This window comes from Flavobacterium sp. LC2016-12 (assembly GCF_015351595.1).
GTDB lineage: Bacteria > Bacteroidota > Bacteroidia > Flavobacteriales > Flavobacteriaceae > Flavobacterium.
Genome location: NZ_JADKPT010000010.1, coordinates 1 through 115343, shown reverse-complemented (window position 1 = coordinate 115343; position 115343 = coordinate 1). Strand labels below are relative to the sequence as shown.

General features: G+C 33.0%; 98 protein-coding genes, 1 pseudogene and 2 riboswitches (1 of these 101 running past the window's edge). Of the genes and pseudogenes, 55 read left to right on the top strand and 44 right to left on the bottom strand.

The annotated features are described in order from the left end of the window. From IRZ99_RS15830 to IRZ99_RS15800, 7 genes are all read left to right on the top strand, one after another. Nucleotides 1–446 carry the 3' portion of a type III pantothenate kinase gene (locus IRZ99_RS15830; RefSeq protein ID WP_194658188.1) on the top strand. The gene continues 289 nt to the left of window position 1, outside the view, so the window shows 446 of its 735 coding nt (coding positions 290–735); its start codon lies off the left edge, out of view; its stop codon occupies nt 444–446. After that, nucleotides 439–1668, top strand: a complete 1230-nt coding sequence (locus IRZ99_RS15825) for a hypothetical protein (RefSeq protein WP_194658187.1) — start codon at nt 439–441, stop codon at nt 1666–1668. Before IRZ99_RS15830 ends, IRZ99_RS15825 begins: the two co-directional genes overlap by 8 nt. A 52-nt stretch (nt 1669–1720) precedes the next feature. After that, on the top strand, nt 1721–2272 hold the full coding sequence (gene lptC / locus IRZ99_RS15820; RefSeq protein ID WP_194658186.1) for an LPS export ABC transporter periplasmic protein LptC: 552 nt from the start codon (nt 1721–1723) through the stop codon (nt 2270–2272). 7 nt (nt 2273–2279) lie between these two features. Beyond that, on the top strand, nt 2280–2474 hold the full coding sequence (locus IRZ99_RS15815) for a hypothetical protein (protein ID WP_194658185.1): 195 nt from the start codon (nt 2280–2282) through the stop codon (nt 2472–2474). A 2-nt stretch (nt 2475–2476) separates the two neighbouring features. Continuing rightward, the gene (locus IRZ99_RS15810; protein ID WP_194658184.1) at nt 2477–3736 is read left to right on the top strand and encodes a hemolysin family protein; all 1260 of its coding nucleotides are present in this window, start codon (nt 2477–2479) and stop codon (nt 3734–3736) included. A 108-nt stretch (nt 3737–3844) separates the two neighbouring features. Then, nucleotides 3845–5944, top strand: coding sequence for a peptidylprolyl isomerase (locus IRZ99_RS15805; RefSeq protein WP_194658183.1), 2100 nt, complete (start codon nt 3845–3847; stop codon nt 5942–5944). Nucleotides 5945–6303: 359 nt separating this feature from the next. Next, entirely contained in the window at nt 6304–6654 is a 351-nt protein-coding gene (locus IRZ99_RS15800) for a hypothetical protein (protein WP_370527667.1), read from the top strand. A 33-nt stretch (nt 6655–6687) separates the two neighbouring features. Here IRZ99_RS15800 and IRZ99_RS15795 read toward each other — a convergent pair whose 3' ends face one another. After that, the gene (locus tag IRZ99_RS15795) at nt 6688–7608 is read right to left on the bottom strand and encodes a GYDIA family GHMP kinase (RefSeq protein WP_194658181.1); all 921 of its coding nucleotides are present in this window, start codon (nt 7606–7608) and stop codon (nt 6688–6690) included. An 18-nt stretch (nt 7609–7626) separates the two neighbouring features. Further along, nucleotides 7627–8940 (bottom strand): hydroxymethylglutaryl-CoA reductase, degradative, encoded by a 1314-nt coding sequence (locus IRZ99_RS15790; protein ID WP_194658180.1) that lies wholly within the window; start codon nt 8938–8940, stop codon nt 7627–7629. Between the two features lie 181 nt (nt 8941–9121). On the opposite strand from IRZ99_RS15790, the gene IRZ99_RS15785 reads away from it, so the two are divergent. From IRZ99_RS15785 to IRZ99_RS15765, 5 genes are all read left to right on the top strand, one after another. Further along, a complete protein-coding gene (locus tag IRZ99_RS15785) occupies nt 9122–11293 on the top strand; it encodes a S9 family peptidase (RefSeq protein WP_194658179.1) in 2172 nt (723 codons plus the stop codon). 36 nt (nt 11294–11329) lie between these two features. Next, a complete protein-coding gene (locus IRZ99_RS15780) occupies nt 11330–13006 on the top strand; it encodes a peptide MFS transporter (protein ID WP_194658178.1) in 1677 nt (558 codons plus the stop codon). Between the two features lies 1 nt (nt 13007). Further along, the gene (locus tag IRZ99_RS15775; protein WP_194658177.1) at nt 13008–14495 is read left to right on the top strand and encodes a peptide MFS transporter; all 1488 of its coding nucleotides are present in this window, start codon (nt 13008–13010) and stop codon (nt 14493–14495) included. A gap of 52 nt (nt 14496–14547) precedes the next feature. Then, the gene (locus tag IRZ99_RS15770) at nt 14548–15015 is read left to right on the top strand and encodes a thioredoxin fold domain-containing protein (protein WP_194658176.1); all 468 of its coding nucleotides are present in this window, start codon (nt 14548–14550) and stop codon (nt 15013–15015) included. A 223-nt stretch (nt 15016–15238) separates the two neighbouring features. After that, on the top strand, nt 15239–15691 hold the full coding sequence (locus IRZ99_RS15765) for a thioredoxin family protein (RefSeq protein WP_194658175.1): 453 nt from the start codon (nt 15239–15241) through the stop codon (nt 15689–15691). A gap of 16 nt (nt 15692–15707) precedes the next feature. Here IRZ99_RS15765 and IRZ99_RS15760 read toward each other — a convergent pair whose 3' ends face one another. The 6 genes and pseudogenes from IRZ99_RS15760 to surE all read right to left on the bottom strand — a co-directional run bounded on the left by IRZ99_RS15760 (nt 15708) and on the right by surE (nt 20519). Continuing rightward, nucleotides 15708–17063, bottom strand: a complete 1356-nt coding sequence (locus IRZ99_RS15760; RefSeq protein ID WP_228519107.1) for a ComEC/Rec2 family competence protein — start codon at nt 17061–17063, stop codon at nt 15708–15710. A gap of 123 nt (nt 17064–17186) precedes the next feature. Then, nucleotides 17187–17744: pseudogene (locus IRZ99_RS21215) on the bottom strand (ComEC/Rec2 family competence protein); the annotation flags it as partial. 46 nt (nt 17745–17790) lie between these two features. Beyond that, nucleotides 17791–18276, bottom strand: coding sequence for a C40 family peptidase (locus IRZ99_RS15755; protein WP_194658173.1), 486 nt, complete (start codon nt 18274–18276; stop codon nt 17791–17793). A 12-nt stretch (nt 18277–18288) separates the two neighbouring features. Then, complete coding sequence (lpxB, locus tag IRZ99_RS15750) at nt 18289–19407, bottom strand: lipid-A-disaccharide synthase (RefSeq protein WP_194658172.1); 1119 nt, start codon at nt 19405–19407, stop codon at nt 18289–18291. A 67-nt stretch (nt 19408–19474) separates the two neighbouring features. Beyond that, nucleotides 19475–19747, bottom strand: a complete 273-nt coding sequence (locus IRZ99_RS15745) for a hypothetical protein (protein WP_194658171.1) — start codon at nt 19745–19747, stop codon at nt 19475–19477. After that, nucleotides 19740–20519, bottom strand: coding sequence for a 5'/3'-nucleotidase SurE (surE, locus tag IRZ99_RS15740; RefSeq protein WP_194658170.1), 780 nt, complete (start codon nt 20517–20519; stop codon nt 19740–19742). Before surE ends, IRZ99_RS15745 begins: the two co-directional genes overlap by 8 nt. A gap of 211 nt (nt 20520–20730) precedes the next feature. Between surE and IRZ99_RS15735 the strand changes: the two genes are divergently transcribed. Beyond that, on the top strand, nt 20731–22914 hold the full coding sequence (locus tag IRZ99_RS15735; RefSeq protein WP_194658169.1) for a carboxy terminal-processing peptidase: 2184 nt from the start codon (nt 20731–20733) through the stop codon (nt 22912–22914). 92 nt (nt 22915–23006) lie between these two features. Beyond that, a complete protein-coding gene (locus tag IRZ99_RS15730; RefSeq protein ID WP_194658168.1) occupies nt 23007–23795 on the top strand; it encodes a DNA/RNA non-specific endonuclease in 789 nt (262 codons plus the stop codon). Here the strand turns inward: IRZ99_RS15730 and rpe are convergent. The 14 genes from rpe to IRZ99_RS15660 form a co-directional block, all read right to left on the bottom strand. After that, nucleotides 23772–24434 (bottom strand): ribulose-phosphate 3-epimerase, encoded by a 663-nt coding sequence (rpe, locus tag IRZ99_RS15725; RefSeq protein WP_194658167.1) that lies wholly within the window; start codon nt 24432–24434, stop codon nt 23772–23774. The two genes, IRZ99_RS15730 and rpe, sit on opposite strands and share 24 nt — an antisense overlap. A 404-nt stretch (nt 24435–24838) precedes the next feature. Then, the gene (locus IRZ99_RS15720; RefSeq protein WP_007804760.1) at nt 24839–25702 is read right to left on the bottom strand and encodes an RNA polymerase sigma factor RpoD/SigA; all 864 of its coding nucleotides are present in this window, start codon (nt 25700–25702) and stop codon (nt 24839–24841) included. An 84-nt stretch (nt 25703–25786) separates the two neighbouring features. After that, entirely contained in the window at nt 25787–27265 is a 1479-nt protein-coding gene (locus IRZ99_RS15715; RefSeq protein WP_194658166.1) for a hypothetical protein, read from the bottom strand. After that, nucleotides 27255–27806 (bottom strand): RNA polymerase sigma factor, encoded by a 552-nt coding sequence (locus IRZ99_RS15710; protein ID WP_194658165.1) that lies wholly within the window; start codon nt 27804–27806, stop codon nt 27255–27257. Before IRZ99_RS15710 ends, IRZ99_RS15715 begins: the two co-directional genes overlap by 11 nt. Before the next feature lie 58 nt (nt 27807–27864). Further along, complete coding sequence (locus IRZ99_RS15705) at nt 27865–29190, bottom strand: hypothetical protein (RefSeq protein WP_194658164.1); 1326 nt, start codon at nt 29188–29190, stop codon at nt 27865–27867. Between the two features lie 149 nt (nt 29191–29339). Further along, nucleotides 29340–31139, bottom strand: coding sequence for a hypothetical protein (locus IRZ99_RS15700; protein WP_194658163.1), 1800 nt, complete (start codon nt 31137–31139; stop codon nt 29340–29342). 17 nt (nt 31140–31156) lie between these two features. After that, nucleotides 31157–32350 (bottom strand): DUF4249 domain-containing protein, encoded by a 1194-nt coding sequence (locus IRZ99_RS15695; protein WP_194658162.1) that lies wholly within the window; start codon nt 32348–32350, stop codon nt 31157–31159. A gap of 24 nt (nt 32351–32374) precedes the next feature. Continuing rightward, nucleotides 32375–33601, bottom strand: coding sequence for a DUF4249 domain-containing protein (locus IRZ99_RS15690; protein WP_194658161.1), 1227 nt, complete (start codon nt 33599–33601; stop codon nt 32375–32377). Nucleotides 33602–33603: 2 nt separating this feature from the next. After that, nucleotides 33604–36384: a TonB-dependent receptor domain-containing protein gene (locus tag IRZ99_RS15685; protein ID WP_194658160.1), complete on the bottom strand. Its 2781-nt coding sequence runs from the start codon at nt 36382–36384 to the stop codon at nt 33604–33606. Further along, on the bottom strand, nt 36384–37031 hold the full coding sequence (locus IRZ99_RS15680; protein WP_194658159.1) for a hypothetical protein: 648 nt from the start codon (nt 37029–37031) through the stop codon (nt 36384–36386). Before IRZ99_RS15680 ends, IRZ99_RS15685 begins: the two co-directional genes overlap by 1 nt. A 277-nt stretch (nt 37032–37308) precedes the next feature. Beyond that, nucleotides 37309–39444 carry a polyribonucleotide nucleotidyltransferase gene (locus IRZ99_RS15675; RefSeq protein ID WP_194658158.1) on the bottom strand — a complete coding sequence of 712 codons (2136 nt, stop codon included), beginning with the start codon at nt 39442–39444 and terminating at the stop codon, nt 37309–37311. A gap of 161 nt (nt 39445–39605) precedes the next feature. Next, nucleotides 39606–39872 (bottom strand): 30S ribosomal protein S15, encoded by a 267-nt coding sequence (gene rpsO / locus IRZ99_RS15670; RefSeq protein WP_026983900.1) that lies wholly within the window; start codon nt 39870–39872, stop codon nt 39606–39608. A 208-nt stretch (nt 39873–40080) separates the two neighbouring features. Continuing rightward, entirely contained in the window at nt 40081–40776 is a 696-nt protein-coding gene (locus tag IRZ99_RS15665; protein WP_194658157.1) for a hypothetical protein, read from the bottom strand. A gap of 31 nt (nt 40777–40807) precedes the next feature. After that, nucleotides 40808–41263: a GAF domain-containing protein gene (locus IRZ99_RS15660; RefSeq protein WP_194658156.1), complete on the bottom strand. Its 456-nt coding sequence runs from the start codon at nt 41261–41263 to the stop codon at nt 40808–40810. A gap of 70 nt (nt 41264–41333) precedes the next feature. Here IRZ99_RS15660 and xrtF point away from each other — a divergent pair, with 70 nt between their 5' ends. From xrtF to IRZ99_RS15630, 6 genes are all read left to right on the top strand, one after another. Beyond that, entirely contained in the window at nt 41334–41870 is a 537-nt protein-coding gene (xrtF, locus tag IRZ99_RS15655) for an exosortase family protein XrtF (protein ID WP_194658155.1), read from the top strand. Continuing rightward, nucleotides 41860–42306: an exosortase F system-associated protein gene (locus IRZ99_RS15650; protein WP_194658154.1), complete on the top strand. Its 447-nt coding sequence runs from the start codon at nt 41860–41862 to the stop codon at nt 42304–42306. The genes xrtF and IRZ99_RS15650 overlap by 11 nt, the downstream gene beginning before the upstream one ends. Before the next feature lie 45 nt (nt 42307–42351). Continuing rightward, nucleotides 42352–42750: a hypothetical protein gene (locus IRZ99_RS15645; RefSeq protein ID WP_194658153.1), complete on the top strand. Its 399-nt coding sequence runs from the start codon at nt 42352–42354 to the stop codon at nt 42748–42750. Nucleotides 42751–42863: 113 nt separating this feature from the next. Further along, the gene (locus IRZ99_RS15640; protein ID WP_194658152.1) at nt 42864–44870 is read left to right on the top strand and encodes a TonB-dependent siderophore receptor; all 2007 of its coding nucleotides are present in this window, start codon (nt 42864–42866) and stop codon (nt 44868–44870) included. A 37-nt stretch (nt 44871–44907) separates the two neighbouring features. Further along, nucleotides 44908–45249, top strand: coding sequence for a heavy-metal-associated domain-containing protein (locus IRZ99_RS15635; RefSeq protein WP_194658151.1), 342 nt, complete (start codon nt 44908–44910; stop codon nt 45247–45249). 132 nt (nt 45250–45381) lie between these two features. Further along, entirely contained in the window at nt 45382–46068 is a 687-nt protein-coding gene (locus IRZ99_RS15630; protein ID WP_194658150.1) for a DedA family protein, read from the top strand. A 146-nt stretch (nt 46069–46214) separates the two neighbouring features. Here the strand turns inward: IRZ99_RS15630 and rodA are convergent, their stop codons facing one another. The 6 genes from rodA to purH form a co-directional block, all read right to left on the bottom strand. Then, the gene (gene rodA, locus IRZ99_RS15625) at nt 46215–47450 is read right to left on the bottom strand and encodes a rod shape-determining protein RodA (protein WP_194658149.1); all 1236 of its coding nucleotides are present in this window, start codon (nt 47448–47450) and stop codon (nt 46215–46217) included. Nucleotides 47451–47465: 15 nt separating this feature from the next. Further along, the gene (mrdA, locus tag IRZ99_RS15620; protein ID WP_194658148.1) at nt 47466–49430 is read right to left on the bottom strand and encodes a penicillin-binding protein 2; all 1965 of its coding nucleotides are present in this window, start codon (nt 49428–49430) and stop codon (nt 47466–47468) included. After that, entirely contained in the window at nt 49427–49933 is a 507-nt protein-coding gene (locus IRZ99_RS21210) for a hypothetical protein (protein ID WP_026983889.1), read from the bottom strand. The genes mrdA and IRZ99_RS21210 overlap by 4 nt, the downstream gene beginning before the upstream one ends. Further along, nucleotides 49926–50750: a rod shape-determining protein MreC gene (mreC, locus tag IRZ99_RS15615; protein ID WP_194658147.1), complete on the bottom strand. Its 825-nt coding sequence runs from the start codon at nt 50748–50750 to the stop codon at nt 49926–49928. The genes IRZ99_RS21210 and mreC overlap by 8 nt, the downstream gene beginning before the upstream one ends. A 111-nt stretch (nt 50751–50861) precedes the next feature. Beyond that, nucleotides 50862–51890 (bottom strand): rod shape-determining protein, encoded by a 1029-nt coding sequence (locus IRZ99_RS15610; protein WP_026983887.1) that lies wholly within the window; start codon nt 51888–51890, stop codon nt 50862–50864. Between the two features lie 55 nt (nt 51891–51945). Continuing rightward, nucleotides 51946–53472: a bifunctional phosphoribosylaminoimidazolecarboxamide formyltransferase/IMP cyclohydrolase gene (gene purH / locus IRZ99_RS15605; protein ID WP_194658146.1), complete on the bottom strand. Its 1527-nt coding sequence runs from the start codon at nt 53470–53472 to the stop codon at nt 51946–51948. A gap of 165 nt (nt 53473–53637) precedes the next feature. Between purH and IRZ99_RS15600 the strand changes: the two genes are divergently transcribed. Beyond that, entirely contained in the window at nt 53638–54885 is a 1248-nt protein-coding gene (locus tag IRZ99_RS15600; RefSeq protein ID WP_194658145.1) for an ABC transporter permease, read from the top strand. Between the two features lie 92 nt (nt 54886–54977). Further along, nucleotides 54978–55871: a cupin-like domain-containing protein gene (locus IRZ99_RS15595; RefSeq protein WP_194658144.1), complete on the top strand. Its 894-nt coding sequence runs from the start codon at nt 54978–54980 to the stop codon at nt 55869–55871. Here IRZ99_RS15595 and IRZ99_RS15590 read toward each other — a convergent pair. From IRZ99_RS15590 to IRZ99_RS15575, 4 genes are all read right to left on the bottom strand, one after another. Then, on the bottom strand, nt 55868–56479 hold the full coding sequence (locus tag IRZ99_RS15590; RefSeq protein WP_194658143.1) for a hypothetical protein: 612 nt from the start codon (nt 56477–56479) through the stop codon (nt 55868–55870). The two genes, IRZ99_RS15595 and IRZ99_RS15590, sit on opposite strands and share 4 nt — an antisense overlap. Before the next feature lie 82 nt (nt 56480–56561). Then, nucleotides 56562–57416, bottom strand: coding sequence for an acetyl-CoA carboxylase, carboxyltransferase subunit beta (gene accD / locus IRZ99_RS15585; protein ID WP_029271807.1), 855 nt, complete (start codon nt 57414–57416; stop codon nt 56562–56564). A gap of 109 nt (nt 57417–57525) precedes the next feature. Next, nucleotides 57526–58593: a class II fructose-bisphosphate aldolase gene (gene fbaA, locus IRZ99_RS15580; protein ID WP_072970385.1), complete on the bottom strand. Its 1068-nt coding sequence runs from the start codon at nt 58591–58593 to the stop codon at nt 57526–57528. A gap of 60 nt (nt 58594–58653) precedes the next feature. After that, nucleotides 58654–61209: a BamA/TamA family outer membrane protein gene (locus IRZ99_RS15575; protein ID WP_194658142.1), complete on the bottom strand. Its 2556-nt coding sequence runs from the start codon at nt 61207–61209 to the stop codon at nt 58654–58656. 37 nt (nt 61210–61246) lie between these two features. Between IRZ99_RS15575 and IRZ99_RS15570 the strand changes: the two genes are divergently transcribed. Continuing rightward, entirely contained in the window at nt 61247–61975 is a 729-nt protein-coding gene (locus tag IRZ99_RS15570; protein WP_194658141.1) for an RNA methyltransferase, read from the top strand. Between the two features lie 9 nt (nt 61976–61984). Here IRZ99_RS15570 and IRZ99_RS15565 read toward each other — a convergent pair whose 3' ends face one another. From IRZ99_RS15565 to IRZ99_RS15550, 4 genes are all read right to left on the bottom strand, one after another. Then, nucleotides 61985–62695 (bottom strand): porin family protein, encoded by a 711-nt coding sequence (locus IRZ99_RS15565; protein ID WP_194658140.1) that lies wholly within the window; start codon nt 62693–62695, stop codon nt 61985–61987. Nucleotide 62696: 1 nt separating this feature from the next. Continuing rightward, nucleotides 62697–63428, bottom strand: coding sequence for a bifunctional demethylmenaquinone methyltransferase/2-methoxy-6-polyprenyl-1,4-benzoquinol methylase UbiE (ubiE, locus tag IRZ99_RS15560; RefSeq protein WP_194658139.1), 732 nt, complete (start codon nt 63426–63428; stop codon nt 62697–62699). Nucleotides 63429–64011: 583 nt separating this feature from the next. Further along, complete coding sequence (locus tag IRZ99_RS15555; protein WP_194658138.1) at nt 64012–64494, bottom strand: dihydrofolate reductase; 483 nt, start codon at nt 64492–64494, stop codon at nt 64012–64014. Between the two features lie 12 nt (nt 64495–64506). Then, nucleotides 64507–64851, bottom strand: a complete 345-nt coding sequence (locus IRZ99_RS15550) for a 2TM domain-containing protein (RefSeq protein WP_194658137.1) — start codon at nt 64849–64851, stop codon at nt 64507–64509. A 245-nt stretch (nt 64852–65096) separates the two neighbouring features. Here IRZ99_RS15550 and IRZ99_RS15545 point away from each other — a divergent pair, with 245 nt between their 5' ends. Beyond that, nucleotides 65097–65393, top strand: a complete 297-nt coding sequence (locus tag IRZ99_RS15545) for an isoamylase early set domain-containing protein (RefSeq protein WP_056190188.1) — start codon at nt 65097–65099, stop codon at nt 65391–65393. A 35-nt stretch (nt 65394–65428) separates the two neighbouring features. On the opposite strand, the gene IRZ99_RS15540 is transcribed toward IRZ99_RS15545, so the two are convergent. The 4 genes from IRZ99_RS15540 to IRZ99_RS15525 all read right to left on the bottom strand — a co-directional run bounded on the left by IRZ99_RS15540 (nt 65429) and on the right by IRZ99_RS15525 (nt 69041). Next, the gene (locus IRZ99_RS15540; RefSeq protein WP_194658136.1) at nt 65429–66280 is read right to left on the bottom strand and encodes a thymidylate synthase; all 852 of its coding nucleotides are present in this window, start codon (nt 66278–66280) and stop codon (nt 65429–65431) included. Nucleotides 66281–66394: 114 nt separating this feature from the next. Further along, the gene (locus IRZ99_RS15535; RefSeq protein WP_194658135.1) at nt 66395–67018 is read right to left on the bottom strand and encodes a bifunctional nuclease family protein; all 624 of its coding nucleotides are present in this window, start codon (nt 67016–67018) and stop codon (nt 66395–66397) included. Nucleotides 67019–67182: 164 nt separating this feature from the next. Beyond that, on the bottom strand, nt 67183–68151 hold the full coding sequence (locus tag IRZ99_RS15530; RefSeq protein ID WP_194658134.1) for an electron transfer flavoprotein subunit alpha/FixB family protein: 969 nt from the start codon (nt 68149–68151) through the stop codon (nt 67183–67185). A gap of 143 nt (nt 68152–68294) precedes the next feature. Continuing rightward, the gene (locus IRZ99_RS15525) at nt 68295–69041 is read right to left on the bottom strand and encodes an electron transfer flavoprotein subunit beta/FixA family protein (protein WP_026983871.1); all 747 of its coding nucleotides are present in this window, start codon (nt 69039–69041) and stop codon (nt 68295–68297) included. Between the two features lie 492 nt (nt 69042–69533). Between IRZ99_RS15525 and IRZ99_RS15520 the strand changes: the two genes are divergently transcribed. From IRZ99_RS15520 to IRZ99_RS15500, 5 genes are all read left to right on the top strand, one after another. Next, the gene (locus IRZ99_RS15520; protein WP_194658133.1) at nt 69534–70511 is read left to right on the top strand and encodes a pyruvate dehydrogenase complex E1 component subunit beta; all 978 of its coding nucleotides are present in this window, start codon (nt 69534–69536) and stop codon (nt 70509–70511) included. Nucleotides 70512–70578: 67 nt separating this feature from the next. Next, nucleotides 70579–73080 (top strand): DUF5686 family protein, encoded by a 2502-nt coding sequence (locus IRZ99_RS15515; RefSeq protein ID WP_194658235.1) that lies wholly within the window; start codon nt 70579–70581, stop codon nt 73078–73080. 145 nt (nt 73081–73225) lie between these two features. Then, nucleotides 73226–73825, top strand: coding sequence for a DNA-3-methyladenine glycosylase (locus IRZ99_RS15510; protein ID WP_194658132.1), 600 nt, complete (start codon nt 73226–73228; stop codon nt 73823–73825). Between the two features lie 132 nt (nt 73826–73957). Beyond that, a complete protein-coding gene (locus IRZ99_RS15505) occupies nt 73958–74488 on the top strand; it encodes an inorganic diphosphatase (RefSeq protein ID WP_026983866.1) in 531 nt (176 codons plus the stop codon). Nucleotides 74489–74600: 112 nt separating this feature from the next. Then, nucleotides 74601–77150 (top strand): sodium-translocating pyrophosphatase, encoded by a 2550-nt coding sequence (locus IRZ99_RS15500; protein WP_194658131.1) that lies wholly within the window; start codon nt 74601–74603, stop codon nt 77148–77150. Between the two features lie 97 nt (nt 77151–77247). Here the strand turns inward: IRZ99_RS15500 and IRZ99_RS15495 are convergent, their stop codons facing one another. Both IRZ99_RS15495 and IRZ99_RS15490 read right to left on the bottom strand, forming a co-directional pair. Next, nucleotides 77248–77862 carry a deoxynucleoside kinase gene (locus tag IRZ99_RS15495; protein ID WP_072970398.1) on the bottom strand — a complete coding sequence of 205 codons (615 nt, stop codon included), beginning with the start codon at nt 77860–77862 and terminating at the stop codon, nt 77248–77250. Continuing rightward, on the bottom strand, nt 77862–78677 hold the full coding sequence (locus tag IRZ99_RS15490) for a hypothetical protein (protein WP_194658130.1): 816 nt from the start codon (nt 78675–78677) through the stop codon (nt 77862–77864). The genes IRZ99_RS15495 and IRZ99_RS15490 overlap by 1 nt, the downstream gene beginning before the upstream one ends. A gap of 233 nt (nt 78678–78910) precedes the next feature. On the opposite strand from IRZ99_RS15490, the gene IRZ99_RS15485 reads away from it, so the two are divergent. The 3 genes from IRZ99_RS15485 to IRZ99_RS15475 all read left to right on the top strand — a co-directional run bounded on the left by IRZ99_RS15485 (nt 78911) and on the right by IRZ99_RS15475 (nt 84861). Next, nucleotides 78911–79825, top strand: a complete 915-nt coding sequence (locus IRZ99_RS15485; protein WP_194658129.1) for a GLPGLI family protein — start codon at nt 78911–78913, stop codon at nt 79823–79825. A 28-nt stretch (nt 79826–79853) separates the two neighbouring features. Then, the gene (locus IRZ99_RS15480; protein ID WP_194658128.1) at nt 79854–82541 is read left to right on the top strand and encodes a carboxypeptidase-like regulatory domain-containing protein; all 2688 of its coding nucleotides are present in this window, start codon (nt 79854–79856) and stop codon (nt 82539–82541) included. A gap of 91 nt (nt 82542–82632) precedes the next feature. After that, on the top strand, nt 82633–84861 hold the full coding sequence (locus tag IRZ99_RS15475) for a hypothetical protein (protein WP_194658127.1): 2229 nt from the start codon (nt 82633–82635) through the stop codon (nt 84859–84861). A 79-nt stretch (nt 84862–84940) separates the two neighbouring features. On the opposite strand, the gene metK is transcribed toward IRZ99_RS15475, so the two are convergent. Then, complete coding sequence (metK, locus tag IRZ99_RS15470; protein WP_194658126.1) at nt 84941–86191, bottom strand: methionine adenosyltransferase; 1251 nt, start codon at nt 86189–86191, stop codon at nt 84941–84943. Nucleotides 86192–87005: 814 nt separating this feature from the next. Between metK and IRZ99_RS15465 the strand changes: the two genes are divergently transcribed. The 11 genes from IRZ99_RS15465 to IRZ99_RS15415 all read left to right on the top strand — a co-directional run bounded on the left by IRZ99_RS15465 (nt 87006) and on the right by IRZ99_RS15415 (nt 98502). Next, entirely contained in the window at nt 87006–87191 is a 186-nt protein-coding gene (locus IRZ99_RS15465) for a hypothetical protein (RefSeq protein ID WP_194658125.1), read from the top strand. A gap of 95 nt (nt 87192–87286) precedes the next feature. Next, complete coding sequence (locus IRZ99_RS15460) at nt 87287–88591, top strand: O-acetylhomoserine aminocarboxypropyltransferase/cysteine synthase family protein (protein ID WP_194658124.1); 1305 nt, start codon at nt 87287–87289, stop codon at nt 88589–88591. A 223-nt stretch (nt 88592–88814) separates the two neighbouring features. Next, nucleotides 88815–89903, top strand: coding sequence for an aspartate kinase (locus IRZ99_RS15455; RefSeq protein WP_194658123.1), 1089 nt, complete (start codon nt 88815–88817; stop codon nt 89901–89903). 626 nt (nt 89904–90529) lie between these two features. Beyond that, nucleotides 90530–90730, top strand: a complete 201-nt coding sequence (locus IRZ99_RS15450) for a hypothetical protein (protein ID WP_194658122.1) — start codon at nt 90530–90532, stop codon at nt 90728–90730. 187 nt (nt 90731–90917) lie between these two features. Continuing rightward, nucleotides 90918–91026, top strand: a riboswitch (SAM riboswitch). Nucleotides 91027–91106: 80 nt separating this feature from the next. Beyond that, nucleotides 91107–92090, top strand: coding sequence for an alpha/beta fold hydrolase (locus IRZ99_RS15445; RefSeq protein WP_194658121.1), 984 nt, complete (start codon nt 91107–91109; stop codon nt 92088–92090). 1 nt (nt 92091) lies between these two features. After that, nucleotides 92092–94506, top strand: coding sequence for a bifunctional aspartate kinase/homoserine dehydrogenase I (gene thrA, locus IRZ99_RS15440; protein ID WP_194658120.1), 2415 nt, complete (start codon nt 92092–92094; stop codon nt 94504–94506). A 432-nt stretch (nt 94507–94938) separates the two neighbouring features. Continuing rightward, a complete protein-coding gene (locus IRZ99_RS15435; protein ID WP_194658119.1) occupies nt 94939–95364 on the top strand; it encodes an OsmC family protein in 426 nt (141 codons plus the stop codon). 173 nt (nt 95365–95537) lie between these two features. Beyond that, a complete protein-coding gene (locus tag IRZ99_RS15430) occupies nt 95538–96710 on the top strand; it encodes a PLP-dependent aspartate aminotransferase family protein (RefSeq protein ID WP_026983849.1) in 1173 nt (390 codons plus the stop codon). 67 nt (nt 96711–96777) lie between these two features. Then, complete coding sequence (locus IRZ99_RS15425; RefSeq protein ID WP_194658118.1) at nt 96778–97293, top strand: dienelactone hydrolase family protein; 516 nt, start codon at nt 96778–96780, stop codon at nt 97291–97293. A 144-nt stretch (nt 97294–97437) separates the two neighbouring features. Next, nucleotides 97438–97947 (top strand): RDD family protein, encoded by a 510-nt coding sequence (locus IRZ99_RS15420; RefSeq protein WP_194658117.1) that lies wholly within the window; start codon nt 97438–97440, stop codon nt 97945–97947. Nucleotides 97948–98091: 144 nt separating this feature from the next. Further along, nucleotides 98092–98502, top strand: a complete 411-nt coding sequence (locus tag IRZ99_RS15415) for an Rrf2 family transcriptional regulator (RefSeq protein WP_012023576.1) — start codon at nt 98092–98094, stop codon at nt 98500–98502. Between the two features lie 86 nt (nt 98503–98588). Here IRZ99_RS15415 and IRZ99_RS15410 read toward each other — a convergent pair whose 3' ends face one another. Continuing rightward, nucleotides 98589–99371 (bottom strand): sulfite exporter TauE/SafE family protein, encoded by a 783-nt coding sequence (locus tag IRZ99_RS15410; protein ID WP_194658116.1) that lies wholly within the window; start codon nt 99369–99371, stop codon nt 98589–98591. A gap of 310 nt (nt 99372–99681) precedes the next feature. Here IRZ99_RS15410 and IRZ99_RS15405 point away from each other — a divergent pair, with 310 nt between their 5' ends. The 12 genes from IRZ99_RS15405 to metF all read left to right on the top strand — a co-directional run bounded on the left by IRZ99_RS15405 (nt 99682) and on the right by metF (nt 115188). Continuing rightward, the gene (locus tag IRZ99_RS15405; protein ID WP_194658115.1) at nt 99682–100584 is read left to right on the top strand and encodes a sulfite exporter TauE/SafE family protein; all 903 of its coding nucleotides are present in this window, start codon (nt 99682–99684) and stop codon (nt 100582–100584) included. 26 nt (nt 100585–100610) lie between these two features. Beyond that, nucleotides 100611–101321, top strand: a complete 711-nt coding sequence (locus IRZ99_RS15400) for a phosphoadenylyl-sulfate reductase (protein ID WP_194658114.1) — start codon at nt 100611–100613, stop codon at nt 101319–101321. Between the two features lie 211 nt (nt 101322–101532). After that, nucleotides 101533–102432, top strand: coding sequence for a sulfate adenylyltransferase subunit CysD (cysD, locus tag IRZ99_RS15395; RefSeq protein WP_072970415.1), 900 nt, complete (start codon nt 101533–101535; stop codon nt 102430–102432). Between the two features lie 155 nt (nt 102433–102587). Further along, a complete protein-coding gene (locus tag IRZ99_RS15390) occupies nt 102588–103832 on the top strand; it encodes a sulfate adenylyltransferase subunit 1 (RefSeq protein ID WP_194658113.1) in 1245 nt (414 codons plus the stop codon). 82 nt (nt 103833–103914) lie between these two features. Next, nucleotides 103915–106005 carry a HEPN domain-containing protein gene (locus IRZ99_RS15385; RefSeq protein ID WP_194658112.1) on the top strand — a complete coding sequence of 697 codons (2091 nt, stop codon included), beginning with the start codon at nt 103915–103917 and terminating at the stop codon, nt 106003–106005. Continuing rightward, nucleotides 105998–106774: a uroporphyrinogen-III C-methyltransferase gene (gene cobA / locus IRZ99_RS15380; RefSeq protein WP_194658111.1), complete on the top strand. Its 777-nt coding sequence runs from the start codon at nt 105998–106000 to the stop codon at nt 106772–106774. The genes IRZ99_RS15385 and cobA overlap by 8 nt, the downstream gene beginning before the upstream one ends. 238 nt (nt 106775–107012) lie before the next feature. Beyond that, complete coding sequence (locus IRZ99_RS15375) at nt 107013–107594, top strand: bifunctional precorrin-2 dehydrogenase/sirohydrochlorin ferrochelatase (protein WP_194658110.1); 582 nt, start codon at nt 107013–107015, stop codon at nt 107592–107594. Nucleotides 107595–107690: 96 nt separating this feature from the next. Next, nucleotides 107691–108743 (top strand): NAD(P)/FAD-dependent oxidoreductase, encoded by a 1053-nt coding sequence (locus tag IRZ99_RS15370; protein WP_194658109.1) that lies wholly within the window; start codon nt 107691–107693, stop codon nt 108741–108743. Between the two features lie 401 nt (nt 108744–109144). Further along, nucleotides 109145–109259: riboswitch (SAM riboswitch) on the top strand. Nucleotides 109260–109576: 317 nt separating this feature from the next. Then, nucleotides 109577–110581 (top strand): homocysteine S-methyltransferase family protein, encoded by a 1005-nt coding sequence (locus IRZ99_RS15365; RefSeq protein ID WP_121322505.1) that lies wholly within the window; start codon nt 109577–109579, stop codon nt 110579–110581. A 78-nt stretch (nt 110582–110659) separates the two neighbouring features. Then, entirely contained in the window at nt 110660–110923 is a 264-nt protein-coding gene (locus IRZ99_RS15360) for a hypothetical protein (protein WP_194658108.1), read from the top strand. 467 nt (nt 110924–111390) lie between these two features. After that, nucleotides 111391–114066: a methionine synthase gene (metH, locus tag IRZ99_RS15355; RefSeq protein ID WP_194658107.1), complete on the top strand. Its 2676-nt coding sequence runs from the start codon at nt 111391–111393 to the stop codon at nt 114064–114066. A gap of 165 nt (nt 114067–114231) precedes the next feature. Then, nucleotides 114232–115188, top strand: a complete 957-nt coding sequence (gene metF, locus IRZ99_RS15350; protein ID WP_194658106.1) for a methylenetetrahydrofolate reductase [NAD(P)H] — start codon at nt 114232–114234, stop codon at nt 115186–115188. The last annotated feature ends 155 nt before the right edge of the window (nt 115189–115343 follow it).

Below are 115343 nucleotides of genomic sequence, written 5' to 3'. Positions count from 1 at the left end.
GAATGGTTTTGGCAGCCGGAGCTACTTTGCGATTCCCAAAACAAAATAGATTGGTTATTGATGCAGGAACTTGTATAACCTATGATTTTATCGACGAAAATGATAATTATCTGGGTGGAGCGATTTCGCCAGGCTTGAGATTGCGTTATGAAGCATTGCATAATTTCACAGCCAAGTTGCCTTTGCTGACTTTAGAGAGTCCTGAATCCTATATAGGAAACTCTACTAAAGAAGCGATTCATTCTGGAGTTGTCAACGGGTTCGTCTATGAGATTGATGGTTTTATCGATGAATATCGGGAGAACTTTTCAAATTTTATAATAATTTTAACGGGTGGCGATGCAGAATTTTTGGCTAAACGATTAAAAAATACCATATTTGCCAATTCAAATTTCCTACTGGAAAGTTTGAACCAAACATTTCAATATAAAATCGACAATGATTAAAAAAATTATAATAAGTGCTTGTTTACTTATCTCGTTCGTTTCATTTGCTCAGCAAGGTACAGCTTCTCCTTATTCTTTTTACGGAATTGGTGATGCAAGATTCAAAGGAACACTCGAAAACAGATCTATGGGTGGGGTATCGGTAGAACAGGATAGTATTCACTTGAATATTGATAATCCTTCAAGTTATGCTAGTTTAGGACAAACTACATTTACAGTTGGAGGAAGTTTTGGAACATCTACATTGAAAAATAGTAATGAATCTGCAAAAGCACAAAGAGCTACTTTTGATTATTTAGCAGTGGGAATTCCTATGGGTAAATTTGGAGCTGCTTTTGGTTTGGTACCATTGTCTTCTGTTGGATATAAAATTTTTAATAACAATACAGATGTTTCCGGTGCAACAAACAATCAGTTCGAAGGAAAAGGTGGTGTAAATAAAGTGTTTTTTGGTTTAGGGTATAAATTAATGCCAAATTGGAATATTGGAGCAGATGCACAATATAATTTTGGGCAAATAACAACTACAAGTGTTGAGGGTATTACAGATGTTGCAAGTGCAACACGTGAGACAAATCAATCTGAATTGTCTGGTGTAAATTTTAATCTAGGTACAATGTATCAAAGAAAGATTTATAAGAAAATGAGTTTGTTTACGAGTTTAAACTATACTTTCGCAAGTAATTTAAAGTCCAATAATGAAAGAATTATTTCGGTTTCCGGAGATCCGGATCCTTATGAGTATCCAAAAACGGAAACTGATTTGAAATTACCGAACAAATTAACAATTGGTATTGGTGTTGGAGAAGCAAGAAAATGGTTAGTTGGTACTACGTTAGCTTTTCAGGGCGATGGTAGATATGCTAACTACTACAACTCTAGTGACGATGTGCGCTATGAAAAATATTCAAAATATGCAGTTGGTGGATATTATATTCCGAATTACACCTCGTTTTCAAGTTATTTCAGCAGAATTACTTATAGAGCGGGTTTAAAATATGAAAAGATTGGTTTAGTGATTAACAATGAGTCTATTAATGATGTTGGAATGACTTTAGGAGCTGGATTCCCTATTACAGGATCTTTTTCAAATGTGAACTTAGGTCTTGAATTTGGTAAAAGAGGAACTACAGCTGCAGGTTTAATTCAGGAAAATTACTTCAACTTTAGTTTAAGTTTCTCTTTTAACGATAAATGGTTCGTAAAAAGTAAATTCAACTAAACATAAGATTTTATGTTTTTTTAAGCTCATTACAATTTACTACATTTGGCAAATGAATTTACCAAAGAAATATATTATAAACGCTGTCACAGTTCTTGCTGTGACACTGTTTTTTGGATGCGAAAGTAATTTTAAGGAAGTTCAAAAAATTAACTTTTCAGAATTTGTTCCAGGAAGTGATGTTGATACAGTTAACATAAAATATACAGATTCCGGACGTATTACAGGCGTGCTTAAAAGCAGGAAAATGTTGGATTATTCTAATCTTGAATTTCCATTTACTGAATTCCCAAAAGGAATCGATGTTACACTGTATGATAAAAAACAAAAGCGTACTTTTATAAAAGCAAATTATGCCGTTTCTTATAAGGAAACTGGTATTATAGATTTGCAGGGAAAAGTAAAAATCACATCAGAAACTGGTCAGATGCTTGAAACGGAACAGCTTTATTTTGATCAGAAAAACGAATGGTTTTACACCGAAAGAAAGTTCAAGCTTACAGATGCCAAAGGAGTTTCAAACGGTCAGGGAATCGATTTTAGTAAAGATTTTAAAGTGATAAATTCACAACGAATAACAGGCGAATTAGAAGCCAACGAATAAAACAATTATGGGTTACTTAAAATATACACAATACGTTTATATCGCATTTGCGGTTTACTTTATCTACGACGGGGTTATCAAGTTGAATGAAGGTAGTGAAAACTATGCTTTGAGCTTTATAATTGCCGGAATGGCAGTTTTTATGTTTTTCTTCAGAAGAAAATTTGTCAAGAAATTTGATGATCGTAATAAAAAACAGTAAAAATGGAAATTAGTATTATAATACTTTGTTTAATACTATCCGCCTTTTTTTCAGGAATGGAAATAGCCTTTATTTCCTCGAATAAAATTTATCTTGGAATCGAAAAGAAACAAGATAATTTTGCCTCCCAAATCTTAACTAAACTTACCGAAAATCCTTCAAAATTTATTGCTGCAATGTTAATTGGTAACAATGTTGCCTTGGTAATTTATGGGTTTTTCATGGGAGATTTGGTTTTAAGATGTATCACCAAGTTAGGATTTCATTTTTCAGATATCACTAGTTTATTGATTCAGACTGTCATTTCAACTTTTATAGTTTTAATTACGGCTGAATTTCTCCCAAAAGTTTTTTTTCAGATCTATGCCAATTCATTGATTAAGATTTTGGCTGTTCCTGCTTATTTGTTTTATCGATTATTCTATTATATATCTACTTTTTTTATCTGGATTTCAGATTTTGTTTTAAGGAAATTTCTCAAAACAGAAGGAGATCAGGTACAATTGTATTTTAGTAAAGTAGAGCTTGGGAATTACATAACCGAGCAAATGAATTCGGTTGAAGATGATGAAGAAGTAGATTCTGAAATTCAAATATTTCAAAATGCATTGGAATTTTCAGGTGTAAAAGCGCGTGATATTATGACGCCCCGTACTGAAATTGTTGATATTGATTTATTTGATAGTATTTCAGATCTTAAAGAACTTTTTATTGAGACAGGCTATTCTAAAATTGTAGTGAGCCAAAATTCACTTGACGATATCGTGGGTTATGTGCATTCATTTGATTTGTTTAAAAAGCCAAAAACAATAAAATCAGTTTTGATGACGGTAGAGTTTGTTCCGGAAACTATTTTGATAAAAGATGCTTTAAATCTTTTGATTAAAAAGAGAAAAAATGTCGCTGTTGTCTTAGATGAATACGGAGGTACTTCAGGGATTATTACAATAGAAGATATTGTTGAGGAGTTGTTTGGAGAAATTGAAGATGAACACGATTTAGATGAAGAACTAATTGAGCAGGAATTGGGAGAGGGTAAGTATTTGTTTTCTACAAGATTAGATGTGGAGTATTTGAATGAAACCTATAAGCTAATGATCCCTGAAGAAGATTCATACGGTACTCTGGGCGGGTTTATTGTCAACTTTACGAAGGAAATCCCTCAAAAAGGAGAAGAAATTGTAATAGATCACTATCATTTTGTGATAGAAGAAGCTACAAATAAGAAAATTGAATTGGTAAAAATGACAGTAAAAGAGTGATTTCTTTTATTAATTAAAAAAATTGTGCAAAATAAATTGCTAGTTGTATTGTTATTAACTAGATAATTGTATTTTCGCAAACTGAATATAAAATTAACGATAATAAAAATGGCAGTTTTAGCAAAAATTAGACAGCGTTCCGCTTTATTGATAGGAGTTATTGCACTTGCATTATTTGCATTTATAATACAAGATCTAATCGGTAAAGGGACATTTAGTCAAAGTTCAAAGGATGTGGGAAGCATCGACGGAAAAGATATTTCATTTGAAGACTTTAGAGTTAAAGTTAGTAATGTTGAAAAAAGTGGGCAAGGGATTACTTCCACTGAAGCTGCAAACAGAGTTTGGGACCAAGAGGTTTCAATCGCATTATTATCAGCTCAGTTTGATAAATTAGGATTGAGAGTTGGTGAAAAACACTTACTTGAAGTTTTGAAAGCAGATCCAAACATTGGAAAAAACCCAATGTTCCTAAATGCAGCAGGTATGTTTGACGTTGTGAAATTCAAAGAGTATTTCAAAACAAATCCTGAAGCAGCTCAATATATTTCTGCAAAAGAAAAAGATGCTGAATTGAATGCAAAATTTCAAATCTACAATACGTTAATCAAATCTGGACTTTACACAACTGCTAGTGAAGGAAAGTTGAAATACGAAATGGAAGCTAACAAAGTAAACTTTGCTTATGCAGGTGCATTATATTCTTCTATTAAAGACAGTGATGTAAAAGTTTCTGATGATGAAATTGTTGATTATATGAAGAAAAACGAGAAGAAATTCAAAGCGGATGAAACTCGTGAAATTCAATATGTTTTAGTAGAAGATAAAGCTTCAAAAGAAGATGAAGCTGAAATTAAAGCTAAAATCACAGGATTATTAAACGGAAGTGTTGTTTATAATGCTAAAACTGGTAAAAACGATACTTTGGCTGGTTTTAGAAATGCAACTAACATAGCTGAATTTGTAAATGCAAATTCTGATGTTCCTTATGATTCTACTTATGTAGCTAAAAATAGTTTACCTGCAGTAGATGCTGATAAATTATTCAGCTTACCTGCCGGAGCAATTTATGGGCCTTACGTATACGGAAGATATTACGCTATCTCTAAATCTTTAGGGTTTAAAGCTGGAGTGAATGCAAAAGCTAGTCATATCTTAATTGGTTACGAAGGATCTCAAACTCCAAACCAAAAAGAAAAAAGAACTAAGGAAGAAGCTAAAGCTAAAGCTGAAGAAATTTTAGCTCAGGTTCAGGCTAATCCGGATAGTTTCATGATGTTGGCTTTTACAAGTTCTGATGATTCATCTGCACAACAAGGTGGTGATTTAGGATATTTTGGTCCAAACCAAATGGTAAAACCATTCAATGATTTTGTATTCAGTAACGGAATAGGAAAAGTTGGTTTAGTAGAAACTCCTTTTGGTTTCCACATTATCAAAATTACTGATAAACAAGACGGAATTCGTTTAGCTACAATTGCTCAAAAAATTGAGCCATCTGAAGCTACTTCTGATAAAGTATTTACATTGGCAACTAAATTCGAAATGGATGCTGCTGATAAAGATTTTGCTGCTACAGCAAAAGGATTAGGCTTAAAAGTTGCTGCTCCGGTAACTGCAAAAGCTATGGACGAAGCATTTGGTCCATTAGGGAATCAACGTAACATTGTAAGATGGGCATTTGATAAAGAAACAAGTATTGGAGATGTTAAACGTTTTGAATTAGCAAATATTGGTCACGTAATTGCTCAATACAAAAGCGAAAACAAATCTGGTTTAGTATCTGTTACTATGGCTAGACCATATGTTGAGCCAATCTTGAAAAACAAGAAAAAAGCTGAAATGTTAAAAGCTAAAATGACAGGATCAAGCCTTGAAGCTATTGCTAAAAGTGCTGGTGTAGCTGTTCAACAAGCAACTAACGTAACTCTTGATAATCCGGTTTTACCTGGAGGAGTTGGACAAGAGCCAAAAGTTGTTGGAAATGCATTTGCATTAACTGCAAACAAAGTTTCTGCTCCAATCGAAGGAAATACTGGTGTATATGTTGTAAAAAACATCAGTACTGTAAAAGCTCCGGCAATTGCTAACCATGCAGAATATGTTGCTAAAGTAAAAGCTCAAAGCGCATCTGATGCAAGCAGAATTTTACCAGCGTTGAAAAACAATGCTAAAATAGAAGATAACAGATTGCAATTTAATTACTAATATTTAGTACTTAATTATCATATAAAACCCGAAACATTTTAAATGTTTCGGGTTTTTTGTTTTTAATGTCTTCTGTAGCAATTACCTGCGCTTTTTATTTAATTATATAGGAATAATCGAAATATAATTTAAAATATTTGTGGTTTTCAAAATTTAACAGTTAATTTGCTCGAATTTTCGTTTTAGGAAATTAGATTTGATTTAATGAATGTTAATTAAAATGTGTGGAAAAATGACAAAAAATTACCTTAATAATCAAGTGCTTAATGTTTTTTGTGTTTAACTTTTTTAAAAGAAAGCCTAGAGTATATTCCAAAATAGAAAACCATATTTATGGAATAATAACGGAACTTTTAAAAGTGAGCAGCACCGATATCAATGTCGATGAGCTAGGCGGTAAGTACTACTTAAGTAACGAAGAACAGCATTTTAAAGTTACTATTTTAAGTAATGATTATGTTATTAGGCTAACGAATACTCGTGATTCTGTTGCTGAAAAGTATGATAAGATTTTTGTAGAAGATGTCTTAAAAGCAGTAAAAGAAGAGAAACATCGGCGGATGGAATTAGTGTATGATTCTATTAATAATAGTATCGAAAAAATGGCAGAACGTTTGCATAATACACTGATAGAATCTAATGAACAGGAAAGTCAAAAGGTTCGTCGTTTAGAGACAAAAGATATTAAAAACAAAAAAGTGAATTATTAAATTCACTTTTTTGTTTTTAAATGGTATCTCGATTTACATCTGTAAAATCATTTCGTCATAAGAAAGGATTGTTTCATATCCTTTGCTTGTAAAATATTCTTTTGGATTTTCTTTTGAAATTGCCATTACAAAGTCGCCACCCCAAGCGCCAAGACTCTTGACTACCCCGTTAAAATCTGGAAATGCGATTTCTTTAATAGTTTCCAATTCAAGAATATTGCTCAAATGAATTTCGTGTTTTTCTACAAAATGAGCAAACTCATTAAGTGTTTTTGCTTCTAGAATAGCTTTTGTGATTTTATTGTTGTCCACAATATTTTCCGCTAAATTTTCATTTTTATTGTTGTAATAAGCAGTGATCGCTACTTTACTACTTTGTTTCTTATTTAGGTAAACAAAAAAAATGTTTTTACTGAATTCGGGATTAAATACTGTCTTTTCCACAATTGGTAAACTTTGTTCTAATCTATATACAATTGGTGTGTTGTTTTGCGCGCACGCGATATCATAGCCGCTACCTCCAAAACTGTTTTTAAGCAATGTAAAGGCATCAATTTTGGCCCACTGTGCTATATTGTTTAATAGCGTTGACGAAGTGCCTAATCCCCAGTTTTTAGGAAATGTCAAATGTGTGCTAATTTCATACCCTTCAGCTTTATTTATGAAATCAGCGTTTAAAAGGTAGGCTTCATGTAAAATAGTGATCAATGTAGTTTTTACGGTTTCTATTTTTGCTTCAACATTGTTTATGATTTCAGAAAATGAAATAACATCTTCAAACCAGAGTTGATCATCATAATTATAACTTTTCCATATTATTTCCTGATTTTGCCCCTTTTTTACGATCAAGTTTTGACCAAATTTGGTAGGTAAAGCAAATGCTTTAGCTCCGTCTAAAACTAGATATTCGCCCGTTATTAAAAGTTTTCCGTTACTGTAAAAGGTTGTTTTCATTCTCTTAATAAGGTCTGATTATTTTCTTAAATTCTCAATAAATTCAACAACGGCACTATGAGAAACTGCATTTTTCTTAAAATGTGATTTTATTAAATGACGTTCTTCTTCATTAGCTTCAAATTGATTGATAATATTGTTTAAGTGCATTTTCATATGTCCTTCCTGAATTCCTGTTGTAGTTAACGAACGTAATGCAGCAAAATTTTGCGCCAAACCTGCAACGGCAACAATTTCCATTAATTCTTGTGCCGAAGGTTTTTCAAGCATTTCCAAGCATAATTTTACTAATGGATGTAAAGAAGTAAGTCCGCCAACAGTTCCTAAGGCAAGCGGGATTTCCAGCCAAAAAGTAAATATTCCGTTTTCAATTTTTGCGTGTGATAAACTTGAATATTGTCCATTTCGGGAAGCATAAGCATGAATTCCGGCTTCAACAGCGCGAAAGTCATTTCCCGTAGCCAGAATTACAGCATCGACCCCGTTCATGATGCCTTTGTTATGTGTTACGGCTCTAAAAGGCTCAACTTCGGCAATTTGAACAGCCTGAACAAAACGCTCTGCGAAATCCTGTGGATTAGTAATATGCTTTTCGGCTAAATCCTCAATTGGGCAGGAAACTTCTGCTCTAACAAGGCAATTAGGGACATAATTAGACAAAATGCTCATAATTACTTTAATAGTTTCTTCATCTGAAAAGAGATCAGACTGCTGAAATTCGTCTTTTAAAGTTGTAGCAAATTGCTCCAGACACGAATTAATGAAATTTGCACCCATACTATCTTTCGTTTCGAAAGTGGCATGTAGTTGGTAGTAATTTTCAAGTAAACTTCTTTTGTCTTTGAGTTTAATGTCTAAAATTCCACCTCCCCGCTGCTGCATATTTTTGGTAATATTTTGCGTGTCAGAAAAGAATTTTGATTTTATTTCGTCAAAGAAAGATTGTAGTTTATCAGCGTCTCCATTGAATATAAAATGTACCTGGCCAATCTTTTCAGTGTTAATTATAGTTGTTTTGAATCCGCCACGAGTGGCCCAATATTTGGCTGATTTTGAAGCTGCTGCAACAACTGAACTTTCTTCAATTGCCATTGGAATCGTTTTGTATTTTCCGTTGATTAAAAAATTAGGAGCAACTCCAAGTGGAATATAGAAGTTTGTGATGGTGTTTTCGATGAATTCATCATGCAATTGTTGAAGCTTGTCGTCTGAATTCCAGTAATTTCTTATAATAGTTAGGGCATCTTCAGGAGTTGAAAAATACTCATTTGCAATCCATTGTATTTTTTCTTTTTTGGATAATTTCGAAAATCCGGCAACAGCGTTGTTCATTCTCAGTATATTAAATAATAATGTGCTGACAAAGATACCAATTTAAGGGTTTTGTTTGCAATCTATTTAAAGTTTGAAAAGTACGCAATCGTTATTTTTTTTAACATTTAACACTTAAAATGTGTATTATGTTTATTTTTTTTACTAAAATTGGGCTCTTTTTATATTTAAAATAATTCTAATGAATACAAGTAAAATAACGGTAGTACTTTTATTTTTAGTTGCTACTGTATTTGGTCAACAAAAAATTACGGTCGAAAACATTTATGGTGGAACATTCCGGGCAAAAGGAATGGACGAATTACAATCCTTAAAAAATACAGATCAATATACTGTTTTAAATGTTGATCAGGCGAGCAAGAGCATGCAGATCGATTTGTATGATTTTGCAACTTTAAAAAAAGTATCTAATTTAATAGATACAAAAAATCATAAAGAGCTTGCGAAAGGAATTGACAGTTATACTTTTGATGCTTCGGAAAAAAAGATTTTAATTGCTTGTAATTCTAAACAAATCTTCCGTCACTCTTTCATAGCAGATTATTTCTTGTACGATATCGCTACTAAATCTCTAACGAAACTTTTTGATTTTCAAGTTCAGGAACCTACTTTCTCACCTGACGGAGCTAAAATCGCTTATGCTAAAGAAAATAACCTGTATGTATATGATGTAGCTTCTAAAAAATCAACTGCTGTTACTACCGATGGAAAGAAAAATGCCGTTATTAATGGTATTACGGACTGGGTTTATGAAGAAGAGTTTGCATTTGTCCGTGCTTTTGACTGGAGTAAAGACAGTAAAAAACTAGCTTATATTCGTTTTGACGAAAGTGCAGTTCCTGAGTTTTCGATGTCAATCTTTAAAAAAGATTTGTATCCAACAGTTGAAACATTTAAATATCCAAAGGCAGGAGAAAAAAATTCAGTAGTTTCATTACATATATATGATGCGACTGCAAATGCAACTAAAAAAGTTGATTTAGGAAATTATAATGACTTCTATATTGCAAGATTAGAATGGACAAATGATAATAATGTACTGTCAGCTCAGGTTTTAAATCGCCACCAGGATAATCTTGATTTATTATTTGTAGACGGAACAACAGCTACTCCTAAGGTTGTTTTAAATGAAAAAGACAAAGCTTATGTCGATGTTACAGATAATTTGACGTTCTTAAAGGATAACAGCTTTATCTGGACAAGTGAAAAAGACGGTTTTAATCATATTTATGTTTATGATAAAACAGGAAAGCTTAAAAATCAGGTTACAAAAGGAAACTGGGAAGTTGTGTCATACTACGGTTTCGACGAAAAAACAAAAACTATTTTCTATCAATCTACAGAAAATGGTTCAATCAACAGAGATATTTACAGAATTGGTTTAGACGGAAAGAATAAATTGCGTTTAACATCAAAAGTTGGAACAAGTGCAGCGACTTTTAGTCCTAATTTCCAATTTTTTATTAATACTTTCTCAAGTAATTTACAGCCTACAACTTATACTTTAAACGAGGCAAAAACTGGAAAAGAAATTCAGGTAATCGAAAACAATCAGGCTCTTGCCGATAAATTGAAAGCTTATAATCTTCCTGCAAAAGAATTCTTTGTTTTAAAAACAGCTAAAGGGAACGAGCTTAATGCATGGATTTTAAAGCCAAAAGATTTTGATCCTTCTAAAAAATATCCTGTTTTCATGTACCAATATTCTGGTCCTGGATCTCAACAAGTAAACAACGATTGGAATAACAGTGATGATTACTGGTTTTTGTCGCTTACACAACAAGGTTATATTGTTGCTTGTGTAGATGGCAGAGGTACAGGTTTTAAAGGTGCTGATTTCAAAAAAGTAACTCAAAAGGAACTTGGAAAATATGAAGTTGAAGATCAAATCGATGCGGCAAAAGTAATTGGAGCTTATCCATATGTTGATGCTTCAAGAATTGGAATCTTTGGATGGAGTTATGGAGGTTTTATGTCTTCAAACTGTATTTTTCAAGGAAACGATGTTTTCAAAATGGCAATTGCTGTTGCTCCGGTAACGAACTGGCGTTTTTACGATAGTGTTTACACTGAAAGATACATGCAGACTCCACAGGAAAATGCAAGCGGTTACGACCAAAATTCTCCAATAAATCACGTTGATAAATTAAAAGGTAAGTTTTTATTGATTCATGGATCAGCAGATGATAATGTTCATGTACAAAATTCAATGCAAATGATGGAAGCATTAATTCAGGCTAATAAACAATTTGATTCTCAGATATATCCAGATAAAAATCACGGTATTTACGGTGGTAAGACGAGAATTCAGCTTTATAATAAAATGACTAACTTTATCAAAGAAAATTTATAATATAACTTTATTAACCTTAAAACAATAATGAATAATATGGGAGAAACTCAAGTAAAAACTGCGCATCCAAAAGGACTTTGGGTATTGTTTGGAACGGAGATGTGGGAGAGATTCAATTTTTATGGAATGCGAGCTTTATTGACTTTATTTCTTGTGAACTCATTATTAATGAAGGAGGAAGAAGCTTCATTGATTTATGGTGGTTTTCTTGGACTTTGTTATTTAACGCCAATGTTGGGTGGTTTTGTAGCAGACCGTTTTTTAGGAAATAGAAATTGTATATTATTGGGTGGATTATTAATGGCAACAGGACAAATGTTGTTATTTACCAGTGGAAGTATTTTTGAAAATAATTTGCCTTTAGCTAAAATTATTATGTACTCTGCCTTAGGAGTTATTGTTTTTGGTAACGGATTCTTCAAACCAAACATTTCGAGTATGGTAGGGAGTTTATATCCTAAACAAGAGAAAACAAAATTAGACAGTGCTTTTACTATTTTTTATATGGGAATTAATATCGGGGCTTTCTTAGGTCAGTCGATTTGTCCTTTATTGGGAGATGTAAAAGATGCTGGTGGAATTAGAGATATCCATGCTTTTAGATGGGGATTCATGGCAGCTTCTGTAGCAATGCTTTTAGGAACAATTCTCTTCTATTTCCTTAAGAATAAATATGTGGTTTCTCCTGAAGGAAGACCATTAGGAGGTTTGCCTTCTAAAAATGAGGCTTCAGACTTTGAAGAAGGAGAGGCACAAAAAGCTAATTTTTCGAATAAATCTTTGGCAATTGCAGGACTTGCGTTTATTGCATTAGGATTCTTTTTTCATTATGTAGTTGGTCAGAATTTGATTTATACTTTGATTTATTCTAGTGGATTGTCATTGGCAGGATTGATTATTTCTGATACTTCATTGACTAAAATTGAAAGAGACAGAATTATTGTAATTTATATCGTTTCGTTCTTTATTATTTTCTTCTGGGCAGCTTTTGAGCAAGCTGGTTCATCGTTAACTTTTATTGCAGATAACCAAACAGACAGAAACTTCTTTGGTTTTTTAATGCCTCCATCAATGGTTCAGATTTTTAATGGACTATTTGTTGTAATTATGGCAGTGCCGTTTAGTATTTTGTGGGATACCCTAAGAGCTAAAGACAGAGAGCCTATTTCTCCGGTAAAATTAGCTGCGGGACTTGTGATAATTTCAATTAGTTTCTTTATGATCGCAACTCAGGTTTCATATATTGGAACTTCTGGATTGCTATTAGTAAAATGGCTTATTTTATTATATTTCTTAAATACATGTGCTGAGTTATGTTTGTCTCCAATTGGTTTATCATTGGTAGGTAAATTGTCTCCAAAACGTTTCGCTTCATTATTATACGGAGTATTCTTTTTGTCAAATGCGTCTGGTTATGCTTTAGGTGGAACTTTAGGGTCTATCTTGCCTGCAACTGGAGATAAATTTGCAAAAGCAAAAGAATTAGGAATCGATCTTCAAGCGGTTTTAGATAACAAAATTACACCAACTCCTGAGCAGTTAGCTTTATTAGATAAGCACCAAATTAGTGCTCATAACCACTTTTTTGCAGGATTTGAAATTCATAATTTATATGAGTTTTTTATGGTATTTGTGGTTCTTACTGGTATCGCAGCAATTATTTTATTTGCTTTGACTCCGTTCTTGAAAAAAATGATGCACGGTGTTAGATAATATGGAAAACAATACAATTACTCTAGAACAAATACAAAATTTTGAAGGTAAGTATCCGAAACAACTTTGGTACTTATTTCTGGTTGAAATGTGGGAACGTTTTTGCTTCTACGGAATGAGAGGTGTTTTAGCATTTTTCATGGTAGATCAATTAGGTTTACTTGAAGGAAAGGCTAATCTTCAATATGGAGCTATTCAGGCTTTTGTTTATGCTTTTACTTTTATTGGTGGAATATTCGCAGATAAGGTTTTAGGTTTTAAAAAATCACTACTTTTTGGTGGTATTATTATGATTTTGGGGAATTTGCTAATAGCAGCTTCTCCTCATGATTTCTTTTACTACGGAATAACTTTATCCATCATTGGAACGGGTTTCTTTAAGCCAAATGTTTCTTCAATGGTTGGTGAGTTGTATCATGAAAGTGATGGACGTAGAGATGCTGGTTACGGACTTTTTTACGCCGGAATCAATATTGGTGGGATGCTTGGAGGTGCAATTCCAATTTATTTAGGGAAGAATTATTCCTGGAGTTTATGTTTTCTATCGTCAGCGGTAGTTATGATTATTGGAGTGGTGACATTTCTTTTAACTAAAAAATATTTGGCTCCAATTGGGAATTCTCCTTTAGAAAATCAAACTCCTAAAAAGAGAAGAATGAACGAAATTGCAGTTTATCTTGGTTCGATAATCGTAATTCCGTTTATATATATCATGGTAATTAATTCTGATTATACAGATTATTTCATGTATACGATTGGAGTAATTGCAATTGGTTATTTTTTGTTCGAATTAATACAAATTAAAGAAAGAAAACAGCAATACAAATTATTGGCAGCATTCATTTTTATCTTTGGATATTTTATGTTTATGGCTATTTCTGAGCAATCTGGAGGATCTTTATCATTGTTTGCAAAAGATAATTTATCAAGCAACTTGTTGTTCTTTAATATTGATCCAAACGTGGTTAATAACAGTATCAATTCGCTGTATGTTATTATTTTTAGTCCTCTGGTTGGTATTTTGTGGATTTCACTTTACAAAAGAAAAATTGAACCCAATACCGTAATCAAATTTGGACTTTCCTTTATATTATTAGCGGCTGGTTTCTTTATTTTTTACAGTGCCAGATTTTTTATTGATCCGAAAGGGTTGAGTTCTTTAAATGTTTTTGCTTTAGGTTACTTAATTTATACACTTGGAGAATTGTGTATTGGTCCAATCGGAATGTCTGTAATTACTAAATTATCACCTAAACGTTTGTTTGGAATGATGATGGGATTATGGTTTCTTTCTAGTGCTTTTGGACAATTAGCTGCAGGAAAGCTTGGCTCTGAAATGTCTAATGCAAATACAGGAACAACTTTAATGTCTAAACTTATTGCTTATACAGATGGGTATTATCAATTAGCGCTTTATTCTCTTATTGCGGGTATCGTCTTGATAGTAACAACACCATTAATTAAAAAATTAATGCAAGAAGTAAAATAGACTACATTTATCGATAGATATTTTGTTTAAATTTGTAGAAAATTAAAGCAGCATGAAAAAGATATTTTTGATTACTTTCTTTTTAACTAGTGTGTTTACAATGCAATCGCAAGAGTTAAAATGGTATACAGATGTAAGAGAAGCCATTACTGAAAGTAATAAGGTGCACAAGCCAATGTTGATGTTTTTTACAGGAAGCGACTGGTGCGGATGGTGTATTCGTTTACAAAATGAAGTTTTAAAAACGCCTGAATTTACAAAATGGGCAGCTGAGAATGTAGTTTTAGTTGAATTGGATTACCCAAGAAGAACGCCTCAGACTCCAGAAATCAAAAATCAGAATAACGAATTGCAACAAGCTTTTGGGATTCAAGGATTCCCTACGATCTATTTTACAAGTGCAGAAGCAATAGATGGAAAAGTTAATTTTAAAGGCCTCGGACAAACGGGTTATGTAGCTGGTGGTCCTACAGCATGGTTGGCAGTTGCTAACGGAATTGTAAATCCTAAAAAATCTTAATAGATAAAAATTTTTTAATAAAAGTATGCGAAATCCCTATACATTGTATAGGGATTTTTTTTGTTTAGTAAGAAAAGGCATCTTTAATTTTGTTTCAAATTGTCGATTTAATATTTATTTACAATATAAAAAACACATAATGTATTTTTTGTATTAATTAAAATTGGAAAATTAAAATATTATGTTAATTTCGTTATGCTAATCTAACCAAAACCAAAATAACATGAGCAAAAAATTACTTATCCTACTATTTTTTTTAGGTTCATTTTTTATGCATGCGCAGAATTTAGTTTGGAGAACTAATATGACTGATGCGATTGCTATTAGTAATGAACAAAGAAAACCAATGTTAATTTTATTCACTGCCTCAGGTGTACCAGAAAATCTTCAAAATGAAATCTTCAAAACTCCAGACTTTGCCGTTTGGTCACGTGATAATGTCATTTTAGTAAAGCTTGATTTGTCTGATTCATCTGCGTCTGATAGTGATAGAGAGCAGAACGTAAAACTTAAAAATGCTTTTGGTGTTGAAGAACTGCCTGAAGTTTGTTTTGCGCTGGCATCCATTCGCAAAAACAAAACTACTTTTAGTGCGTTAGGTAAAAATGCCTACAAACCAGGCGGAGCAAAAGCATGGATCGCAGAATCGAATGCACTTTTGCATCCAAGCGAATAATATTTTAATTATTTTTTTAGTTTAATCTAAAGAATCCCTTTTCATTTGTAGAGTGAAAAGGGACTCTTTTTTTATAGCAGGAAGTTTTCCAATATTCTTGAATTGAGTAAGAATTGGAGCCATCCGCTATAACTATTTTTGGATGTAAATCTTCCAAAGCACGATCTAAATTTATTTTTGGAGATGCGATCAACATAAGGATATCTGGTTTGCTCTTCTTTTCATAAATCCCGGAGCTATCTATCAATAAAATTTTCTTCCCATCAAAAAATAAGACATTTTTAATTTTTTTTATGGATTTTAAAACCCCAAAATTTGCAACGAAATAAGTTTCTAAAACGTTGTTTTTTGAGTCTTTTTCTGATAACGCATTATTTGTAAAAAGGCTTATGTCTCTGCCAATTCTTTCAGTAATAATGGTTTTTTTCTTCGTATGGAAAATAATAAATTCTTTTTTGCTTTCAATTTCTTTTTTGGTTTGTATGAAGGAAATCTGAACCAGAACTATAGTAACTAGTGTAATAAGAAGTTTGTTGTAACAAGGTTTTTTAAACCATTTGATACTTGCTATTAAAAACAAATAAAAAGAAATTAAATGATAGGAATTAAAGCTTATGTCTTTAATTACAAATGATTCGAAGGAAGCTACAAAATGAATAATCTGATTTAAAATAAAAATACTTTTTTCAAAAATTTGAATTATAATTATGTGACAGTTTGTAAAGACAGAAATAAGCATAACTACAATACCAACTATCATTATAAAAGATAAGACAGGAAGAATTAGAATATTGGTAACAAAAAATAGTGCTGGAAATTGATGAAAATAGTAAAGGCAAATAGGGAATGTGCCAATTTGAGCTGCGAATGAAACAGTCAGAGCTTCCCAGAGATATTTGACTATTTTCTTCTTTGGTAACCATATGTTTTTTAATAATGGCTGTAGCCAAAGGATAGAAAATAATGCAATGTAACTTAATTGGAAACCTGCATCAAATAAAAAATAAGGCTCAAAAAGTAATATCAAAAAAATAGAAACTAGTAAAGTATGATAAGTATTGCTATTTCTGTGCAAATGATTTGCTATTGCTAAAAACGAAAACATGACTACAGATCGTAATACAGGTGGTGACAGTCCTGAAACAATTGCAAATAGGGCCAATGAAAAAATAATGGTAGCTAATTTTATCAGTGAGCCCTTTTTAGTATTCGGAATAGGTTTTAGAATAAATAAAATAAGTAACATTATATAACCAACATGCAATCCAGAAACAGATAGTACGTGCGTAACTCCCGAAAATTGATAATCCTGTTTTATATCTGATGAAATTTCTTGTTTCTGGCCTAATATTAAAGCCAGTGCAACATTCATTTCGGTTTTATTAAATTTTGCTTTTTCCAGATTGTAAATAATCCTTGAATGCAAACGCGAAGTATAAAACCAGATATCTTTTTTGATCTTTTTATTAACCTCGATATTTAATTTTGAAATATAAATTTGAGCATAAATTTGTTTGTTATCGAGGTATTTGCTATAGTCAAATTGGTTGGGATTTTTTGGCAGACTATTGTGTTGTAAAATAGTTTTTACACGAATACTGTTTCCAACAAGTAAAGAATTGTTAATGCTGTCCTTTGTTACATTTACAATGATTCTGCCAGAGTAGTATTTATTATCAATGTGATTAATAAGACCAATATATTGATCATTGTAATCATTACCTTTTAATTTTTCTTTTATAGTCAGATTGATGTAATGCGGACTTTCAAAAGCATTTTTGTAATGGATGTAATTTGACTTTTGAAGAGAATCACTATTGATTGATAATGCGATAAAGCCAATGCAAAACGAAGTGTAATAAGAGCTTAATCCAAACAGTGTATTCAGTTTTTTATTCTTTTTTGAAAAAATATAAGAGAATGAAAAAAATAATAAACCGAAGGAAATTGATAATACTGAAATTATAATTGGAGGTACCCAATAATACGCTGCTAAAATGCCAAAAACGAAGCTAAAAGTTATTTTAGCCAATGGGAAATCTAATACTTTCATGTTATAAAAGTATTAAAAATTTGTAAGAAAAATAATATATTTAGTATTAATCGACGACTCTGTTAATCTGAGCAAAAGAATTTTTGTAATATGGCTCTTTTGTCGACGAAATTATAACACCTTTTGAAGTAGAAGAATGTACAAATTGTATCTCATCAGATTTTACTTCTGTAATTAATCCGACATGATTGATTTGTCTGCTTTTATTGGTTTTGAAGAAAATTAAATCGCCTTTTTTGGCATCATCAATATTGATTACTTTTCCAATTTTAGACTGCTCATAAGAACTTCTGGGAAGTTTTATATTTTCAGATTCAAAGGAAGTAAACACTAATCCGGAGCAATCAAAGCCACTTTTAGTAGTTCCGCCAGCTTTGTATTTGACTCCAATATTATCAGTTGCATTTTCAATTAAATGATTGACAATAGATCTATTTTCCCGTTTGGTTTCTTTTTTACTTACTGCATTTGAAGTTGATTTACAAGATGTAAAAGCAACGGTTAGTAGAAGAAAAACGAGTATTTTTTTCAAAATAAGAAATGTTTAAAGTTGCTTTAAATCGGCTACAATTAATTTAGCCGTTTTTTTACTGGCACCAACTCCTCCTAATTTTTGCTCTAAAATATCATAATTTTTAAGCAGTTTTTCACGATACTGAGGTTCAAGTAATTTTTGAAGTTCTTCTTTGATGCGTTTCGTGTTACAATCAGCCTGAATTAATTCGGTTACAACTTCCTTATCCATAATTAAATTGACCAAAGAAATGTATTTTAGCGTAATAATTCGTTTTGCAATTTGATAAGAGATATTGCTTCCTTTATAACAAACAACTTCTGGAACTTTAAAAAGAGCGGTTTCTAATGTTGCTGTTCCGGATGTTACTAATGCAGCGGTGGAAGAACGTAACAAATCATAAGTTTTATTTGAAACAAATGCGATATTTTCGTTAGAAATAAATTGCTTATAAAACTCATATTCCTGACTTGGTGCACCAGCAATTACAAATTCATAATCCTTAAAGTCGTCAACAACACTAAGCATCACACTAAGCATTTTGGTAATTTCCTGTTTGCGGCTTCCTGGTAAAAGTGCGATAATAGGCTTGTCTCCTAATTGATTTTCTTTTCTAAAAACTGCTTCGTCAAAAGGTGGCTGATTCTGAATAGCATCAATCAACGGATGTCCAACAAAATCTACCGGAAAATGATGTTTGTCTTCATAAAAGCTTTTTTCAAAAGGTAAAATCACAAACATTTTATCGACATCTTGTTTGATGGCTTTGATTCTATTTTCTTTCCATGCCCAGATTTGAGGTGAAATATAGTAATGTGTTTTGTAATTCAGTTCTTTAGCCCATTTTGCAATACGCATATTAAACCCAGGGTAATCAATAAATATCAGAACGTCCGGTTTGAACTCCAAAATATCTTTTTTGCAAAAAGTAATATTGCTTAAAATAGTTTTCAAATTAAAAATAACTTCAACGAAACCCATGAAAGCCAATTCGCGATAGTGTTTTACTAAAGTTCCTCCGGCTTTTTGCATCAAATCACCTCCCCAAAATCTAATTTCGGCCTGAGGATCTTCCTCATATAATGCTTTCATTAAATTAGAACCATGTAAATCTCCGGAAGCTTCACCAGCTATGATGTAATATTTCATATGAATTTTTTTGACAGTAGTTTCTGTTCTAAAGACAGAAATTATTTTTGCAATACAAAGATAAGATTTAAATAAACAAAGTCGAAATTGCCAGAACAATCACGGCCAAAACCACTCCGCGAGCCATCAATTCTTTGTCTCTTTTTAATAAAATTAAAAATACAGCAAGATCTAAAAGAGTACCCAGAGTAATTATTTTTCCTAAATAACCATAGTGCTTGATGGTTTGAATTCCTGATGAAATATCAAAAGTGGTAAAGAATGTGATAAACAAATAACTACCAAGAAGCGCCGTAAATATTCCGATAATAAAACCAATAAGGATGTCTGTTTTATTCATTTAATTTCCATGTATTAAGTTGTTGCATAGTATGATGTGCTGTTAAATCAAATTGTACAGGAACGACTGAGATGTAACCATTTTCCAAGGCCCATTCATCAGTGTCTTCGCCTTTATCTTCATTTGTGAATTTTCCTGTAAGCCAGTAATAGTCTTTTCCGTAAGGAGTTTGACGTTTGTCAAATTTTTGGGCATAATAAGCTTTTGCCTGACGACAAATTTTTATTCCTTTAATTTCTTTTTCTTTTAATTTTGGGAAATTAACATTTAAGACTACTCCGGCCGGTAGTTTGTTGGCAAGGGTTTCGAGTGCAATTTTTTTGACAAATGATTTAATGGGTTCAAAATCGGCATTCCAGTCAAAATCTAATAAAGAAAAACCAATAGCCTGAATACCTTCGATTCCCGCTTCAACAGCGGCACTCATTGTTCCCGAGTAAATTACATTTATAGAAGAATTTGAACCGTGATTGATTCCTGAAACGCACAGATCAGGTTTTCTATGCAGGATTTCGTTTACTGCTAATTTTACACAATCGACAGGTGTTCCGGAACAGCTGTATTCGGTAATAGTATCATTTTCTTTTGAAATTTTATCCAGAAATAATGTATTATTGATGGTTATAGCATGCCCCATTGCACTTTGAGGTTTGTCGGGAGCGACAACGATTACATCTCCAATAGTTTTCATAACACTTATCAAAGCCCTGATTCCGGGAGCTAAAATTCCATCATCATTAGTTACTAATATCAAAGGTTTTTCATTTTTCATTCGTGGATGTCATTTGTGAATTGTCAAAATTAAAGCTTGTTAAAGCAAATGTAGTAACAGATTTTGGTAGAATACTAACAAATAAATAAAAATTGTCAACTAAATTAAAGAACGTTTTCGTGCATTAAACATTTTTATATCTTTAACAAAAAATTATAGTGAACTTGGCTGTCTTGGCATAGTTTTTACCGTAACTTAGATTAAAAAATTGATGAATGCTATTATTAAATTTATGAAAAGAAATTATAAAATACTTATAGCCGTATTATGCTTGTCATTAACCTTATTTGCTTTTAAAATAAATGCAGATAAGTCAGAAGATCCGGACCCAAATAGAGATAAAACACTTTTAGAATTACTTGCATTTGTTATCGAAAAAGGACATTATAGTCCGGCAGAAATAAATGATGAGTTCTCTAAGGGAATTTTTAAAGATTATATTGATGCTTTAGATCCTTCAAAAAGGTTCTTTTTACAGTCTGATATTGATGAGTTTAAGCAATATGAGCTGCAATTAGATGATCAGTTTTTGAATAAAGATCTGACGTTTTTCAATTTGACTTATACCAGATTGATGAAGAGAATGGAAGAAAGCAAAAAACGTTATAAAACGATTTTGGCTCAACCTTTCAATTACAACGTTGACGAGACTTTTAATGCAGATTATGAGCATATTCCTTATGCTAAAAATGCAACGGAAATCAATGAAAGATGGAGAAAACAAATTAAATTATCTACACTTTCATCTCTTGTTACGAAGCAAAAATTAGAAGAAGATAAAAAGAAAACAGATCCTGCTTACAAAGTAAAATCTTTTGAAACTTTAGAAAAAGAAACTCGTGAGAGTTCTTTAAAATCTTTAGATGATAATTTCAGTTTAATTAAAGATTTGAACAAAGAAGACTGGTTTTCTGTGTATGTAAACTCGATCATGACACGTTTTGATCCGCATACAAGTTATTTTGCACCTGAAGAAAAAGACCGTTTTGATGTAAACATCAGCGGAAAATTAGAAGGAATCGGAGCAAGGTTAACAAAGAAAAATGATTTTACTCAAATTGATGAGTTGATTTCTGGTGGACCAGCATGGAAAGGAAAACAACTTGAAGCCGGAGATTTAATTTTGAAAGTAGCACAAGGAAATGAGGAGCCTGTAGATGTTGTAGGTATGCGTTTGGATGATGTTGTGAAGAAAATTAAAGGTCACAAAGGAACCGAGGTAAAACTTACAGTTAAAAAAGTTGATGGAAGTATTAAAGTGATTTCAATTATCAGAGATGTGGTTGAAATTGAAGAAACATACGCTAAATCAAGTATTGTAGAAAGAAACGGATTGAAATACGGTGTTATTTACTTGCCTAAATTCTATATTGATTTTGAAAATAAAGATGGCCGTGATGCCGGAAAAGATATTGCTCTTGAAGTAGAAAGATTGAAAAAAGAAGATATCAACGGAATCGTACTTGATGTTCGTGATGACGGTGGTGGATCTTTGTCTACAGTAGTTGATATTGCAGGTTTATTTATAGAAGAAGGGCCAATTGTTCAGGTAAAATCTGCAGGAAAAAAGAAAGAAGTTTTATACGATAAAGATAAAAAAATCGAATGGGACGGACCATTAGTAATTATGGTAAACAGTTTCTCAGCTTCGGCTTCAGAGATTTTGGCTGCTGCAATTCAGGATTACAAACGTGGAGTAATTATAGGAAGTAAGCAAACTTACGGAAAAGGTACCGTGCAAAACGTTTTAGATCTAAACCAATTTGTTCGTAATGCAAATTATGGAGATTTAGGTGCTTTGAAAATTACGGGACAAAAGTTTTACAGAATCAACGGTGGCTCAACTCAGTTAGAAGGTGTGCATAGTGACGTTGTAATGCCAGATCGTTACGCTTACTTAAAAATGGGTGAACGCGACATTGACAACGCAATGCCATGGGATAAAATTGATCCGGCTGATTACAATACCTGGACTTCAAATGAGAAATTTAATCAGGCGATTGCAAACAGTAGAAGTAGAATTGCAGGAAATGCTCAATTTAAATTAATTGAGGATAATGCGAAGTGGATTGATGTTAAAAACAAAGAAAACACTTATAGTTTAAATATCAATAGCTTTAAAGCGACTCAGGAACAAGTTGAAAATGAAGGTAAAAAATACAAACCAATTTCAGATTACAAAAACAATTTGGTTTTTAAATCTTTGCCTTACGAAGAGCTTGAAATGAATAACGATGCTACTTTAAAAGAAAAAAGAGAAGCTTGGCATCAGGCTTTAGCTAAAGACGTTTATGTTGAAGAAGCACTAAATGTTTTGGATGATTTACAAACTAAAGGTTTAGTGAAAAATAGTGTTACTCCTAAAATGAAAAAAGATAAATTAGTTAAATCTTAATTTTACAAAGATAATTTGTTATTAAACGCTCCGAAAAATAATTTTTTCGGAGCGTTTTTTTTGTAAGTTTAATGAATAAATATGGCTTATAAATGAGGAATTATATTTTATTAGGTTTGATGATTTTGATGTCAGTTTCATGTAAAAAAGAAATAACAGAAGACACTGTTGAAAATGATTTGAAAGACACTGAATCCAATTTTGTATCCAATCAGACTCGTTCAGATTCGATTTATACTTATTTATATTTACCAACTTCAACAACTAAACAAATTGTAAAGCATAAGTATTATACACTTTCGTATAATGAAAAATTCGAACAAGCCGAATGGGTTGCCTATGAATTGAAAAAAGAATATCTTAAAAATAATGATTTTAAAAGACCTTATTTTATAGAGGATCCAAAAGTAACAACTGGTTCTGCAGATTGGAGAAACTATAAAAAATCAGGTTATGACAAAGGGCATCTTTGCCCAGCAGGCGATATGGAGTTCGATAAAGAAGCTTACAATGATACATTTTACACTTCAAATATCTCGCCTCAAAAACATGATTTTAATAGGGGAATCTGGAATCGATTAGAACAGAAAACACGTTATTGGGCTGGAAAGTATAATGATATATATATCGTAACAGGAGGTGTTCTGAAAGATTCAGACAAAAAAATAGGAACAGAAAAAGTTGCTGTCCCTAAGTATTTTTATAAAATTATTTTGGCTAAATCAGGAAAGGAGCATAAGACAATCGCTTTCTTGGTTCCGAATGAAGATAGCGATAAGTCAATTTATGATTTCGTTGTTCCAATTGAAACTTTGGAAAAAATGACCGGAATTGATTTCTTTCCGAATTTAAAAAACTTAAAAAGTAGTAAGAGCTTTTAATTCAGCTATAGTATGTGTTGGGCTTTCGGCTTTAAATACAAAGCTTCCTGCGACTAAAACATCTGCTCCGGCTTCTACTAATTGTTTTGCGTTTTTGCTGGTTACACCGCCATCAATTTCAATAATAGTCGAGGCGTTTTTACGAGTAATCAAAGCTTTTAGTTTCTCTACTTTAGTATAAGTGTTTTCAATAAATGATTGTCCTCCAAAACCTGGATTTACACTCATAATAAGTACTAAGTCAATGTCGTTGATTACATCTTCTAATAAATCGATATTGGTATGTGGGTTTATTGCAACTCCCGCTTTCATTCCTTCAGCTTTAATAGCTTGTAGCGTTCTGTGTAAGTGCGTGCAGGCTTCATAATGTACAGTTAGGATATTTGCTCCTAAATCAGCAAAAGTTTTAATGTAACGATCTGGATCAATGATCATCAAATGTACGTCGATTGTTTTTTTAGCGTGTCTTGAAATCGCTTCCAAAACTGGCATTCCGAAAGAAATATTCGGAACAAAAACCCCGTCCATAATGTCAATATGAAACCAATCAGCCTGACTGTTATTGATCATTTCGATATCGCGTTGTAAATTGGCAAAATCGGCTGCCAGAACAGAAGGAGCAATAAGTGTATTCTTCATTTTTTGTAGTTGTGTGTTGTTTTTGCAAAGATAAATTTTTAACCGCAAAGTTCGCAAAGGTTTACGCAAAGTTTATTTAACAACAAAGCCGCAAAGATTACACAAAGGCCGCAAAGAATTTTGGTAAGTTTTGTTAAAAATGATAAGTTCACAAAGCTTTGTGAACTTTGTGTTTTCCACATTCCAACAGATAAAAAAAATTATGTGGTCGCTGTGGTAAAAAAAATATCTATAAAATAAAAAACTCCGGTAATCAGCCGGAGTTTCAATCATCAATCAAAAAACGAACAGTCAATCAAACTGTTGTTTGCTTTACGGTCCAATATAGGCAGTTTCGCAATAAATTCCAAATTCCAATAAAATAATTGGGATTTGGAATTTCTAATATTGGATTTTGTGGGGTTTTATCCCAAATAAGTTTTAAGAATTTTACTTCTTGAAGTATGTTTTAATCTACGGATTGCTTTTTCTTTAATCTGACGTACACGCTCACGAGTTAAGTCGAAAGTTTCTCCAATTTCTTCTAATGTCATTGGGTGTTGATCACCAAGACCAAAATACAAACGAACAACATCAGCTTCTCTAGGAGTTAATGTTTCTAATGAACGTTCAATTTCAGTACGTAATGATTCGTGAATTAATTCTCTGTCCGGGTTTGGAGATTCACCAGAACGTAAAACGTCATAAAGGTTAGAATCTTCTCCTTCAACAAGAGGTGCATCCATTGATAAGTGACGACCAGAGTTTTTCATAGACTCTTTTACGTCATTTACGGTCATGTCAAGTTCTTTTGCAATTTCTTCAGCAGAAGGCGGACGCTCATTAGATTGCTCTAATAACGCATACATTTTGTTGATTTTATTGATAGAACCAATTTTGTTTAATGGTAAACGAACGATACGAGATTGTTCTGCCAAAGCCTGAAGGATCGATTGACGAATCCACCAAACTGCGTAAGAGATAAATTTGAAACCACGCGTTTCATCAAAACGTTGAGCGGCTTTAATTAATCCTAAGTTTCCTTCGTTAATTAAATCAGGAAGCGTTAATCCTTGATTTTGATATTGTTTAGCAACCGATACTACGAAACGTAGGTTGGCTTTTGTAAGTTTTTCTAAAGCTCTTTGATCACCAGCCTTTATTCTTTGTGCTAATTCTACCTCTTCATCAGCGGTAATTAGGTCAACTTTTCCGATTTCTTGTAGATATTTATCTAACGATGCAGTTTCACGATTGGTTACCTGCTTGGTGATTTTAAGTTGTCTCATTTTCTTGTCTCCTTATTTTTAAAGTGTACGAATGGTTATACGTATGAAGTTTCAAAAAGGTTACAATTAAATGAAAAATATTTTTTAAAATTTATAAGTTATCCCAGATTGAATAGATAAACTATATGGTTTAGGCTCTTTATCATTTTTAAAAGTAGTAAGATAATATTTGAAAATTGGATTAAAATCTGCCTGAAGATGCTCTGTTAATTTATAGTTGAAGCCTATTCCTAAATTAAAAGATATATTCATTTTATTTAGGTTTTTGGTCGAGCCAATTCCTTCGCTTTCTAGATTATTAGAAGAAAGATACAATTGATTTGCATCTGAAATTAAAGTGCTGAACCCTGTAAAAGCTTCCATTCCAAAGGGGGTTTCATCTTTTTTTAAGGCATAATTAAACTCTAAAGGGATTTCATAGTATGATATTTTTTGGACCAAGCGAATATCTTCGTCATTTTGCATAACATTGTAAATGTTATTATTACTCAACACCATATTGTCGAAATTTATATTAGATTGATTATTTAAGTGGTTTGATATTTTTAAATTTATTTTAGCAAAACCGGCTTTAAATCCATATTTGCCCCACATTGATTTAAAATAAAATCCGTAATGGGAAGTTACCGGATGACTTTTTGAAACATTTGAAAAACTTTCATTTAAAGTAGATGCATTTGATAAAGATCCAAAAATTGCCGGACCGTAATAAACAGAAACAGAATATTCGGCATCATCTTCGTTTTCCTGTTCTGGATAGTCTTTTTTTATGTATTCTCTTTTTGGAGTTTGTTTCTTTTGTGGTTTTGGCGCGACGCTGTCTTTTTTGATTGTTTCTACTTCTGTTGCTGTTTTTTCTGTATTTGAAATAGGAGTCTGTGTTTCTGTATTTTTATTTACAGAAGTCTTTTTTTCTTTTGGCTCAGAAGTTTTTTTTACTGTCTTAATTGCTGACTTTTTTGTGCTTTTTACTGTTTTTTTCTTGTTTTTTGATGTCGTTTTTTTACCAGTTTTTGCAACATTCTCTTTAATGTTTGTTTTTACTGCTTTTGTAGTTGAATTTTTATGGGTTGTGGTAATGGTTTTATTCTTTTTTATAACCACTTTATACTTTTTTACCACTTCATATTCTTCATATTCATCTGTAGAAACAAGTAATTTTGAAGATTGTTTTATTAGTTTTTCTGTTCGGCTTTTTTTGATTGTTGTTTTTGTTTCGCTCGATTTTGCCGTAGTTGATTTTGCTGTTGGAGTGCTTTTCGAAATAGTTGTTTTTATTTCTTGAGATTGAACAGATTTATTATTATCCTGCGTTTGATTCGATGGAGAAGCAGAAACTTGTTTTTGCTCTAAACTTACTTCATTAGTATTACTCTGATTTATAAAAAACAAAGTTGCGATACCAACAAGTAATAAACTCGGAACAAGCCAAAATAAAATTCGTCTTTTTCTTTTTTTGTCCAAATCATTTTCGATTGATTCCCACAAGCGATCAGTCGGCTTCTTGTCCAGAAGTTCAAGTTTATCTTTGAATAATTTTCCTATTTCTTTTTTATTTTCCATGGTTTATTTGAGGATTATGGAATGTGTTTTTTGAAGTAATTTTTTCTTTTAAAATTAATTTTGCTCGATGTAGATTAGATTTAGAAGTGCTTTCGCTAATTGAAAGCATTGTTGCAATTTCTTTATGTGAGTATTCATCCAACTCATATAAGTTAAAAACTAACCGATACTGATGAGGAAGTTCCTGAACTAATGCTAGTAGATAATCGATTGAATAATCAATTTCATTATCATTAATAAGAACCTCTTCAGAAAAGTCATCTTTAATGGGAGTTAAAAAACTAGAATTCCGATATCTGTTAATCGCTTTATTTATGGTTATTCTTTTAATCCAGCCTTCAAAACTTCCCGTTCCTTTAAAGTTTTTGATATTGGTAAATATTTCAATAAACGCGTCATGAAGATTATCTTCAGCCTCAGAATCATTTTGGCAATACTTTAAACTTATTACAAAAAGGCTCTTGTAAAACTGTTTATAAAGTTCTTCCTGAGATTTCCGGTTTTGCTTTATGCAACCTTTTATGAGTTGATCTAAATTCAAAAAAGAGTTTTTTAAGGTTTTTAAATATAAGAAATTGAAGGCTTTAAATGCATTTGTTTTAAAAGTATCTTATCACCCTCGCCTGAGTGGTGCTTTTTTGAGGAATTTTTGGAGTTGCAATTTTTTCTCCCGTTTTAAAATCAATTGTTAAAACCGTTTTTTCGTCACTTTCGGTTGAACTCCAGTAATTTAAGTTCGAAAAACCTCCTATATTCTTTAAGTATAGGTTTTTATATATCAGCTCTAATTCATCAGTTGATGGTAAAAACCAGTCAGTATAAAAATATTGACTATATTTTACGGCATCTTTAGCTTGAACAGTTCCATTATTTCCATTATTGCAGATAGATGGATTTAGATAATAGTTGACCATATTATCGTGATGATTAACTATTTGTGCTGTATTAAAGTAACCATGTCCTAATTCAGTATTTCTTGCCGTTATTATTGATGATTTAGAGCAACCCCATTCGGAGTCTTTTAAATCTTTAGTAGCAACTTCCATATATCGCCATCCAAAACTATATTCGCCTTTGTCATAAAAAACAATTCCTTTTGCCGGACCGGTATCTCCAATTTTATAAGTTGCTGTGGATTCGAATATTATTTCGAGATTAATATTTTTTGGAAGTGCCTTTATACTAATTATAACACCATTCATTTCAATTTCTCTGTCAACGCTCCAGTATTTTGCAATAGCAGAATCTCCATCTAGTTTTATATTTAGATGTAGCTTATCATCGACAAAAAGAAAAAACCACGTTCCGGAATATTGTTTGTTATCGTAATAAAAAAGCATGGAACCACCTGGGTTTATTGAAAACTTTCCACTGAAATAAGTGTTATCTCCTGTTTCGGAATACTTCACTTTCCAAAAATATTTTTTAGGATTTTCTGCTGGAGGCGCAAACAAGTCATTACAATATTTTATAATATCTTCACGGGTACAGTTTTTTAGAGCTATATTTAATTCTTCATTGTTGTTGACAGAATAAGTTGTATTATCTGCCAAAGTGGTCGTAATGGGATAACTGATGCTTAACGATTGCCCATCTGAAAGATTTTCTAAAACTGCGCTAAAGTTAGCATCACTAATTATGTTTTTTATACCGATCGAATTTAAATTGCTATCGTACAAGCGTAAATTTAGAGGATAAATAAATTCAACGCACGGAGGTACTTCGCCTTCCTGAACTGCTTCATCAGAAGTTGTTTTCTGTAAAGTTTTATATAATTCAGAATCTTTTTGAATTACCTTTTCGGGATTACCTTTTTCAATGCTTACTAATTGATGTAGATTATCGTCAAAATCTGAACATCCAAATGCTACAAATAATAATAGTAAAGTTCCGGTAATATTTACTTTCGTTACAAAATTTTTCATCTTGATGACTTTTTAGTGTGGTTTATAATTAATAGTCTATAAATGTCAAAAAGGTTGCGTTGCAATTAGTGAAAAATTAAAAGTCCCAGCTCAATAATGAGTTGGGACTTAAATATCTTTGATTTTTAATCTAAAAAATAATGTTCTTTTTATTTTACGTTGATTGTTTTAGTAACATAAACCGGTTTTCCTTCTTCAGTAAATCCTTCCAGAACAACTTCGAAATCTCCTTTAATATCGGAAGTATAAAAAGAAACATTTTCTTCTTTTTCTTCTAATTTTAAATTTGGTTTCCATAGTAATTGATATCTGTAATCTGGAATTCGCTGTAAATTATTTCCGGCAATATAGGCTGGATTATTATATATTTTCTCTGGATTTGGACGTTGAATTTCCATCGTCTTCAAATATTTCTTTGCATAAGTAGAGGCGAAATCACTGTTTTTGGTTTCAAAACTGATCATTCCACCATATAAATTTGGTCCATAAACATAAGGTTCATTTATAAGGCTGACTTTGTCAACATTTCCCATATTGTAATCAAACAAATCACTTGGATCTTGTATAAGCAGTCCATCAACGATTACTAAAGGCGGTCCATACATTTCTAAATCTTTATGATCGTTACGAACACGTAGTTTGTATTTGCCATTTTCTCTGCGATAATAAAGCTCAACAATAACTTCGACCACATTTTCTTTCAAAGTTGGGAAACGAGTATAGTCATCTAGCACATATGTTTTTTCTATTGTATTAAAGAATGGGCTTATTACTGCTTCAGTTACCAGGCTATCTTTTTTAATTTGATAATAGGCATTTTGAATTTGACTTGCTGTTGATCGTTCTTCGATATCTTTTTTTAGATCGGGTGTTAGATTCAGTTTTGATGTAAATTGTAAAGATGAAGTGTCAAATTTAGGGAATGGATCAAAAACGATACTATAATCAGAACTTTTTTCATCGATGACCTGTATAATAGCATCTGAGAAATTTGGAAATTTATCTAATAAAAAAGCAAATTTTCCCTGATTATTTGTTTGAACTATTTTTAATACAAATTCTTTCCCTGGCAATGAAAGTGAAACGGATTTATCATTAATTGGAAGACCACTTTTAGAGACAATTGTTCCAGTAATTAATTCAGATCTTAATTCTGGCACATAATTAAAAAAAGTAGTTTCATAATTACTATAATTAGCAGCTGTTTTTTTTGCAAAGTCTTGTGGACTTAGTTGTTTTAAAGTTGGAATCTGATCTATTTTTCGAATAGAAAGAGAATAATTTCCTTTCTCGATCGATGCTGTAATCGATTTGATTTTTAAGTTTGCCTTTTCTCTAGTGTAATAGCTATTCTTATCTAATTCAAAATCAACTCTTTTTTCGTCAGTAAGATTTGAAGCAGATTCACTTTTAATGCCTGTGATCGTACTTTTTATAGTAGGATCAAAAGTAATATTGTCATTTGGTTCCTGAGTTTGAAATGGATTAATAATGAAAATTTCTATTTCATTTGTTTGGGATTTTGGATTATTTAGCATCCATTTTGTGTAAGCTATAATTTTATAACTGCCCGTTTTCAAAGTGGTGGGTATAAAATACTCACCGGCACCAATTCCTTTTTCAAGATAAACTTTGTTTTTCTGGAGCGAATTTTTATCATGGTCTATCAGTTCAACATATGCTATTTTGCTTATCAAACTTGGTGTATTGTTGATTGGGTTTAAAGAAAATAATTTATAATACAATGTTTCTCCTGTTAGGAAGGTTGTTGTATTAGAATGAAGAAAAATCGTTTCCTGCATTGAGGTGTTTAGATTTTGACTTTTGTTTTGAGAATTGCTGTTTTGTGCAGAAACACATAAATTGCTCAATGCTAAAAGAGTTAAAATCAAAAGATGTTTAATTCGATCCAAATTGTTGGTGTGATTGTATATTAAAAGTTGTTTCATAAATTTTTAAAAAAGGATTAATTTACCCAAAAAGGAGGAACGATATTAGATGAAAAAGTGGTGCAGTCTCCACACGGAGAATTTACCATGTAATATAAATTTAAAGCTTCATTTGCTGAAAAATGAACTAAAGTATAGGATCTAATACGCGAACGCAGAATTGCTCCTTTACATTCTGGATTTTCTGGGTCATCACAATTCTTAAATTCTTGTATTTCGCAGTTACTTTCATAATAAGGAGGAAGAGGTTCATTTGGAAATAAATCAGCATAATTGAAGTAAATTCTTTCCGATGAAACAGCAGAAACTTCAAAAAAACCAATCACTTTTTCTGAAGGATTTTCGACAGATTTTATGTTTCCGTAGAAGAAACCTGGTTGTTTTGGCGAAAGAATACTTTCAGATGATGATAAATCTCTTAAGGTCTTGTAGTAAGAATAAGCTGCTAAATTTTGAATATACTGTTTTACAAAAATTGTATAACGATGTGATATAATATAGTTCTGGTCGCTTATAAAACGTACTGGAAAATGTACACGGTCTTCACTACTGCTATTAGTGTTGTTTAAAATAATTGCCTCAGAATTTTTGGTCGAATAGCATGTTTTAGTTTCCATGGTTCTTGGGCTTATTAAGATACTGGTACCACTGGCTAAAGCGGTGGTCTGTCTGAAATCCCACATTGGTGCTATGATTTTATAAGTTTCCGCGTATTCGTATCTGTAATATTTCGATGTATTAGTCGGGTCATAACTATTTACATTTATTTGAACACCTCTTTGTCCACTAACGGTCTCTACCGTTGCGGTCACATTATCAATTTTAGTCTCTGTAGTTAATATTTGTTCGTCAGAAGTATAATTTTTGCCTTCTTTTGTTCTTATTTTTAATTGATATTTTCTTCCCGGCTCGGCTTTAAATTGATTTATAGAAACATAAAGAGTATCTTTTTGTTCAAATTGATACTCATTTCCCTGATCATCCGAAACAAAAACATTTGCCCCTGTTTCAAATTCAGGTCCGGTTTCATCAAGTTTATAAACTTGAGAAAGTTTAACGATTTGATTTTTAAACTCATTTGTAATTGTTCCCTCAACAACAAGTGCACTTTCAAAATCTGTGTTTTTAAAAGCGTATTGCTCTGTGCAGCCTGTTATAGCGAGTGCCAGAAAAAGAAAAATTAAGAATTTATATTTAATGCAATATTTCATAAAATTTTTTAAAAAAAAAGAAAATTATTCTACCCAAAAAGGCGGGACAATGTTGGATGAAAAAGTTGTGCAATCTCCACACGGAGCTTTTACCATAAAATAAACTTGGCCACTATTTGAAAAGTGCACTGCTGAATACGATCGGATTAGAGAACGCAAGATGGCTCCCTTACAAGGCGGATCGCCATCACAATTCTTGTATTCTTGTATTTCGCAATTACTTTCATAATAAGGAGGAAGCGGTTCATTTGGAAATAAATCTGCATAGTTAAAATAAATCCTTTCAGAAGAAACGGCAGAAACTTCGAAGAATCCGATAACTTTTTCCTCTGGGTTTTCTACTGATTTTATATTTCCATAAAAGAAACCTGGCTGCTTAGGTGAAAGAATGTTTTCAGAAGTTGATAAATCCCTTAAAGTTTTGTAATAACTATAAGCTGCTAAATTTTGAACAAATTGTTTTACAAAGATGGTATAGCGATGTGAGATAATATAGTTTTGATCACTAATAAAACGTACAGGGTAGTGAACACGATCTTCACTTAGACTATTAGTACTATTTAAAAGAATTTTATCTGATTTTTTAGTTGAAAAACAAGTTTTACTTTCATAAGTACGAGGTGTTACTACGATATCTTCTCTTGCTGGGGTACCAGGCAATCCATTTATGGGATCGGGTGGAATTGCTGGAACATTGACTACATTGGTTTCTCTGAAATCCCACATAGGAGCAATGATCTTATAAGTTTCGGTATACTCATATCTGTAATATTTAGAACTGTTTGCAGGGTCATAACTGTTTACATTGATTTGAACACCGCGCTCTCCATTAACGTTTTCTACAGTTGCAGTTACATTGTCTATCTTAGTTTCTGTGGTTAATATTTGTTCGTCAGAAGTATAGTTTTTACCTTCCTTGGTTCTTATTTTTAATTGATATTTTCTTCCTGGTTCAGCTTTGAATTCTGTAATAGAAGTGTAAACAGTATCCTTTTCTTCAAACTGGAATTCATTTCCCTGATCATCCGAAATAAAAACATTTGCTCCTTTTTCAAACTTTGGCCCAGTTTCATCAAGTTGATAAACCTGAGAAACTCTTATAACTTGATTTTTAAGTTCATTGGTAACCGTTCCTTCGACAACTAAAGCACTTTCAAAATCAGTATTTTTGAAAGCATATTGTTCTGTACAGCTAGTTATAGCAAGCGCCAGAAGAAGGAAAATAGAATATTTATATAGTAATGCTTTCATATTTAAAACTTGAAATTATAGCTAATACTAGGTATTGGAATTGAGAATATAGAAGTTTTGTAGGCCTTGATTTTTCCTTCATCTGTAACAAAAAAGACCGAATATGGATTGTTTCTTCCTAAAACGTTATAAACTGAAATGTTCCAAAAGCTATGTGCTAATTTTTTTATTTTGTGATTTCCTTCAATATTAAGACCAATGTCTAATCTAAAGTAGTCTGGGATTCTAAATTTATTACGATCGCTATAAACAGTATATTGTGCATTGCCATAATCATAAGTTCCAATAGGATAAGTTATAGGTCGTCCTGTTTGATAGATAAAGTTACTAGAAAAACTGTAACGTTTTGTAAATCTATAATTTAATACTGCACTGAAATCATGAGGTTTATCAAAGTTAGATGCAAAATATTTTCCATCATTTACTTTTTCTTCATTAAATTGACTATTAAGTTTTATTAGCGATCTAGAGTAGGTGTAACCTAACCATCCATTAAGTCTGCCTACCTGTTTTTTTAATAATACTTCTATACCATAAGCTTTTCCTTCGCCTTGTAAAAGTTCTGTTTCAATGTTTTCATTTAACAATAACTCAGCACCAACTTTATAATCTAAAATATTTTTAGATCTTTTGTAATATCCTTCAAGGCTAAGTTCCAGTTCGTCATCATTTAAATTTTTGTAAAGTCCTACTGAAAATTGATGAGCACTTTCTGGTTTTACATTTAAATCTGAAAGTTTCCAAATATCTGTTGGAGATTGAGTAGTATTGTTTGAAAGTAAATGAATGTATTGATAAGTTTTATCATAGCTCGCACGAACTGAAAAATCATCAGTTAAGAAGTATCGCGCCGCTATTCTAGGTTCAAATCCTCCATATCTTTTAATTACTTCATTGTTTTTGTATGTTTTTGTTTCGGTTACCGTAGCATCACTGATTGGAAGATTATCTTCGTAGATTCTTTGTTCAGATGGCCCTAATGCAGCAAATGATGAATATCTCAAACCAAAATCAAGTAAAAATTTATCGTTGATTTTGAAATTATCACCTATATATAATGCAGATTCCAGGCCTTTTTCTTTTTGTATATCAATTGGAATTAATGTCGATGCAGGATTCTTAGGTTCTAAATATCCAGGATTAATGCCGTATAGTTTGCTAGAAATACCATAGCTGATTTTATGCTTTTCGTTGTACAAATAAGTCATTTTTGCAGCCAATTGCGTTTCGTCTATTTTATAGCCAAAATCAAAAGAATTTATTCCTTCTGATTGATAATCAATGTTGAATTTATATTCGCTATTGGTTAAAATTAAGGATCCTTTATTTTTTTCATTAAAAGTATGATTCCATTTTAATGTAGCGAGTCTATTGCTGTATTTATATAGCGAATCCGATGAAACGCTAAATTTATCATGGCTATAATAAAATGTTGATTCAATATCATTCTTGACATTTATTTTATGATTATATCTTAAAATAAGATCATAGAAGGAAGCCTGGCTGTTTTTTAAGTTTTCATCATCCAGACTTTTTAAAATCCAATCAGAATAACTTGCTCTTCCTCCAACCATTAAACTCGATTTTCCTTTTACGACTGGGGTAGAAATCATTAAATTACTTGTTGCAGGTCCAATTCCTCCCTCTCCTTCAAATTTGTCATAACTACCAGTTTTAGATGTTATATCAAAAACAGAAGATAATCTTCCTCCAAATTCTGCTGGAATACTTCCTTTGTAGATATCAACTTTTTTAGTTGTATAAGGATTTAATGCTGTAAAAAAACCAAAAAAGTGAGAAGGATTATATAAAACAGCATGATCTAATAAAAATAAATTTTGATCTTCTTTTCCTCCTCTTACGTTATATCCTGAAGAGCCTTCACCCGCTGTTTTTATCCCTGGCAGAGTTAAAGCAACCTTTAGAATGTCACGTTCACCAAGTACAAGAGGAACGTTTTTAATTCCTTCCGAATCAATAGTAGTCACACCGGTAATCGCTGCTTTAGCATTTTTGCTTTTATTTGTTTTTACTAAAACTTCATCAAGTTGATTTATATTATCGACCACATTGAAATTTAATGTACCATCGTTATAGACCATTATATTCTTGGTTGCCTTATTATAGGAGAATGTTTCGGTTTCTACAGTACTCATACCGGCAGGCACTTGTAGCTTATAAAAACCATTTTTATCAGTTGTCGCCGTAAACTCTGTGTTTGGTATTTTTATTAATACATTGGCTATTCCCTGTCTGTTTTTTCCTCCTCTTACATATCCGGAAAGTGTGTACGTTTTCTTTTTCTGATTTTTAACTTCTTTACCAATAAGAACAACATCGCGAACATTTTTGTTCGGATTTCTGGTGTTTGTCTTTTTTACAGAATCATATTGTTGGTAAAAAATAGGATTTATTATTTCTCCATTTTCATCTTTTTCTAAAGAAATTCCAAAATAGTCATCTGGCAGCTGATTGTAAATGATGCTATTATTTGTTAAAATAATTTTGTTATCCGCAATAAAAAAGTTGATGCTGGTGTTTTGAAAAACATCTTCAAGAACTTCGCCTATGCGCACTTCTTTAAATTGTTTTGTTATTGCTGTGCTGTCATTGGCTAACCATTTTTCATCAAAATAGAATTTATAATAGGAAGCTTGTTCGATATTTTGAATGGCAGTTTTTAGATTCGCATTTTTAAATTCTACCGAAATTTTGTCACTTATTACCTGAGAGTATACAAATTGCTGAAAGGCTAATAATAGTAAGAGAGTAATTTTTTTCATTAATTAGAACTTTTTTTTACAAGACCATTTATTTGTTTCGTTAGATTTTCCATGAATTGCTTCTTGTCAGATCGTTCTAACTTTTTATCCGTGTTATAATAATTGTTTATTTCTTTTTTATAGGTCGGAAAGATTTTTTTAAAATCTTTTTCGGATTCTACCTTGTAAAAAAAGTTGCCGTATTTTATAAAGAAGTCGGTGTAGTAAATAAAATTATAGTAGACTCCATTTGTTTGAAAAACTTTTATTTTTTCTTTTCTATGTTTCGTATAAAGTGAGACTTCGCTACCGGTAAAGCTTTCTTCATATATGCCATTAATTAAGGTCGGGAATTTTACTGATTCAGCTTTTAGATTGACAAATTTTTTATTTTTGATAGTAAAAAAATCAATTTTGTCTTTAATCAGTGTAATAGGAAGGTTTTCTGTTACTCCGTTTTGTTTGTAGATAAGCTGATCGTCATAAATGTCGTACTTGAGACTGACATTAGAATAGATTTCGCCTTCAAAACTCAGATCGCCAATATTGAATTCATCAATGTAGTATCTGTTTTTATTCGGTATCGGGCGGAAAGGCTCGCTATGTACTATTCCATTATTGATGTTAAGGTTGTCTTTTCCTACTGCGTTATCAAAGTAATCGTACAATGATAATTTTTCAATAGATTGGCAGTGTATGTAGGATATGTTTAAGAAGATGCAAAAGATCAGGAGATAAATGTGTTTTTTTTGATAATTTTTCAAAGGAATTGCGGTTTTTATGTTTTTGGTTTGGACGATTCCAAAAGTATTAAAAAAATGTTTCAAAAATAACTTAAAAGTGTTAAATTGTAATAAAAAGTTTATGATTTAAAAACGAAAAACCCCAATTCAAATAATGAATTGGGGTTTTCTATGAATAAACCTTTAGTAAACTAAGATCTGATTACTCTTTTTTCTCCTCACGTGGAGGTCTTTGTAAAAGTGCTTTTCTTGACACTTTTTCTTTTTTAGTTTTAGGATCAACACCTAAGTATTTCACTTCAAATACATCACCCATGTTCACAACATCAGTAACATTCTCAGTGCGTTCCCAAGCTAGCTCAGATACGTGTAATAAAACTTCATTTCCTGGTGCAGCAGTATATTCTACTACAGCTCCAAAATCTAACATTTTAATTACTTTAACTTCGTAAGCTTCTCCCATTTGTGGTTTAAAAGTGATTGACTTAATTTTAGCCAATACTGCTTCAATTCCAGCAGGATCTGTACCTAAGATTTCGATGACACCTTGCTCGTCAACTTCGTTGATTACAATAGTTGTTCCAGTAGCTTTTTGTAATTCCTGAATTACTTTTCCACCAGGTCCAATTAATGCTCCAATAAAGTTTCCAGGAATAGTTCTGGTAATGATTTTTGGTGCATGAGCTTTTACATCGGCTCTTGGCGCAGCAATAGTCTCAGTTAATTTTCCTAAGATGTGTAAACGTCCTTCACGTGCTTGCCCTAAAGCTTGCTCCATAATGTCATAACGTAAACCATCAATTTTGATGTCCATTTGACAAGCTGTAATACCATCAGCAGTTCCGGTTACTTTAAAGTCCATATCTCCTAAGTGATCTTCATCACCTAAAATGTCTGACAATACAGCAAATTTCTCACCGTCAGTAATTAATCCCATAGCAATTCCAGAAACTGGTTTTACCATTTGAACTCCAGCATCCATCAAAGCCATTGTACCAGCACAAACTGTTGCCATAGAAGAAGAACCGTTAGATTCTAAAACTTCAGAAACAATACGAATTGTGTAAGGACAATCAGCAGGAATCATATTTTTCAAAGCTCTTTGAGCCAAGTTACCGTGACCAACTTCTCTTCTTGAAGTTCCTCTTAGTGGTTTTGCTTCACCAGTAGAGAAAGGAGGGAAGTTATAGTGTAAGTAGAATTTCTCTTCACCTTGTTCAGATGGAGAATCAATTTGGTTAGCTTCTCTGGAAGTTCCTAAAGTTACTGTCGCCAAAGCCTGAGTTTCTCCACGTGTAAATAAAGAAGAACCGTGAACTCTTGGTAAATAATCAGTTTCACACCAGATTGGTCTGATGTCTGTAGTTTTTCTACCATCTAAACGAACGCCTAATTCCAATACTACATTACGAACAGCTTCTTTGTTTGTTTTGTAGAAATATTTAGAAACTAAATCTCCATCAGCAGCTAATTCTTCTTCAGTAAATAAAGCTTTTACTTCTTCTTTTACTTCAGCAAATGCAGCGCCTCTTTCGTGTTTAGCTGAACCAACTTTTGCAATAGCATAAATTTTATCATATGCTGCAGCTTTTACTTTTTTGTAAATTTCTTCGTTTTCTTTCTCACCTTCGTAAGTACGAATTTCTTTTTTACCAAAAGCAGCTTGTAAACGCAATTGCGCCTGAATTTGAACTTTAATAGCTTCGTGAGCAAATTTAATTGCTTCAACCATTTCAGCTTCTGAAATTTCTTTCATCTCTCCTTCAACCATGGCAACAGAATCCATAGAAGCACCAATCATCATATCGATGTCAGATTTTTCTAATTCTACTCTGCTTGGGTTGATTACAAATTTTCCGTCGATACGTGCAACACGAACTTCTGAAATTAAGTTGTAAAAAGGAATATCTGAAACTGCTAATGCTGCAGATGCAGCTAAACCAGCTAAAGCGTCTGGCATAACTTCTTCGTCGTGAGACATTAACTGAATCATAACCTGAGTCTCAGCGTGGTAATCATCTGGAAAAAGTGGACGTAAAACACGGTCTACTAATCTCATTGTTAAAACTTCGCTATCACTAGGACGAGCCTCTCTTTTGAAGAAACCTCCTGGGAAACGACCTGCTGCTGCGAATTTTTCGCGGTAATCTACCGTTAATGGTAAAAAGTCAACCGCTGGGTTTGAAGTGCGAGCTGAAACTGCTGTTGCAAGAATCATCGTGTCGCCCATTCTTACTACTACCGAACCGTCAGCTTGTTTAGCTAAACGACCCGTCTCGATTGTGATGCTTCTGCCATCACCTAAATCGATCTTTTCTACAAATAATTGTGGAATCATAATTTTTCCTTATTGGTTATACAATGGGTTTTAGTTGTGTTGTAGTTGTTGTGTGTGTAGTTGTTGTTTCTAAAACCCAATGAAAAACCAAACTTTTTTTCTTAAAATGCTTGTAATGTAAAAACAAAAAGAGGCACTCTCGCACCTCTTTTCTATATTGATTATTTTCTGATATTCAATACTTTGATAATCTCACGATATCTGTTGATCTCTTTCTTTTTCAAGTAATCCAACAAAGCTCTTCTTTTACCTACTAATAGTACAAGTGAACGCTCAGTGTTATAATCGTGACGATTTTTTTTCAAGTGCTCAGTTAAGTGTGAAATTCTGTAAGTGAACAATGCAATTTGACCTTCTGCGCTTCCAGTGTTTGTTGCAGCACCGTGTTGAGCGAAAATCTCTTCTTTCTTTTCTTTAGTTAAATACATTCCAATATTATTTAATGATTTTTATGTATGTCTCTACAACTTTTGTAAGACGGGTGCAAAATTAGAACTTTTTTTTGAGAAAATAAATTTATAAACTGAAAATTTTAATGATTAGCGAATTTAAGGTGCGGAAAATCTTTTATTTGTTGATTTTGAGGTTGTTTATTTTTAAATGTCGCTATTTGAAAGTGCTTTTAACGGTTACAAACTACTTTTTCTTTTCTGCTTTTTTACCAGTCTGTTTTTCATTCAATGAAGAATAAGAGAGCTTCATATTATTTTCGTCTGTACTTACTCCCGAAATTAAAATACCTCGATCATAATTATCAATAAAAGTAGTCTTATGTAAAATGTCATTTCCCTGCCAGACACCTTGTTTCAATCCATCTTTAACAACTCCTTTTTGTGTTATAAATTTATCAGTTTCCTCATATTCTCCATTTCCATCAACTACGGTTTGATTTTTATCCGGATCCCAAAAATTAAGGATTAAAGTTTGAGATTTTTTAGTTTTTGTATCCCAAAAATTCTGCTTCTCCCATTTTTTAATTTGATTTTCATACCAAGTAATCTCTTTACCGTTTTTGTGATCTTCGGAATAATCTACAACAGCTTCTTTTACACCATTTTTATAATAGTAAATAAATTGGCCATCTTTTTTCAAAATGTCTTTATCTAATGTTGCGCCTGTCATTTTCTTTCTTCCATTTTTGTAAAAGTCAGTTACAACATAGCGGACACTTTTTTGAGAATAATTGGTAATTACTCTAGTGTAGCTATAATTTTCTGGTGTAGCTTCGCGATCTAATGAATCAAGAAAAATTTTCTTTGAGACTATATTAATTTGCGCTGATAGATTGACTGAAATTATAAGAAGAAATAAGATGAATCTGTTTTTTTTCATTCAAATCTTTTTTCTACTAAAAATAGTGCTTTTAAAACAGTTTTGCAACCTCTTGATTTACAAACTCCAAAAATCTTTCATCGGCTTCAGTAAAAGGATCAATAACATGACTGTCAATATCAATCTGACCAATGTTTGCTCCATTCACAAATAGAGGAACCACAATTTCTGATTTTACTGTAAAGCTACATGCAATATAATTGTCCTGAGCAGCTACGTCCGGAACTACAAAATTAGCATTGCTTTCTGCAACTTGTCCGCAAATGCCTTTTCCAAAAGGAATTACGGTATGATCTGTTTCTGCACCTACATAAGGACCGAGATGTAAGGTTTTATTCTCGTGATTCGCAAAATAAAAACCAACCCAGTTATAGTATTCTACATTTTCATTTAATAACTGACATATTGCCAATAATTTTTCGTCTCTTTCTGCGTTGTTATCAGTAACAATAGCGCTTATTTTTGGTTGTAATTCCTGAAATGTCATGATATAAAATTTTATACAAAAGTATTTAAAGCTAGTCTCAAAAAATACATAAATTTGAAAAAAAAATCTCTTGAAAAAATATTTAATACAATTTAAGCCTTTTCTTGTTTTTATAGGCACCTTCTTTTCAGCTTATATTGTATTGACTCTACTTTATAAGCTTTATTTAAATGGTTTCGCCGCCAATGATGTTGATGGAGCAACTACTATTGTTAGTCATAATGTAGAATGGCTAATGCAGTTGTTTAATTGTGATATCCTTATTCAGAAAAGTGTATTGCATCCTTATTTTGAAGTTTGGTATAATAAAAAATATACGATTAGAATTGTAGAAGGCTGTAATGCAATAAGTGTTATTATTTTGTTTATCTCTTTTATAATTGCTTTTTCCGGAAAACTTAAAACAACTTTACTGTTTATAATAACAGGAAGTATTTTGATATATCTTTTAAATGTGATTCGGATTGCAATTTTGACCGTTTTGTTATTTCGCTTCCCTGAAAAAGAACATATCTTGCACGGCGTTTTATTTCCTTTAATTATTTACGGGTTGGTTTTTATCTTATGGGTATTTTGGGTAAATAAATTTTCGAAATATGCGAAGTAATATAATGAAGTATGGGGTTGAAATTCTAACGGCAATATTTGTAGTACTATGTTTTGGGTTAATCAGAACGTTTGAAAGTGAATTGTTTTATGATCCGTTTTTAGAGTATTTTGAGCTGGATTTTAAAAATTTACCATTTCCTAAAGTTGATTCTTTTAAACTTTTTTGCGGGCTATTTTTGCGGTATTTTTTGAACACTATTTTATCACTAATACTTATTTATGCATTGTTTCGAGATAGAGAAATTTTAAAGTTCAGTACTTTTCTTTATTTATTTTTTTTAGTGGTGCTCTTTGTGTTATTTTTTGCTATTCTGAATTGTTTTCCTGACGCGAACTGGCTGCTTTTTTATGTACGACGATTTATCATTCAACCCATATTTGTTTTGCTTTTCATTCCAGCATTCTATTATCAGCAACTAAATTTTAAAAAATAACATTTCATTAAATCTTTTCTGCCGTTTTTTAAATAGTTTTGCAGTATGAATCTAAAGAAATGCACAGGATTATTTTTAGCGTTCCTATTGTTGGTTTCCAACATTGGGTTTGCTTTTGATGTGCATTATTGCGGAGGAGAAATTGCTTCTGTTTCCTTGAATACTTCAGCTGCGGCTGCTCCGGAAAAAAGCTGCTGTGGATCTGCTGAAAAAAAATCATCTTGTTGTAAAGATAAAGTGGTGCACATCGAAAAGAAATCGGATAATGCTACTTTCAAAATATTCTTTTTTCAAATTGCTTTTCAAGCAGTAATTCAGGAATATCAACCAGCTGCGTTTTTGTCAATTCCGAATTTTAAAAGCAATCAAATCATTTCGTATTATTCTGATGCGAATGCGCCCCCCTTATTCAAATTATACAATCAATATATTTTCTACTCCTGATTTTAATGTTTTTAGAATCAAGTCTTTCTGTGGCTTGTGACATGCTGTTTTAGTTTTTCTATTTGAAGAATTTGAAAAAAACAGTTTTCTAATTACTATTAAAATCATTTTTTATGCAAAAAAATATTATGCTGTTTGGTATGATTTTGCTTTCAGTATCTGTTTTTTCTCAAGAAGATTTACAGGAAGTAAAAATTACCAAAAAGCAAAAAGGAATAAAAAAATCCTATACACTTACATCCAATACAACCGTAATTACAAGTAAAGAGTTGCTAAAAGCCGCTTGTTGTAATCTGGCTGAAAGTTTCGAGACAAATCCATCAATCGATGTTAATTTTTCTGATGCTCTGACAGGAACCAAACAAATAAAAATGTTAGGTTTAACAAGTCCGTACTTGATGATTACGGAAGAAAATATCCCATCAGTTCGTGGAGCTTCACAGGCATATGGATTATCATTTACACCCGGAACCTGGATCGAAAGTGTTCAAATTACAAAAGGAGCGGGAAGTGTTATAAACGGTTATGAAAGTATTTCGGGACAAATAAATACCGAGCTTTTAAAGCCTTTGAGCGATATTCCGTTTTTCTTAAACGCTTACGGATCTACGGATGCCCGTTTTGAATTGAATACACACTTCAATAAAAAAATATCCGATAAATGGGCGACAAGTTTATTTGTTCATGGAAATACACGTGTGGCTAAAAACGATATGAATAATGACGGTTTTTTGGATAATCCATTAGGAAAACAAATCAATGTTTTAAACCGATACCAATATTATGATCCCGAAAGTGGGTTGGTGAGTTTTATCAATTTCAGATATATGAATGATAAAAAACAAACCGGTGAAGTTGATTTTGATAAAGACAGAGATCGCGGAACAACGAATAATTGGGGGTCAGAAATCAATACGGAACGTTTTGATGTGTCGACTAAAATTGGTTATGTTTTTAAAGATATGCCTTACCAGAGTATTGGTTTTCAAAATGCTTTTAACAGTCATAATCAAAATTCTTATTTTGGATTGAATCTTTATGATATTAAGCAGAATAGCTTTTATTCAAATTTGATCTTCAATTCGATTATTAATAATACGAAACACAAATTCTCAACAGGTTTAAATTTTACCTACGATCAATATCAGGAATTTGTGAACGTCACAGATTACAGCCGAATTGATAATTCGGTTGGCGCATTTTTTGAATACACCTATGATAATACAGATAATTTCAGTTTGATATTAGGTGGAAGAGTGGATAACCATAATCGATTAGGTTTTTTTGTAACGCCTCGTTTGCACATGCGCTATAATCCATGGGAAAATGGTGTAATTCGTTTTTCTGCGGGAAGAGGAAAGCGTTCAGCTAACATTTTTGCGGAGAATCAACAGTTGTTTGCAAGTTCCAGAACGTTTTCAATATTAGATAATAATGGAAAAATTTACGGTTTGAATCCCGAAATTGCCTGGAATTATGGCATTAGTTTTTCGCAGAAGTTTAAACTTTTTAATAAAAATGCAGAAGCTGGTTTTGATTTCTATAGAACTGATTTTCAAAATCAGGCTGTTGTCGATTTGATGCAAAGTCCACAGGATGTTTTGTTTTATAATTTAAAGGGAAGTTCCTTTGCAAATAGTTTTCAATTGGAATTCAATTACGAGTTAATTCATAATCTGAATTTGAGAACAGCATACAAATATTATGATATCAAGACAGATTATTTAAGAGGAACTTTTCAGCGTCCGCTTCAGGCCAAACATCGTTTTTTAGGAAATTTAGAATATGAGACTCCAATGAATGATGATAAACAATGGAAGTTTGATTATACTTTTAATTGGTCAGGCGAACAACAACTACCTTATACAGCATCGAACCCTGTTGAAGACCAATTTCCTGAGTTTTCACCTTCATATGCTGTTATGAATGTTCAGGTTACAAGAGTTTTTTCGCCAGTTTTTGAAGTCTATATTGGTGGAGAAAATATTGGAAATTATAAACAGGAGAAAGCAATTTTAGGTGCTAATGATCCATTTGGACCAAATTTTGATGCTTCTGTAGCGTATGCACCCATTTTTGGACAAATGTATTATGCGGGATTACGATTTAAAATAAAATAAACAATAACAATATCAATAACTTTAAATAATTAATACAATGAAGAATTTAATTTTAATTGCAATGATCACCTTTTTAGGGCTTTCGGCTCAGGCTCAAACTAAAAAGAACAAGAATTTAAAATATACGACTGAAGTTAACGGAAACTGTGAGCAATGTAAAAAACGTATTGAAAAAGCGGCTTTTAGTGTACCTGGAGTAAAAACGGCCAGCTGGGATATTAGCTCACATCAGTTAACAGTTATTTTGAATGAAGAGAAGAGTTCTCCTGAGGATTTAAACAAAGCAATTGCAAAAGTAGGTCACGATACTAAAGAAGTAAAAGCAACTCAGACAGATTACGATAATTTACACACATGTTGTAAGTACGAAAGAGATTAATATTTTTTAGAAAGCCAAGCCAATGCTTGGCTTTCTTTATCGTTAATTTATCTTTAAAATGCCGTAATTTATTGTGGTTAAACTAAATTATTCTTACTTTCACAAACTTATAAATGTAACCAAACTCATTTTATGAATAATTTTGATTGGACTCAATTAGTCAACCCTGAATTTTATATAACTTTAAGTATCGGCGGTTTTCAAATTGGTTTGTACATAGTGCTGTTTATCGTTTTTGCTGAAACAGGACTTTTTGCAGGTTTTTTTCTTCCCGGAGATAGTTTGCTTTTTTTATCAGGGATTTACAGCCGAGATTTGGTTCAAAATGTTGTTTATATTCCGAGTGATTTTATCAACGTATTTTTGCTTTCAACTTTAGTTGGAATAATGGGTGTTCTTGGAAATATGACCGGATATTGGTTTGGTGCTAAAAGTGGTTACTATCTGTTTAAAAAAGAAGATACATTTTGGTTCAAGAAAAAGTATTTATTGCAATCAAAAGACTTTTTTGAAAAGTATGGAGGAAAGGCAATTATCTACGCTCGTTTTCTTCCAATCTTCAGAACTTTCGCGCCAATTATCGCTGGAATAGTTTCAATGGATAAAAAGAAATTTATGTTCTTTAATATATTGAGTTCGTTTTTGTGGTCATTTATATTGATCTTTTCCGGGCATTATTTATATGGAGTTTTTCTTGAACACGGAATAGATTTAAAAGAACATATTGAAGTTATAGTAATTGGAATTATAATATTATCGACATTCCCGGTTTTCTTAAAGCTTATTAAAAAGAGAACCAGCACAAGTGAAAAGATATAATTAAATATAAAAAAGGTCCGAAGTTTAAACTTCGGACCTTTTTTATATTTATCAATAAGAACCTAAGTTCTTAAGTTGTAATAATTCTAAAACTCATCTATTGGAATTTGGCCCGAATGTTCGGGACTATAATTGAATTTTTAGGATTACCATTCATTTACCTTATTCGCATCCATTTTCAAGAATATAAACAATAGAATAGTGAATCCCCAGAGTCCGGAACCTCCATAAGAAAAGAAGGGTAGCGGTACTCCAATTGTTGGAAAAATCCCGATAACCATTGCTATGTTTACAAAGAAGTGTGTAAATAAAATGGCGGCAACACAATAGCCGTAAACCCTACTGAATTTTGTTTTCTGTCTTTCAGCTAAATAAATTACACGTAAAAATAGGCCAACGAAAAGTGCAATCACCACAAACGAACCAGCAAAGCCCCATTCTTCACCAACTGTTGTAAAAATATAATCGGTATGTTGTTCCGGTACAAATCCGCCTTTGGTTTGGGTTCCTTCTAAGAAACCTTTTCCAATCCAGCCGCCTGATCCAATTGCAATTTCTGATTGATTGGTGTTGTATCCAATACCTTTCATGTCAACACTTTTTCCTAACAAGATATTAAAACGATCTCTATGGTGTTGCTTAAAAACGTTATCAAAAACATAATCTACAGAAAAAACAAAAGCAGAGATACCAAGCAATATTATACCGCTTAAAATGATGTTTCGATCTACGACCCTTCCTTTGAAGTGAATGATCATAAGAACTGCCAAGGCTATTAAGATAACGACATAGGGTTCTAGAACGAGTGTAAGGACAAATAATAAAATGGTAATAAAACCCGTCCAGACATACCATGATGGTAAACCTTCTCTGTATAGTACAATAATAAAAATACTGTAAATTAAAGCGCTTCCAGGATCGGGTTGAGGTAAAATTAGTAATACCGGTAAAAAGACAATGGCTAATGCCTGAATTTGCCTGTTTACGTCCTTAAGATTTATTTGGGTGTCACTTAAATATTTGGCCAACGCCAATGAAGTTGCAGCTTTTGCAAACTCAGAGGGCTGTAAAGTAAAGCTTCCTATAGCGTACCAACATCTTTGACCAGCAATGGTTTTTCCAAAAATAAATAATCCTGCCAATGATAATAGAGAAACTCCAAAAATAATACTGGCGTATTTTTCATAGAATTTACCATCAACAAAAAGGACAACGAATATTAAAGGAATTGTACATCCAATAAAAATTAGTTGTTTTTGATAAGTTCCTTCTGTCGATAGTAATGATGAAGAATAAATGTTCAGCCACCCCAATATTACTAACGCAGTATAGATAAAAACACTTATCCAGTCGATGTTATTTTTTACACTTTGATTTTTCATTTGAAATAATCTTTGTTAGTTCTTTTTAGTGGTGTCTGTAGTTGTTTTTTTAATTTCTGTTTTCGGAACTACTGCCTTTGGAACAATAATTTTAGCTTTTAAAATCGAGTCTTTAGGTGTAGTTTCAATAGCGCTCGCTTCATTCATACCTCCTAATTTTGCATATTCAACAGCTAGACTTTTGTTTAAAACTCTTGTTTCTAAATCAGTTCTGGTGATCTTTTTTCTTAGATATTTTTCAATCATTAAACTGGCGATCGGACCTGCAACAGTTGCACCAAAACCTCCATTTTCAATCATAATAGCTATTGCAATTTTCGGGTTGTCTTTTGGAGCAAAAGCCACAAAAATAGAGTGATCTTTTAATTTTGTTCTTACGCCATCAATTTTTGCGTAGTTCTCAGCAGTACCTGTTTTTCCACAAATATCAATTCCTTCTACTTTAAGGGCATAAGCAGTTCCTTTATTGTATACATCAAATAAACCTGCTATAACCGGCGGGAAATACTTTTTGTCAATAGTAGTTTCGTGTTTGGTTGTAAATTTAGCATCAATTTTTTTGCCTTCAATCTTTTTAATGATATGAGGCGTATAATAATAACCCTGATTTGCAACTGTCGCCATCATATTGGCTAGCTGAATTGGTGTCATTAAAACCTCTCCCTGACCAATGGCGTTAGAAACAATTGTTGTGCTTCTCCATCCACCATTCGGATATATTTTTTTATAGGTTTTAGAAGTGGGAACGTTTCCTCTTTTACCTGTTGGTAGATCATATCCCATAAACTGACCTAATCCAAAACTCTTTACGTGATCACTCCAAATATCTACAGCCTGACCAGGATTTTTGTATTTGTTGATCGTTAGCATGTAAGATTGCGCAAAATAGGTATTACAAGAATTGTAAATTCCATTATTTAATTGATGCGGTCCAAAACCGTGACATTTCATAAATCGCCCTCTACCATAGCTAAAACCATGATGACACATAAAAGTGGTGTGTTCATCAATTACGCCTTCCTGAAGCGCTACCAAACCCGTTAAGATTTTAAATGGAGACCCTGGAGGATATTCCGCCAGAAGACCTCTGTCGTATAAAGGTTTTGCAATGGAATCGCGATATAAAAGTGTATAGTTTTTAGATTTTTGTCTTCCAACCATAATTCCCGGATCATAAGAGGGAGCTGTAACTAATGCTAAGATTTCACCTGTTTTTGGCTCAATAGCAACAATTCCACCTCTTTTGTTGATCATTAATTCTTCGCCGTACTTTTGAAGTTCAGCGTCAATAGTTATATTGATATCTTCTCCGGCGACAGCGATCGTATCATACTTTCCATTTTTATAGGAACCTATTTCTCGGTTGTACTTATCTTTTTGAATGTATTTTACACCTTTTATACCGCGTAAAATTTCTTCGTAACTTTGCTCAACTCCTTGCTGTCCTATTAAATCGCCACTATTGTAGTAAGGGTTTTTGGCAATTAACTTTTCGTTTACCTGAGTAATGAAACCAAAAATGTTAGCACCATAATCTACTTCGTAATCACGAAGCGATCTTTTTTGGAAATAAAATCCTTCGAACTTTCTGATTTTCTCCTGAAAGGCAGCAAATTCACTTTTGTTTAATTGAGATAAAAATACAGAAGGTAATCGCGGACTATAAACTCTTGCTTTCGCAACTCTTTTTTCGTACTCTTCTTTCGTAATATTTAATAAAGAACAAAATTCATCAACATTAAGATCTTCTTTAATGTCGCGAGGAATAACCATAATATCATAAGAAGCCTGATTGGCAACTAATAACTTACCATATCTGTCGTAGATATAACCTCTTTCAGGATAGTCATACTGTTTTTTTATCGCGTTATTTTCTGATTTTAATTTGAATGAATCATCAATAATTTGCAGATAAAATACCCTGATCAACAGCAAAGATGCTGCGATAATAATTAAGGAGGGCAGCAAAACTTTTCTCATCGTTTATTGGGCTTAATAAGATATATTATTATGATTGAAATAATTATTGTAAAAATGGTGCTAAACAGAGTTCGGAGTAAAATATCCCAAATAAATTTAAACTGAAAAGCTTCGAGTGTAAATAATATTATGTGATGTAATAAAACGGAAACCAATATGAACGAAAAACGTTCAGGTGTTAGAGATTCGTTTAGTTTTATCGTTTGATACTCGTAACTCAGTCCAAATGAAAATTTAAAAATATAAGGCCTATAATAAGCGAGAATAACACATGCAGTAGCATGAATTCCTCCTGAATTACAAAACATATCCATCGTAAGACCAAGTAAAAAACTTGAAATTATTAAACCTGATCTGTTGCTGTTTACAGGATAAAGAATAATATATAAAATGTACGGAAAAGGACTTATGTATCCTAAGAAATTCATGTTGTTAAAAATAACAATCTGAATTGCAAGTAACATAATGAATCGAAAAATATTGACTAACAATGCGCTATTCATCTTTTTCCTTGTTTTCTAAATTAATAAGTTCTTCTCTGTCTTTACTCTTGATAACATATACATGGCCTAAGTTCGTCATATCATTAAATAATTTAACTTTTATGACATAATAACTTGTACCTTCTTTTTTGTAAACAATATCCACTGTACCAATATTAATTCCTTCAGGAAAAATTACAGATTGTCCACCTGTTACAATGGTGTCTCCTTTTTTTACAGACGCTAGTCTTGGAACATCTTCTAATTGAACAAATCCTGTGCTTTTTCCATTCCAGGTCAACGAACCAAAGTGATTGGATTTTTTTAGCTTAGCATTGATCTGTGATTTCATATTCAAAATACTTATCACTGTTGAATATCTTGGTGAAGTATTGTCTACCACTCCAATAATTCCTAAACTATTGATTACTCCCATATCTGGTTTAATTCCTTCATTTGCTCCGGAATTTAACGTAATGTAGTTTTCGTGTCTGTTATAAGAGTTGTGAATTACTTTTGAAACAATAATATCTGCAGGTTTTACACCTTTTATACTATCTGGTAACGGTAATTTGGTAGTGTCCTCTTTATTAAAAAGGAGACTTTTTAATCTTGCGTTTTCAAGTACAAGTTCGTCATTTTCGGTTCTTAAATTCAAATATTCATTCACATGATTGATTCTTTCGTAAACACCTCCGCTTAAAAAATTAGCCGAGCTGATTACTTTGCTTCTGTGATAGGAATGCGATTGAATTGAGAGAGCCAACGAAATACCTAAAAGCAGCAAAAACAGCAATCGATTACTGTTTCTTATAATAAAATTAAAAATTTGCTGCATTTCTTGTTTGGTTATTTTGTTTCAGGATATGCTTTTGGTTTCCAATTTTATTAGAGTCAAATCTGAAAATTTTGACTCTAATAAAAAAAATATTGGTTATTATTTTGAATCTTATTTAATTAAGATGCTTTTAAATTTTGCAATGTTTTTCAATGCCATTCCAGTTCCACGAACAACTGCTCTTAAAGGATCTTCAGCAATGTAAACAGGTAAGTCTGTTTTTAATGAAATACGTTTGTCAAGACCTCTCAACATAGATCCACCACCAGCTAAGTAAATACCTGTATTGTAGATATCGGCAGCTAATTCAGGAGGTGTTTGCGATAAAGTCTCCATTACAGCATCTTCGATACGTTGAATTGATTTGTCTAATGCTTTTGCAATTTCACGGTATGATACATCAACTTGTTTTGGTTTACCAGTAAGTAAATCTCTACCTTGAACAGACATATCTTCTGGAGGACCATCTAAATCTTCGATAGCAGCTCCAATTTGAATTTTAATTTTCTCAGCAGTACTTTCTCCAACAAAAAGGTTGTGTTGCGTGCGCATATAATACACGATATCATTTGTGAAAACGTCACCCGCAATTTTTACAGATTTATCACATACGATTCCGCCTAATGCAATTACAGCAATTTCAGTTGTACCACCTCCAATATCAACAATCATATTTCCTTTTGGCTGCATGATATCGATTCCAATACCAATTGCTGCTGCCATTGGCTCATGAATCAAATAAACTTCTTTTCCGTTTACTCTTTCACAAGATTCTTTTACAGCTCTCATTTCAACCTCAGTAATTCCAGACGGAATACATACTACCATTCTTAAAGCTGGAGTAAACATTCTTTTTTTCAATGCCGGAATGCTCTTAATGAACATATTGATCATTTTTTCTGAAGCATCAAAATCGGCAATTACACCATCCTTCAAAGGCCTTATGGTCTTGATGTTTTCATGCGTTTTACCTTGCATCATGTTGGCTTCCTTACCAACAGCAATGATTTTGCCTGATATTCTATCACGTGCAACGATTGACGGACTATCAATAACAACTTTATCATTATGAATGATTAAAGTGTTTGCGGTACCAAGGTCTATCGCAATATCCTCGGTCATGAAATCAAAAAATCCCATAAGTTTTTTAGGGGTTTAAAATGTTATAAATAATTATCGAACAAAGTTAAACAAATTAATGTTTAAAATGACGTGTTCCTGTAAATACCATTGCAAGATTATTTTCATTGCAATAATTGATGCTTAATTCATCTTTTATCGATCCTCCTGGTTGAATTACAGCTGTAATTCCCGCATTTTTAGCTAATTCCACACAATCCGGAAAAGGGAAAAATGCATCACTTGCCATTGAAGCTCCTGTCAAATCAAATCCGAAAGCTTTAGCTTTATCAACAGCCTGCATCAAAGCATCAACTCTTGAGGTTTGACCTGTTCCTGATGAAATTAAAGTTCCGTTTTTAGCAAATACGATTGTATTTGATTTTGTGTTTTTACAAATTTTAGAAGCAAAAATTAAATCTTCTATCTCTTGTGCAGTTGGCTCTGTAATGGTAACGGTTTTTAAATGCTCTTTAGTATCTGTAATATTATTTCTGTCCTGAATTAACAAACCATTAAGACATGTTCTTACTTGTCTTGTAGGTAATTCAACTTCATTTTGAACTAAAATAATTCTATTTTTCTTTTCTTGTAAAACTGCAATTGCATCATCATCATAACTTGGCGCAATTACAACCTCGCAGAATAATTTGTTGATTTCTTGTGCAGTAGCCAAATCAATTTTAGTGTTTGCTATCAAAACTCCGCCAAAAGCAGATGTAGGATCACAAGCCAAAGCTGCTAAATAAGCTTCGCTAATTGTTTTTCTTGAAGCTAAACCACAAGCATTATTGTGTTTTAAAATGGCGAATGTTGGTCCGTCAGTTTTAAATTCATTAATTAAATTTACTGCAGCGTCAACATCTAGTAAGTTGTTGTAAGACAGTTCTTTTCCGTGAACTTTTTTGAACATAGCGTCAAAATCTCCAAAGAAAAATCCTTTTTGGTGTGGATTTTCTCCGTATCTTAAAACTTGTCCACCTGCAATGCTTTCTTTATAGATGGTTTCATCTGTATTGAAATAATTAAAAATAGCACCATCATAGTGAGAAGAAACGTGGAATGCTTTTGTAGCCAATAATCTTCTGTTTTCTAATGTTGTTGCTCCGTTTTGTTCTGTGATCAAATCTAAAAGCAAACTGTATTCATTTACTGAAGCTACAATTACAGTGTCCTTGAAGTTTTTTGCACCGGCACGAATTAATGAAATTCCACCAATATCAATTTTTTCAATAATATCTTGTTCACTTGCACCTGAAGCAACCGTTTTTTCAAAAGGGTATAAATCAACAATTACTAAATCAATCTGCGGAATATCAAATTCCTTCATTTGCTGAACATCGCTTTCGTTATCTTGACGATTTAAGATTCCACCAAAAATTTTTGGGTGCAAAGTTTTTACTCTTCCCCCAAGAATTTCAGGAAATGAAGTTATATCTTCTACCGGAACTACAGGAATTCCAAGATTTTTTATGAAATCTTCAGTTCCTCCAGTTGAATAAAGTGTTACGTTTTGCTCGTGCAATTTTCTAACGATTGGCTCTAGTCCATCTTTCGAAAAAACAGATATTAATGCTGATTGTATTGTTTTAGTTGTGCTCATTGTGTAGTTATGATTTTCAGACTGCAAAAGTAGTTTTTTTAAATATTATTTTAAAGAAAATTAATGTAACATTATCTTAAAAAAAACTACTGATGAGTAAGTTAACTTTTATTAGGTTTTTGAATTTAATTTATTGAATTTTACTTTATTGAAAAATACGAAAATATGCTGCTTTATTTAAGATTATTAAAGGAAAGTCTGAGCTTTGCCATAAATGCTTTGCGAAATAACAAATTGCGTACATTATTGTCGTTGTTGGGTGTTACAATTGGTATTTTTTCGATTATCGCTGTTTTGGCTGCTGTCGATTCTCTGGATCGTAAAATTTCTAAAGATTTGAGCAGCTTAGATAAAAATACAATTTATTTAATGAAATTTTGCTTTGGACCTTCTGAAATTCCACAATGGAAAAGAGAGCAGTTTCCAAATGTAAAATATGATGAATATATCGCTTTAAAAAATTCCCTGAATAATACAGAACAAGTAGGTTATCAACTTTTTGTAAATCATGAAAGTTTAAAGTATGATTCGAAAACAGTTGCCGATGTAAACATGGTTCCTTCTTCTTATGAAATGGTTGATATTGACGGATTGACTTTTGATAAGGGAAGATTTTATACCGAATCTGAATCTAATTCCGGATCGCCGGTAATTGTCTTAGGATATGAAATTGCCAGTGGACTTTTTGGTACTGATGATCCTATCGGAAAAAGTATTCGTTTGTATGGACAACGTTTTACCGTTATTGGCGTTATGACAAAAATGGGTGCGGGATTTTTTGGAGATAGTAATGATACATCAGTTTACTTTCCGGCTAATTTTTTACGAAGAATGTATGGTGATAGTGATGCCATGACACCAGTAATTGTTTTAAAACCTGTTAAAGGTATTGATATGGAAGCTTATAAAGCTGAAGTCGCTCAGAAGCTAAGAGCTATTCGCGGAATGAAAGCAGGTGAGATAGATAATTTTTTCATCAATGTCCTTTCTGGATTCACTGATTTTATTGATGGAATTCTAGGTCAGATGAATGTTGTGGGATGGATTATTAGTGGATTTTCTCTTTTAGTAGGAGGGTTCGGAATTGCTAATATTATGTTTGTTTCGGTTAAAGAGAGAACTAATTTAATTGGAATTCAAAAGTCATTGGGTGCAAAAAATCGATTTATATTATTTCAATTTTTATTTGAAGCCATAATTCTTTCTGTTATTGGAGGAATAATTGGTCTTTTAATGGTTTGGGGAATTGCACTTGTTTTGACAAAAGTGCTTGACTTCGAATTTGTTTTAAGTTTTGGAAATATAATTTTAGGTACTACGTTAGCGGCCATCATTGGGCTAATATCTGGAATTCTTCCGGCAATTTCTGCGGCGAATTTGGATCCTGTTGAAGCTATTCGAACAGGGATGTAGTATGTTTCTTTTGCGATATTAGTTGTGATTTTTTTAAAGGAGTAGATAATTAGATACTTACTTGGTAGGTAGCAATTTAAATCAATAAATAAATGAGCTTTAACTTAAAACCTGTCGATACCGTTGAGTCTATTTCTAGAGAAGATTTTAAAAAGAACTATTTAGATAAAAGAAAACCTTTAATTATAAAAGGACTAACAAAAGAGTGGCCCGCCAGAGAAAAATGGACAACGGATTATTTTAAAGAAATCGCAGGGGATATTGAGGTAAAACTGGTTGATAATTCTAAAGCAGATCCCACAAAAATAATTAATGCTTCTATTGCCACTATGAAATTTGGTGAATATCTGGATTTGATAAAAAGAGAGCCAACACAGCTGCGTATTTTTTTCTTCAATCTTTTCAAACACAGACCTGAATTAATAAATGATGTGAAAATCCCGAAGGAATTAATGGGAGGTTTTATAGAAAGTATGCCTGCCATGTTTTTTGGAGGTTCAAGTGCTTTCACCTTTTTACATTATGATATCGATTTACCGCATCTTTTTCATACTCATTTTGGAGGAAGGAAACATATTATATTGTTTGACTACAAATGGAAGAAAAGGCTTTATTGCGTTCCAAATACCACATATGCTTTAGAAGATTATGATGTTGCCAATCCGGATTTTGAAAAATTTCCAGCTCTAAAAGGTGTTGAAGGCTATGAAGTCTTTCTCGAACACGGAGATACTTTGTTTATGCCAACCGGAATGTGGCATTGGATGCGTTACGTAGACGGTTCTTTTTCGCTAAGCCTTAGAGCATGGGATCAATCTATAACCCGGAAAATTCAGAGCGTTTGGAGTTTATTTATGCATGGCGCAGTTGATAGTGCTATAAAAATAGTTTTTAGAGAACGTTACGCGATATGGCGCGAGAAACTAGCTTTTAAAATTGCTGAAAAAGAATTGAAAAAGGGTAGGCCAAAAAATAGTCCAATTTAGTTTTCAACTGGAAATTTGATTTTAGTTCGGTCCCATTTGATTGAATCGGGATAATAATAAATATGTTTACTGTCATTGTTTTTATATCGCAAAACGGTATCCTCTTCCTGAGTAGTTCTTCGGATAATATAATTGCCAATATTTTTCTTTTTTAAAAACTCAAAAAAGGAGATGTTTTTTATAGTGTCTTTTTGAGAAGCAATAATTAAAGTCTGTCTGTCTTTTTCTTTTATTAAGATGTTTTCAGAAAGAAAATCAGTCAGGTTTTTTTGAGGGATTCTAACAATGTCTTTTGGCTGTAAACGTAAAAAATGTGGAATAGTATCGTTTTCACTGCCATAACTGCACAATTGCATAAAGTACTCTTTTTGATAAAAATATAGATTACCTTTTTTATCAATAATCAATTGATGTTCTCCATAGAAGCCTTTTCTAGGAAATGCAACAAAATTACTTTTACTTTCTTTTAAAGAATCAATATAATTTTGAAGTTTTCTGTCTTCATAAGAAATAATATAAGGTTTGTTTTTGATTACAATCTTTTCTTTTAGCTTAGTGCAATTCAAAAGAAATAAACAAACCATAAAACCAATAAAAACTCTCATCATATAAATTAGATTTAAAATAAAGATATAAAAAAATCCCACTTGCCGTAGCCAATGGGATTTATATGATTTAGTAGCTTAAAAACTATCTAATTGTATTATTTTGAATCAAATCAATATACAAGTTAATCTTGTCTTTCAATTCTTTTCTAGGCGTGATAAAGTCCAGAAAACCATGTTCTAAAAGAAACTCTGCAGTTTGGAAACCTTCTGGTAAATCTTTACCGGTAGTGTCACGAACAACACGAGGACCAGCGAAACCAATCAAAGCACCTGGCTCAGAGATGTTGATGTCTCCTAACATTGCATATGATGCAGTTGTTCCTCCGGTTGTTGGATCTGTACAAAGTGAAATGTAAGGTAATTTAGCTTCAGCTAACTGAGCTAGTTTTACTGATGTTTTAGCTAATTGCATTAAAGAATAAGCAGCTTCCATCATACGAGCTCCTCCTGATTTAGAAATCATTACAAAAGGTAATTTATTTTTGATAGCATGATCAATACCTCTTGCAATTTTTTCACCTACAACAGCCCCCATAGAACCGCCAATAAAGGCAAAATCCATACAGCAAATTACAAGTTCTTTTCCTTTAGATTTTCCAACTCCTGTACGAACAGCGTCTTTAAGATGTGTTTTTTCCATTACATCTTTCAATCTTTCTGCATATTTTTTTGTATCCACAAAATGCAGAGGATCTTTTGATGTCATGTTTTTATCTAATTCAACAAATTCGTTGTTGTCGAATAAAATTTCAAAATAGGTTGCGCTTCCAATTCGAACGTGAAAATCATCTTCAGGGCTAACAAATAAGTTTCTGGCTAATTCGTCAGCATCAATAATTTTTCCAGTAGGAGATTTGTACCACAATCCTTTCGGAACGTCCATCTTATCTTCAGTCGCGGTCGTAATTCCTTTTTCGTGTCTTTTAAACCAAGCCATTTTTTTTAATTTAGAATGTAGATTTTAAAGTTTAGATTTTCAATCTGATTCAAAATTTAAATTCCAGGCTTTTTTAGAAGTCCGGAATCTAAATTCAGAAATCTAAAATTTAAAGTGTATTTACGTTATTCAAGTCTGCAAAAGCTTGCTCAAGTCTTGTGTTGAATGTCACTTCGCTTTCACGTACCCATCTTCTTGGGTCATAATATTTTTTGTTAGGAACATCAGCACCTTCTGGGTTACCAATTTGAGATTTCAAATAGTCAAGGTTTTTAACCATATAATCACGAATTCCTTCTGTATATGCAAATTGTAAATCTGTATCAATGTTCATTTTGATAACTCCGTAGCTAATTCCTTCTCTGATTTCTTCAAGTGTAGATCCTGAACCTCCGTGGAAAACGAAATCTACTGGGTTATGTCCAGTGTTGAATTTGTTTTGAACGAAATCCTGAGAATTTTTTAAGATTTTTGGAGTTAATTTTACGTTTCCTGGTTTGTAAACACCGTGAACGTTTCCAAAAGCTGCAGCAATTGTAAATTTAGGGCTTACTTTAGATAATTCTTCGTAAGCATAAGCTACTTCTTCTGGTTGTGTGTATAATTTTGAACTGTCAACGTCAGAGTTGTCAACACCATCTTCTTCACCACCTGTAATACCTAGCTCGATTTCTAATGTCATACCCATTTTGCTCATTCTGGCTAAATACTCTTTACAGATCTCGATATTTTCTTCGATTGGCTCCTCAGACAAATCGATCATATGTGAACTGAATAATGGTTTTCCTGTTTCTGCGAAATGTTTTTCAGATGCATCTAACAAACCATCAATCCAAGGTAATAATTTTTTTGCACAGTGGTCAGTATGTAAGATTACAGTTGCTCCGTAAGCTTCTGCCAAAGCGTGAATATGTTTTGCTCCTGCGATTCCACCAGCGATTGCTGCTTTTTCGCCTGCGTTAGACAATCCTTTTCCTGCGTTAAATTGTGCTCCTCCGTTTGAAAATTGAATGATAACTGGCGCATTAAGTTTTGCTGCAGTTTCAAGAACTCCATTGATTGTGCTAGAACCAGTAACGTTTACTGCTGGTAAAGCAAAACCTTTTTCTTTTGCATAATTAAAAATCTCCTGAACTTGATCTCCTGTAGCTACTCCTGGTTTAATATTGTGTGCCATTGTAATTTTTTTTATAGTTGTTTTTAGTTTTTAGGTTGCAAAAATAAGAATTAATTAGCATTAGAAAGGATAATTTATTCCAAAATTTAAAACCGAGTGCCCAAAATTATATTCTTTAAACCAGCGATCTCCCTTCTCATGCGCCGGATTATAAGTCTTGAAGCCTAAATCTAATCGAACAACAAAGAAGCTTAAATCGTATCGTAATCCGAATCCTGTGCCTAAAGCAATCTCAGCTAAATCGTTTACGTTGTTAAATGTCGCCTTCTCATCGGTGACATTATCGAGCACATTCCAGATATTTCCGGCGTCTGCAAAGACTGCTCCTTTGACATCTCCAAAAACTTTAAATCGTAATTCGGCACTTAATGCAATTTTCATATTTGCCTCATTAAAATCGTCTAAGGCATCTGTGCTTCCCGGACCTAATGAGTAAGGTTGCCACGCACGATTATCATTTGAACCTCCAGAATAATAACTTCGTGAAAATGGAATATAATCTGAATTACCAAAAGGAATCGCAATTCCGAAAAAGCTTCGAACGGCCAAAACTTTTTCTTTCCCAAAGTCCCAGTGTTTAATATAATCGAACTCTGTTTTAAGATATTCTGAATATTCTAAATTGAATATTTCATAATTGCCATTTATATTTTTTTGAAGATTTGCTATATTCGAAACAGCAGACAATAAGGTTCCGGCTGATTCTATTTTTGCCTTAAACTGATAAAAGGTATTATCTGCAAGATCCTTTTTTGTTGTTTTGGTAAAAGTGTAGCTTGAAGCTAATATAAAGTCATTTTCAGTAAGACGAACTCTTCTTTCTTCGATACTCTCAACATCTTGATATTGTTCATCTGCAGGTGTTAAAGCTGTGTTTCCTGTTAAAACATCATTAGTAAAACCGGTAGTTCCTGATGAAATAATTAGATTTCCATTATCATCAACATTTCCTGGCGTTGTATTGTAAACATTTGCAATACCATTTAATTCGTCATAAGAAGAGGTATAGACATTAAAATAATTATCAGGATTTAAGTTACGAACAAATTGGGCATTCAGTACCTCAAGTTTAGCGGTGTTGAGGCGTTTTGGAGACCAGTTGTAAGATAGTCCTCCGGTGAAATTTTCTTTGTCAAGACCAATATTTCGCTGCTTTGAGAAACCTGCAGCAATAGTAGTAGAGGGAATCATTCTTTTCGGAATAATTTTTTCGGTTCCAAAAGGCATTAAAATCCTTGGGAAATTAAGCTTAGTGTCAATTCCGTATTCCGAAACATTAAAGAAATTATCATTCGGATTGGCCATATCTTTTGAAGATCCAACATTTACTCGGGCAGATATTTCTAATGTTTCAGCTCTGTTAAATACATTTCGAATTGTTTCTGAAACACTCGCTCCGATCCCGAAATCCTGAATATTAGAATGTGTTACATCCAGAGTAGCTCCAAAACTATATTTTTTTCTTGGTGTCAGATAAACATTCGCAATTAATGACTGCGCAGTAGAATCTCTTTTATCAACCTCATATTGAATAGAAGGATAATTAAAAATTTTCAGATTGTTTAAATAACGTGATGAAAGAGTTGTTCTTGTGTCAGAATAGGTACTTCCCTTATTAATAAAAATGGCGTCAGTAATGGCACGTGGTTTGTATTTTAACTTCTTGTAACTGTATAGATTAAAGTTTTTATAAGTTGTACTGTCGGTTATTTTATTTTTTGAGTTGGCTGCAGAATAATCGGTGTAAATATTTACATCGCTTATTTTATACAATTTAAAAGGTTCAGTTCTGCTTGAATCTCTTTCCTGAATATTATTGTTATTAATTTTTAAATTAATGTCTGCTTTGTTTTTTTTGCCAATAGTATCTATATCAAAAGTAACATAGGTTGGTTGGAAGAAATAAGCACCGTGATTTCTGAAATAAGTGGTTATACGATTTTTTTCTTCTTCAAAATCTGAAGTTTTATATTGATTTCCTGATTTTAAAACAGAAGGTTCCGGATTTGTTTTGTACAATGAATCCAAGGCGGGAGTTAAAATAGTTGTTCGTATAGAATCTAAAGTATAACCTGGCCCGGTAAGAATATTATAATTTATTTTTGCTTTTTTTGGAGAAATGCTATCAATTGTATAATCTGTTTTTACATTGAAATAACCATTGTTGAAATAGTAAAATTTCAAACGTAATAATGTTTTTTTTGTTTTTGTAGTGTCAATAATTACAGGTGGTTCGCCAGTGCTTTTTAAGAATTCATGAATTCCTTTATATAAAAAAGATTGCCCAAGACGATCTACTTGTTTTGCAGATAAAAATTTTGCCTGACGCTCATATAAGCCCGGATTATTTTTAAATTTAGCCTGATATGTAGAATCCGGATTTAAATTAGCTAAATTGTATAAATTTAAACGCAATTTATAACCTAGTAAAGTACCATTTGGTTTTTGATACATCTGATTTGATGCCGTTTCATCATTGCTATTCTTTCCGTTAACAACAATATTATTTTTTACGAGAAGTTTTTTTCCATCAGGAACTCTTTTTACAGCATCACAAGCGCAAATAAATATTGCTATTAGAATAAATGCTATTATTTTTGTGGAATTATTTTTCAAGTGTTCTAAAATATTTAATTCAAAAGTACATTATTTTATGGTTAGTAAAAACCAAATAAAACTTATAACAGGTTTACATCAAAAAAAGCAGCGTTTTGCCAATCAATTATTTTTTGCCGAAGGAGTAAAAGTAATTCAGGAATTGTTGCAATCCAATTTTGAATTAGAGCATTTATACACGACTTTAAATGATTTTGAAACTGTTCAGCCTTCAAAGCGCACTTTTATTAATGAGCAGGAACTTAAAAAAATAAGTGCTTTGGCAACTCCAAATTCTTGTTTGGCTGTATTCAAAATCCCTGCCGAAAATAAAATAATCGACTCTGGATTAATTATCGCGTTAGACGATATTAGAGATCCCGGAAATCTTGGTACAATTTTACGTCTTTGCGATTGGTTTGGTATCAAACAAATCATTTGCTCTAAAGAAACAGTAGATATTTACAATCCAAAGGTCGTGCAGGCTACAATGGGTTCTATTGCCAGAGTAAATGTCAACTACATTGATTTGAAAACTTTTATCACACAAACAAAATTACCGGTTTTTGGAACTTTTATGGATGGTGATAATATCTATAAATCCAATCTGCCTCAAAATGGAATCATTATTATGGGTAATGAAGCCAATGGTATTTCAGCAGAAATTGAAAAAATAGTAACCAGCCGAATCTCAATTCCAAGGTTTGGAGAACTACAAAAAACGGAAAGTTTAAATGTAGCAACTGCCACAGCAATTATTCTTAGTGAATTTAAACGAAATAGTTAAGAATTTGTTTTAATGAAAAGTGAAATTTATTAAAATTGCTCTAGATTTCATCGAGTCAATATTATCTGTCCATGGACTTGGTCCTTTGGCAGGATTGTCGCGAATTAATTCATTGGTTATTCCAAACATACCTCTGATTGAAGGGGAGAAAATAAAATATTCAGAGAAAATATCAATTCCAAAACCTAGTTCATATGCTGCTGTCCAGGGTTTAACTCTAAATTTTCCTTCAAAGTTATCATCCTGCGATTTTGAATTACTTGATAAATTTAGTGTGGTCGACATTCCACCAACTATATATGGGCGAATATTTCCTGTGCGTAACGAAGAGAATTTTAGTAACAGCGGAAAGTGAATATAAGTACTGTTTACTTCTCTTAAATAATCTTTTTCCAAAGCCATATTAGGGAAATATAAATCACGTTTTGTGTAATACAAACCTGGTTCAAAACGTAAGTTAATATATTCCTGTAGTCTTAAATCTGCAACAACACCAACATTAAAACCAGTAGTCTTTTTTACCTGGATATCCGGACCGGGATTTTTGTAGTCAAATTTAAAATCAAAACTATTAAAACCCAGATAATAACCAAAATACAGGCGTTGTTTTTGCCAGTTTTCAAGATTGATTATAGGGTCTTTGCTAAACATGCTTTTAGCAAATTGCGAATATCCTTTTGTCGATAAGACTAATAAAAGTAAGATTACTGTTTTTTTCATACTATTTTTTAGAAGCAGAATAAATGGTTGCAACTCCAAAAGTTTGAGGCATTGCCACAACATCTATAAACCCAATTTTTCTCAAAATATTGTTTAAAGCTTCTCCGTAAGGAAAAACAGCTGCAGATTCTGACAAATAGCCATATGCTGAATTATCTTTTGAAAATAATTTTCCAATTATAGGAAGTATATTTCTGCTGTAAAATCTATAACCTTGTTTATATGGAGTTTTATCAGGAACTGAAGTTTCTAAAATGACAAATACACCACCTGGCTTTAAAACTCTTAGGATTTCAGAAAAACCTTTTTCTAAGTTTTCAAAATTTCTAACCCCAAAACCAACTGTAATAGCATCAAAATAATGGTCTTCAAATGGAATGTTTTCGGAGTCACCTAAAACTAAATCAATAATAGTAGAAAGGTTTTTATCTGCAACTTTCTTTTTTCCCACTTCAAGCATTCCTGCAGAAATATCTAGTCCAATGATTTTCTCGGCTTTTGTCTGCGCCATTAAAATGGCTAAATCGCCGGTTCCTGTTGCAATATCAAGAATGATTTTCGGATTAGTGTCCGATACAATTTTTAATACTTTTTTTCGCCACTTAATATCAATTCCAAATGAAATTACGCGATTCAAATTGTCGTAGTTTCCAGAGATGTTATCAAACATTTGGGCAACCTGTTCTTTTTTACCTAAAGAAGAGTCTTTATATGGGGTTATTTTTTCAGACATTTTTTTTATTTACGCAAATATAATACAAACTGTGTTAACTGTAATTGCGTTTTTTAATTTGTAAATCAAATGTTTTAGAATAAGCTTTTTAGAAAACACCTGGGCTGGGTTTTAGACTCTAACCAAATGCAGGTATTTTTATAAAATCACTAAAAGTGGGTATTGTGCAACGCTTGATTTATAGCCACTTTTGCTAAAGATAAAATGATGAAATTTTAATGATTGATAGAATAAAATGACTTAAATCAAATGAATACTTCTTTGCACTGGTAATCTCATTTGTTCTTGTAAGTAGTTTAAAAGTGTTGTTTTTAAACCGCAATACTATTTAAATAGGTGCAAAATACGTTCTTAGGATTAAATTTGTTTTTGGAAATTTTAATTTTCTTGCCTTTAATATCTTAGTGGTATTTGTTATTAAGGGCTCTTTTTGGGATTTATTCTCAAATAACTTTAATGTTATTCAGTTAATTCAAATGTTTTAAACATTTGTGATTTTTACAAAAACTACTTCCTGAAAGAGTCAGATCGAAAAAAATCAATCGTTTTAAAAAACATCCTTCAAAAGAGGATGTTTTTTTATTTAACGTCTAATGTAAGTTTCATAAGTATAATCGTAAAGATGTTTTTCGTCTCTAAAATTTTCTTCAGATTCAACTAGCTGCCAGTCGGTTTTATCAATTTCAGGGAAATACGCATCAGCATCAAAGCTGTGGTGGACTTTGGTGATCTCAAGTATATCAGCATACTCCATTCCTAAATTATAAATCTCGCCTCCCCCAATGATGTAAGAATCTTCATTTTCTGGGCAAGCAGCAATCGCTTTTTCAATACTGTCTACGACAATGCAGCCTTCAGGATTATAATCCTTTTGACGTGTTATTACAACATGAACTCTGTTTGGTAAGGGTTTCGGGAAGCTTTCAAAAGTTTTTCTTCCCATAATAATGTGATGATTGGTTGTGAGCGATTTGAATCTTTTGAAATCATTTGGCAAATGCCATACTAACTCATTATTTTTTCCAAGAGCATTATTTTCGGCAACAGCCGCTATCATTATAATCATGGTATTCTAAAACTAAATTTTATTATCGGTATCCTCATTTATTTTGGACTCTAATTGACTAATTCTTTTTTGCTGTAAAGCAACAAGTCTGTCAATTTGTTCTCTTTCCCATTTTTTATTCATAAATCTGTCCGTAATATAGACTTTGATAAAGTGTAAAATGAAGATGAAAAACCATATTGTAATGCCCCAAATACACCAATTTTGATCTGTGTTAGCGCCAAAACCAAAAAATCTGTTTGCAATAAATAAAAATAAACTGCCTAAGAGAAAAAGGACAAAGTGAAAATATAGTATTTTCTTTTGCCTAAGCCTTCTTCTGGCATATTCGTATTGTTCGTGCACTTCTTTTTCCATAAGACAAAATGAATAATGAGGTTATAAAGTTAAAATTTATTTTGAAATCATGGTGTTTTTGATCGTATAATATTTATGTTCAAAGGAATGCTAAATGAGAAACACGAAATTATTTGCACTTTAAATTATTAATGTAGTTAAAAAAATATGCCGTTTTTGATATTATCATAAATCGGTAAGGAGGTTGTTGAATGTTCAGCTGAATTTCTGTAATTTAGATGTATAAATCTAAAAACTAAATAGTTATGTCTTTAAAGAAACAATTTATCAAAACAAAACCAGTGTGTAAAGTTACTTTTTCTGTAGAGGCTAAAGATGCAAATTCAGCTGCTGTAGTGGGAGATTTTAATAATTGGAATCCGGAAGAAGGTACTTTAAGCAAGTTAAAAAACGGAACTTTTAAAGCAACTTATGACTTAGTAAAGGATGCTATTTACGAGTTTAAATATGTAATTGACGGATTGTATGTAAATGATCCTGAAGCTGATTCTTATAAATGGAATGATTTTGCAGGAAGTGAAAATAGTGTTTTAGTTGTATAAAAAAATCCGCTCAGTTACAAGCGGATTTTTTTTATTTATACAGCAACACTTCCTTTTATGCCAGCATGTGGTTCATAATCTAAAAGTGTGAAGTCGTTATAATCAAAATCAAAAATATTTTTGATATCCGGATTTAAAATCATTTTTGGCAATGGCTTTGGCTCGCGGCTTAATTGCAACTCCAATTGTTCAATATGATTGTTATAAATGTGTGCGTCACCAAAAGTGTGAATAAATTCGCCTGCGTCTAAATCACAAACCTGAGCGATCATCATAGTTAACAATGCATAAGAAGCAATATTAAAAGGAACTCCTAAAAATATATCAGCACTTCGTTGATACAATTGACAAGAAAGTTTGCCTTTTGTCTCGCCTTTTTCAATATCGGGACTCGAAACATAAAATTGAAAAAAGGCATGGCAAGGAGGTAAAGCTGCCTTGTTGTTTGCTACGTTTTCTTCGAATGATTTTTTTGTATCCGGCAGAACAGATGGGTTCCATGCAGAAACCAGCATTCTTCGGCTATTTGGATTTGTTTTTAGTTCGGTAATCAATTCAGAGATCTGATCAATTTCTTCGCTATTCCAATTACGCCATTGGTGTCCGTAAACAGGGCCAAGGTCTCCATTTGAATCTGCCCAGGCATCCCAAATTTTTACTCCATTATCCTGTAGGTATTTAATATTGGTATCACCTTTTAAAAACCAAAGCAATTCGTAAATGATAGATTTTAAGTGTAGTTTTTTGGTAGTAACCATTGGGAAACCTTCACTTAAATCAAAACGCATTTGGTAACCAAAAACACTTTTTGTTCCTGTTCCTGTTCGGTCTCCTTTTTGGCAACCGGTTTCTAAAACATGTTTGACTAAATCTAAGTATTGCTTCATCTTTGCTTTAAGCTTTAGGCTTTAAGCTTTAGGCTTTTGCCCAATGCTTATAGTTTGTTTTTATATTTTTGCTTTAAGCTTATAGCCTAGAGCTTATGGCTTATAGCCTTAAAATTATCTTTTCGAGATTTCGTCTCTAATTTTAGCAGCTTTCTCATAATCTTCCTGAGAAACGGCCTGATCTAAAAGTTCATTTAATTCCTGTAATGTATGTTTCGCATATACATCGCCAGATTGATTGCTTTCTTCTTCGCGGCCAAAAGTTTCCGGATTAGAAAGAACATCGTCAATTTCCTGAGCGCCAGAATCGGTATCGGCAGTATTTGATTTTAAATAAATTCCGGCTTTATCCAGTATGTTTTTATAAGTAAAAATCGGAGCATTAAAACGCAAAGCAAGTGCAATCGCGTCAGAAGTTCTGGCATCTATTATTTCTTCGATTTTATCTCTTTCACAGATTAAACTTGAATAGAAAACTCCATCAACCAATTTATGGATGATTACCTGTTTTACAACAATATCAAACCTTTCTGCAAAGTTTTTGAATAGATCGTGTGTTAATGGGCGAGGAGGTTTAATTTCTTTTTCTAAGGCAATAGCAATCGATTGGGCTTCAAAAGCACCAATAACAATTGGTAGTTTTCTTTCACCGTCAACTTCATTCAAAATTAAGGCATAAGCGCCATTTTGAGTTTGACTGTATGAAATTCCTTTTATGGACAATTTTACTAGACTCATATATGTGGGTAAAAAAGGGCAATTAATGCCGCATTTTAATACTTTTTTTGATTGAAAAATAAAGGTGCAATTTTAATCAAAAAATATGGAACAAAAAAGCTACCTAAAACAAAGATACGATTATCTTGTTTTTAGGCAGCTATATTTTGATAGAGAATTTTAAATTAAGAATGTTGCGCTTTAAAAGCTTTTAATTTCTCTGTTAATTTAGGAACGATTTCAAACGCATCACCAACAATACCATAATCAGCCACTTTAAAGAAAGGTGCTTCAGGATCACTGTTGATTACTACTTTTACCTTTGAAGAGTTGATTCCGGCAATGTGTTGGATTGCTCCAGAAATTCCGATTGCAATATATAAGTTTGTTGCTACCGGTTTTCCAGTTTGTCCAACGTGTTCGCTGTGAGGTCTCCATCCTAAATCTGAAACTGGTTTAGAACATGCTGTTGCAGCACCTAAAACAGCTGCTAAATCTTCAACTAATCCCCAGTTTTCGGGTCCTTTCAAACCACGTCCACCAGAAACTACGATATCAGCATCAGCAATAGAAACTTTTCCTGTTACTTTTTCTACAGATTCTACTTTTACTCCAAAATCATTTTCTCCAATTGATGGATTGAAATCTTCTTCAGTAGCAGATCCTGCACTTTCGAATATTCCATAAGAGTTTTTAGCTAAACCAAGAACTTTTACATCTGTGCTAATTTCTGTAATATTGAAAGCTTTGTTAGAGAAAGCATTTCTTTTTACCTGAAAAGGCGAAGTGCTTACTGGTAATCCAACAACATTGGAAGCAAAACCCGCATTTAGCACCACAGCAACTAATGATGAAAGATAAATACTGTCTGTTGTAGAAGAAAGTAATACTAATTTAGTTCCTTCTTTTTCAGCAGCTTGTTTGATAACATCGGCGTAAGCCTTAGCTGTAAAACCTGCTAATTTATCGTTGTTTACTTTTAGAACTTTATCAACTCCGTATTTTGACAATTCGCTTACATCAGAGATGTTTACAGTCAAAGCGGTTACAGTAGTTCCTAATGATTCTGCTACTTTTTTAGCATAAGAAGCTAATTCAAAAGCTACTTTTTTAAATTTTCCTTCTGCAGATTCTGCATATATTAATATTGACATGATAATTTTAGATTTTAGATTTTAGATTTCAGATTTTAGAAAATGAAACCTAAAAAGATTATTGATTAGATTTGAAGTGAATCAAATGTTTAATTTAGATTTTAATCTTGCGTGAAGCAATCTAAAATCTAAACTCTACAATCTTAAATCACTTTAGCCTCGTTGTGTAATAAATTGATTAACTCATCTAAGTTATCAGGAGAAACTAATTTTACCGCTGATTTAGGAGCTGGTTTTTCAAATTTTACTGCTTTTGTATTTACAGGAGCATCAACTGGCTCAAGAATAGTTAAAGCTTTTGTTCTTGCTGTCATAATTCCTCTCATGTTTGGAATACGCAAATCTTTTTCTTCAACAAGACCTTTTTGTCCACCGATAATTAAAGGTAAAGTAGTACTTACAGTTTCTTTTCCACCATCAATTTCACGAACTGCTTTTACATTGTTTCCATCAACGGTTACGTTTGTACAAGAGTTTAAGAAGTTAGAACCTAAAATTCCAGCAATCATTCCAGGAACCATTCCGCCATTATAATCTAAAGATTCTTTCCCTGCAATTACAAGATCATAGCCACCATTTTTAATAACTTCAGCTAATTGTTTTGCAACAAAAAAACCGTCAGTTGGATTAGCGTTTACACGAATCGCTTCGTTTGCACCAATTGCCAATGCTTTACGTAAAGTTGGCTCAGTATCCGGACCTCCAACATTAACAACAGTTACAGTTGCTCCTTGTTGCTCCTGAAACCAGATTGCACGCGTTAAACCAAACTCGTCATTAGGATTAATTACATATTGTACACCGTTGGTATCGAATTCTGAATCACCATTGGAGAAGTTAATTTTTGAAGTAGTATCAGGCACATGGCTGATGCAAACTAATATTTTCATAAGTATATATTTTGATATTTATAATATGGTTTGACAAATTTAGAAATTAAAATCGGAATAATATACTATGCATGCATAATATTTTTTAAAAACTATTACGTTTTCGCAGATTATGGAATTTGAACCGCTTTTCATCTCAATTCAGAAATGAAAGTGCAGTCATTTGATCTGATTCTTAGGAATTTTGCAAAGCTTATAATCATGAACAACTGTTAAACTTGAGGCCTTTTTATACTAGTTTTCGATTTGTTTCGTTTTAACGATAAAATTTACTGAATCAGATTAAACAAATAGTATTGAATTTGTCTAAAAAATGTTTTTACGATGAGAATAGTGGTAATTATATCGATTTCGTAAATATCACAATAATTTTTTAAAAGTTAAAAGCAGAGAGCAGAAGGAAGTTCATGCGATTTTAAATTCAATTTATGCTTTTAAGTTATTTAAAATATTTATTTTTGCTCTTCAGAAAATTCAACATACAATATAAATATGAGAACAATACAATTTAGAGAGGCCATTTGTGAAGCGATGAGCGAAGAAATGCGTCACGATGAATCCATATATTTAATGGGCGAAGAAGTTGCAGAATATAACGGAGCTTACAAAGCTTCAAAAGGAATGCTTGCTGAGTTTGGTGAAAAAAGAGTAATCGATACTCCAATTGCTGAGCTTGGTTTTACAGGAATTGCAGTAGGATCAGCTATGAACGGTTGTCGTCCTATCGTAGAGTACATGACTTTCAACTTCTGTTTAGTTGGTATTGATCAAATTATAAATAATGCTGCTAAAATGCGTCAAATGACGGGTGGACAATTTAATGTGCCAATCGTTTTTCGTGGACCAACTGCTTCTGCAGGTCAATTAGGAGCAACTCACTCTCAAGCTTTAGAAAACTGGTTTGCTAATACTCCTGGTCTTAAAGTTGTAGTTCCTTCTACACCTTATGACGCAAAAGGACTTTTGAAATCTGCAATTCGTGATAATGATCCTGTAATTTTTATGGAATCTGAGCAAATGTATGGTGATAAAGGCGAAGTGCCAGACGGAGAATATACAATTCCATTAGGAGTTGCTGATGTTAAACGTGAAGGAACAGATGTTACTATCGTTTCTTTTGGAAAAATTATCAAAGAGGCTTTTATTGCTGCTGATGAATTAGCTAAAGAAGGAATTTCATGTGAGATTATCGATTTAAGAACAGTTCGTCCAATGGATAACGAAGCGATCTTGAAATCAGTTAAGAAAACAAATCGTTTGGTAATTTTAGAAGAAGCTTGGCCATTTGCAAGTATTTCATCTGAAATCACTTACATCGTTCAGGAACAAGCTTTTGATTTTCTTGATGCGCCAATTCAACGTATTACAACTGCAGATACTCCTGCGCCTTACTCTCCTGTTTTACTAAAAGACTGGTTGCCAAACGCAACTGATGTAGTAAAAGCAGTAAAGAAAGTAATGTACAAATAGTCAAACAAACAATACTTATAAAACTTCATCAGTCATATTAATTGATGAAGTTTTTTTTTGCCACATGATAAAGAAAATAATTTTACTCAGCCTGTTTTTTGTATTTGCACTTGCGAATATTGCTACTGCACAAACTAAAGTGAGCGGAATTGTTTTGGATAAATTGAATCAGCCTGTTCCGTTTGCTAATATTGTTTTCAAGGGTTCAAATACCGGAATAGTTTCAAATGAAGATGGTCGTTTTTATTTAGAGTCACCAAAAACATATACGGCATTATTAGTGACTTCTGCAGGATTTTCAGATAAAGAAATTCCTTTAGAAAAAGCAGTTAATTATAATTTTAAAATTGTTTTAGGCGAGGCCGAAGCTTTAAATGAAGTTGTAATTTTTACAGGAAAAACATCTAAAAAGAATAATCCTGCCTTAGATATTTTGAGAAAAATTTGGGAACGAAAACGTAAAAACGGTTTGTACCAATTCAATCAATATCAAATGCAGAAGTATGAAAAAGTGGAGTTTGATATGAACACTATCGATAGTGCTTTTATGAAAAATAAACTTTTCAAAGGAATGGAGTTTGTCTTTAATCATGTGGACACTTCTGATGTTACCGGAAAAACGTATCTGCCCATTTTTATAAATGAATCGGTGTACGATGTTTACGGAGATAACAAATTAAAGAAAGTAAAAGAGAATATTACCGGAAGTAAAACTTCTGGTTTTAATGGAAACCAACAGATTTTATCTTTTGTAAAAGACCTTTATTCAGATTATAATATTTACGATAATCACCTTACTTTTTTTGATAAAAGTTTTACAAGTCCACTTTCAAAAACAGGAATTGACGTTTACAATTATGTCTTAAAAGACAGTGCTTATATCGACAAAAAATGGTGTTATAATATTGTTTTTTATCCAAGACGTAAAAACGAATTGACATTTAAAGGAGATTTCTGGGTAAACGATACTACTTTTGCAATCAAGAAAATTAATATGGGCGTTACCAAAAGTGCCAATATTAACTGGGTAAAAGATATTTATATAGAACAGGAATTTGATGTAGAAAACGATTCTGTTTTCCTTTTGACACGCGATTATATGATGTCTGATTTTGCCCTGAACAAAAAGGAAAAATCCAAAGGGGTTTATGGAAAACGAACAACCTTATATCGAAATCATAAATTCAATATTCAAAAGCCCGAGAAGTTTTATAAAGAAGAAGTCAATTATATTGACAATGCTGTTTATGATAGACCTGATGAATTTTGGGATGAGAATCGTTTTGAGAAATTAAATAAAGATGAGTTGGGTATTTATAAAATGCTCGATACATTGCAGACCGTCAAGAGATTCAAGCAAATATATAATCTGGTTTCTATTTTAGGAAGCGGATATGTAGAGTTCAAAAACTTTGATTACGGACCAATTTTCTCCACATTTGGATATAACGAAGTCGAAGGTCTGAGAATTAGAGTTGGTGGAAGAACATATTTTGGCCCCAACGATCCATGGCGTATACAAGCCTATACAGCGTACGGTTTTGATGATAGTAAATTCAAATATGGAGTTTCAGGAAAATGGATGGTTGACAAGAAAAAAAGAGTCATCATTTCTGGAGGAAACAGGCGCGATATAGAACAAATTGGAGCCAGTTTAACCACAACAAATGATATTTTAGGACGAAGTTTTGCTTCTTCTGCATTGTTTACAACAGGAAGTAACGGAAAATTAACCAATATTAATTTGAGTAATATTTCTGTTGAAATGGAGCCTAAGAAAAATTTTGTTGTTCAGGCGGGACTTTCTTATAGAACTTTGGAATCGGCTTCTCCTACTTTTAGTTTAGATTATTATACGACTTTGCCAAGTCCTTCAAATCCTGCTGGTGTTGTTGCAAGTGCGGTAACACAATCTGAAGCTAATATTCAGTTTGAGTTTATGCCAAACCGAAAAACGATTGGTTTTGGGGTAGAGCGTGATCTTGTAGATAGTCCGTTCAGTCATTTCTTTGTGAACTTTAGTTATGGTTTAAAAGGTGTTTTTAATAGTGATTTTGCTTATGAAAAAATACAGATTTATTATAAACAACCTATTATAATAGGACCTTTAGGAAGATCTAATATTATTTTGGAAACAGGTAAGACTTTTGGAACAATTCCGTTAGGATTAATGAGTGTTATACCGGGAAATCAGACTTATTTCACCATTGAAAATACGTTTAGTAACCTGAATTTCTACGAATTCATAACAGACCAATATACGACCTTGCAATGGAATCATGATTTTGGAGGAAGGCTATTTGCCAGAATTCCGTTTATGAGAAAATTAAACTGGAGAGAATTTGTTGGCGTAAAAGGGGTTTATGGAACTATTTCTGATGCTAACAGAGCGATCAATGCTTCGGATCAACCTTATAATGCACCGGAAAATGTGTATTGGGAATACAATGCCGGAATTGGAAATATCTTCAAAGTGTTTCGTATCGATTTCTCTTGGAGAGGAAGTTATTTAAACGCTCCTGATGCTAATAAATTTGCAGTAAAAGGATCTTTCGGATTCTATTTTTAAAGATTTTTATAAGATTAAGTAAAGTTTAAACTTTTAATAATCTCGCAAAGACGACAAGTCGCTAAGTTTTTCAAACTCTTTGCGCCTCTGCGCCTTTGCGAGATTCTTTTTTTATTTAATTTTGAAGTGGACTTAAAATCAAGTTATGCAAGAAGCCATCGATTTTCTATCAACCAAAAATCCAATATTTCAGGAAATCATTGAGAAATATGGTTTACCGCCAATTCCAAAACGTCCTCAGGGTTTTGAAACTTTTGTATTGCTTATACTCGAACAACAAGTTTCTATTGATTCGGCGAAAGCCACATTTTTAAAAATCAAATCGTTTACAACCTGTAATCCTGAAAACATGTTTGTTTTATCTGATGAAGAATTTCGTGCATTAGGAGTAAGCCGTCAAAAAACAAAATATATTAAAATTCTTGCTGAAGCAGTTTTAAATAAAGAATTAGATATCGAAAGCCTGGCTTCAAAATCAGCAAAACAAGTTCGGGAAGAACTTATAAAGTTGAAAGGGATCGGAAATTGGACTATTGATATTTATCTGATGTTCTGTCTTCAGGAACCAGATTTAATTCCGCTAGGAGATATTGCAGTGGTTAATACGATCAAAGAATTGTTAGATATTCATGACAAAAACGAAATGGAAATCCATGCCGAACAATGGAGTCCGTATCGTTCTTATGCGACCTATTTATTGTGGCATTATTACTTAAATAAACGAAATCGCAAGATTACTTATTAACTATCTGTTATATAAATGGAAAGTATATTAATTAATGTGTAAAAAGCATAGATTAATGTACTTTTTTCATTGTAAAAAAGGATTGTTTAGTTACTTTTGCAATCGAATTTATAGAAATAATAAAAAACGAAAATGACCGCAGACAAACTAACGACTTTCGATGTATTAATCGAAATACCAAGAGGAAGCAGAAATAAATACGAATACGATTTTGAAATCAAAAGAATGCGTTTTGACAGAATGTTGTTCTCGTCAATGATGTACCCAGCTGATTACGGATTTATTCCGGAAACTTTAGCTCTTGATGGTGACCCTCTTGATGTATTGGTTTTGATAAATGAGCCTACTTTCCCTGGATGTGTTATAGAAGTAAAACCAATTGGAGTTTTCCACATGGCAGATGATAAAGGACCAGACGAAAAAATTATTTGTGTACCAGTTTCAGATCCAATCTGGAATTCATTAAATGACCTTTCGGATATTAACGGACACTTATTAAAAGAAATCGAGCATTTCTTCCAGGTTTACAAAGATCTTGAAAACAAACAAGTAGATGTAGAAGGTTGGGGAGATGTAAACGAAGCATTTGCAATTATTGCTGAGTGTACAAAGCGTTTTAACGATATCGAAAACAAACCAGAGGGATTATTTAGTATTAAATAATTTTTACCCTATTCTATTATAAAAAAAGCAATACTCCGTTAGGAGTATTGCTTTTTTGTTTAAATTCGTTTTAGTTAGTTTGTTGACTATTAACCAAAACCACTAAAACATTATGAATGCATTTATGATTTACTTGCCAATTGTTATGGCAATTTTAGGATTACTTTTCATGGGAATAAAAAGAGCTTGGGTTTTAAAACAAGATGCAGGCGACGGAAAAATGAAAGAGATTTCAGATTATATTTATGAAGGTGCCCTCGCTTTTTTAAAAGCTGAATATAAATTATTAACCATTTTTGTAATTATCGCCAGTATTGCTTTAGCTGGTATTACTTTTATTCCTGGAGTTAAAACGCATTTATTAATAGTAGTTGCATTCATATTTGGAGCATTATTTTCAGCTTACGCTGGTAATATAGGTATGAAAATAGCAACTAAAACAAACGTAAGAACCACACAAGCCGCTCGTACGAGTTTGCCGCAAGCCTTGAAAGTATCTTTTGGCGGGGGAACTGTAATGGGACTTGGCGTTGCAGGTTTAGCAGTTTTAGGCTTAACAGGTTTCTTTATAATTTTCTTTAATATTTTATCAGGCGGGGTTTGGAAGGATACTGAAACGATGACAATTGTTTTGGAAACCTTAGCAGGATTTTCACTTGGAGCAGAATCAATCGCATTATTCGCCAGAGTTGGTGGGGGAATCTACACGAAAGCAGCCGACGTGGGTGCCGATTTAGTAGGTAAAGTAGAAGCTGGAATTCCAGAAGATGATCCTCGTAATCCAGCAACAATTGCTGATAATGTTGGAGATAATGTGGGAGACGTTGCCGGAATGGGAGCTGATTTATTTGGTTCGTATGTGGCAACAGTTTTGGCAGCGATGGTTTTAGGAAATTACGTTATCAAAGATATGGGCGGTTCTATTCAGGATGCCTTTGGAGGAATCGGGCCAATTTTACTTCCGATGGCAATTGCCGGTTTCGGAATCTTATTTTCGATTATTGGAACTCTAGTTGTAAGAATATCTGATGATAATGCTAAAGAAGCACAAGTGCAAAAAGCATTGAACATAGGAAACTGGCTTTCAATTGCTCTAACCGCAATAGCTTGCTTCTTCTTAGTACAACATATGTTACCAGAAACTATGCAAATGAGTTTCTTCGGAGAAGGATCTAAAGATATTTCATCAATGCGTGTTTTCTATGCCACATTAGTTGGATTAGTAGTTGGTGGAGCTATTTCATCAGTAACGGAATATTATACAGGTTTAGGTACAAAACCGGTTATGGCCATTGTACAAAAATCATCAACCGGAGCAGGAACAAATGTAATAGCCGGTTTAGCAACGGGAATGATTTCAACTTTTCCGACCGTTTTATTATTTGCAGCAGCAATCTGGATTTCGTATGCTTTAGCTGGTTTTTACGGAGTTGCTTTAGCAGCTTCTGCAATGATGGCTACTACAGCAATGCAGCTAGCAATTGATGCTTTCGGACCAATCTCAGATAATGCCGGAGGAATTGCCGAAATGAGTGAATTGCCAAAAGAGGTTCGTACAAGAACAGATATTTTAGATTCAGTAGGAAATACAACTGCTGCAACCGGAAAAGGTTTTGCAATTGCATCTGCTGCTTTAACTTCATTGGCTTTATTTGCTGCCTATGTAACGTTTACAGGAATTGACGGAATCAATATTTTTAAAGCACCAGTTTTGGCCATGTTATTTGTCGGTGGAATGATTCCGGTAGTATTCTCAGCTCTGGCTATGAATTCTGTTGGAAAAGCTGCAATGGATATGGTGTATGAAGTACGTCGTCAGTTTAAGGAAATTCCTGGAATTATGGAAGGAACCGGAAAACCTGAATATGGAAAATGTGTTGAGATTTCTACTAAAGCCGCTTTACGCGAAATGATGCTACCTGGAATTTTGACAATTGGGTTCCCAATTGCCATTGTATTATTAGGTAAATTAGTTTATGCAGATAACAATCAGTTAATTGCTGAAATGTTAGGAGGATATATGGCAGGAGTTACTGTATCTGGAGTGCTTTGGGCTGTTTTCCAAAACAATGCCGGAGGTGCCTGGGATAATGCTAAAAAATCTTTTGAAGCCGGAGTTATGATCAACGGCGAAATGACATACAAAGGTTCTGATGCTCATAAAGCTGCAGTAACAGGAGATACTGTTGGAGATCCTTTTAAAGATACTTCCGGACCATCAATGAACATTTTAATAAAATTGACTTGTTTAATAGGATTAGTAATTGCTCCAATATTAGGAGAAGGGCACTCGTCTTCAAATATTGCTGAAAAAGATTCTTGTTGCAAAATGGAAATGCATGCAAGCGGTATGTCTAAATGCGGAGATTTGTCAGGGATGACAAAAGAGGAATGCATTAAAATGTGCAAAGAAAAAGGATGTACAGCCGAAGAAACTGCAAAATGTTTAGCACATTATGATGCAAATGGAAAATATGCTAATCAAAGAACAGATTGTTTCGATACAACTAAATACAGCAAAAATAAAGTTGAAGTTAATTTGTCAACTACGAATGGCGTTACAGTTGGAACGGTAACAAAAACCGTAAATGGTAAAACTACTACAGAAGTTTTTGAAGGAACTGAAGAAGAGGTGAAAGCAAAAATTGAAGCTGCGAAATAATATAGACTGATGACCTTTGAAAAAGGTTTTGAAACAAAAAATGCCTCTAAAAATTCTAGAGGCATTTTTTATTAGTGTAAATTATTGAAATCTGTGTTTAAAACAATCCGTTTAATTCAGCATCAATACGGTTTATGATGTTTCCTAAATCTTCCGGATTATCGACGAAATTAATATTGTCAACATCTATAATCAAAAGTTTTCCTTTGTTATAAGTCTGAATCCACGCTTCATATCTTTCATTCAATCGGCTTAAATAATCAATTGAAATTGAATTCTCGTACTCCCGTCCGCGTTTGTGAATTTGTCCTACTAAATTAGGAATAGAACTTCTTAGGTAAATTAATAAATCTGGAGCTTTTACTAACGATTCCATTAATTCGAACAAAGAAGTGTAATTTTCGAAATCGCGACTTGTCATTAATCCCATAGAATACAAGTTGGGAGCAAAAATATAGGCATCTTCATAAATCGTTCTGTCCTGAATGATTTTTTTTCCACTTTCGCGAATTTGCTGCACCTGACGAAACCTGCTGTTTAAGAAATAAATCTGCAAATTAAATGACCAACGCTCCATTTGGTGATAAAAATCATCTAGATAAGGATTGTCAACAACATCTTCATAATGGGGTTCCCATTTAAAATGTTTGGCCAATAATTTAGTCAAAGTTGTTTTTCCAGCGCCTATGTTTCCTGCTATTGCTATGTGCATTACGGTGTTACGATTTTATAATTGGTGATTTCTTTAGCTGTAAAAATAGATAAAATTTGGTCTTTGTAGCAGAATTTATCAAAGCTTTTTTGTAAAATTTCAATTTCATAAACGGTATCTGAATTTGTGCTGCTAATGTCTTTAAAATACAACAAATTAGCTTTGCTGAAAATATACTGATGATCGTTTAAAATTTCAATTTTATCAAAGTCAGGAATTTTTCCCATAACAGTTGTTTTTCCGAAAATATCACAAGAGAACCAATTGTTTTTTTTATCAATCCAAAAAAAGGTATTAAAGTCGGTTTGATAATATTTTATAGCTTCTGTTAAAGGTGTGGAAACTGTTTTATATTCATTTTTTAAATAGTCAAAAAGGCCAATTTGCTGATTTAAGGTATTAAAAATCCACAATTGATTTTGGGTAGACATGCCAATAGCAGGAACAACAATTGGAGTATTATTTTGAGAAAAATTAATTTCTGTCATTTTGTTTAATTGATTGTCTAACAAAACAACGGTATTAAAATCTTCATAGAATATAACTATTTTAAGAGGATTAAGGATATCGACTTTGGTAATATTTCCCAATGAAACATTTTTGTACTCAAAGATCTCATTTCCTTTAAATTTTTTAAAGACATTATTTTTAATATGATAAGAAAAACCAAAGGAATCATAACCTAGAAAGTCATCAATATCAGCTGTAAAGCTGGAAATTAAAGAAGCCTTTATTTTTTGATTTTGCGCAGAAACAGTAGAAAATGAACAAGCGATAAAAAGTAGTATTAAAATTTTGCGCACAGTCTTGTTCATAAGAAATGGGTTTCAAAGAAGCCAAATTACAAAAAAGTATAGTATGAAATAGAGTAAATAGCATTTTTAGTTTGATTTAGTCTTTAAACCTTTCATAATTACAACAATCTAATTAACAGCTGATTTCGTCGATAGGTTATACGTATTGATATATTTAATTTTTAGTATTTTAAAATTAGTAATACATTTGAAAGTAAGTTCTTATAATGAACTCAATTTAAAAGAATAATGAAATGAAAAAAATATTTATATATATGCCTTTAATGCTCGTATTTACTCAAATGCGTGCGCAAAAGGACTTTCAGGGAATGGCTGTTTACGAGTCAAAAACGCAGGCTCCTAAAATGGACGGAATGCGTGCTAATAGGGATATTACTCCTGAAATGCAGAAAAACATGGAGGAGCGCATGAAAAAAATGCTGGAGAAAACCTTTATTTTAAATTTCGATAAATCGACCTCCATTTACAAAGAAGAAGAGAAGCTAGAAACCCCGGGGCAACAAGGTGGTGGAATGCGTATCATGATGAATTCTTTTATGGGCGGTGGAGGCACTTTTTATAAAGATGTAAAAAGCAAATCATATACCGTAGATAAAGAGTTTATGGGAAAAGAGTTTCTGGTTATAGATTCTCTTCCAAAATTAAATTGGAAAATGGAATCGGAAACCAAACAAATTGGAGGTTATACTTGTTATAAAGCAACAGCTGTAAAAGAAGCCAGTAAAACCGACTTTAGAAATTTCAGACCTAAAAATGATAACGACAAAAAGCCTGAAGATAAAAAAGAAGATGCCAAGAAAACTTCAGGAGAAACAAAAACTAATTTTGCAGACAATTTTGAAATTCCAAAAGAGATTATCATAACCGCGTGGTATTCTCCGGAAATTCCAGTTAATCAAGGTCCTGAAAACTATTGGGGTTTGCCGGGTTTGATTTTAGAGGTGAACGATGGAAGAACAACAATTTTATGTTCGAAGATTGTTTTAAATGCTAAAGACAAAGTCGAAATAAAAGCGCCTACAAAAGGTAAAGTGATTTCTCAGAAAGATTACGATGAAACTGTAATTAAAAAGATGGAAGAATTTAGAGAAATGAATCGTGGTCGCGAAGGTGGCCCCGGTGGTGGTCCAGTAATGATCAGACGATAACTAAGCAAATCATCTTTAGATTTTCCTCATGAAAAATATACTTTTCTCCGTTATTTTATTAATGACATCTATAACCTTTGCCCAAACGGTACGTTTCGATGGTTTTATTCAGGACGAACAGAAAAACCCTTTGGAAATGGCCAATATAATGGCCGTAAACAACGGAACAAAAGCAATGGATTCGTACGGAATTACCAACGATAAAGGAAAGTTTCAGCTTAGTTTAAAACCAAATACTGCATACACGGTTAAAGTAAGTTATCTGGGAATGAAATCGAAAGAAATTCCAATCTCAACTAATACAGGAAACATCGTTCAGAATATTGTCATGGATGGTTCGGGTATTGAACTTGAAGGTGTCGAAATTGTTCGAGAAATGCCCGTTTCAATAAAAGGTGATACGATTGTTTACAATGCTGATTCTTTCAAATCAGGAACAGAAAAAAAGCTGGAAGATGTGTTGAAAAAATTACCGGGAGTTGAGGTAAATGCCGACGGTGAAATTGAAGTTGAAGGGAAAAAAGTCAGCAAATTAATGGTCGAAGGCAAGGATTTTTTTGATGGAGATACCAAACTCGGTGTTAAAAATATTCCCGCAGATGCAATCGATAAAATTCAGGTTTTGCGAAATTATAATGAAGTTGGTGCTTTAAAAGGTCTGGAAAACGATCAGGATAATGTGGCCATGAATATTAAACTGAAAGAAGGTAAAAAGAACTTTTGGTTTGGTGATGTAACGGCTGGAATTGGGGTTGCAGAGCTTGATAGTCGTTATATTATTAATCCGAAATTGTTTTATTACAGCCCAAAATACTCCATTAATTTAATTACCAATTTTAACAATATTGGAGAATTACCCCTGACGGCTCAGGATTATTTTAAGTTTACAGGTGGATTTAAAAATATGATGAAAAAGGGCGGAAGCAATTTTAATGTTTCATCAAATGATTTGGGAATTTCAATTTTAAGAAATAATCGGGCTAAAGAAATTGAAACGAAATTTGGCGCAACCAATTTTGCTTATTCAGTGACAAAGGCCTGGAATATTAGCGGTTTCGGAATACTTTCTGCATCAAAAACAGATTTAGAAACCAAATCTCAAACTACGATTTTAGATTCGGGTGATCAGCAAAAACGTGATGAACTAACGCATCAGAAAAATAATTTGGGTCTTTTTAAATTGAGTTCAACGTATAAACCCAATGATAAGTTTCAGTTTGATTATGACATCTTAACTAAATTATCTAAACAGGATGAAGACACTGATTTGTTGCGTGAATCAGTAGTAAATGATATTTCTTCTGTTGAAACGATTTTGACAAATAAAAAGCAAAATCCAACATCGATAAATCAGAATTTGAGTTTGTATTATACACAAAGCGATAAAAATATTTTTGCTTTTGAAATGCAGCATTTATATCAGGACGAAAATCCGTTTTATAATGCCAATTTACGTTCACAGCCTTTTGATTTATCAGGATATATTACAGATCAGCAACGAAATGATTTGAATCAGGATCGTTTTGTAAAAACTAATAAACTCGATGCGAAACTGGATTACTATTATATGGTGACGCCAAAAAGCAACATCAATATTACTTTAGGAAATACCTATTCATATCAGGATTTCAACTCTCATATTTTTCAGATGCTGGATAATGGTGATCGAAATGATTTAAATGATTCTCAAAATAATAATCAGGTAAAGTATAATTTTAATGATACTTTTTTAGGTTTTCACTATAAGATCTTGTCAGGGAAATTTACATTGACGCCTGGTGTTAGCTTGCATTCTTATTCGATGACAAACACGCAATTAGGAACAGATTATTCTCAGAGCTTTACGAAAGTATTGCCTGATTTTTTTGCCTTATATCAAATCAAAAAATCAGAAACACTGACCTATAATTTCTCTTTGTCAAATGATTTTACAGATATAAATCAATTGGCAGCAGGTTATGTTTTATCAGATTACAGCAGCTTGTTTAGAGGAAATCGATTTTTAGAAAATGCTACTTCACAAGTGCATTCATTGCGTTACTTTAAATATAATATGTTCAATTTTGAGAATATTTTTGCTAATGCAACCTATACTAAAAAAGTAGATGCAATTAAAACTAAAGCTGATTTTGATGGAATTAATCAATCTTCAGTGCCTTACAATTCAAATTTGGCAGATGAAACTTTTTCCGGAATGGGAAGTTACGGGCGCTCTTTTTTAAAGAATTATAAGGCATCAGCAGTTGCAAGTTTCAATTGGTCGAAATTCAATAATATTCAGAATAATATATTGGCTACTACAGAAAGTTTTACTCAAAGTTATACCGTTAGAGCTTCAACAAATTATAAAAACTTTCCGAATTTAGAACTAGGTTACAATGCTTTGATCAATCAATATAGCGGGTCAACGTATTATACAGACAAACCTTTTGCACGATTGGATTATTATTTCTGGAATAGCTTCTCGTTTGTTTCGGAGTATGAGTTTTACCATTATTATAATTCCGATAAAACAGTTGATAATGAATATGATTTTTTAAGTGCCAGTTTAATCTATCAAAAAAAGGACAGTAAATGGGAGTATAAACTTTCGGCGACCAACTTATTAAATACTAAATATCTGAACGATGACAGCTTCTCACAGTTCTCCACACGTGTTTCGCAATACACAGTACAACCGCGTTATATCATCTTTTCAATGAAATATAATTTATAGTATTTTAAGTACAAATACTGCTTTTTTGTGATTTGTTTAATCAGGAATGCAATATCTTTACGCATGATATTAACAGCCAAAAATTTTAAATATGCGTAGTTTTAAATGGAGTTTCTTTTTGCTTTTTTGTGTGACATTTGTTTCTTTTTCTCAAACAAAAGGCATTCAGAAAGGAACCTATCTTTCTGCAAATAAAGGAGAAAAAATTAAATTAAATTTATTAGAAGATAATAAATACGAACTGGTTTTTTATTCCGGAGAGTATGAAATAAAAGGCGATTCTCTTTTATTTACACAGAAGTTAAAGTCGGAAAATACTTTTGATGTTGCTTTTGCAACTGATAAAAAAGCGCAAAAAATTAAAATTAAATTTTTAGAACCTTCCTATTATTCGTTCTACATCGGAACACAAAATTCAAATGGTCCCGTTCAGTATCAAAAAATAACGGATATCAGAACTAAAGTTGATCCGGAATGGATCCAGACCAATCTAGAGTTTGAAATAGATAAAGCAGATTATTTATATTTGGTTTATGAAGACTACAATGGTGAAAGTAAATTGTCAAAATTTGGCTTACCAAAAGATGTTTCTGAAGTGACTATTAATTATCAATTGGCCGCTGTAAACGATTTAAATATTTCCGGTTTTTTTGATCAAAAAACAAATGAGTTGAGAATTTCTGAGCAAAAAGGAAAGAATCCATTAGTTTTCATAAATGAAAAAGAGCTACCACAAGCTGCGGTTTCAAAAGTTATTCCCGTGGAAAGCCAGACTATTTCAAACTGGACTTATCCTGGAAAAGAAGCATTAATAAGTGATGATTTTGGTTCGGAAGGTGTAGTAGTTGATAGTGCTGCTGTTGTTGTGGAATCCTATCCTTCAACTAAATTTGATTTTAAATTTAAGATTGAAAGCAATTTAAAAAATGCTATTTCATCGAGTAAAAACAAACTTTTGGTAGTTTATTTTGATAGTAAAAAACCATCTGCGAAAACTGATTTTGAAACTTTTATTAAAGATCAGGAGGCGCAGGTTAGTTATACGATGTATGATGGATATCATGCTGAGTATGATCTTTTTAATTATTATTTGGCTTCCGCCGAAGATAAAAAATGGCTGAAAGCCAATAAAATAATAGATAATTCAGGTATAATTGTATTAAATGAAAATGGAGATATTTTAGCAACTTCAAAATCTAAGTTGTCAGAGAAACAAGCTCAGTTTAATTATTATGACGGATTTTATAAAAAAGCCCAGCGAGCAAATGCATTGCTTTCTTTTGATAAAGTAATTAAAAATAAAAAGGCAACGGATGCCGATTTGATTATGGCTTTTAATAAAGCAGCCGTTCTCGAAATGCCTTACGATTATGATTATGCTGAAACAGGGACGGAAAATCCTGAAGATTTTAAACTTGTCAAAGTGATGCTAGACAAAAAAACAGTTTCTCAAAACTGGAAAAAAGTAATAGAAGCGCATCAAAAAGATACAAAACCAAACCTGTATTTGGTAGAAACAATTCTGAAAGAAATTAAAAATCAAGGATTTTACAAGCAATTTTTTAATGAAGATAAAGTATTGACAGATACTGATTTTTTAGCTATTGATTATTTGATAAAACACGCCGATGTTATAGAAACTGAAAGAGTAGTTTTTAATGACAAAGAAGGAGAAAAACATTTAGTGGGTAATGTGATTGCTGAGATTACTTCGGCATTACAGCAAAATACCTATATAGAAGCTGATGGAGTTTCTGGGGAAGCAAATAAAGACAAAACAATTTCAGTTTATAAAAAACTAATTGCTGCCGGAAAAGGAAATTTTGAATGTTATCGAAACTATTTTGCCTATTTAGGTGAAACAGAAGATAAGGATGGTTCGAATACAAATTACTTAAAAGAGTTTAGTAGTTATTTCAATGCCAATTTAGCAACGGATAAAGGAAGTGCGATTGAACGATTAGATGAAATGTATGCGACTTTAGATCCAATTTCTGATTACTCTTATAATGGATGGAATGCTTTTAAAGAATATCATTCCAACTTATGTAATGAAGCTGCATGGACAGTAGTTTTAAAACCTGGTAACGCTAACTTTTTAAAATCTGCAATCAGTTGGTCTGAATATAGTTTGGCGGTAACTAAGAACAATCCTTATTATTTGGATACTTTAGCGCAATTGTATTATAAAGACGGACAAAAACAAAAAGCTGTCGAAACTCAAACATTAGCTGTGAAATATTTAAGTGTTGAGGTAGAAGCGGAAACTGCAGATGAAATACGTGAGACGTTAGCAAAGATGCAAGACGGAACATATTAATAAAGTATTCTGAATCAAAAAAAAGAGGCTGTCTAAATAAATAGACAGCCTCTTTTTGTATATAAAGTTTCAGATTAAATTACAATCCAAAAGCAGATTTTACTTTGTCAACAAAATCAAGTTTTTCCCAAGTAAACAACTCAACAGTAACTGTTTTTGAATGTCCTCCCGGAGCAGAAAAAGTTTTAGTTACGACTTCTGGTTTACGTCCCATGTGTCCGTAAGCAGCAGTTTCGCTATAAATAGGATTTCTTAATTTCAAACGTTGCTCGATAAAGTAAGGACGCATATCAAAAATAGCTTCTACTTTTTTAGCGATTTCGCCGTTTGTTAAATTTACTTTTGAAGTTCCGTAAGTATCAATAAAAATACCCATTGGCTCAGCAACTCCAATTGCATAAGAAACCTGAACTAAGATTTCGTCAGCAACACCTGCAGCAACTAAGTTTTTAGCGATATGACGTGTAGCATAAGCAGCACTTCTATCTACTTTACTTGGATCTTTTCCAGAGAAAGCACCACCACCGTGAGCTCCTTTTCCACCGTAAGTATCAACAATGATTTTTCTTCCTGTTAAACCAGTATCTCCGTGAGGTCCTCCAATAACGAATTTTCCTGTTGGGTTAATGTGGTAGTTAATTTTATCATTAAATAAATGCGCGTGAGCTGGATTTTTAGCGATAATTCTTGGAATCAAAATTTCGATAATATCTTTTTTGATTTTAGCCAACATTGTAGCCTCTTCATCAAAATCATCGTGTTGAGTTGAGATTACAATCGCATCAATACGAGTTGGTTTGTTATCGTCGCTATATTCTAAAGTTACCTGAGATTTAGCATCGGGACGTAAATAAGTGATTTCTTTGTTTTCACGTCGTAAAATAGCTAACTCCTGTAATAATTTATGAGATAAATCAAGTGCCAATGGCATGAAGTTTTCAGTTTCGTTAGTTGCGTAACCAAACATCATTCCCTGGTCACCCGCACCTTGTTCTTCTGGCTTAGCTCTGTCTACACCTTGATTGATATCAGCAGATTGTTCGTGAATTGCTGATAGAATTCCACAAGAATTTGCTTCAAACATGTATTCGCTTTTTGTATATCCAATTTTACGGATTACTTCACGAGCAATTTGTTGCACATCAAGATAAGTATTCGATTTTACTTCACCAGCCAAAATTACCTGACCAGTTGTAACTAAAGTTTCACATGCTACTTTTGAGTCAGCATCGAATGCCAAGAAGTTATCAATTAATGCATCCGAAATTTGATCTGCAACTTTGTCTGGATGCCCTTCACTAACAGATTCTGACGTAAATAAATAAGCCATAATAATTTATTAAATTAAAATTAAGTGAGGAAAAAAATTGCTAAAAAGCGCTAAAGGAGAAAGTCTGCTTTAGCATTTTTTACTGCCGAAATTTATCTTTCAGCATTCATAACGAACCGTTTCATTATGAAGAGGTTGCAATCAGTTCAAATTTTTCCTCTGTATTCGGGTGCAAAAGTACAAAACCATTTTGATTTGCAAATTAAAGTTCAACTTTTTTTATTTTTATAAACAGAAATTTAACATAAACATACTAATCTGATAGGGTAATGGAAATTATTTTGCAATTTGTTTGGCTGATTAAAAAATAGTTCGCACTTTTGCATTATCAAAATAAAAGAAAAATGAAATTAATAGTTTGCAATATGTCTTGTATGATGCCGGAGCCTTCCGCAGAGACACTATTGTAGTTTATTTCAAACTTATATATAGAACCTCTGCGTAACTGCAGAGGTTTTTTTTTGGTCGAAAGTGAAATGAAACTAAAATTTTATTACATCTAGTGGATTGATATTATTGGGAATGATAAAATTTTAATGTTAAATATCAAGATTTAGTTTGGTGGTTCAATAAATACTTGTTACATTTACTCTATCGAATTAGTCGAGTTTAAAAAAGGAATTAATTTTAAATAAAAAGAAAATGAAAACAATAGCAAAAACAAATATGATGTGTTGTAGTATGATGCAAATGTGCATCCAACCTTGCTATTGCCAAAAGTAAAAGATTCAATCTTTGTTATAGTTAAACTATAAGCCCTTTTGGTCGCCATCCGGAAGGGCTTTTTTCATTTCAACATTTAAAATTTTAAACCATGAACACATTAGATATAAATACAATCGCATTTCAATACTTATTGAGAACTAATTCTCAAAAAACGAATAAATCTGAAGAACCAACAAGCGAACCTATAAAATATGATCCTGAACAATATATAAAAGCTCAAAAATCATTACTCTTTCAAATGTATGATGTTGAAGAGGAGGATCTCTATGTTTAAATAATATCAAATTTCAATTTCAACGAAACAATTTCAACGAAACAATTTCAATAACAATATATAACAGTACTAACAATACCTAAAATTAAGAAATCATGAGCACACAAAAATTTGCCACAAACGCACTACACGCAGGACACGACGTAACAAAAAATGCAGGAACCAGAGCGGTCCCAATTTACCAGACATCTTCGTATGTTTTTAATAATGCTGATCATGCAGCCAATTTATTTGGTCTTGCTGAGGCCGGATTTATCTACACCAGATTAAACAACCCAACAAATGATGTTCTAGAACAACGACTTGCAGCGCTTGAAGGAGGAATTGCAGCGGTTGTGACAGCTTCTGGAGCATCGGCAATTGCGACAACCTTTTTGACTTTGCTAAAAGCAGGTGATCATATCGTAGCGTCAAATAGTTTATATGGAGGGACTTATAATCTTCTAAAAGTAACTTTGCCAAGATTAGGAATTACGACCACCTTTGTAGATCCTTCAAAACCAGAAAACTTTACCAAAGCGGCAAAGGAAAATACCAGAGCTTTCTTTGTAGAATCTTTAGGGAATCCAAAATTAGATGTATTGGATTTGAAAGCGATTTCGGCGGAAGCCAAAAACTTCAAAGTGCCTTTTATTGTAGATAATACGGTTGCAACTTCTTATCTGCTAAAACCAATTGAGCATGGAGCCAACATTGTTATCCATTCTCTGACTAAATATATTGCCGGAAACGGAACTTCGTTAGGAGGTGCCATTATCGATGCCGGAACTTTTGACTGGTCTAACGGAAAATTTCCTGAATTCACAGAACCTTCTGCAGGTTATCATGGTTTAGTATACCACGAAGCTTTAGGAAATGCAGCTTTTATTGCAAAAGCAAGAATTGAAGGATTGCGCGATTTTGGTTCGGCTTTGAGTCCGTTTAATGCTTTCCAGATCATTCAGGGATTAGAGACATTGCCAATACGAATTAAAAAACACAGCGAAAATGCTTTGGCTTTGGCCGAATGGTTAGAGAAACAAGATGAGGTCGTTTGGGTAAATTATCCAGGTTTAAAATCGAATAAATATTATGATCTGGCGCAACAATATTTACCTGAAGGACAAAGTGGAATTATTACGTTTGGATTAAAAGGTGGTTTTGATGCGGCTAAAAAAGTAGTTGATGAAACTAAATTGTTCTCATTGCTTGCTAATATTGGCGATACAAAATCATTAATTATTCATCCGGCAAGTACAACGCATCAGCAATTGTCTGATGACGAACAATTAGAAACAGGAGTTTCGAAAGATTTGGTTCGACTTTCTGTTGGAATTGAAGATATCGAAGATTTGATTGCAGATTTACAAACCGTTTTTGCCAGCGTAACGCAATCACAATACAGTATTAATAAAAATTAGAATTAGGTTTTTTTGTTTTTTGTTTGAAAAATTGCCTTTAGCAATGTGGTGTTGCTAGAGGTGATTTTTTATAAAAAGAAATTCAAGATAAATTTTCACCATATAAGTCATGTAAGTTCAATTTAGAAGGTACGCATACAAGCGTATCTAAAATCATAGAAGTTGTTAAATAAAATAAACTTAGATGACTTATATGGTTTAAATTAACTCAACAAATAAAATTATGTCAAAGCTTAAAATAAATATTATCCTTTTTGGAATTGGGAATATCGGAAGTACTTTGATCAATCAGATTATAGAAAGTCAGGAATTTTTTCTTCAGAGTAAAAATATTGACTTTCATTTTCCGATTATCACCAATTCTACTGTTGCTTTTTTCGAGAAAGAAGGCGTTGGATATGCCTGGGAAACCAATTTTAGAGAATTGGCTGTGCCTTTTAAAGTAAAAGATATCGTCGAATTTGCGAAAGAAAATGAATTCGAAAATTTGATTGCCGTTGATGCAACGGCCAGCGACGAATTGATTGGTCATTATAATACGTTGATTGAAAACGGATTTAATATTGTAGCGGTAAATAAAAAAGCCAATACATTACCAATTGACCTTTACAAAGAGATTCGTGAAAATCTTAAAAAGTATGATAAAGAGTTTCTGTATGAAACTTCAGTCGATACTGGTTTTCCGGTTTTGCAGACTTTGAGAGATTTGTATTATTCAGGAGAAAAAATAACAAAGATTCGTGGCGTTTTTTCTGATAATCTGAGCTATGTTTTTAATCGATTTTCTGCAGAAGAAGCTTCTTTCTCCTCTATATTGAAAGATGCCAGTTTGTTAGGATTAATGCGTTCTACTTTTAGGGAAGATTTGTCAGGAAATGATACTGCTAGAAAATTACTGATTTTGACAAGAGAAATAGGAAAAGATTTTGAGTTATCAGATATAAAAATTAATTCTATTATTAGGGAAGAACATTTAGAGAAAAACGGAATCCTTAATAAAGAAGCAATTGACAGATCCTTTAAAATTGCAAAAATCACTCAGGCAGACAATCATGTATTAAGATATGTGGGCGAATTTGATGTGGAGCGAAATTCATTAGAAGTTAAATTAGTTTCAGAACCTGTTTCATCTGCCATTGGTCAATTAAAAGGTTCAGATTCAATTTTTGAAATTTATACACAATCTTATGCTAAAGTTCCAATTGTTATTCAGAGCGCGTCTCCATGTAAACAGGCAATTTCAAGAGGAATTATTACGGATATATTAAAAGTGTCAGAGAAAATTAAAAATAAAGAAGCAGTCTGGCTTTAAGAACTGGGCACCTGAATTGTTTTTTTAAAGTTCTTTGATAAACTGATTTGTGGAGATATTAAAAATAAAAGCGTGTTTTTGTAAGTTTTTACTTTGTTTTTATGAAACAAAACTTTTGTAAGATGTTTTATATCGCTAAAATGTGTTTTTTTGTCGATTATTTGTCATAATTTCCTTAAAATAATTTGTGTAATTAAAATAATATTTGCATATTTGTTAAACCCAAAAGCTACTAAATCAATGAACTTAAATGTCTATAAAATGTTTTGCGCCATTTCGGTTAATACCGTTGGGAAGTCTTTTGCTTAAATTGTAAGAAAACAACAATATTATATGCAAAGCCTCCCAATAATTTTAGGAGGCTTTTTAATTTTATATGAAAATGCAAGAATTTAAAATAACAAATAAATCACAGATGAATAAATCCCTACAGATGAACAAGATGTTCACTGTCGCATTTATTTGCGTATGCGTCTGTTGATTCCAAAAGAATATATGAGTTTGAAAAACTTAAACCCTTTTGGTACACTAATCCAAAAGGGTTTTTTTATTTCATCCTGCTGGTTAACACAATAGTAAACGAATAATAAAGATAATAATACACAACTAAACTAAACTTAAATATCATGAGCACATTAAACTACTTATCAAAGACATTTTCAACATTGAAAAACAGAAGTAAAAGGAACAATCCTCCGCCAAAAAATGAATTAATCCATCCAAGATTCGGAATGACTGAAACAACGGATAAAAAGACAGATAAAAAAGAACCAAACTCTTTATTGTTTTTGATGTATTCAAAAGAAAATGAAACGCTTTTTATCTAAATCGAAAAGTATCATAAAATAGGGGAATACCTGCTTAATTTTACTGGGCTTTTAGTTCGGTAAATTTTTGCGTATAATAGTTTTAGTTTGAATTATATTTATGAAATTGAGGAATCAGTTCGATAAAATTTGTTTGTTTAAGAAAATAGTAGTTAATTTGCACCTTTAAGTTCAAAAACGTATTGAAATGTTATAAAGAAAGGACGAGGGATTAGACCCGATGAATCCTTAGCAACCCTTCGGTAAAGCGAAGAAGGTGCTGCATTCTACCACGCCCAAACGTGGAAAGATAACAACAAGAATTTTTCTAGTTTCACTCTAGACTTTTCTTTCTAATATTTCCAGATACAAATCAATAATACAACAGATTTGAAAATTGGAAAATATACCAAACCCCATTAGCATACAAAATTTCACCACCGAAAATGGTGCACTATATCGTTCGTTACCTTTAAGTTTTACTGTTGCCGGTTTGCCTATACATAGCGCGCCTATTGTTTTGGTCAATCATGCTTTGACAGGAAATGCTCAGGTTACCGGCGAAAGTGGCTGGTGGAATGACTTAATTGGAGAAGGGAAAACTATTGATACTAACAGATATACCGTATTGGCATTTAATGTTCCGGGTAACGGAACAGATTCTTTTTTAATTGAAAAGTACCAGGATTTTACTACCAGAGATATTGCGCGAATATTTATTAAAGGACTTGAAAGCTTATCTATAGATCAGGTTCATACGATTATTGGCGGTTCTGTTGGTGGAGGAGTTGCCTGGGAAATGCTGGCTTTAGAACCGAACATCACTCAAAATTTGATACCAATTGCAACCGACTGGAAATCGACCGACTGGATGATTGCTAATTGTTTTTTACAGGAGCAAATCCTGAACAATTCATCAAAACCAATTGAAGATGCCAGGATTCATGCCATGTTGTGTTACAGATCTCCTGAATCATTCAAAGAAAAATTTCAACGTACGGTCAACGAAAATCTTTCCATTTTTAATATAGAAAGCTGGTTGGCACATCACGGAGATAAATTGCAAAAGAGATATCAATTAGCATCTTATAAATTGATGAATCAATTGCTTAAAACCATAGATATTACAAGAAATAGTGCCGATTTTGAAACTTTAATGTCTAAAACAAATGCAGCGATTCATATTATCGGAATCAATTCGGATTTGTTTTTTACTGCCAGAGAAAATAAAGAAACCTATGAAGAATTAAAAAAGTTCAAAGAAAATGTTTTTTACAGCGAAATAGATTCGGTACACGGACATGACGCTTTTTTAATAGAGTACAAACAATTAGATCATTTACTTGCCGATATTTTTAAGGCAAAAACAATAGCAAAATAAAATGAAAATATTAAAATTTGGAGGTAAATCATTATCAAACGGGGAAGGACTTAATAAAGTTGTTTCCATAATTTCAGATAAAGTAAATCAGGGCGAAAATATCGCCGTTGTAGTTTCGGCTCGAGGAGATGCTACGGATGAATTAGAATATATTTTAAAAATTGCTGCTAAAAACGGTAATTATAAAATCTTGTTAGAAAACTTTAAAACCTATCAAATTTCAGATTATCCTCAGGTAGATTTTTCTGAAGAGTTCAATATTTTAGATAAACTGTTTGAAGGAGTAAGCTTAATTGGTGATTACAGCAACAAAATTAAAGATCAGATTTTAGCTAAAGGTGAATTGCTTTCGGCTAAATTATTGACAGCCATTTTAAAAGAAAAAGGAATCCCTGCGAATTTTGTTGATTCAAGAGATTTATTAAAAACCGATTCTAAATTCGGAGATGCACAGCCTTTAGAGCAACTTTCCAAGAAAAATGTTATCAATTATTTTAAAGAACATAATGGATCAACAGTGAATATTGTAACCGGTTTTATTGGTTCAAATAACAATAACGATACGACAACTTTAGGAAGAAACGGTAGCAATTATACAGCTTCGTTAATCGCAAATTATTTAAACGCTGAAGAACTTCAAAACTTTACACACGTTGACGGAATTTACACAGCAAATCCTGATTTGGTTGCTGATGCTAAAAAAATCGAATTTCTTTCGTTTAACGAAGCGAATGAATTAGCGAATTTTGGCGCAACAATTCTTCACGCTAAAACAATTATTCCTTTATTGGAAAAAAATATTCCGCTTCGTATTTTAAATACATTCAATCATGAAAACCGCGGAACTTTAATTACTTCTGATTCAACTAAAGAAGGAATCAAAACGCTTTCTGTTTTAGAAAATGTTTCCTTAGTAAATCTTGAAGGTCGCGGATTACTTGGAAAAGCTGGTGTGGATGCCAGGATTTTTAAAGTAATGGGCGATAATAATATCAGTGTGAGTATTATTTCACAAGGTTCATCAGAAAGAGGAATTGGATTGGTTGTAGCTACAGAAAAAGCAACAACGGCAATGGTTGAATTAGAAAAAGAATTTGAAAATGACTTTTATTCTAAAGATGTAAACCAAATTACAGTAACAGATAACGTATCAGTAATTTCGATTATTGGTCAGGATTTGAGTACTTTCCATAAGCCTTACACTGCTTTAATTAAAAATAAAATTGTTCCAATCTTGTTTAACAACACTGTTACGGGTAAAAACGTGAGTTTGGTGGTTAAAAAATCGGAACTAAATAAAGCTTTAAACGTAATTCACGGTGAAATTTTTGGAGTTTCTAAAAAAATCAACATTGCGATTATTGGTCACGGTTTAGTGGGCGGAACTTTAATCAATCAGATTTTAGAATCGGCTGCAGCTATCGAAAAAAGAAAAGATGTTAAGCTAAATGTTTTTGCAATTGCTAATTCTAAAAAATTACTTTTAAATAAAAACGGCGTAACTTCAAACTGGAAAACAGAGATTGAAAAAGAAGGTCTTGCTTATACTATCCAGGACATTATTGCGTATGCAAACCAACATCATTTAGAGAACTTAATTGCCATTGATAATACAGCAAGTGCTTCTTTTGTAGAAAATTATATTCCGCTTGTAGAAGGCAGTTTTGATTTGATTTCTTCTAATAAAGTAGCCAATACATTGAGCTATGGTTTTTATAAAGAATTGAGAAAATCTCTTGCTGAAAACCAGAAGAATTATTTATATGAAACCAATGTTGGTGCAGGTTTGCCATTAATTGATACTATAAAATTATTACACCTTTCAGGTGAAAATATCACCAAAATTAAAGGAGTTTTCTCTGGAACATTGAGTTATTTATTTAATAATTTCTCTGCAAAAGATGTTCCGTTTAGCGAAATTTTAAAGGAGGCAATTGATAACGGATATACAGAGCCAGACCCGCGTGAGGATTTATGCGGAAATGATGTGGGAAGAAAATTATTGATTTTAGCAAGAGAATTGGATCTGCAAAATGAATTTGAAGAAATTTCCATTCAGAATTTAATTCCGGAACATTTAAGAGAAGGAAATGTTTCTGATTTCTTAACTAAATTAAAAGAATTCGATCCAATTTATGATAAAATAAAAGCAGATCAAAAGCCAAATCACGTACTAAGATACATTGGTGAACTGTCTGGAGATTTGCAAAATGATAAAGGAAATTTAGAAGTGAAATTAGTTTCAGTTCCTTCTGATACTGCGCTAGGCGGATTGAAAGGTTCAGATTCTTTCTTCGAAATTTATACAGAATCTTACGGAGATCGTCCAATTGTAATTCAGGGAGCCGGTGCAGGTTCTGCGGTTACAGCGAGAGGAGTTTTTGGAGATATTTTGAGATTATCTGATAAAGGATAATATTGATTTTAGATTTTAGATCATAATTAGAAAAAATAAGTATGAATGTCATTTTTATTTTGATCGGAATGAATGTGACAATTATATTTTTATTTGATAAAAGTAAATTGGATACTAAGAAATGGTTTCTTAGAATATTGATTTTAAACATAATTTTATTCATAATTGCATCAGTTTGCACTATAAATAATATTGTGAAAAATACCGCTATCAATTCTCTATTTGTTCCATTGATTGCTCAAGGAATCTATTATGGGTTAAGTAGGTTGTTTTATATGGAATTTGAACGAAATGGTATGGATACTTTTTGGACAATGGATAAAACATTATTTAAAGATGGGTGGTTTAATTATATATTTTGGCTTATTTCGATATTACTTTTCTTATTTGTATTGAAATAGCGAGAATAAACAAAAACAAAAAACAAAAAAAATGAAAGTAACCTTAAACAGAGTAAACGACGCGTTTCATTTCAAACTAAAAAATGAAAGAGGTCATGTAGTTGATGTTGATAGCAGAGCTGAATTTGGCGGAAGCGATTTAGGTGCAAGTCCAATGGAATTAGTATTGATGGGCGTTGCAGGATGCAGCGCGATTGATATGATTTCGATTTTAAAGAAGCAACGTCAGGAAATCACTTCTTTTAACGCTGAGGTTGAAGGAACGCGTGTGCAGATTGACGAAGCAAAACCTTTTAAAGAAATTGATGTGGTTTTTTATTTAGAAGGTGATATCAATCCTGAAAAAGCACAGCGCGCCGCGCAGCTTTCTTTTGAGAAATATTGTTCAGTTGCCAAAACAGTTGAGCCAACAGCAACCATCAAATACAAAGTTGTCCTGAACAACGAAATACTATAAATTAGAAAATGAGTCAATTAGAGAATTAGATAATTTTTAGATTGGCGAATAAATAACTACTTAATTTAGTTTGTGTTTTAAATCAAGCTTTATGCGCATCGCAGGAACTTGAAACTTGAAACATGACACGAGGCTTTAGCCGAACTGGCGAAGCAAACAAAAAAACAAACATAATGAACGAACAAGAATTTGGTTTTGAAACCCAAGCCATCCGTACACATTTAGAAAAAACACAATTTCAGGAACATTCAACTCCTTTGTATTTATCATCAAGTTTTGTATTTGAGGATGCAGAAGATATGAGAGCGTCTTTCACAGAGGAAAAAGTACGTAATATTTACTCTCGTTTTAGCAACCCAAATACAACAGAATTTGTTGACAAAGTTTGCGCAATGGAAGGTGCAGAAGCTGGTTATGCTTTTGCAACCGGAATGGCTGCAATATATTCTACGTTTGCAGGATTGTTAGAATCTGGTGACCACATTGTTTCTGCGGGAAGCGTCTTTGGATCAACTCACGCTTTATTCATGACTTATTTTCCAAAATGGAAAATCGAAACTTCTTATTTTGATATCAATCAGCCGGAAACGATTGAAAGTTTTATTAAACCAAACACTAAAATTTTATATGCTGAAACACCAACAAATCCTGGTGTAGATGTAATTGATTTGGAATTGTTGGGTCAAATTGCGAAAAAGCACAATCTGATTTTAATAATTGATAACTGTTTTGCTACTCCATACATTCAACAGCCTATTAAATACGGTGCTCATATCGTAATTCACTCGGCAACAAAATTAATAGACGGACAAGGTCGTGTATTAGGAGGGGTTGCAGTTGGAGATGCTGAATTGATTCGTAAGATATACTTGTTTTCAAGAAATACCGGACCGGCAATGTCACCTTTTAATGCGTGGGTTTTGTCAAAAAGTTTAGAAACTTTGGCTGTTCGCGTTGACAAACATTGCGAAAATGCTTTAAAAGTGGCTGAGTTTTTAGAAGCACATCCAAATGTAGCAAGTGTGAAATATCCTTTCTTAAAGTCACATCCAAAATATGAGATTGCTAAAAAACAAATGCTTTTAGGAGGTAATATTATTGCGATTGAAATTAAAGGTGGCCTTGAAGCAGGTAGAAAATTTTTGGACAAAATTAAATTATGTTCACTTTCTGCAAATATTGGAGACGTAAAAACAATTGTAACACATCCAGCATCAACCACACACAGTAAATTGTCTGTTGAAGAAAAGTTAGCAGTTGGAATTACAGAAGGTTTAGTACGTGTTTCTGTAGGTTTAGAAACGGTAAAAGATGTTATAGCCGATTTAGATCAGGCACTTTCTTAAGGAATTTAGATTTATGATTTTAGATATTGGATTTTGAATCTGATATCTAAAATCATATTTTTATAGTATGGCTAAACCAAAACTACTCATCCTGTCCGATTTATTTGGAGGGCAACATCCGGAATGGATAAACTACTATAGAAATGCATTGCGGTCTAAATTTGAGATTCAGTATTATGATGTTCTTGAATTAGCCAATATTGATGCTTCCAATCTTACGGAAGCCGATATTCATAAACAATTTCTCAATGAAGGAATTGATAAAGCAGTTGAAACTTTATTAAAATTAGAAACTGATAAAGTAACAGTTTTGGGATTTAGCATTGGAGGTACAATTGCCTGGAAAGCTTCTTTAAAAGGATTAAAAGCTACTTATTTATTTGCCGTTTCATCAACCCGATTACGATATGAAACGGAAGTTCCAAATTGCGAAATTAAATTGTACTTTGGAGAAAATGACCCAAATAAACCAATTGATAAATGGTTCATTGATTTAAAAATAACGAATACTATTCTTCAGAGGCAAAATCACAATTTTTATAAGAAAGCAGAAAATGCTTTTTTAATCTCTGCAGAAGTTTAAAACAAAAAAACGATTTTTTGACTGTAAATTTATTACTGTTAAAAAATCGTTTTTTGTTTTTATAATTGTTTCAGTAAAAAGTATATTTTTGTTTATAACGAAATCAAAAAGATATATTTAACCTTAAATCAAACTTTATCGCTTATGAGTAATTCTACTTACATTTTAGATGATACATTATTGGTGTCCAGCGGGACTCGTTTTTTGAATTACATTATTGATCTTGTCTCTTTTTTTGTTGTTTTATTTGCAATTGGTATTGTATTAGGAATTTTGACCAATTTATTAGGAATGACTGCACTTGGTCTTTGGGTTGACAGTTTGGGCGACTTGGGATGGAATTTAGTAGCTATTACGGTGTCCATAATTTATTACACTGTCATGGAAGGATTGTTTGGACGATCTGTAGGTAAATTTATTACAGGTTCTGTTGTTGTAGATGAAAATGGAGAAAAACCAAGCTTTGGAACAATTTTTAAAAGAAGTTTATGCCGGTACATTCCTTTTGATGCCTTTACTTTCTTAGGAGGCTCAAGAGGATGGCACGATTCTATTTCTGATACCTATGTTGTTAGTAAAAAAGGGTTGGATGAAAGTGTAAAATCTTTTCATGATTTTAACTTAATTGGTATTCCTGAAACCGAATTAATTTAAACTATACCAATTTGGTAGAATTTAGTTGCTCATTATATTATTATTCTCGTCCAAAAAGTATATTTTTGTACTAGAAAATATGTTGATTTTTTAGATGTAAGCAATCAATCTAAAATCTAAACTCAACAATCTAAAATTATACACGTGCTTTCAAAGAAAACAAAATACGGAATTAAAGCTTTAACTTATTTAGCCAGACGCGAGAACAACGAACCGGTACAAATTGCTGAAATTGCCAAAAGCGAACATATTTCGATTAAATTTTTGGAGAGTATTTTATTACTGCTTCGGAACTCCGGTTTTCTTGGAGCAAAAAAAGGAAAAGGCGGTGGATATTATCTGATCAAAGATCCAAAAGATATTAGTATGGCCAAAGTGTACCGAATTCTTGAAGGACCAATTGCACTGTTACCTTGCGCCAGTCATAATTTTTATGAAAAATGTGATGATTGTGACGACGAATCAACTTGTGCAGCCAGACGTTTAATGACTGAGGTTAGAGATAACACGCTTAAAATTCTTGAAAGTAATTCATTGGCAGATATTGCTTTTTAAGCGTTTCTGTTCACAACAAATCATAATAAAAAAGACCTTTTCAAATTAATGAAAAGGTCTTTTTTATATTTTAAGGATTCCTTCTTTTAGAAAACTAATTTATAGCCTGCCATAAAAAGCATTACTGCAATAGCGTTTCTCAGAAATAAATCGGGTACTTTTCCGCTTAACATACTTCCCATAAAAATCCCGGGAAGTGATCCCATTAATAATTGACCTAATAATCCTAAATCTAAGTTCCCCATTGAGGCATGTCCAATTCCGGCAACAAGCGTTAAAGGAACGGCATGGGCAATCTCGGTTCCAACCAAACGAGGCGTTGGCAAAAGTGGATAAAGGAAAAATAAAGTAACGGTTCCTAACGCTCCCGCTCCAATAGAAGTAAGTGTTACGGTTGCACCCAATAATACACCAATTCCAATAGTCAGCATATTTTGAGTATGACTTTCGCTATGAAATTTGTCTCCGGCATGTTTTTGAGAAAAAACTAACAATTTCTTTTTGAATAAAATCGCTATTGATGTAAAAAGAAGTGCCCAGCCTAAACTGTATTTGATTACAGCATTTATAGTAGAAATATCGGTTTTAATGCTATGTAAAATCCATAAAGTAAGTAAGGCGGCAGGAACACTGCCTAAAGTAAGCCAGCCCGTTATCTGCCAATTGATATTGCTTTTTTTATGATGCACAAATACGCCTCCCATTTTGGTAAATGCCGCATATAATAAATCGGTACCTACGGCTGTTGTTGGAGGAATTCCAAACCACAATAAAATAGGAGTCATTAAAGAACCGCCGCCAACACCTGTCAACCCCACTACGAAACCAACGAGTAAACCCGCAATTACAAGACCGATTTGAAAATCCATATTAAAAATTTGCCGTAAAAATAATAACAATTTTACAATTATCCTATAGAAATGGTAGGCTTTAAAATGTTATATTTGTAAACGCATATTATCAATAGTTTATTTGGTTGTAATACAGTGTGATACAGTTTCTTAGTTAATAAGTTGTTTTAGAAAGTAGACAAAAAAGCTTCTTGCTTAACATAAAGTGAGTTAGTGATGTAAAAAAATTAAATAAAGTTTTGATATTTAGAAATAAGTATTAATTTTGCATAGTAATCTATTAAGCCGATAGGGTAATAGATTTTGCGGTAAAAGCCAACCTGGGAGTATGGAAAAAGAATTGAAAATCAATAGTTATGAGGTTAGATCTGAAGGATCAGTAAAAGAAAAGTTATGGGTTATAATTCCTGTTGTTTTATTAATAGGTTTGTTATCTACACTGATATACAATCACCACGCTGAGTTTTCAGTAGATGGACTAATTGCAGGATTTAATCAGGAGTTTTTAATATTTTTTGCGATCGGAGTTTTTGCTCAATTGGTAGATGGGACATTAGGAATGGGTTATGGAGCAACTTCGACGTCTTTTTTATTGGCTTATGGAGTTCCGCCGGTTATTAGTAGTACAGGAGTTCACGTGGCAGAAATGTTTACAACTGGAGCGTCGGCAATTTCACATCATAAATTCGGAAATATCAATAAAAAGTTAGTAAAACATTTGTTGATTCCAGGTGTTTTGGGTTCTATTACAGGGGCTTATTTATTGTCTGATGTGATTAATGGAGATGTTATAAAACCGTTCATAGCTGTTTATATGATTGTTTTGGCAATCATCATTATCAGAAAAGCTTTAGCCAAAAGCATTGCTAAAAAGAAAACTAAAAAATTAGGATATTTAGCCACCTTTGGAGGTTTTATGGATGCTGTAGGTGGCGGAGGCTGGGGTCCAATTGTAACTTCTACATTGTTAGGAAGAGGAAGAAATCCAAGATATACAATAGGTTCAGTAAATGCTGCGGAATTTGCAATTTCATTTGCAAGCGGAATTACGTTCATGCTTTTTGGAGGAATCCACGGATGGCAGGTTATTATAGGTTTGATTTTAGGAGGTGTAATTGCAGCGCCATTAGGAGCTTATCTGGTAAATAAAATCAAAAGAAAACCAATGATGATTGCAGTTGGAATTTTAATAATACTATTGAGTTTAAAAACATTATCTAAATTATTGTAAGCAGTTTTTTAGAAAGGAAAAAGATTATGAGTGCACCAATTATAGAATCATTATTAGATATAACAAAGGATTTTTCACTTGACGAAACTTTAGTTTTTTTAGCTAAAGAATTTCCGGGGAAAGTAATTTTTTCGACTTCTTTTGGTCAGGAGGATCAGGTAATTACAGATTTCATTGCAAAAAGTAATACTGATATTACCGTTTTTACTCTGGATACCGGAAGATTGTTTCAGGAAACTTACGATGTTTTTCATAAAACATTAAAAAAGTATAAAAGACCAATTGAGGTTTATTTTCCGGAAGCAACAGCAGTGGAAAATTTATTAAAACAAAAAGGCCCGAATAGTTTTTATGATTCGGTTGAGAATAGAAAAGAATGTTGTTTCATCCGAAAAGTCGTTCCTTTAAGAAAAGCTTTAGCAGGAAATTCTGTTTGGATCACTGGTTTAAGAGCGGAGCAATCGGAAAACAGACAAGATTTAAATCTATTTGAATACGACGGAGGTTTCGAAATCATTAAATTCAATCCATTATTAAAATGGTCTTTAGAGGAAGTTGAAACGTATTTGTCAGAAAACAATGTTCCTCAAAATACCTTACACAAACAAGGTTTCGTAAGTATAGGATGCGCACCATGTACAAGAGCCATTTTTCCGGGAGAAGATATCAGAGCCGGAAGATGGTGGTGGGAATCAAGTCATAAAGAATGTGGATTGCATAGCGCTAAGAAAGAGTAAAGAGAATAGAATAAAGAAAATAGAACAAAGAGCAAAGAATTAAGATTTTTGATTAAGTTCCGGAGGAACGTTTCATATTGTAACGTCGGGTTTCAACCCGATGGAGATGCGAAAAAGAATAAAGAAATTAGAATAAAACAATAGTTGAAATTTTCAGGGTACACCACAAAACTTGCAACCTGAAACTTGCAACTTGAAACAAAAAAACAAAATGAGTTCAGTATTAAAAACAAACGCTTTAGAGAGTGAAGCAATATACATTTTCAGAGAAGTAATTTCACAGTTTGACAAACCGGTTTTACTTTTCTCTGGAGGAAAAGATTCTATAACATTAGTGCGTTTGGCGCAAAAAGCCTTTTTCCCTGCAAAGATTCCGTTTCCTCTTTTGCATGTTGATACGGGACATAATTTTCCTGAAACAATTGCTTTCAGAGACAAATTAGTAGAAGAATTAGGTTTGGAGTTGATTGTTCGTAATGTTCAGGATGCTATTGATGAAGGAAAAGTGGTTGAAGAAACTGGAAAATATTCTAGTAGAAACAGCTTGCAGACGATCACACTTTTAGATGCAATTGAAGAATTTAAGTTTGATGCTTGTATTGGTGGTGCGCGTCGTGATGAAGAAAAAGCAAGAGCTAAAGAACGTATTTTTTCAGTTCGTGACGATTTTGGTCAATGGGATGAAAAAAATCAACGCCCGGAATTGTTTGATATTTTGAATGGAAAAATAGAAAATGGTCAAAACGTTCGTGTTTTCCCAATTTCAAACTGGACAGAATTAGATGTTTGGAGTTATATCGAAAAAGAACACATCGAGATTCCATCAATCTATTTTTCACATAAAAGAAAAGTTTTTTTGAGAGACGGTTTAATCTGGTCGCATTCTCCTTTTGTGTACCAGGAAGAAGACGAACAAATCGAAGAACGAATTGTTCGCTTCAGAACCGTTGGAGATATGAGTTGTACAGCCGCTGTTGAATCTTACGCCGCAACCATTCAGGAAGTTGTTGGAGAAATCAGAACTTCAACTATTTCTGAAAGAGGAGCCAGAATTGATGACAAACGTTCTGAAGCTGCAATGGAGAAAAGAAAACAACAAGGGTACTTTTAATTAATTATTAATTGTGAATTGTAAATTATTAATGCAATTCGGAACGTAATTAAAGTCAAAATCAGAAAAACAAAAACATACAGTTTTAAATTTTAGTTCAAAGGGAAACAACCTGAAACTTGAAACAAATTTAAACCTGAAACAAAATTACAAGAATGGAAGTTTTAAAAATAGCAACAGCAGGAAGTGTAGATGACGGAAAAAGTACTTTGATTGGAAGATTATTATACGATACAAAATCCTTGACTACAGATAAAATCGAAGCAATCGAAAAAAGCAGTAAACAAAAAGGGTACGATTATCTTGATTTTTCTTTGGCAACTGACGGATTAGTAGCAGAGAGAGAACAAGGGATTACAATTGACGTTGCACACATTTATTTTTCGACTGCAAAGAAAAGTTACATTATTGCCGATACTCCGGGTCACGTAGAATATACCAGAAACATGGTTACAGGAGCTTCTACTTCTCAGGTTTCTATCATTTTAATTGATGCCAGAAAAGGCGTAATTGAGCAAACGTACCGTCACTTTTTTATCAATAATTTATTGAGAGTAAAAGAAGTAATTGTTGCGATTAATAAAATGGATTTAGTTGATTATTCTGAAGAAGTTTACAATAAAATCAAAGCCGATTTTCAGGCATTAAATGCAAAAAGTACTTTCAAAGAACAAAATGTAAGTTACATTCCGTTAAGCGCAATCAACGGTGGAAACGTAGTGGATCAATCTAAAGATATGCCTTGGTATACAGGTCAAACGGTTTTAGAACATTTAGAAGGATTGCATTCTTCAGATGTTTTTGAAGCAGGAAAAGCGCGTTTTCCGGTTCAAACGGTTATTCGTCCAAAAACAGAAGAATATCACGATTTTAGAGGTTACGCTGGAAAATTATACGGAAACTCTATTAAAGTTGGAGATGCTGTCACAGTTCTTCCTTCTTTAACCGAATCAAAAGTTACTAAAATACATTTTTTCGATAAAACATTTGATGAAGCCGTTGCAGGTTCATCTATCACAATCGAATTAGAAAATGATATCAATGTGACAAGAGGCGATATGATTGTAAAGTCATCAGAGCTTCCAAAAATTGAAAAAGAAATCAATACAACGGTTTGTTGGATGGACAGCAAAAAATTGGTTGCAGGTACAAAATATATCGTACAACACAACACAAATTCAGTTTTAGCAAAAGTAGAAAGTATTAAAAATACAATCTCAACTGACTATTCAGGAACCAAAGAAGCATCGCAATTGGCGATCAACGAAATTGGAGAAGTAACCATCAAATTAAGCAAGCCTTTATATTTTGATGCCTATAACGATAATAAATCAAACGGAGCCTTCATCTTAATTGATACGGCAACAAACACAACAGCAGGAGTAGGATTCATTCGCTAGTTGATAGTTGATGGTTTTTAGTTGATAGTTATTCTGCCAGCAAACCAACAACCAACAACTGACAACCAACAACTAAAGAGAAATGGAAAGTTTTAGAACAGAAATAGAAAATCCGATAGTTCAGAAAGAGATTATCGATTTAGAAAAAAAGATTCATTTATTCCGTGGAGGAAAAATTGATGATGAGCGTTTTCGTAGTCTTCGTTTAGCACGTGGAATTTACGGACAACGCCAGGAAGGCGTTCAAATGATTCGTATTAAATTACCTTACGGTAAAGTAACCAGCGAACAATTGGTACGTATTACTAAAGTTTCTGATGAATATTCTACAGGACGTTTGCACATTACAACGCGTCAGGATATTCAGATTCACTATGTGAGTTTAGACAGAACTCCGGAACTTTGGGCAAATTTGGCTAAAGATGATGTGACCTTGCGTGAAGCTTGTGGAAACACTGTCCGTAATATTACAGGAAGTGAATTAGCTGGTGTAGACGTAAACGAACCATTTGATGTTTCGCCTTACGCACACGCTTTGTTTCAATATTTATTAAGAAACCCGATTTGTCAGGAAATGGGACGTAAATTCAAAATTTCGTTCTCATCATCTGATGAAGATACCGCTTTGAGTTATTTACACGATTTAGGATTTATTCCAAAAATCGTTGACGGACAACGTGGATTCAAAATCATGTTTGGTGGAGGTTTAGGATCTCAGCCAGCACATGCTGAATTACTTTCAGAATTTGTACCGGCAAACGAAATCATCCCGACAGCAGAAGGAATCATCCGTATTTTTGACAGATACGGAGAACGTGCAAAAAGAATGAAAGCGCGTATGAAATTCTTAATCAAAGAAATGGGAAGAGATGTTTTTCTTGATTTGGTTGAAAAAGAGAAAAAAGCAATCGCTTTTGAAACATACGAAATTGATACAACCGCTTTTGACGGACCAATTGCAGAGCCTTTATTAGAGGTTCCGCAAGTTACAATTGAAGATACCAAAGCTTATGAAGCGTGGAAAAAATCAAATGTAATTGCTCAAAAACAAGCCGGTTATTACGCGATTGGAATCAAAGTTTTATTGGGAGATTTTTATACTGATAAAGCCAGATTATTAGCCGCTTTAATTAAAAATTACGCTGCAAATGAATTACGTTTTTCATTGCGTCAAAATATTGTAATACGTCACGTAAAAGAAGAGAATCTTCCTTTCTTTTATCAGGAATTAGCCAAATTAGACTTTGTTCATTTGGGTTATAATTCTACTGTAGATATTACGGCATGTCCTGGTACTGATACTTGCAACTTGGGGATTGCAAGTAGTACCGGTATTGCAGAAGAATTAGAAAGAGTAATAAATGCTGAATATCCGCAGTATTTAAATAACCGTGAAATCGAAATTAAAATTTCTGGTTGTATGAATGCTTGTGGCCAACACAATATGTCGGCAATTGGTTTTCAGGGAATGTCTATTAATTCTGGAAAATTAGTAGCTCCGGCTTTGCAGGTATTATTAGGTGGAGGAAGATTAGGAAACGGAGAAGGACGTTTTGCTGATAAAGTAATCAAAATTCCAAGTAGAAGAGGTCCGGATGCATTGCGTACGATCTTAAATGATTTTGACAAAAATGCAAATGGAGAAAAATTCCTAAACTATTACGATCAAAAAGGAGAAAAATATTTCTATGAAATTTTGAAACCTTTCGCAGATGTAACCAATTTAACAGAAGCTGATTTTGTGGACTGGGGTAACGCTGACAACTATGTAAAAGCAGTTGGAGTTGGAGAATGTGCTGGTGTTGTGATCGATTTAGTGGCGACTTTATTATTAGAAGCAAAAGATAAATTGACTTTCGCACAAGAATCTTTCGACGAAGGAAAATGGTCAGATGCTATTTATCACGCTTACGCAGGATTTGTAAATGGAGCTAAAGCTTTATTGCTTTCAGAAAATGAGAAAACAAACAATCATGCAGGAATTGTTGATTTGTTTGATAACGTTTTCATCGTAACAGGTAAAATCGAATTGGCAACATCATTCAAAGAATTAGTGTATCAAATCAATCAAAATGATCCTTCAGAAGCTTTTGCAAAACAATACATTCAGGAAGGAATTGCATTTTTTGATACAATTGAAAAATACAGAGCTCAGGAATTAGCAAATGCTTAATACAATGAAACCCAAAGTAACTTTAGTCGGTGCAGGTCCCGGCGATCCGGATTTGCTTACGCTGAAAGGCGCAAAAGCATTGGCTGAAGCGAATGTGGTTTTGTATGATGCATTGGCCAATGTAGAAATACTAGCTTACGCACCCAAAAATGCAATTAGAATTTTTGTTGGTAAAAAAATTGGGAATCACGCTTATACGCAAGATCAGATCAATCAATTAATTGTTGACAATGCTTTGACTTACGGACATGTAGTTCGGTTAAAAGGCGGGGATCCGTTTATTTTTGGGCGTGGAAGCGAAGAAGTAGAATTTATTGAAAGCTTCGGAATCGAGACGGCTGTCGTTCCTGGAATTTCTTCGGTAGTAGCAGTTCCTGCAAGTCTGGGAATTTCGATTACAAAAAGAGGTGTTTCAGAAAGTTTCTGGGCGATTACAGGCACAACTTCTGACAGAAAATTATCTGCAGATGTAGCTTTGGCCGCACAGTCATCCGCAACAGTTGTAATTTTGATGGGAATGCACAAATTGCCTCAAATTATCGATTTGTTTCAAAAAGAAGCCAAAGGAGATTTGCCCGTAGCGATCATTCAAAACGGAACAACTTCAGAAGAAAAAGTAGGAGTTGGAACAGTAAATTCAATTTTAGAAATTGTAAAAGAGAAGCAACTGAGTTCGCCAGCAATTATTGTTCTCGGAGAAGTTGTCAGAGAAAGTAACAAATTAAAAGGCTTTTACGAAGAATTTTTGTCGAAAGAAATTACAAGATAAAGTTCCGAAGAGAAACATAGCGTCAGGTTTCAACCTGATGGACACAATGTGAACACGTGACATAATAAAATCCCGGAGGGATGAACAATATTGTAGCGTCGGGTTTCAACCCGATGTACGCCCGGCAAATAAACGTTCAAATTTCAATCTGGTGTACACATGGTTATAACATTGGATTTTAAAACCAATGCTGTTAAAAATAAATCATCTAATTTTGATTAGTTGAAAATAAATTAAAATGGAACAGAATGAATTATATCCAATATTCCTAAAGCTTCACAATCTGAATGTGTTGATTGTGGGTGGAGGAAATGTCGGATTAGAGAAGCTTTCTTTTTTGCTAAAGTCAAGTCCAAATGCAAATGTTGAGGTCGTAGCGCCCGACTTTCATTTAGAAATTAAAGTTTTAGCCGAAAATCATCCTTCAATTAAATTGACGGAAGCGAAGTTCAAAAAGAAAATGCTCAAAAAACGCCATATGGTAATCGCTTGTACGGATGATTTAAAAGTCAACAAAAGAGTATACGATTTGTCCCGAAAGCGTTATTTGATTTGCAATATCGCCGATACGCCAGATTTATGTGATTATTATTTAGGAGGAATCGTGACAAAAGGAAATGTAAAAATCGCCATTTCGACTAACGGAAAATCGCCAACAACAGCTAAAAGATTGCGTGAGTTTTTCGAAGAGGTAATTCCCGAAGACATAAACCAAATGGTAGAAAATCTGAACGAATACAGGAAAACTTTAAAAGGCGATTTTGAAGAAAAGGTTAAAAGAATGAACGAAATTACATCTTCCCTTAAAAATAAAGAGTAGCACACAAGAGAAATGAATAATGATAAAAATCATTGATTAAAGAATAATTTATTCGTTTCTTTGTATTATTAAGAATGATTATAAACAACAACCATAATGATTAAAACAGATATACTTATAATTGGAGCAGGCCCTACAGGTTTATTTGCCGTTTTCGAGGCAGGACTATTGAAATTAAAATGTCATATTTTAGATGCTTTACCACAAGCAGGAGGACAACTTTCAGAATTGTATCCAAAGAAGCCTATTTATGATATCCCTGGTTTCCCGGAAGTTTTAGCAGGAGATTTAATTGATAACTTACAAGAACAAATTAAGCAGTTTGAGCCAGGTTATACATTAGGAGAAAGAGCTGAAACAATCGACAAGCAAGAAGACGGAAGTTTCATTGTAACCTCAAATAAAGGAACTAAATTTCACGCGCCGGTTATCGCTATCGCAGGAGGTTTAGGAAGTTTTGAGCCACGCAAGCCACTTATTGAAGATATCGAGTTTTACGAAGATAAAGGAGTAAAATACTTCATCAAAAATCCAGAGAAATTCAGAGATAAAAGAGTTGTAATTGCAGGAGGAGGAGATTCAGCTTTAGACTGGAGTATTTTCTTGGCAAACGTAGCTTCAGAAGTAACTTTAATTCACAGAAGAAACGAATTTAGAGGAGCTTTAGATTCTGTAGAGAAAGTACAGGAACTAAAAACAGCTGGAAAAATCAAATTAATTACACCTGCAGAAGTTATCGGAATCAACGGTGCTGAGCATGTTGAATCGTTAGATATCGAAGAAAACGGTGCACACCGTAAAATCGAATGTGACTATTTCATACCGCTTTTTGGATTAACACCAAAATTAGGTCCAATTGGAGACTGGGGATTAGATATCGAGAAAAATGCAATTAAAGTAAACAACGCCTTAGATTACCAGACCAATATTCCGGGAATCTTTGCCATTGGAGACGTAAACACATATCCAGGAAAATTAAAATTGATTCTTTGTGGTTTCCACGAAGCAACTTTAATGTGCCAGGCCGCATACCAAATTATTAATCCAGGTAAAAAATACGTATTGAAATATACCACAGTTTCTGGAGTAGACGGTTTTGACGGAACACGTAAAGAAGCACCGAAAGCAGTTGTGAAGGCGATAGTCTAAGTTACTAAGATTCTGAGATGCTAGACTCTAAGATTTTATATAAAAAGCTCAAACTAAAAGTTTGAGTTTTTTTTTATAAAGCATATAAAACATAGCCAGTGGTTTCAACCACTGGAACGCAATGCATACACACATCGCATTACCGCAACATATAGACACAACGTATAATCAATGTACATGATCACAACACAAACGAATTATCACAATACGTTCCCCGTGGTTGAAACCGCGGGCTATATTTGAAAAACAAAAGCCAAACTTAGCACCTTATTATCTTAGCATCTCAGTACCTTCAAAAAAAACCTTAGAACCTCAGAATCTTAGCCCCTCAGAACCTTCAAAAAAAAACTTGCAATTCGCAACCCTATTTCATACCTTTGCACCGTTCCTAAATTTATTGAAAGTTATCACGAAAGGCGGAGGGATAGACCCGATGAAACCTTAGCAACCCTTTATCATAAAGAAGGTGCTAAATTCTACTTTACACTAGTTCATAGTATTAAAGATAGATAACACAAATACATAAAGTATTTCCTCAACTTTTCCTGACAACCTTACAATATTATTTTACTGAATTCACAGTTTAATGAGCGAATTATTGGCGCATTTATGCCAACATCGTTCCCGCTGTCCACAATATCTTTTATCCGCCGCGGCGGATAAAAGGATATTTGCTCCCATCGGGGCTAATTAGATAGCAGTAGTGAATTCTTGGGATCAATGTGAATCAAACCACGTATCCTAACAGGTTTTCAAAACCTGTTAGGTATGAAGATAATAAAAATTAAAAAAAGCTTAGTGTCTTAGCGCCTTCGTGGCAAAAGACAAAAAAAATGGCAATAACAATTCAGGAAGCAATTAAAAAAAATATCCTAATCCTTGATGGAGCAATGGGAACAATGTTGCAACGCTATAATTTCTCAGAAGAAGATTTCAGAGGAGAGCGTTTCAAAGATTTTCCGCATCCGTTAAAAGGAAACAACGATTTACTATCCATAACACAACCACAAGCGATCCGCGATGTTCACGCCGCGTATTTTGATGCAGGCGCAGACATTGTAGAAACCAATACTTTTTCAGGAACTACAATCGGTATGGCCGACTATTTCCTGGAAGATTTAGTTTACGAATTAAACTACGAATCGGCTAAAATTGCGCGTCAGGTAGCAGATGAATTCACAGCTAAAAACCCAGACAAACCACGTTTCGTTGCCGGTTCAATCGGACCGACAAACAGAACGGCAAGTATGTCTCCAGACGTAAACGATCCGGGTTACAGAGCCGTAACATTTGATGATTTGCGTATCGCATATAAACAACAAGTGGAAGCTTTAATGGATGGCGGATGTGATTTACTTTTGGTAGAAACTATTTTCGATACTTTAAATGCAAAAGCAGCACTTTTCGCAATCGAAGAAGTAAAAGACGAACGTAATCTTGATATTCCAATCATGGTTTCAGGAACGATTACCGATGCTTCAGGAAGAACACTTTCTGGACAAACCGTTGAAGCTTTCCTTATTTCAGTGTCACATATTCCGTTATTAAGTGTTGGATTCAATTGCGCTCTTGGAGCCGATTTATTAAAACCGTATTTAAAAACATTATCACAGCATACACAGTTCAACGTTTCAGCACATCCAAATGCGGGATTACCAAACGCATTCGGACAATATGATGAAACACCAGAACAAACTCAGGCCTTAATCAAAGAATATTTAGACGATAATTTAATCAACATCATCGGCGGTTGTTGCGGAACAACTCCGGATCATATTCGATTAATTGCTGAGGTGGCGAAGGATTATAAGCCTAGAGTGGCGCCGGTATTGGCATAATAATTTTCATTTTCTACAAGGTTTCTAAAACCATGTAGGTATAAATTTAGTAGTTGGTTCTAAAGTTTAAACTATTTAATGGAAAAAGCAGAGCATATAGTGTATTCAGAAAACGGAGAAGTTTTTAACGCATTTTTAAACTCTAATTGGTATGATACCATGAGTCCCTATATGTATTGTGTTTCAGAATTAAAAAGTATTAAAAGCAAGATTGATAATAACGAAAAATTCAAAATAGAAAGTAATGGTAAAATATATCATATTACGACCAATTTAGAATTTAAGAACTGGATAGAAAAGGTGTTTTATGGAGGGTTTGAGAAACATGTTTTTACTGATTAAAAGTTAATAACAAACTTGTAAGGTTTTGAAAACTTTAAAGGAAGTATAGAGTGAAAATCTCTTTAAAAAAGTTCCGGAGGAACGAAATGTTGGTAGCAACGGAATTTATTCCGTTGAAAATGATAAACGACACAAAACAAGAGTTCCGTAGGAACGAAATATAAAAATTGGTTCAAAGATTTGAAAAATTTATTTCAAAAACGGCAATTGAAATCGTGAAAATATAAATCATCTTTTGAAACTGAGTTTGCGTGAGGGATAGAAGTGGATAGCCCACAGCCTGACGAAGGAAGTGCGAGGACTAGGAACGGATAGCCCGGCCCTTGGGACACGCCCAAAATAAGATTATTAAAAACGAATATACCTACAAGGTTTTGTCCCGAAGCTTCGGGATTGCAGGAAAGAAAACAAAGAATAAAAAAACTCAGAATCTAAGCAACTTAGAATCTTAGTAACTTAAAAAGAAAATGGCAGAAAAAAGAAGAGACCTTGTATTAGCAGGATTAGAACCGTTGATTATTACGCCCGAAAGTGTTTTTGTAAACGTTGGGGAGCGTACGAATGTAACGGGTTCACGAAAATTCCTTCGCTTAATCAAGGAAGAGAAATATGACGAGGCGCTTGATATTGCAAGACAACAAGTAGAAGGTGGAGCACAAATCATCGATATTAATATGGATGAAGGAATGCTTGATGGTGTTCAGGCGATGACAAAATTCCTGAATTTAATTGCATCAGAACCGGATATTTCGAGAGTGCCGATTATGATTGACAGTTCGAAATGGGAAATCATCGAAGCGGGTCTTAAAGTAGTACAGGGAAAAAGTGTTGTCAACTCGATTTCGTTGAAAGAAGGCGAAGAAGCCTTTATTCATCACGCCAAATTAATTAAACGTTACGGAGCTGCGGCTATTATTATGGCTTTTGACGAAGTAGGTCAGGCCGATAATTACGATCGACGAGTTGAAATTTGTCAGCGTTCGTATGATATTTTGGTTAACAAAGTTGGTTTTCCTCCACAGGATATCATTTTCGATTTAAATATTTTTCCCGTTGCAACCGGAATGGAAGAACATCGCTTGAATGCTTTGGACTTTTTTAGAGGTACAAAATGGGTTCGAGATAACTTGCCTCATGCGCATATCAGTGGTGGAGTAAGTAACGTTTCGTTTTCTTTTAGAGGAAATGACACGGTTCGTGAAGCGATGCACTCGGTGTTTTTATACCATGCGATCAAGAACGGAATGACAATGGGAATTGTGAATCCGGAGATGCTTTCGATTTATGATGATATCCCGAAAGACTTATTAGAACACGTTGAAGACGTAATCTTGAACAGACGTGATGATGCAACTGAAAGACTTTTGGATTTTGCTGAGAACGTAAAAGGCGAAGTAAAATCAGATGAAAAAGCGATTCAGGAATGGCGTTTAGGAACGGTTCAGGAAAGAATTACGCATTCATTGGTAAAAGGAGTTGATGCTTTTATTGAAGAAGATGTTGAAGAAGCTCGTTTGGCAGCAACTAAACCAATTGAAGTTATCGAAATCAATTTGATGACCGGAATGAATGTGGTTGGAGATTTATTCGGAAGCGGAAAAATGTTCTTGCCTCAGGTGGTAAAATCAGCGCGTGTAATGAAAAAAGCCGTTGCTTATTTATTGCCTTATATCGAAGCAAGCAAACAAGCCGGAGACAAACAAGGAAATGGAAAAATATTGATGGCGACCGTAAAAGGGGACGTTCACGATATTGGTAAAAATATTGTTTCGGTGGTTTTGGCTTGTAACAATTACGAGATTGTAGATCTTGGTGTTATGGTGCCTCCGGAAAAAATTATTGCGGCTGCGATTGAACATAATGTTGATATTATTGGACTAAGCGGACTGATCACACCTTCGCTTGACGAAATGGTTTATCTGGCCAAAGAATTAGACAAACAAGGAATTAAAATTCCGATTATGATTGGTGGTGCAACCACTTCGCGCGCGCATACCGCCGTGAAAATCGCGCCACAATATAGAGAAACTGTAATTCACGTAAACGATGCTTCGCGCGCCGTGACTGTTGCAGGAAATTTATTGGATCATAACCGTAAAATATATGCGAGCGATATTCGTGCAGAATACGATTCGTTTAGAGAAACGTTTTTGAATCGTTCGAGAGATAAAAACTTCTTAAGCATTGAAGATGCGCGTAAAAATAAAATGCAGTTAGACTGGAGCGAATACACTCCAACAAAACCAAAATTTATTGGTAAACAGACAGTTGAAGTTGATCTGGATGTTTTGGTTCCGTATATCGACTGGACGCCATTTTTTCAAACTTGGGAATTGCACGGAAAATATCCTGCGATTTTAACGGATGAGGTTGTGGGTAAAGAAGCAACTTCTCTTTTTGCAGATGCTCAGGCGATGTTGAAAGTAATTTTGGCTGAGAAAAAACTACAAGCAAAAGGTATTTACGGCATTTTTCCTGCGAATCAGGTTGATGATGACGATATCGAATTGCGTGATGAAAACGGAAAAGTTTTGGAGAAATTCTTAACGCTTCGTCAGCAATCACAAAAGACAAAAGGCGCGCCGAATATTGCATTGTCTGATTTTATTCTGCCAAAAGAAAGCGGAATAGAGGATTATATTGGAGCTTTTTGTGTGACAACCGGTTTTGGTGTAGACGAATGGGCAGCTGAATTTGAGAAGGATTTGGATGATTATAATTCGATTATGGTTAAGGCATTAGCAGATCGTTTTGCTGAGGCTTTCGCCGAATATCTTCACGAAAGAGTTCGTAAAGATTTCTGGGGTTATGATGCAGAAGAATCTTTAACAAACGAAGAGTTGATTAAAGAAAATTATAAAGGAATTCGTCCAGCTCCGGGTTATCCGGCTTGTCCGGATCACTTGGAAAAACCGACAATTTGGAAGCTTTTAAATGTAGCCGAAGAAATTGGAGTAACACTGACCGAAAGCATGGCGATGTGGCCAGCCTCATCGGTTTCCGGATATTATTTCGGAAATCCAAAAAGCAGGTATTTCGGACTTGGAAAAATAAAAGAAGATCAGGTGGTCGATTACGCGAAGCGACGCAGCGTCTCAACTGAATATGCAAGCAAATGGTTAAACCCTAATATAGCAGATTAAGAAAGTTTTATTTGTTTCAGGTTTCAAGTTTCAGGTTCTCTAAAGCAACGTGAAACTTGAAACCTGAAACTTGAAACAAAATAAGATTATTTGATTATGTTTTTTGATTCAGATTTTTTACACAAATAACTCAAAACTCATAATTCATAACTCATAACTTAAATAATGAAAGTAACAGAACATATAGAAAACGCCAAAGGAAATACCTTATTCTCATTTGAACTTATTCCGCCTCAAAAAGGGAAAAGTATTCAGGAATTATACGATAATATTGATCCGTTAATGGAGTTTAAGCCACCGTTTATTGATGTAACGACTTCTCGTGAAGAGTATATTTATATTGATAAAGGAAACGGACTTTTAGATAAAAAATTGACTCGTATGCGTCCGGGAACACTTGGAATTTGCGCTTCTATAAAACACAAATACAATGTTGATACTGTTCCGCATTTGCTTTGCGGAGGTTTCACTCAGGAAGAAACAGAATACATGTTGGTTGATTGTCAATATTTGGGAATCAACAATGTAATGGCACTTCGTGGAGACGCGATGAAAGACGAACAATCTTTTGTTCCTAAAGCTGGAGGGAACAGCTTTGCTATAGATTTAGTTCGCCAAATCAACGATTTAAATTGCGGAAAATACCTTCATGAAGTTATGGATGCCGACAATAAAGCTGATTTTTGTATTGGTGTTGCGGGATATCCGGAGAAACATTTAGAATCCCCATCTTTACAATCAGATTTAAAGCGATTGAAAGAAAAAGTAGATGCAGGTGCTGATTATGTGGTGACACAAATGTTTTTTGACAATGCTAAATATTTTGAATTTGTAGCAAAAGCAAGAGAAATAGGTATCACAATTCCGATTATCCCTGGAATTAAGCCAATTGCAGTTCAAAGACATTTACAGATTTTGCCACAGATTTTCAGAATCGATTTACCAGAAGATTTAATCGATGCTGTCGATAAATGTAAAAATAATGGTGAAATCAAACAAGTCGGAATCGAGTGGGCTATTCAGCAATCTCTTGAACTAAAAGCGGCGGGAGTTCCGGTTTTGCACTATTATTCAATGGGTAAATCTGAGAATATTCGCCAGATCGCGAGTCAGATTTTTTAAGAGTTTTTTTGCTTAAATATACTGTAATAACTCACAGTATGTCATTCCGAGGGACGAGGAATCCCCGTAAGTAGCTCGACAATGATTGTCGAATTGCTTTGTAGAGTTTCTCGCGGGGATTGCTTCGCCAATTCGCTATCGCTCGGGTCCTCGTC

Bases quoted from the DNA above. Each gene is read 5' to 3' on its own strand.
- IRZ99_RS15825 (WP_194658187.1), top strand. From the start codon at position 439: ATGATTAAAAAAATTATAATAAGTGCTTGTTTACTTATCTCGTTCGTT.
- lptC (WP_194658186.1), top strand. From the start codon at position 1,721: ATGAATTTACCAAAGAAATATATTATAAACGCTGTCACAGTTCTTGCT.
- IRZ99_RS15815 (WP_194658185.1), top strand. From the start codon at position 2,280: ATGGGTTACTTAAAATATACACAATACGTTTATATCGCATTTGCGGTT.
- IRZ99_RS15810 (WP_194658184.1), top strand. From the start codon at position 2,477: ATGGAAATTAGTATTATAATACTTTGTTTAATACTATCCGCCTTTTTT.
- IRZ99_RS15805 (WP_194658183.1), top strand. From the start codon at position 3,845: ATGGCAGTTTTAGCAAAAATTAGACAGCGTTCCGCTTTATTGATAGGA.
- IRZ99_RS15795 (WP_194658181.1), bottom strand. From the start codon at position 7,608: ATGAAAACAACCTTTTACAGTAACGGAAAACTTTTAATAACGGGCGAA.
- IRZ99_RS15790 (WP_194658180.1), bottom strand. From the start codon at position 8,940: ATGAACAACGCTGTTGCCGGATTTTCGAAATTATCCAAAAAAGAAAAA.
- IRZ99_RS15785 (WP_194658179.1), top strand. From the start codon at position 9,122: ATGAATACAAGTAAAATAACGGTAGTACTTTTATTTTTAGTTGCTACT.
- IRZ99_RS15780 (WP_194658178.1), top strand. From the start codon at position 11,330: ATGGGAGAAACTCAAGTAAAAACTGCGCATCCAAAAGGACTTTGGGTA.
- IRZ99_RS15775 (WP_194658177.1), top strand. From the start codon at position 13,008: ATGGAAAACAATACAATTACTCTAGAACAAATACAAAATTTTGAAGGT.
- IRZ99_RS15770 (WP_194658176.1), top strand. From the start codon at position 14,548: ATGAAAAAGATATTTTTGATTACTTTCTTTTTAACTAGTGTGTTTACA.
- IRZ99_RS15765 (WP_194658175.1), top strand. From the start codon at position 15,239: ATGAGCAAAAAATTACTTATCCTACTATTTTTTTTAGGTTCATTTTTT.
- IRZ99_RS15760 (WP_228519107.1), bottom strand. From the start codon at position 17,063: ATGAATGTTGCACTGGCTTTAATATTAGGCCAGAAACAAGAAATTTCA.
- lpxB (WP_194658172.1), bottom strand. From the start codon at position 19,407: ATGAAATATTACATCATAGCTGGTGAAGCTTCCGGAGATTTACATGGT.
- IRZ99_RS15745 (WP_194658171.1), bottom strand. From the start codon at position 19,747: ATGAATAAAACAGACATCCTTATTGGTTTTATTATCGGAATATTTACG.
- surE (WP_194658170.1), bottom strand. From the start codon at position 20,519: ATGAAAAATGAAAAACCTTTGATATTAGTAACTAATGATGATGGAATT.
- IRZ99_RS15735 (WP_194658169.1), top strand. From the start codon at position 20,731: ATGAATGCTATTATTAAATTTATGAAAAGAAATTATAAAATACTTATA.
- IRZ99_RS15730 (WP_194658168.1), top strand. From the start codon at position 23,007: ATGAGGAATTATATTTTATTAGGTTTGATGATTTTGATGTCAGTTTCA.
- rpe (WP_194658167.1), bottom strand. From the start codon at position 24,434: ATGAAGAATACACTTATTGCTCCTTCTGTTCTGGCAGCCGATTTTGCC.
- IRZ99_RS15720 (WP_007804760.1), bottom strand. From the start codon at position 25,702: ATGAGACAACTTAAAATCACCAAGCAGGTAACCAATCGTGAAACTGCA.
- IRZ99_RS15715 (WP_194658166.1), bottom strand. From the start codon at position 27,265: ATGGAAAATAAAAAAGAAATAGGAAAATTATTCAAAGATAAACTTGAA.
- IRZ99_RS15705 (WP_194658164.1), bottom strand. From the start codon at position 29,190: ATGAAAAATTTTGTAACGAAAGTAAATATTACCGGAACTTTACTATTA.
- IRZ99_RS15700 (WP_194658163.1), bottom strand. From the start codon at position 31,139: ATGAAACAACTTTTAATATACAATCACACCAACAATTTGGATCGAATT.
- IRZ99_RS15695 (WP_194658162.1), bottom strand. From the start codon at position 32,350: ATGAAATATTGCATTAAATATAAATTCTTAATTTTTCTTTTTCTGGCA.
- IRZ99_RS15690 (WP_194658161.1), bottom strand. From the start codon at position 33,601: ATGAAAGCATTACTATATAAATATTCTATTTTCCTTCTTCTGGCGCTT.
- IRZ99_RS15685 (WP_194658160.1), bottom strand. From the start codon at position 36,384: ATGAAAAAAATTACTCTCTTACTATTATTAGCCTTTCAGCAATTTGTA.
- IRZ99_RS15675 (WP_194658158.1), bottom strand. From the start codon at position 39,444: ATGATTCCACAATTATTTGTAGAAAAGATCGATTTAGGTGATGGCAGA.
- rpsO (WP_026983900.1), bottom strand. From the start codon at position 39,872: ATGTATTTAACTAAAGAAAAGAAAGAAGAGATTTTCGCTCAACACGGT.
- IRZ99_RS15665 (WP_194658157.1), bottom strand. From the start codon at position 40,776: ATGAAAAAAAACAGATTCATCTTATTTCTTCTTATAATTTCAGTCAAT.
- IRZ99_RS15660 (WP_194658156.1), bottom strand. From the start codon at position 41,263: ATGACATTTCAGGAATTACAACCAAAAATAAGCGCTATTGTTACTGAT.
- IRZ99_RS15650 (WP_194658154.1), top strand. From the start codon at position 41,860: ATGCGAAGTAATATAATGAAGTATGGGGTTGAAATTCTAACGGCAATA.
- IRZ99_RS15645 (WP_194658153.1), top strand. From the start codon at position 42,352: ATGAATCTAAAGAAATGCACAGGATTATTTTTAGCGTTCCTATTGTTG.
- IRZ99_RS15640 (WP_194658152.1), top strand. From the start codon at position 42,864: ATGCAAAAAAATATTATGCTGTTTGGTATGATTTTGCTTTCAGTATCT.
- IRZ99_RS15635 (WP_194658151.1), top strand. From the start codon at position 44,908: ATGAAGAATTTAATTTTAATTGCAATGATCACCTTTTTAGGGCTTTCG.
- IRZ99_RS15630 (WP_194658150.1), top strand. From the start codon at position 45,382: ATGAATAATTTTGATTGGACTCAATTAGTCAACCCTGAATTTTATATA.
- rodA (WP_194658149.1), bottom strand. From the start codon at position 47,450: ATGAAAAATCAAAGTGTAAAAAATAACATCGACTGGATAAGTGTTTTT.
- mrdA (WP_194658148.1), bottom strand. From the start codon at position 49,430: ATGAGAAAAGTTTTGCTGCCCTCCTTAATTATTATCGCAGCATCTTTG.
- IRZ99_RS21210 (WP_026983889.1), bottom strand. From the start codon at position 49,933: ATGAATAGCGCATTGTTAGTCAATATTTTTCGATTCATTATGTTACTT.
- mreC (WP_194658147.1), bottom strand. From the start codon at position 50,750: ATGCAGCAAATTTTTAATTTTATTATAAGAAACAGTAATCGATTGCTG.
- IRZ99_RS15610 (WP_026983887.1), bottom strand. From the start codon at position 51,890: ATGGGATTTTTTGATTTCATGACCGAGGATATTGCGATAGACCTTGGT.
- purH (WP_194658146.1), bottom strand. From the start codon at position 53,472: ATGAGCACAACTAAAACAATACAATCAGCATTAATATCTGTTTTTTCG.
- IRZ99_RS15600 (WP_194658145.1), top strand. From the start codon at position 53,638: ATGCTGCTTTATTTAAGATTATTAAAGGAAAGTCTGAGCTTTGCCATA.
- IRZ99_RS15595 (WP_194658144.1), top strand. From the start codon at position 54,978: ATGAGCTTTAACTTAAAACCTGTCGATACCGTTGAGTCTATTTCTAGA.
- IRZ99_RS15590 (WP_194658143.1), bottom strand. From the start codon at position 56,479: ATGATGAGAGTTTTTATTGGTTTTATGGTTTGTTTATTTCTTTTGAAT.
- accD (WP_029271807.1), bottom strand. From the start codon at position 57,416: ATGGCTTGGTTTAAAAGACACGAAAAAGGAATTACGACCGCGACTGAA.
- fbaA (WP_072970385.1), bottom strand. From the start codon at position 58,593: ATGGCACACAATATTAAACCAGGAGTAGCTACAGGAGATCAAGTTCAG.
- IRZ99_RS15570 (WP_194658141.1), top strand. From the start codon at position 61,247: ATGGTTAGTAAAAACCAAATAAAACTTATAACAGGTTTACATCAAAAA.
- IRZ99_RS15565 (WP_194658140.1), bottom strand. From the start codon at position 62,695: ATGAAAAAAACAGTAATCTTACTTTTATTAGTCTTATCGACAAAAGGA.
- ubiE (WP_194658139.1), bottom strand. From the start codon at position 63,428: ATGTCTGAAAAAATAACCCCATATAAAGACTCTTCTTTAGGTAAAAAA.
- IRZ99_RS15555 (WP_194658138.1), bottom strand. From the start codon at position 64,494: ATGATTATAATGATAGCGGCTGTTGCCGAAAATAATGCTCTTGGAAAA.
- IRZ99_RS15550 (WP_194658137.1), bottom strand. From the start codon at position 64,851: ATGGAAAAAGAAGTGCACGAACAATACGAATATGCCAGAAGAAGGCTT.
- IRZ99_RS15545 (WP_056190188.1), top strand. From the start codon at position 65,097: ATGTCTTTAAAGAAACAATTTATCAAAACAAAACCAGTGTGTAAAGTT.
- IRZ99_RS15540 (WP_194658136.1), bottom strand. From the start codon at position 66,280: ATGAAGCAATACTTAGATTTAGTCAAACATGTTTTAGAAACCGGTTGC.
- IRZ99_RS15535 (WP_194658135.1), bottom strand. From the start codon at position 67,018: ATGAGTCTAGTAAAATTGTCCATAAAAGGAATTTCATACAGTCAAACT.
- IRZ99_RS15530 (WP_194658134.1), bottom strand. From the start codon at position 68,151: ATGTCAATATTAATATATGCAGAATCTGCAGAAGGAAAATTTAAAAAA.
- IRZ99_RS15525 (WP_026983871.1), bottom strand. From the start codon at position 69,041: ATGAAAATATTAGTTTGCATCAGCCATGTGCCTGATACTACTTCAAAA.
- IRZ99_RS15520 (WP_194658133.1), top strand. From the start codon at position 69,534: ATGAGAACAATACAATTTAGAGAGGCCATTTGTGAAGCGATGAGCGAA.
- IRZ99_RS15510 (WP_194658132.1), top strand. From the start codon at position 73,226: ATGCAAGAAGCCATCGATTTTCTATCAACCAAAAATCCAATATTTCAG.
- IRZ99_RS15505 (WP_026983866.1), top strand. From the start codon at position 73,958: ATGACCGCAGACAAACTAACGACTTTCGATGTATTAATCGAAATACCA.
- IRZ99_RS15500 (WP_194658131.1), top strand. From the start codon at position 74,601: ATGAATGCATTTATGATTTACTTGCCAATTGTTATGGCAATTTTAGGA.
- IRZ99_RS15495 (WP_072970398.1), bottom strand. From the start codon at position 77,862: ATGCACATAGCAATAGCAGGAAACATAGGCGCTGGAAAAACAACTTTG.
- IRZ99_RS15490 (WP_194658130.1), bottom strand. From the start codon at position 78,677: ATGAACAAGACTGTGCGCAAAATTTTAATACTACTTTTTATCGCTTGT.
- IRZ99_RS15485 (WP_194658129.1), top strand. From the start codon at position 78,911: ATGAAAAAAATATTTATATATATGCCTTTAATGCTCGTATTTACTCAA.
- IRZ99_RS15480 (WP_194658128.1), top strand. From the start codon at position 79,854: ATGAAAAATATACTTTTCTCCGTTATTTTATTAATGACATCTATAACC.
- IRZ99_RS15475 (WP_194658127.1), top strand. From the start codon at position 82,633: ATGCGTAGTTTTAAATGGAGTTTCTTTTTGCTTTTTTGTGTGACATTT.
- metK (WP_194658126.1), bottom strand. From the start codon at position 86,191: ATGGCTTATTTATTTACGTCAGAATCTGTTAGTGAAGGGCATCCAGAC.
- IRZ99_RS15465 (WP_194658125.1), top strand. From the start codon at position 87,006: ATGAACACATTAGATATAAATACAATCGCATTTCAATACTTATTGAGA.
- IRZ99_RS15460 (WP_194658124.1), top strand. From the start codon at position 87,287: ATGAGCACACAAAAATTTGCCACAAACGCACTACACGCAGGACACGAC.
- IRZ99_RS15455 (WP_194658123.1), top strand. From the start codon at position 88,815: ATGTCAAAGCTTAAAATAAATATTATCCTTTTTGGAATTGGGAATATC.
- IRZ99_RS15450 (WP_194658122.1), top strand. From the start codon at position 90,530: ATGAGCACATTAAACTACTTATCAAAGACATTTTCAACATTGAAAAAC.
- thrA (WP_194658120.1), top strand. From the start codon at position 92,092: ATGAAAATATTAAAATTTGGAGGTAAATCATTATCAAACGGGGAAGGA.
- IRZ99_RS15435 (WP_194658119.1), top strand. From the start codon at position 94,939: ATGAAAGTAACCTTAAACAGAGTAAACGACGCGTTTCATTTCAAACTA.
- IRZ99_RS15430 (WP_026983849.1), top strand. From the start codon at position 95,538: ATGAACGAACAAGAATTTGGTTTTGAAACCCAAGCCATCCGTACACAT.
- IRZ99_RS15425 (WP_194658118.1), top strand. From the start codon at position 96,778: ATGGCTAAACCAAAACTACTCATCCTGTCCGATTTATTTGGAGGGCAA.
- IRZ99_RS15420 (WP_194658117.1), top strand. From the start codon at position 97,438: ATGAGTAATTCTACTTACATTTTAGATGATACATTATTGGTGTCCAGC.
- IRZ99_RS15410 (WP_194658116.1), bottom strand. From the start codon at position 99,371: ATGGATTTTCAAATCGGTCTTGTAATTGCGGGTTTACTCGTTGGTTTC.
- IRZ99_RS15405 (WP_194658115.1), top strand. From the start codon at position 99,682: ATGGAAAAAGAATTGAAAATCAATAGTTATGAGGTTAGATCTGAAGGA.
- IRZ99_RS15400 (WP_194658114.1), top strand. From the start codon at position 100,611: ATGAGTGCACCAATTATAGAATCATTATTAGATATAACAAAGGATTTT.
- cysD (WP_072970415.1), top strand. From the start codon at position 101,533: ATGAGTTCAGTATTAAAAACAAACGCTTTAGAGAGTGAAGCAATATAC.
- IRZ99_RS15390 (WP_194658113.1), top strand. From the start codon at position 102,588: ATGGAAGTTTTAAAAATAGCAACAGCAGGAAGTGTAGATGACGGAAAA.
- IRZ99_RS15385 (WP_194658112.1), top strand. From the start codon at position 103,915: ATGGAAAGTTTTAGAACAGAAATAGAAAATCCGATAGTTCAGAAAGAG.
- cobA (WP_194658111.1), top strand. From the start codon at position 105,998: ATGCTTAATACAATGAAACCCAAAGTAACTTTAGTCGGTGCAGGTCCC.
- IRZ99_RS15375 (WP_194658110.1), top strand. From the start codon at position 107,013: ATGGAACAGAATGAATTATATCCAATATTCCTAAAGCTTCACAATCTG.
- IRZ99_RS15370 (WP_194658109.1), top strand. From the start codon at position 107,691: ATGATTAAAACAGATATACTTATAATTGGAGCAGGCCCTACAGGTTTA.
- IRZ99_RS15365 (WP_121322505.1), top strand. From the start codon at position 109,577: ATGGCAATAACAATTCAGGAAGCAATTAAAAAAAATATCCTAATCCTT.
- IRZ99_RS15360 (WP_194658108.1), top strand. From the start codon at position 110,660: ATGGAAAAAGCAGAGCATATAGTGTATTCAGAAAACGGAGAAGTTTTT.
- metH (WP_194658107.1), top strand. From the start codon at position 111,391: ATGGCAGAAAAAAGAAGAGACCTTGTATTAGCAGGATTAGAACCGTTG.
- metF (WP_194658106.1), top strand. From the start codon at position 114,232: ATGAAAGTAACAGAACATATAGAAAACGCCAAAGGAAATACCTTATTC.